This window comes from Lacinutrix mariniflava, assembly GCF_001418015.1.
GTDB lineage: Bacteria > Bacteroidota > Bacteroidia > Flavobacteriales > Flavobacteriaceae > Lacinutrix > Lacinutrix mariniflava.
The window spans coordinates 1095758-1211100 of sequence record NZ_LIQG01000026.1 but is presented as its reverse complement, the minus strand read 5'-3'; the positions used below and the strand labels follow the sequence as shown (position 1 = coordinate 1211100).

The window sequence follows — 115343 nt, the reverse complement described above, 5'->3', positions numbered from 1 at the left end:
ATAGAAAAAATCGAAATCACTCGAAGTGACAGTGCTTTTATATTGTTCTATTAGTATCGAATTGTTCGAAATAATCTGCTACTCTTTTTACGAAGCTTCCTCCTAAGAAACCGTCTACTACACGATGATCGAAAGAGAGTGATAAATACATCATGCTACGAATAGCTATTTCGTCTCCTTTCTCGGTAGTGATTACTTCTGGTCGTTTTTTTATTATTCCTAATGCTAAAATGGCAACTTCTGGTTGATTGATTATTGGTGTTCCCATAACACTACCAAAAGTTCCTACGTTAGAAATTGTGAAGGTGCTGCCTTTAATATCGTCGCCTGACAATTTATTTTCTCTAGCTTTCCCTGCTAGTTCGTTTACGTTACTAGCAATCTCTTTTAAGTTTTTAGTATCTGCATTTTTTACTACTGGAACTATTAAATTCCCGCTTGGTAAAGCTGTTGCCATACCAATATTGATATCTTCTTTTACAATAATATTATTTCCATCTACTGATGCATTAATGTTTGGAAAATCTTTAACCGCTTTTGCTACCGCTTCTACAAATAATGGTGTGAAGGTTAAACGTTCTCCATGCTTTTCTTGAAAAGCGACTTTGTTGGCGTTTCTCCAATTTACCATATTGGTCATATCTGCTTCAACATAAGCAGTAACATGAGGCGATGTATGTTTTGAGTACACCATATGATCTGCAATCATTTGGCGCATTCTGTCCATTTCGATTACTTTTCCTTTGCCTTTATCGAAGTTTAATTGTGGAATTCTATATGCTGTTGGATCTTTTTCAGCTACTGGTTGCGCGAATTTGTATGGTCGTCCTTCGTCTATATATTGAAATACATCGCTTTTACGAAGCCTCCCTTCGTTTCCTGTTGCAGGAATACGAGCTAACTCTTCGAAACTAATGTGTTGTTCTTTTGCTATTTTTATAATTAATGGCGAAAAAAAGGTATTACTGTTTGATGTTGAAAATGAAGTTGAAGCCGAAGCTGCTTGAACAGGTTTTGGTCTTTTTACTTCTTTTTTCTTTTTCTGTGGCTCTTCGTTATCACTTTTGGTAACATTCTTCTTGTTTGAAGATTTTACTTCTTCTGAAACTTCAAGAATTGCCATAACTTCTCCAACAGGCACAACATCTTTTGCTTGAAACATTGTTTTTACTAAAGTTCCTGCTGCTGGTGCTGGCACTTCGTTATCAACCTTATCTGTTGCTACTTCCAATATAATATCTCCTTCTTCGAAAGCGTCTCCTTCTGATATTAACCAATTGATAATTGTTCCTTCGGTTATACTTTCGCCCATTTTAGGCATTTTTAATTCGAAATTCTTCAAGTTCTATCTGTTTTTATTTCAAGAATTAAAGATAAGTTATAATAGAATTTACAATTGTTAAAAACTTAAAAATTAACTCTAATAAGAATTATATTCTTTTATTTTGAATAAATTTAGATTATTTTGCTTTTATAACTACATTTGAAGCTCTTAAAAACATTATATGCTTTATGCCACATGCTCTTGATAAAATTGACACGCAAATTCTAAACATTCTACAAATAGATAGCAATAGAACTACAAAAAGTATTGCAGAAGAACTAAGCATGACCACTTCTCCTATTTTTGAGCGTATTAAAAAATTGGAAAAAGAAGGTTATATAAAAAAATATGTTGCTGTTTTAGATAATAAGAAAATAGGTTTAAAACTTACCGTATTTATAGGTATTACCTTGCAAGGTCACACTAGAAGCTATTTAGAGAAGTTTGTAAAGGAAATAAACAACTTTCCTGAAGTTGTGGAATGCCACCGTGTAAGTGGGAATTTTGATTACTTATTAAAATTAGTAGTTGAAGATATTGAGGCTTATGAAACTTTTATAATAACGAAACTGACACTACTTCCATATTTAGGAAATGTACAGAGTTTAATTACATTGTCTACAGGAAAAGAAACAAATGTGATAGATTTAGGCCTTTAATTAATTTAAATCTGCTAACAATAACTTTACATCTTTAATTAAACGTTTTGTGTGCGTATGATCTTTTCCATCGTACATGCCTCTAATTAAACCATTCTCGTCTACTAACAATAATGCTCCACTGTGCATAATATTATCTTTTAATCGTTCTAAATCTTCATACACAACGGTTCCGTAACTAAAGTTTGCTAACTCGTGTATCGTTTCTTTTTCTCCTGTTAACAATAGCCAATTAGATGGCTTATCTATTTCTAAGGTATTTGTATAATACTCATTTAAGCGCTTAACATCATCATTTTCTGGATCTATGGAATGTGATAAAATCATGAAATTCTCTTCATCTTTAAATGTATTAAAAACCTCTTTTAGCTCTACAGAAACTATTGGACAAATAGAAGGACAGCTGGTGAAAAAGAATTCTGCTATATATACTTTTCCTTTTACCGTTTGCTGAGTAACAGTTTGATTGTATTGATTTTTAAAATTAAAATCTGCTATAATTTGATACTCTCCATTTTGTTTTGCAGATAAAATTGGTAATTCTGGATGCCCAAAATCCTGCTGTTGTTGATGAGTTGAAGTATTATTACAACTCATCAAACACAACAAAAGGTTGATTGCTATTATCACTGTTTTATTATTCATTTTACTTACCGATAACTATAGCTGGATTACGATCGAAACTTTTAGCAGGTCTTAAGGTCATACTATGCCAAACCGTTGGTAAAACTGGCCAATCTTCTGGCAGTGATATATGATGGAATCCCATAGTATACCAACACACAATGTCTTGATTATTTATACTCCTGTCTTGTGCCACCCATTTTAATATACCATCCTCTCCTTTACTTTGATTAGGATATTTACCTGATGGATACAACTCTGTTCTGTCATAAGGCGTTACCCAAAGTTGCTCTTTAGACCAAGCTGCTCTTTTTTGCGGAAAATCTTCATCGTCTAAAACAGACAAATAAGAATGTCCTAATATTTGATAACTTTTATACTGCCCTAAACTATTTTTAGAGTTTTTATTCACAACTTTCCAATAGCCATCATGAGCTTCGCTACTCTCTACAATTGCACCTTCTTTTAATTCCGGATGCTCTACAACTTCCCAACCACTCTTTCTTGAATTATTAGGATACTTTACAGGCACAACCTCATCTGTTGCAAAGGAATTATTAATACCATCCACATCTAAATCTAACCTAAAAGAAAGAAAATGATCATGAAAAACACCTATTAAATTCGGAGCTATTAAATTCCCAACTTTAGTTTCGTGCATTGCTTTAGGATCGTCCATTGTTTTAGATTCCACGGCTTTTGCTGCATCCATTCCTGTAGCTCCTACTTCTATTTTTAATAATCCTTTTGTGCTAAAAACATAATCTATTACATAATCGTAATTTCCTACTACAGGAATAGTTCTTACCACCAATTCTACTTCTGCTCTACTTTCATGAGTTTCATTTAAAAACTCCGAGTGTCTCCAAAGTGGTCTTCCTGTATTACGTTCGAAAACACCTATTACATTTTCTTGCAACAATGGTGTACCATCATCCATTGGTATTACAGCATTTAACAATGTTGCGTTACCAGGAACATCTGTCCCTAATTCTAATGGAGACGATAATAAACCAAAACCATATTCCCCAATATCCATATACGAACGGTATTTCCAATCTTCGGCAGAATCCATATATGGTACAAACATTTCGTTTGCTGATAATTGGTAAGCTACAGATTGCCCATCAAATTCGGCAAGAGAAATTATTGCTCCAAAACGCTTATCCATTCTAAAATGGAAATTCCATCTGTCCCACTCAATTTTTCCGTTTTTAAATGAGAAATTATCTCCTTCTGGTGAAGTTATAATTACCGGTTTTAATTTATGTGCATTAACAGACGCTTCATCGTAGTCGTAAACCATATCGTTTCTCGCTGTGGTTTCTTCAATTAAAACATCTACAACTTTTCCTTTATTTACATCTACTACTGGCGTAATACCATTAATAGGTTTTGCAAAAAGATTTGTTTTAACACCTTTAATATCCAACAACCAAACCTTTAAAAGTCTTTGATCTGTGCTTTCTGTACCAAAATAGCCTGTAGTTAAAGGCGCTCCAGCAACTTCGTCTAAATTAGTATAACCTCTTTTTCTTAACGCTTCTATAACACGCTCGTCTTTTTTCCATAATTCACCAGCTTGCATCCACTCTTCCATAAGCAGTGCTGGCTGCACATTACTTATCTCTTTCCAGTCTAAAACCTTTTTATTAGTAATATCTACAACTGCTTCAAATGTTTTTTTGTCTTGCCTAATAACAATATTAGCCTCCCTTTCTATAACACTACCTGTTTCCCATGCATACATCGCCTCCTTTGCAGGTTCTTTTAATGTAATCTCAGGAAAACGTGATGCTTCCGTTACTTTTTCAGCATCTAAAAGAATTGCTTTTACTGTTGTTAATTCTAATTGACTTAACGCATCTAAAGGATGCACAATTTCATTAGAAACCAACACTTTAGTTTCTGCTAACGCTTTATCATCTACTTTCTGTTCCAACTGATTGCATGAATTAAAACTTAACAAAATAGCCAGAAGCACAAAAGATATTTTTTCTACACGCATTACTTTTTTATTTTTTCTCATAATTATTATTCTTTTCTGATTGCCAAAGTCACTAATATACATTCTCAATAAATTAATGACTTGAGCCATATCAACACTTAAAACCTAGCCCTAAGCGATGCTCCAATAGTTGTTGGTCTACTATTAGCATACCTTACTCTACCTGGAACCTCTGCTGCTAATGAGATTACATCTCCAAAATTAGCCGCTTCATTTGTTAGGTTGTTTACAAAAATCGAAAAATCATATTTCTTTAATTGAAGACCTAATCTTGTATTCATTATTGTATATGCTCCTAAAGTACGCTCTGGCGCTCTATCAAAACTACTATAACGCTCTCCAGAATGTTGAACATCTGCTCGTAAAAACATACTTCCTCCAAAGGCATCCCAAGAATATTCGGCATTACCAGCTGCCGTTACAGAAGGTACTAATAAAATCTCATCTCCTTCTTTTGCATCTGTAAAAATATTATCACCTACATCTGTAATTTTAGAATCTATATAACCAAAACTAGCTCCTAAAGTAACTCCTTTTGCAGGATACACAGTTGCATCAAGCTCGAAACCTGCACTTCTAGCACCATCAACATTAGTTAAAAAGTTATAACCAGATGCTGGCAATAAGCTTCTAAGCTGTAAATTATTCCAATTATTATAGAAAACTGCAGTGTTTAAAACAAACTTTCTATTGTTAGAAGCTAATTTTCCTCCTAACTCATAACTCCATAAATCATCAGACTCATAAGTTTGAGGAATATTAGTTGTTCCAAAAATACCATTAGCCTCATCAACACTAAAAGAAGGCAAAGTTGCATTTACACCTCCAAGTCTAAACCCTTTAGACACTGTTGCGTACACCATATTATTATCATTAATTTTATAGCTTAAACCAAATTTAGGATTAAAACCATTACCCTTAACCTCAGGCAAATTACCAACAACAGAACTATAACCAGAAACTAAAGAAGGCGTCAAAGCTCTATTTCTCTCACCTACCGAATTAAAATAACGCACACCTGCTGTCGCTTTTAATTTATCTGTTATATCAAAATACCATTCTGTAAACACAGCAAATTCGCTTATTTTCGACTCGTTAGTTGCACGGTAAACATCGTCAAAGGACGTATCATTTTCATCTGCTGCTGCATCAATAAACTGACCCAAGCCAGGAGATGCTGCTACACTCAATTCATCTAAAGTTTCATTAGCATAAAAAATACCTGCCGCAAAATTAATTTTAGATTCGGTATCCGAGATGTAACGTATTTCTTGAATAAACTTACTATAATTACCCGTTCTTGTAATATCCTGAGGATACGACACACCTGGATCAAACTCAAAAGCAACGTTAAGAAACTCCGTCATATCTTCCGTTTCACTAAAAAATCTATCAAAATAAGATGTCGCAGAAACAAATTCCCCTTTACCTGTATTGTGTTTTACAGTAAGCGATGTAGACGTAAAAGAATCTTCGAAATCCTCATCTATATCGGCAGACCTAACAGTATTAAAATTACCTGGTTTAATATCTGCAAGATTATAACCATCTGCTTCTGTTTTCTGATATATTAATTTAGGTAACACTGTCCATTTATCATTTGGAGTCAATTTTAAACTTGCATGAAAACCATAACTTCTTTCATCATCAACATCTTCTTTCACCTCTGTTAAAGCAGCATGATTTGTATTTAAAGGCTCATATCCGCTAGGTGTTTTATCAAAAATACCACTTTTAGAATTGTAGAAACCTACCAATCTTAAAGCCGCTTTATCCTCCTTTAATGGAACATTAAAAACGACATCTGCACCATAATTAGCACCTCCTTCTTTTACAGAACTTATTTCTGTACCAGCATTAACATAAAAACTTTTTGTACTCGGCTCGTTAGTTAATACTTTTAAAGCTCCACCCATTGCACTTGAACCATACAAAGTACCTTGAGGCCCTCTTAATACCTCAACCTGCTTAATATCTACAAGCTTAGGATCGATGGTTTCTGGTAGTGGAATTTCATCTAAATAAAAAGCCGTTGTTGCATTACCTGTTATACCTCTAATGGTAATAGAGTTAGACGTTCTACCATCTGCTAAATCACCACCACCACCTTGCTTACCAAAAGAAAGGTTAGGTACTTTTGATGCATAATCGGTAAACTCGAAAGAACCACTTTTTTGAAGTTCTTTACCTCCTATTGCCGTAATACTAATTGGTATATCTCTAGCATATTCCGCTTTTTTTCTAGATGTTAATAATATTTCACCTAAAGATTCTGCAGACTCTTCCATAGCTACATTGTAATTTGATGTCTCGGACACTGTAATCGTTTTATTTAAAAAGCCTATATTTTTAAACTCTAAAATATCACCATTATTGACTTCAATACTATAATTCCCATCGAAATCTGTTGCGGCTCCTTTATCCGTTCCTTTGACAACAATGTTTACACCTATTAAAGGATCGTTAGTTTTTTGGTCTATTACTTTACCTTTAACCTGCTTTTGCGCATGGACGGCAAAATTAGTTAGAAACAATAGCATTAAAATTATTTTAATATTTTTCATCATTAATTTGGTTAGTTAGTTAATATTATCTCTTATTCTTTTTACTTAACACTTAAGAATACTTACTATTGGCTGCAGGTTAATTTTATCGTGAACCTTATTATGTCTATTTAAATTAAATTAATTAATGCTTATCCTATTAGAATCATATCCGCTGCTTTTTCGCCAATCATTATAGCAGGAGCATTTGTATTTCCTGATATAATTGTTGGCATTATAGATGCATCTGCCACACGAAGTCCTTCAATTCCATGAACTTTAAGCTCTGGATCGACTACAGACATACTATCAATTCCCATTTTACAAGTTCCTACCATATGATGATAGGTTTCGCAGGCATTTCTAATATAATCTTCTATTTCTTTTTCAGTTTTATCTTTTCCAGGATACACCTCTTTCTTTGTCCATTCTGACATCGCTTTTGTGTGCCCGAGTTGTTGACACAGTTTTACAGCTTCATACATTGCATCGTAATCTGCTTGCTCTCCTAAATAATTTGGATCTAAGTAAGGATCGTCTTCTGCATTTGCAGAATTTAGTTTTATTTCTCCTCTACTCACTGGACGAATTAATCCAGCACATAACGTAAATGCGTTTTCCGGTCCTTCTAATCCTGGACTGTAATAGGGTAAAGCCATAAATAATGGTTGTAAATCTGGTACAATCATTTCTGGCTTACTCTTCCAAAACAATTGAGCTTCCAATAAATTTGCTTGTGGAGCTGGAATTTGTTGTTTTGCTTCAAAAATGACACTTACAAGTAAATGATCGTGTAAATTTTGACCAACACCTGGCAAATTGACAACACTATCAATACCATGCTCTTTTAAATCCTTAGCATTACCAATACCAGAGAGCATAAGTAATTGAGGTGATCCTATTGCTCCTCCAGACAGCACAACCTCTTTAGATGAAAAAGCCTCATGTAACTCTCCTGCTTTTTTATAAATTACACCCTTACATTTTTTTCCTTCAAAAGAAAGTTTTTGAACTTGTGCATTAGTAATAATTGTCAAGTTTTTACGAGAAAGAACAGGCACTAAAAAAGCCTTAGCTGCCGAACAACGTTCTCCTTCTGGCGTAACTGTTACATGATTTAAACCTGCTCCCCAAATATTGGCGTTAAAATCGTCTGTTAGAGGCAAACCAACTTCTTCACATGCCGCTATAGCAACACCTGAAATTGGATTAGGTTTTTTAATTGTAGTAACGTGTAAAGGTCCATTTCCCCCATGAACTTCACTTACTCCTTTTTCGTAGTTTTCAGATTTTTTAAAATATGGCAACACACTGTTATAATCCCAACCTGTACAACCTTGATATGCCCAATTATCGTAATCTGTTTTATGACCTCTTATATAAATCATACCGTTAATACTACTGCTACCTCCAAGCGTTTTACCTCTTGGCCAATATTTAGGTTTATTACCTGCTTTTTTTTGCGGTACAGTCATATAAGCCCAATCCCTCTCCGTATTCCAAGTTGCTGGCCAACCTGCAGGAGATTGAATATTTGGATCGTTATCTGGACTTCCTGCTTCTATAAGTAAAACTTTATTGTTTGAATTTTCGGATAAGCGATTTGCTATAACACAACCTGCCGAACCTGCTCCAACTATTATATAATCATAAATCATATTTTTTGTTTTTTTTTACATTATTTTTTTCTATTATCTACTATCCTACTCAATTTACCTCCCTCGCTTCTAGGTATTGCTCCTATAGGCTGAAGGTTAATTTTCATAGACAATCCTATATTATCTTTTATTTTTTTGAAAACTTTTTTATTAAGTCTTCATTATTTATCAAAGCATTATCTACCACTTCTACTTTTACCTCTACGATATCCATAGCATTATGTTTAGAAACTATAAGCTGATAATTTGGAGATAACTCTTTAATATTTGTGATAACATCTTCTACCTGTGTATGAAAAAGATTAACACCTCTAATAATTAGCATATCGTCTGACCTTCCTTTTATTGGGCTCATTTTTACATGCGTACGCTTTATACTATGATCGTAAGACAAGCTACAAATATCATTAGTCCAATACCTTAAAACAGGAAAAGCTTCTTTAGTCAATGTTGTTAATACCAAAACACCTTCTTCCCCATAAGGCAATGGCTCTCCAGTATCTTTATCTACTATTTCTGGAAAAAAATGATCTTCCCATATATAACTTCCTGTTCCTTGCTCTTCAAAATCTTCTTGAGAAACACCGGGACCAATAATTTCACTTAAACCATAAATATTGGTTGCCTTTACATTTAGCTTTTGCTCTATCTCTTTTCTAATAGCATCTGTCCATGGCTCTGCTCCAAGAATTGCATATTTTAAGTTGAATCTAGACGTATCAATACCTCTTTTCTCACATTCGTTTGCAATGGTTTGTGCATATGAAGGTGTACAGCAAATAACTTCCGACTGAAAGTCTTCTAAAAGCTGAAGTTGCCTATCTGTCATTCCTCCAGAAACAGGAATAACAGTCATCCCTAATTTTGTTGCTCCACTATGCATACCTAATCCTCCGGTAAACAAACCATAACCATATGCATTATGCAAACGCATTTCTGGAGTTGCACCTGCACATGCTAATGATCTTGCTATAACCTCATCGAAAACATCTAAATCATTTTTTGTATAGCCGACTACAGTTGGTTTACCTGTAGTACCACTAGAACAGTGAATTCTATTTAACTTAGTAACATCACATGTAAAAAGACCAAAAGGATAATTATCTCTTAAATCTGTTTTTTTAGTAAATGGCAATAAATGCAAATCCTGAACACCTTTAATATCACCTGGATTAATACCAAGTTCGTCGAACTTGTTTTTATAAAAAGGAACCTTAGTATAAATGCGATTTAGCATAGTTGCCAAACGCTTGTTTTGTAATTCTCTAAGTTCTTTTAATGGTAAAGTTTCTATTTCCTTATTGTAAATCATATAAAAAATTAAGCTTTATTAACACTAATTACTTGTGATTGTGTAACGGACTTTAGACCATCTACTCCAAACTCTACTCCATAACCAGAACTTTTAACACCTCCAAATGGAACCATTGGATGTACTGCTCCATGTTGATTTACCCAAATTGTACCAGCTTCAATTCTTGATGCTACTTTTTTAGCCTCCTCTACATTAGCAGACCAAACTGAAGCTCCTAAACCAGCCTCCAATCTATTAGCACTTTTTATAGCATCTTCTATATTAGAATACTTTATTATGGGTAGAACAGGACCAAACTGCTCCTCATCTACTATTCTTGTGCCATCTTCTACATCTGCAATGATTGTAATAGGATAGAAAAAACCTTTACCTTCTTTAGCTTTTCCTCCACAAACTATTCTTGCATTATTTGCTTTTGCATCTTCTACTAAATCTACAACTTTGTCGTACTGCATTTTATTTTGAATAGGCCCTAAAACAACACCTTCATCCATACCATTTCCCATTGGCATTTTTTCTGCCAAATCACTAAGCACACTAATAACAGCTTCATATTTACTCTCATGTACATATAATCGCTTTGCACACGCACAAGTTTGTCCCATATTTAAAAATGCTCCCCAAAACAATCCTTCTGCAATAGCTTCTGGATTAACATCTTCCATAACAATAGCTGCATCATTACCACCTAACTCTAAAGTTAAACGCGTCATATTCCCTGCTGATCCTTTTATAATTTTTTCACCAGTACTATTAGAGCCCGTAAACATTATTTTACCTACATCCTTATTAGCAACTAGTTCGGCACCTATTTCGCCTGTTCCACTTACGGTATTTAACACTCCTGCAGGCAACACCTCATTAATCATTCTTACCATTTCTAAAGTTCCTATTGTTGTATATTCAGAAGGCTTTAAAACTACAGTGTTCCCTACTCTAAGTGCCGGAATTATTTGCCAAATAGCAATCATTAAAGGCCAGTTCCATGGTGCAATTGCCCCAACAACACCAATAGGTTTTCTATGTAATTCATCTCTTCTTGTGTCATCTTCAAAAACTACTTCTACTGGCAAGTCTAAAGACGCGGGAACCTGAGTCCAACCTACACAAGCTTGCATCTCAAACATAGAACCTGGACCTCCAAGCGGTTTACCTTGTTCTTTTGTAATCCACGTCGCTAATTCTTCAGTATTATCTGTAAGAACCTCTGCTATTTTCATAATATACCCCTTCCTTTCTTCATCTGCCATTGCAGCCCAAGCTGGTTGTGCTTTTTTTGCAGCCTCTACAGCTTCCGCAACTTCTAATTTTGTAGAAATTGGAGCATAGCCAATAAGATCCTCTGTTGCTGGATTTTTAACTTCAAATGTATTTGTTGGGATTATTTGCTTCCCTCCTATTATTGTATTGTAAGTTTTCATGATTAAGATTTAGAAATTAATATTTGACTGTTTCGTGATTTAAATGAACTTTCAACCAAATTACTATTGATATTCCTATTGTAAATGAATTATTATACGTCATCATCAAACTATAACACATTTAATAAATTTTAACTAAAAAAAATACATATATTTGAATTATATGTTGCTTTTATTAACTATAATTCAAAAACGAAGAGATGGAAAGAAAAATATTTATTGAAAGAAGCACAGAATACAAGTTTAACAATGGTCTTTTAACCATATATGAAACAAACTCTCCTTGCAAAGACATTCTTTTTACTTTCGACAAATACATGATTACCATAATGCTTTCTGGTCACAAAACAGTTATATCTGAAAATATTAAGGTTGAATTTTTTCCTGGAATGGTTTTTATTCCCGAGAAGAACATAGTACAAACAGTAGAGATTAGCAATGCTAGTTTTTCCAATCCTACTAAATGTTTAGTCCTAGATGTAGATCCTAAATTTATTGAAAACCTAGTATTAGAATTAATGGAAAATGAAGATTGGAAAACAAATTTTGAATACACTTTAAATGAAAAACATTCTCATTTTATTTCTAACGACACAAATACTATTGAAAGTTTTGAGCGTTTTTACAAATATTTAAAAGCAGGAAACTCCGGATTAAATAGTATTATTAATAATGCTATATTAAGAGAACTAATACTACGAGTACTTCAAACAGAAGCAGGTGCACTATTAATTAAAAACGTGAAGAATAATATAAAAGATAAGAATATAGAAAAAACAATTAGCTACATTAAAACCAACTTAAGAAATAAAATCACAATTGATGACTTAGTTGCTATTTCTGGATTTGGAAAAACAAAACTTTTTAATCGCTTTAAAGACACTTTCGGAATTACACCTGTAAATTATATAATGAAAGAACGTATTAAGTATTCTATAAAGATAATTAAGAGTATCGATAGCTTACAAAGTGTCGCTTACCAAAGCGGATTTAATACTTATGAACATTTTTGTAAATCATTTAAAAAAATTGAAGGATTATCTCCAATGGCTTACAAGAAGAAAGCGCTTTCCAATAACAAATCAATCATTTAAAATTATTTTTTAAATGTATCGCGAAGTGTTTTATAAACATCTTCTTGCATTATCATGCTTTCTGGAACCTCTCTTAAAGGCTCGACAGCTTTTAAACTCTCGTGGCAATCTGCTGGTAATTGTTGGTACAATTGCGTGCCTTTGGTTTTCCAAGCAATCATCTCGTCGCTTACTTGCTTAATTACTTTTGCAGGATTACCAACCACTAGACTTCGTTTTGGTATTTTAGTTTCGGCTTTCACAAAAGCCATTGCTCCAACAATGGATTCATCTCCTATTTCGGCATCGTCCATAATAACTGTGTTCATTCCAATTAGACAGTTTCTACCCAAATTCGCACCATGAATAATAGCACCATGACCGACGTGTGCACTTTCTTTAAGCGTAATCGACTTACCTGGAAACATATGTACAGTACAGTTTTCTTGTACGTTTACACCATCTTCTAAAATAATTTGTCCCCAATCTCCGCGAATAGCAGCACCCGGACCAATATAACAGTTTTTACCAATAATAACATTTCCTGTAACTGCTGCTAATGGATGTACAAAACTACTTTCATGAACGACAGGCGTATAACCTTTAAAACTGTAAACCATAATTTTATTACTAATTATTAAACTGTTAAATACTCATAAAAATGACAGAAAAACGTAAGGTTTTGTATATTTAAACCTACTACTCCCAAATAAACATATCAAATTATGAATCACACAACATCATCTTACACTATACAAAAAGAGGATATCCCTCAATTATCATTTTCTAAAACTGAAACTTTAAGTAGCGCTAAAAAGAGAAAATTAAGATCTCATTATTTAGAGCGTGCCTCGCAACTAGGCAACTTATTAAAAACTAAAGTGAAGATTTATTTTATAGATAGCACCAATAAACTGATAAGTGTAAACACAACTATTTGGGCTGTAACTTCTAATTTTGTTGTATTAAAACAAGGAATTACAATCCCAAAACATAGTATTATTTACATAGAGTAAATTCAATTTTATTTAAATCCTTTTAGTTTTTCTTTTGTAAAATCTGAAAGCACCAATCTACCACTAGTTTGAGCGCGTTCGGCTAAAAGCGCATCCCAATCGTCTGTGCCTTGCCAGAATACTTTTTTCATTTCTAGCATAGCTTCAGTATTGTAGGTACACAAATGTTCTGCTGTTTCTTTAACAGCTACATCTAGCGCTTCTGTGCTTTCAAAAACGTGGGTATATAATCCTTTTTCTTTTGCGAATTCTGGCGAATAGAATGTATTAGCATCAATCGCTATTTGCGACATCGCGCTTACACCCATTTTGCGCTCGATTGCTGGTCCAACTACAAATGGTCCAATACCAATATTTAATTCACTAAGCTTAATAGCTGCGAATTTTGATGCCATACAATAATCGGTTGCAGCTGCTAATCCAACACCTCCTCCAACTGTTTTACCTTGTACACGACCGATAATAAATTTCGGGCATTTACGCATGGCGTTAATTACGTTTGCGAATCCTGAGAAAAACACTTTTCCTGTTGCAGCATCGTTGATGTTTATTAACTCTTCGAAACTTGCTCCTGCGCAAAAAGTTCTTTCTCCTCCACTTTTAAGAACGACCACTTTTATAGTGTCATTAGTTCCAGCATCTGTTATTGTTTGCGCTAATTTCGCAAGAATATCTCCTGGCAGAGAGTTATGTGCAGGATGGAAGAATTCTATATATCCTACTTCGTTTTGTATGTCTAATTTAACGTATGGTGTACTCATGGTTTTTTATATTTCTTGTCATTGCGAGGACGAAGGACGAGGCAATCTTTTGATGAGATTCCTTCACTTTGTTCGGAATGACAGTTTCATTTATATTAATCCGAATTGCTCAAAGTGGTGGTTCAAGTGTTTACGTTCTAACAAATACGATTCATATTTATTTAGTTCGCCAAAAACCATATTTTTCAATTTAGCTTCCGGATTTTCTTTAAAGAACAACTTATAAGCTTCTCTTGCTTCTATAAACTTTACTTTTGCTGTTTCAAAATCGGAATGTACTAAATCTTCTAATTCCTTTTTTCTATATGTTGGAAAAGCGGTTCCCATTAGGAATTTATCATAACTATATAAAGAGTTATGTACTTTTTCTAATATTTTTTCTGGTGTAGCTATTTCAAAATCCTGAATCTCTCCAGAACAAATTCTATATGTAAGTTCTAAATGCTCCATCAAATGCTGAGGCGTTAAAAGTCCCCAATTTGGTTTTGAATCTTCTTTTAATTTGGAAAGACAATCCGTGATTTTATCTTCCGTCATTTCAATGAAAGCTTCCTGTTTCTTTTGCACCATGGTTAAAATAGTAGCAATAGCAACTAATTCATCTTCCGCATCAAAAACCTCCACATACCATTTTACGATACCGCTAGGATGTTCTGCCGAAGCGACATCTCTATCTACTTTTTGCTTACACGTTAATCGTACATAAACGGTATCATTGTGATATAATGGACGCAAGAATCTACAGTCTTCTAATCCGTAATTCGCAGCTACAGGTCCTTTATTTGGATATACAAATAATCCTGCCGCTGCAGAAATAATGAAATACCCATGCGCAGTTCGCTTCTCAAAAATACTACCTTCTAACGATGTAATATCTGTATGCGCGTAAAAATGATCCCAAGTAAGATTCGCAAAGTTGATAATATCTGTATCTGTGAAGGTACGCTTATGCGTTTTTAGTGACATTCCTGGTTGAATATCTTCCCAATGGTATTTAAATGGATGCTGTGGTGCTTCCTTATATTTTGCATTTTGTTGATAAATACCAGTAATTTCCGTAATTGTAGTTGGCGAACCTTGAATAGCTGTACGTTGCAAATAATGTTTTATGCCACGCATTCCACCCATTTCTTCTCCACCACCTGCTCGTCCTGGTCCTCCATGCACCAAGTAAGGTAAAGGTGAACCATGACCTGTACTTTCTTTAGCCATATCCCGATTCACAACCATAATACGTCCATGATGAGATGCAGCATTAACAACATAATCTTTAGCAATTCTATCGTCGTTGGTAGCAATTGAAGATACTAAAGACCCTTTACCCATTTGCGCTAACAAAATAGCTTCATCTAAGTTTTTATAAGGCATTATTGTACTTACTGGACCGAAAGCTTCACGTTCGTGAATGATTGTATTTTCAAAAGGACGATCAGAGCGTAATAAAATAGGACTAATAAAAGCGCCTTTTTTAGCATCTGCTCCAATGGTATTTATTTGATCTAAACTTCCGTAAACTATTTGTGCTTCTTTAGACAAATCATTTACAGAATCTCTAACCGCTTGCACTTGTTGATGACTAACTAAAGATCCCATTCTCACTTCTTTTAATCTAGGATCTCCAATAGTCACCTTATCTAATGCTTTTGATAATGCCGTTTGCACATCTTCCACTAAATTTTGCGGAACAATTATTCTACGTATTGCAGTACATTTTTGCCCTGCTTTAACCGTCATTTCTTTTCTAACCTCTTTAATAAACAAGTCGAATTCTGGTGTTCCCGGAACTGCGTCTTCTCCTAAAATTGAAGCGTTTAAAGAATCGGCTTCCATAGTAAATGGTACAGATTCTTGTATTAATTGTGGATGCGCTTTTAATAAGCGTCCTACTTTTGCTGAACCCGTAAATGTTACAACATCTTGAGACTCCACAGTGTCAAGAATTGTTTTTACGGTTCCGTTTATGATTTGTAATGCGCCTTCTGGTAAAATACCAGATGCTATAATTTCTTTTGCTACAGCTTCGGCTAAATATGATGTTGAAGGTGCTGGCAAAACCACAGCAGGCACTCCAGCCATCCAGTTTACGGCACATTTTTCTAACATTCCCCAAACCGGGAAATTGAATGCATTAATATGTACTGCAACTCCTTTTTTAGGCACCATAATGTGATGCGCCATAAAGCGTCCGCCACGAGACAAATCGATAGCATCTCCTTCTACGTGATAGGGTTGATTTGGGAATAGTTTACGTAATGAAGCATTAGCGAATAAATTACCAAAACCACCTTCGATGTCAATCCAACTATCTACTTTGGTTGCTCCGGTTCTATAGCTTAATTCGTAAAATGCATTTTTTCTTTTGGTAAGATACATGGCTAAACTCTTAAGCATGTTTCCTCGCTCTTGAAAAGTCATTTTACGAAGTTTCTCTCCTCCTTTTGTTCTTCCGTAGTTTAGAATTTCTGGAACATCTAAACCTTCGATTGCAATACTAGCGAATGCTTCACCTGTTACCGCATCTAGAATTGGTGTTCCTTCTTCTTTACCTGTTGTCCATTGTCCTTGAACGTAGTGCTCTATCTTTTTCATTGATAAATGTATTTATCATTCCCTACAAATGGGAAACTATTTTTATGTCTTCTCGATACCATTCCGATAAAAAATCGGAATAACTCGAAGTGACTTTATAATTATATTTTTTCACCTACAAGGTTTTTGAATCCTTGATCGATTTGTAATCTTCTATTTGTTTCGCAAAACTTCCCTCATCTTTAAAAGCAATTAAATTTCCATCTGGATCTTTAAATTTTGCTACTTTTCCCCAAGTATATTCTTGGTAATCTACTTCGATATTTTGTTTTTTTAATCTATCGGAAACCTCTTTTACATCTGCTACATTTATCCGTAGACAAGTATCATTTTTCTTTTCTGAATTGTCTTCTAGATAATCTAATCTATCTTCTTTTTCTACCATTAAATAGGTTCCGAAGAAATCAAAACACGTTAAATCGTCATTCCGAAATAATATCGAAAGGCTTAAAACTTTGGTATAAAAAGGAACACACTCCTTATATGCTTTTACATATAAAATTAAACCTGCTCTTTTTACACTCATATTCCTAATTTTGTTTTAATACCTACAGGGTTTTTAAAACCTCGCGGGATAACTTTTTTCTAAACCTCAAAAGTAAAAAAAACCTATGCGATCTTTTTCATTCGAGTGAGTTTGCGTTAGCGATTGAACGGTTTGTTTGAGCTCCTTTTTGATTTTCTCAAAAAGAGCGAGTAGTGAAAGCGCGACCCTTGTGGTAACGCCCAAACTACGCCAAAGCTTCGTTGGACAAACCCAAATACTTTAACCTTGTTATCTTAATTAAAACCTACAAGGTTTTGGAAACCTTACAGGTTACAAATTCACATTTTCAATAATCGCTGCATATCCTTGTCCGACACCAATACACATAGTAATCAACGCGTATTTTTTGTTCTGTTGCTTTAATTCTAAAGCTGCAGAAAACGCAACTCGCGCACCTGTTACACCAAGCGGATGACCAATAGCAATTGCACCTCCATTGGGGTTAATTCTGGAATCGTTATCGGCTAATCCCCAAGCACGAATGCAGGCCAAAGCTTGTGCTGCAAAGGCTTCGTTAAGCTCGATAACATCGATATCGTCCATTGTTAAACCTGCTTTTTCTAAAGCTTTATTAGAAGCTTGCACTGGACCAATTCCCATAATTCTTGGTTCGACACCAACAACTGCTGAACTCACGATTCTTGCTAATGGTTTTAGGTTGTATTTTTTTACTGCATCTTCTGAAGCTATAATTGCTGCTGCTGCTCCATCGTTTAATCCTGAAGAATTTCCTGCCGTTACGCTCCCGCCTTCTTTTTTAAATGCTGGACGTAATTTTCCTAAAATTTCTAAAGAAGATGTAGGCTTTATAAACTCGTCTTTTGAAAATTGTATTGGATCTTTTTTACGTTGTGGAATCTCGACAGTAACTATTTCTTTTGCTAATCGACCGCTTTCTTGTGCTTTGGTTGCTTTTTGCTGACTCCAAAGTGCGAATTTATCTTGGTCTTCGCGAGAGATATTATATTTCTCGACTAGGTTTTCGGCAGTATTTCCCATGCCGTCTGTGCCGTACATTTGTTGCATTTTAGGGTTTACAAAACGCCATCCGAAAGTAGAATCGTACATTTTAGAATCGCCTCCAAATGCGGTTGATGGTTTTGCCATTACGTATGGTCCACGCGTCATGTTCTCTACTCCTCCAGAAATAAAGACGTCTCCATCTCCTGCTTTTATCGCACGATTTGCGTGTATAATTGCTGACAAACCTGAACTACATAAACGATTTACTGTTTCTCCTGGAACTGTAAATGGTAATCCTGCTAAAAGTGATGACATTCTTGCAACGTTACGATTGTCTTCTCCTGCCTGGTTTGCACAACCCATAATAACATCGTCGTATGCTTCTTTTGGGATACTTGGATTACGTTTTACAATTTCTGAAATCACTAATGCTCCTAAATCATCTGTGCGAACTGCTGATAATGTGCCTTTATAATTCCCTATTGGTGTTCTAATGCCGTCTATTATGTATGCTTCCATTTTTTGAAATTGAAATTGAAGTAGAAGATTAAAACCTCATACTTCACATTAATATTATTTTATTTGCGCTATCTAAAGGTCGGGTTTTACGTTACATCTTTTTGCTTGTTCTCAATACAAAATTGATAAAAAGCGATTTTACTCGAACTAACATAAAAAAAGGATGTCACCGCAATCTCTAAAACACTTACCATGTTTTTCTATTAAATAAGCTCTGTTTACTTTTTTGTAATAAACCTCTCTACATCAAAATTTAATTTATAAGCGCCGAAAATGTGTCTCCGTTTCTTATATCTCCAGTATTATAACCTTTCATAAACCACTCCATACGTTGTTTTGAAGTTCCATGTGTAAAACTATCTGAATTTACACTACCACTACTTCTTTTTTGAATAGTATCATCTCCCACTGCATTGGCAGCACTCATAGCTTCCTCTATATCTCCAGATTGTAAATATTTTTTATTGTGGTGTGCCCAAACTCCTGCATAGAAATCGGCTTGCAACTCTTGTGCCACTGAAAGTTTATTTGCTTCAGTTTTGCTTGTTTGGCTTTGTAATTGTCTTACTTTATTAGAAGTCCCAAGAATTGTTTGAATATGATGTCCAACTTCGTGTGCTGTTACATAAGCTATTGCAAAATCACCGCCTTTTGCTCCAAAACGCGTCTGTAATTCATCGAAGAAAGCCAAATCCATGTATAACTTCTGATCTCCAGGACAGTAAAAAGGTCCTGAAGCTGATGTAGCACTTCCACATGCTGTAGAAACAGCATCTGTAAATAATACCATTTTTGGCTCCTTATAATTACCTAAATTATATTCACTAAATATTTTATTCCACACATCTTCGGTATCTGCTAAAACGGTAGACATAAAGTTACCCATGACTTTTTCCTCATTTGTCAACTCTCTTGTTTGAACTTGTTGTGTCGTTTGGCTATTTCCTATTTGCTCTACTAATGGCGCTATTTGCTGACCTGTTTCTCCACCAAAAAGCTGCAAAAGAATTACTACGACAGCAACTAACCCGCCACCTGCAACTAATTTACCTTTACTTCCACTTCCTTTTGCGCGTTGATCTTCAACATTCCCACTTTTTCTTCTACCTTGCCATTTCATATTTTAACGCTACGCTTTATTTGTTATGCTTCTTTTATTCCCAATCTTTTTGAGTACGATAAGCGACACCTTTAAAAAGTGCAACCATTTCATCTCCTTTTTTTACTTCAATAATATTGAAGCCTAATCTATTTTTTACAGTTTCTATTATTGATTCTGCAACTATATAATCGCCTTCGTTTAATGCTTCAATATGATTAATACTGGTTTCTATAGAAACCGCATATTTACCATGCGTGTTTGCTGCAAATCCAAAAGCTGTATCTGCTAATGAGTAGCTAATTCCACCATGTGCTTTGTTCATGCTGTTTAGCATTTCTTTTCTTATGGTCATTCCGACTTTACATCGTCCGATTTCGCATTCTAAAATTTCTATTCCTAACCAAGTGCTGTAAGCATCTTGAGATAGCATTTTATGTGGAATTTGTTCTGGTTTCATAATTATTCTTCTGTCACTTCGAGTGATTTGTGAGGTACGAGCAAATTGTATCGAGAAGACTTTCTTATTCTCGATACAAAATTACTAAAAAAGCAATTTCACTCGAACTGACATTATATTAAAAAAATGTTTTATTTTCTTTATTCATTTTGCGTAATAATGGACTACAACGGTATCTATCTTCGTGATATTCGTTATACAATACATCTAATTTTGACACACACCAATCGATTCCTTTTTCGTCTGCCCAAGCTAATAATCCTTTAGGATAATTTACACCTTTAGTCATTGCAATATCTATATCTTCTGCTGATGCTATGTTTAAAAATAATGCATCTGCTGCTTCATTGATTAGCATTACTAAAACTCTATCGAAAATAGTTTGTGACAAAGCTGCATCTTCTGTTGGCTCTGGTTTTACAGCTCCTTTTGAATAATCATAAAATCCTTTTCCAGATTTACGTCCTAAATAACCTGCCTCCGAAAAACGTTTTTGAGTAAATGATGGCTTGTATCTTGGATCGAAATAAAATGCTGTAAAAACTGTTTCGGTTACTGTGTAATTGACATCGTTGCCTATGAAATCCATAAGCTCGAATGCTCCCATTCTAAAATGACCTAAAGACTTTAAACTATGATCTATGGTTGCAAAATCTGCTAGTCCTTCTTCATAAATTCTTAAAGCTTCACCATAAAATGGTCTTGCTACTCTATTTACAATAAATCCTGGTGTGTCTTTAGCGACTGCTACTACTTTTTTCCAATCGTTAATAGTTTGTATTGCTTTTTCAAGCACTTCTTTTGATGTTTGAATGGCTGGAATAACCTCAACCAACTTCATTAAAGGTGCTGGATTAAAAAAGTGAATTCCTACACAACGCTCTGGTTTATTAAGTGATGCTGCAATGGATGCTATTGATAAACTAGATGTGTTTGATGCAATTATACAATCGCCTGCAACATAGCTTTCTAATTCTGAAAACACTTTTTTCTTAATGTCAAGGTTTTCAATAATAGCTTCAATAGTCAGGTTTGAATCTGCTAAATCTTTTAAATTATTAACATAAGAAATGTTAGATTGGATTCTATTTTTTTCTTCAGAATCTATTCTTCCTTTTTCAATTAAACGATTTAGAATTTTTTCTAAAGCTGCTTTAGCCTTATCTAATGCTGCTTGATTGGTGTCGTATAATTTTACTTTACAACCAGAAGTTGCAGCAACTTGCGCAATACCACTCCCCATTGTTCCTCCTCCTATGATTCCTACGTTCATACTATTATTTTCCTTTGAATTCTGGTTTTCTCTTTTCTATAAATGCAGCAACTCCTTCTGCATAATCTTCACTTTGTGCTGCTTCAATTTGTAATTTTGATTCTAATGCTAATTGCGCTTCTAAATCATTTGTCATAGATTGATTAAATAATTCTTTAATCATACCTAATGCTTTGGTTGGCATATTTGCTAGTTTTAAAGCTAGTTTATTTACGTCTTCTTCAAAACTTTCTAGTGGAATCATTTTGTAGATCATTCCCATTTTATCAGCTTCTTCTGCAGAAATCTTATCTCCTAACATCGCTAATGCCAATGCTTTTTGAAAACCTATTAGTCTTGGTAAAAAGAAAGTTCCTGCACTATCTGGAACTAAACCAATTAAACTAAAGGCTTGAATAAAACTTACTTTTTCATGCGCTACAACAATATCACAAGCTAAAGCTATATTTGCACCTGCTCCTGCTGCTACTCCATTTACAGCTGCGATTACTGGTTTTTTAATATTTCTTATTCTTGTTATAATTGGATTATAATGCTCTTCTAATATTTTTTTAAATCCTGGATTTAAATCTGGATCTGTAACTTCTTTTAAATCTTGACCTGCACAAAAAGCTTTTCCATTTCCTGTAAGAACGATTGCTCTCACTTCTTCATTTTTTTCACAAGCATCTAATGTGTCGTGTAATAAAAATGCCATTTCACGATTGAAACTATTAAATACTTCTGGTCTGTTAAGCGTGATGTATGCTACTTTATTTTCTATTTTTAATAGAATTGAATTATTACTCATACCTTATTTTTTGTTATTTGTTCTCGATACAAAATTGCAAAAAAGCAATTTCACTCGAACTGACATCAATTTTCTATTTTAAACATTTAAAATAATCAAATGGTTCTTGGCAATCGTCGCACTGAAATTGTGCTTTACATGCTGTCGAGCCAAATTGGCTTACTAATCTTGTGTTTTTAGACCCACAATTGGTACACTTTACCAAACGTTTACCTTCTAACAAAACACTTATATCTGCTTCTGCGCTTAAAGGTGCAGCAATACCATAATCTTCTAGAGCTTTTCTTCCTCTTGGCGTAATCCAATCGGTTGTCCAAGCTGGTGCAAGAATTAATTCTATTTCTGAATTATATCCTGCTACTTTTAATGCTGCTTTGATATCGTCTCCGATAACATCCATCGCTGGACAACCACTATAGGTTGGTGTTATTTGAACTTTTACACTATTATTTTCTATAACAGCTGTACGAACAACTCCCATATCCATGATTGATAATACCGGTATTTCAGGATCTGAAACTTGTTCCAGAATTGGAATTAAGATTTGGTCTATGTTTTGTTCCGTTGTTGTCATGTTTACTTTCCGTGAAAACGGAAATCTTATTTTATTGCTTCTCGATACAATTCCGATAAAAAATCGGAATCACTCGAAGTGACATTTTTTTTTCAATTTATCAGATTCGTGGCTTCGTAGGAGTTTGTTACCACTCCATATTTGGATACGCTCTTTGCATATATTGTAAATCGCTTAATAAATATCCTAAATGTTCTGTATGAATGCCTTTTTTTCCTCCTTTTTGGAACCATTTAGATTCTGGGATTTGTAAAGTAGATTCTTCTAAAACAGCATTTACTTTATTGTAATATGCCTCTTTTAACTTAGTAACATCTACACCTATTCCATCTGAAACCATAGCTATATCCGCTTCTGTTTGATGAAACAACTCGTCTGTGTACGTCCATAAACCATCAATAGCTTCTTGCATTTTTTGGTGACTTACTTCTGTACCATCTCCTAAACGTTTTATCCAATCTGTAGAAAAACGCAAATGATAGCTTACTTCTTTTATGGATTTGTTGGCAATTGCAGACAATGTTAAGTCTTTACTTTTCTGTAATTCGGTTAAAAATAAAAAGTGGTAAACATCGAACAAAAACTGACGTGCCATTGTATATGCAAAGTCTGTATTTGGTTGCTCTACCAATAATACATTTACATATTCGCGCTCTTTACGAAGCATTGCAATATCATCTTCTGTTCTATTATCTCCTGCAATTTTCGCTGCATATTGATAATAGCTACGTACTTGCCCGAATAAATCTAGTGAAATATTTGTACACGCTATATCTGTTTCTAGGCTTGGTCCATGACCTGTTAACTCTCCTAATCTTTGTCCGAGAATTAGACTATTATCAGCGATTCCTAGAATGTATTTGTATAAGTTTTCGTTTTTCATCTTAAGCGCCCACGAAAGTGGGTATCTATTTAATTACTTCTCGATACAATTCCGATAAAAAATCGGAATCACTCGAAGTGACGATTATTTTCAATTTATGAGATTCTTGCCTTCGAAGGAATTTTACATGTGCTTTACTTCGTCTGGCAAATCGTAAAATGTTGGATGACGATATACTTTATCGTGAGCAGGCTCAAACATTTCGCCATTATTCTCAGGATTTGAGGCTGTAATGTTTTTAGATTCTACAACCCAAATACTTACACCTTCACTTCTTCTTGTGTACACGTCTCGTGCATTTTCTAAAGCCATGTCTTCGTCTGCTGCGTGTAAACTACCGCAGTGACGATGTTCTAATCCGTTTTTACTTCTTACGAAGATTTCCCAAAGTGGCCAGTTTTTTTTATCAGACATAATTTATATGTGTTTTTTCATCTTGTTCTCGATACAAAATTGCAAAAGCGCAATTTCACTCGAACTGACAATGAAATTTAAATTGCTTGTTTTTGTTTTCTTTCTTGTTGTTCTCGATACAAAATTGCTAAAAGGCAATTTCACTCGAACTGACAGCACTATTAAATAGCCTGTTTTTGTTTTTGGCCTCTTTTCTTATCTGCGTAAGCCATGGCTGCATCACGAACCCATTCTCCTTCTTCCCAAGCACCAACTCGTGCTTTCATTCTTTCCTTATTCATTGGTCCATGACCTTTTACTACTTGCCAGAATTCGTCCCAATTGATTTCTCCGAAGTCGTACATTCCTTTTTCTTCGTTCCATTTTAAATCCGGATCTGGAATTGTTAATCCAATTAATTCGGCTTGAGGTACGGTTTGATCTATAAATTGCTGACGTAAATCGTCGTTAGACTTACGTTTTAATTTCCATTTCATGGATTGCTCTGTGTGAATAGACTCAGCATCTGTAGGACCTAACATCATTAAACTTGGCCACCACCAACGGTTTAGCGCATCTTGAGCTAATTCTTTTTGCTCAGGTGTTCCGTTAGCTAATTTTATCATGATTTCGTAACCTTGACGCTGATGAAAACTTTCTTCTTTACATACACGTACCATTGCTCTTGCATATGGCCCATAAGAGGTATTACACAATGGCACTTGATTTATAATTGCTGCGCCATCTACTAACCAACCTACGGCTCCCATATCTGCCCAAGTTACTGTTGGATAGTTAAAAATGGAAGAGTATTTTGCTTTACCAGAATGCAGTTGCTCGTATAATTCTTCGCGAGAAACACCTAGAGTTTCGCAAGCGGAATATAAATATAATCCGTGTCCTGCTTCGTCTTGTACTTTTGCTAAAAGTGCTACTTTACGTCGTAAAGATGGTGCACGAGTGATCCAGTTTCCTTCTGGAAGCATACCTACAATTTCGGAATGTGCGTGTTGCGACATTTGCCTAATATGCGTTTTACGATATTTTTCTGGCATCCAATCTTTTGGTTCGATTTTCTCGTCTCTTGCGATACGTGCTTCGAATTGCGTTTCTAGATTCTTTATTTGTTCTTCACTCATAATATATAGTTGTTCGTGAATATTTATTTTTTATTAATGGATTCCTATTTTAACTGGAATGATGAAATCTGTTTTATAAATTTACCTAAACTTAAGAATATTCACGATTCTTAATTGGTATGTGCGTTAAGGATTGCAGCGTTATCCTTTTTTGTTTTTCTCAAAAAAGATTTAAGCGGAAAGCCTGACCCTTTTTAGGGTAACGCCATTATTATATTTTAAACATCGAAATCGACTATTACTCTATCTGTTGTTGGTACTGCTTGACAGCTTAATACCAGGTTTTGAGAGACTTCTTTATCGCTTAATGCGTAATTTACTTTCATTTCGACTGCGCCTTCTTTGACTTCGCATTTGCAGGTGCTACAAACGCCTCCTTTACATGCGAATGGCAAGTCTGCTCCTGCTCCCAAGGCTGCGTCTAAAATATTATCGTAGTCTTTGGTCATGGTGAAAGAGAATTCTTTTCCGCCATCTACAATGGTTACTTCTACGCCTTCTACATTTTGTTTTGCTAGGCGTTCTGCTCTTTTAATATCTTCGTCTGAAAGTCCTGTTACAAAAAGCTCGAAATGCACTAATTCTTTTGGCAAGCCTGCATTTATTAGATACTCGCTTACGTAGTTCACCATTTTTTCTGGTCCACAAAGAAAGACTTCGTTAGTATCTGGAATGTCGATAAACGTTTTTGTTAATACTTGCATTTTATCGTCGTCGAACCTACCGTTGAACAACTCGATATCTCTGCGCTCTTTGGTTAAGAAATAATATATTTCTAGTCTGCCGAAAAATGCATTACGCAGTTGCTCTAACTCTTCTTTAAAGATAATAGATTTTGCAGTTTTATTTACATAAAACAGTTTGCAAGTTGCATTTGGCTCTGCTGTTAAGTGTGCTTTTATCATCGAAAGCACTGGTGTTACACCACTTCCTGCTGCAAAGAATAAGTAATTTTTAGTTTGCTCTGGTTGCACCGGAACTCCGAAGTTTCCACTTGGAGCCATTACTTCTAGTTCGTCTCCTGTTTTTAAACTTTCGTTTATATAGGTAGAAAATTTACCTCCTGGAATTAGCTTTACAGCGACTTTCCATTTTTTATCTGTGGGACTTGAACAAAGGGAATAAGAACGACGAACATCTTCTCCATTAATGTCTGCTTTTAGCGTTAAATGCTGACCTTGACGGAAAATGAATTCGTTTTCAAGTTCTGTAGGAACCTGAAAATCTATAACAGAAGTATCTTCTGTTTCTTTATATATATCCTTGATTTTAAGCTTATAAAATTGAGCCATAGTTATACTTAATATAAAAACTAACACTTGTTAGTCTGCTCAACAAAGCTACAAAATTATTTTATAACTTTTTGTTAATTCCTTGAATTAGGATTTCGCTTAGGTTATTTGCTAGATCATTTACGTTAATATCTTCTTTTTTAGGAATCCAAAGAAATAGCGATCGTAAAGTGGAAAGCATTGTAAACATTATAATTTCTGGATTGACTGGTTTTATTTCGGAAGATGAAATGCCTTCGTTAATTATTTTTATAAAAGTTGCTTCGTAGTTGTTTCTTAATGTTAAATAATAATCTGATTGCCCTTCTAAATGCATCCAATCGTTATTTAGTGATGCCATTTCGTTGGTGCTATTTGTTGTAATTTTTACGTGAAGTGCAATAACCTGACTCAACTTATCGAGACTACTATTATTTGAATTATAAATAACATCTATGCCTTTGGTAAATTCTTCGGCAATAGATATAATAATAATTTTTAATATTTCTTGCTTTGAATTTATGTGATTATACAAGCTTGCAGCCTTCATTCCCATTGCAGTTGCCAAATCTCGCATTGTTACTGCACTGTAGCCTTTCTCTTTAAAAAGTTTGGCTGCTGTTTTTATAATTTCTTCTTTTCTGGTTTGTTGCATCATATTGCGGATGAAGATAAAAAAAATATGTTGTAACTTTTGTTACTTACCTTTTGAAAAAAATAAATGTAATTTGTAGAAAAAATAAAACTATGGGATTTTTAAGCTTCTTATTTGGGAATAAAAATGAAAAAATTAAAGAATTACAGTCTAAAGGCGCAATAATTTTAGACGTTAGAACTAAAGCTGAATATAGTAAAGGCGCTATTGCTGGATCTAAAAACATACCTCTTCAAGAGCTTTCAAACAAAATAAACGAAATTAAAAAACTTAACAAACCAGTAATTACATGTTGCGAAAGCGGTGTACGTTCTGCCAACGCTGCTAGTATATTAAAAGCACAAGGTATTGAGGTTGTTAATGGAGGCGGTTGGAGCAGACTAAATAGTAAATTATAATTTAATAGTATTTAGATCTAAAACATTTAGTACTGGGTTTTCATTATACTGTAATGTCCAACCCAAAGAGTTTGTTAGAATATAAAACTTAGACAACTCGCTTATTAACCTATTTTTGGCGTTAGATTTTAATTCTGAAGCTTCAATTTTTTTTAATAACTGTTTAGTTACCGTTTCTTTTATTGTGTTGTAGTCTTTGGCTTCGAATGGGTTGAGATAATCTGCTTGAATATCATAATACTCGAAATCTGGACTGATTTTTATTTCTTCTTTTGGGATACTTAAAATAGTGAGTATTTTGTTTTCTTCGTCTATATTGTACTCTATCTTACTTAAATTGTAAGCTATAGTTACGTCTGCATTAACAACAACCAGTGCCTTTTTCTCTGCTATAATTAGATTTGCAAAAAGATCTTTAGACTTGTTATAATTAAAAACCTGACTAAAATGACCCTCAGTCACTACTAACTTCCCTACATTTTTAAGCGATTCTTGAATTAGTGCAGAGTTTTCTTTTAGCACAATTTTTTCCTTATGCTGATCTCCACAATATTTAAATGTAAAAAGAATTATTAATGTAATAACAACTCCAAAAATTATGTTCCTCATAAATCGAAGGTAAGTAAAAATTGGGCATAAAAAAACATCAATTACATTAAGAGATTGACTTCATAAAGTAATTGATGTTTTAACAAATTGATGATTAATAGCAATTAAATTTAACATTTAATTATTAAAAGCAACTATTTTATCGATTAAACATATATAAAACTGTTAAAACTACCAAGTAGAGTATAAATTCTTACAAAAGCATTAATCGAATTTTATATGCTGATAATGAGAACTTAACACGTTTTTCTTTTTCTTTAATTGTTGAAGAAACCTCTGATGCGCATCAGATTTCTCATTAAAAGGTTTATGTTGAAGTCCTTTTTGTACTGCATCGATATCACTCATTATGCTAAGTGCCTCTGAAGCCATCCAAACCTGTTGAAACTTTTGCCATATATATTCTACTGCAGTTTCATTTGGGTGTAACATGTCGCTTTTATAAAAACGATAATCGCGAAGTTCGTCTAGCATAATTTCATAAGAAGGAAAATAGGAGACTTGATTTTTAACGACTTGATGTATTGCCGAAATTAAATGCGATTTACTAAGTGTGTTTTCAACAAAACCATCTTTTATATGCCTTACAGGTGATACTGTAAAAACAATAGATGTTGTTTTGTTTACTGATTTAACAGCTTCAATAATAGATTGCAAACTCTGCTTTATTTCTTCAGTAGAAAGTAAGATTTTACGAAACTCTTTTTGACGTACTTTATGGCAATTAGCAACTATTTTATTGCTTTCAACTAATTTATAAACCCAAGATGTACCAAGTGTTATTATAATATGGGTTGCTTCTGCTATTTGCCTATTTGTTAATTCAAGATTATTATTTAACTCTTGAACTAAGGCTTCTTTTGATGCATTACTTAATTGCGAATGCCCATCGAAACAATGCCATTGTTCGTTATTAAAAAACACATCTTCTTCTGTATATTTTTTTTGTTGAATAGCCCGAACAACCAAGTTTTCAATCGCTTTAGGATGAAATAATATACCAAAAGGATTAGAAACACTTTGAAATTTAAAATATTCGAATTTATCGCCAATATTTTCTGAAAAACAGGAACCCAAAAGCAAGAGTTTAGAATTATAATCTATGAGATTATGCTCTTCTTTTTTTAGCTTTATTTGGGTTTGCAGTTTCATTTAATGCGCAGTATGCAATTTATGATAGATTTGATATGGATAAATTTCATAATAAGAATTGGCCTCCATTATAGACGACTCCTTATTATTTTGCATTTCTATAATTAATGCTTTCGCGGCTTCTTTTTCTCCTATATTCATAAGACATATAGCTTCATACCACATAGCATCGGCAAAACTAGTTTGCACCTTTAAAGACATATCGAAACTAGTTATCGCTTCTTTGTAATTACCCAATTCATAATCTGCAATTCCCAAGTAAAACCAATCTAAAAAATGAAAGGCTTCTTCTGGTAGGTCTTTAGGAAAATCACTAACCTGCTGAGCTTTACTTTTAAGTAAAAAAACCTTTGCTTCCTTAAATTTATTTAACTGAAGATAGTTTAAAGCAATATAAAAATTATAAGTATGGTCCATAACATAAGAATCTCCAAAACGCTCTTTACATTCAAGAAATTCTCTGATAGACTCTTCGTATTCTTTCGAGAAAATACACTTCATAAAAGCACTATAATCTAAATATTTTTCTGGATTATACAATACAGCTTTTGCTAGAAATGGTTTACCTAAACTGTATTTGCGAGCTTTATACAATGGCATCGCTTTTTGCTGCCAATAATAAGCATTTTCGGGATCTATTTGTAATACAGAATCTAAGTACTGCTGCCTTTCCTTTGAAAATAAAGGCACTCGACCAGATTTCTCTAAATACTCTTTCAACTTAACTGAATCTAAACTTGTAATCTGATGCTGTTTTTTAACCGTATTGTTTTTTCCATCTTTAGTATTACAGCTCAAAATTGAAACAGCAACAAAAAGACAATACATTATTTTATAAAAACTATTTTTCTGAAACATATTACCTTCAAATTAAGTATTAAATAAACTTTACCAGCTTACGAAGCCTAACTTATTCAATATAATTTTTCCCTTCACCTAAAGCTTTTTCTATTCCTTCAGGATTCCTGCCTCCAGCAGTTGCGAAGAAAGGTTGTCCTCCTCCACCTCCATGAATATGCTTACCAAGTTCTCTAACTACTTTACCTGCATCTAAACCTTTATCTGCAACTAATTCTTTAGAAACGTAGCAAGACAATAGTGCTTTTCCGTTTTGTTCTGTTGCAAAAAGCAAGAATACATTAGTTTGATTTTCGCCTAGTTTAAAACAAACATCTTTAATTCCGCTAGCATCTAAATCAAGTTTTTTAGCTAAAAACTGAATTCCGTTTATTTCGGTTAATTCATTTTTTAAATCACCAATTATATTTTTGGCCTTATCTTTTAGTAAGCCTTCAATTTGCTTTTTTAAATCGGTGTTTTCATTTTGAAGTTTCACCAAAGCGTCTTTAGGATCCTTTGCATTGTTAAGAAGTGATTTCATTTCAGAATACACTTTACTGTTTTCTGTGTAATAATCCTTAACAGCATCACTAGTAATCGCTTCAATTCTTCTTATCCCAGAAGCAACCGCACCTTCCGATTTTATTTTAAAATGCCAGATATCACCTGTATTTCTAACATGTGTTCCTCCACACAATTCTATAGATTGTCCATAACGAATGGTACGCACTGTATCTCCATATTTCTCACCAAACAACGCCATTGCTCCATCTGCAATAGCCTTATCCATTGGGACATTTCTATTTTCTTCTAATGGTAATTTACCTTCAATTCTACGGTTTACAAAGTTTTCTACCTCTTGTAATTGCTCTGCAGTTACTTTAGAGAAATGAGAAAAATCGAAACGTAAATATTTTGAATGCACAGCACTACCTTTTTGTTCAACGTGTGTACCTAACACCTCACGTAATCCTTGATGTAATAAATGCGTTGCTGTATGATTACATTCTGTTCTAGAACGTTGTTTAGTATCTACAACAGCTTTAAAAGTTTCGTTAATATGCTTAGGTAAGTTTTTTGCAAAATGAATAATTACGTTGTTTTCTCTTTTAGTATCCAAAATGTAAACAACATCTCCATGCTCATCTTCTAAATAACCTTTATCTCCTACTTGACCTCCTCCTTCAGCATAAAATGGTGTTAAGCTAAAGACTAATTGATACATTTCACCATCTTTTTTAGAGGTTACTTTTCTGTATCTTGTAATTTTAACATTAGCCTCTAAAGCATCGTAACCAATAAATTCTTGTTCTGCATCGTCTATTAAATTAGTCCAATCATCAGATTGTAACGAAGACGATTCTCTACCTCTACTTTTCTGTTTCTCTAACTCTTTATTAAATTCAGCTACATTATAAGTGTATCCTTTTTCACGAAGTATTAAATCGGTTAAATCTTCAGGAAAACCATAAGTATCTTTTAATTCGAAAACTTTAGCACCTAAAACTTCTTTCCCTTTTGTTGTTTCAATAATACGATCAAGCAATAATAATCCTTGATCTAAAGTTCTTAAAAAAGACGTTTCCTCTTCCTTAATAACATTTTCTATAAGTTGCTTTTGTAATTTTAATTCTGGAAAAGCGTCTCCCATTTTATTACTCAACACATCTACCAACCTGTAAATAAATGGCTCTTTTTTATCTAAAAAGGTAAAACCATAACGTACAGCGCGACGTAAAATCCTGCGTATTACATACCCTGCTCCTGTATTACTAGGTAATTGTCCATCTGCAATTGAGAAAGCCACGGCACGAACATGATCGCTAATAACACGAATAGCAATATCTATTTTCTCGTCTTTATTATATTCTTTATCTGTAATAGTTTCTATCTCGCGAATAATTGGCGTGAAAACATCGGTATCGTAATTAGACTTTACATCTTGCATTACCATACACAAACGTTCGAATCCCATACCTGTATCGATATGTTTGTTTGGTAAGTTTTCAAGAGATCCATTAGCTTTTCGGTTATACTCCATAAATACCAAGTTCCATATTTCTACAACTTGCGGATGGTCCATATTTACTAAATCCTTACCATCTACTTTTGCTTTTTCTTCTGGAGTACGAATATCTACATGGATTTCACTACAAGGTCCACAAGGCCCTTGCTCTCCCATTTCCCAGAAGTTATCTTTTTTATTTCCTTTTAGAATTCGATCTTCAGAAATAAATTGCTTCCAGATATCGTAAGCTTCGGTATCCATACTAAGGTTATCGTTATCATCGCTACCTTCAAAAACAGTAACATATAAAATATCTTTATCTATTTTATAAACATCAACCAACAGCTCCCAAGCCCAAGCAATTGCTTCTTTTTTAAAGTAATCTCCAAAAGACCAATTCCCTAACATTTCGAATAAAGTATGATGGTACGTATCGTAACCCACTTCTTCCAAATCATTATGTTTACCAGAAACACGCAAACATTTTTGACTATCTGTTAATCGTGTATTCTTAGGTTCTCCATTTCCTAGAAAGTACTCTTTAAAAGGCACCATTCCTGCATTTACGAACATTAACGTTGGATCATCCTTTAAAACCATTGGTGCAGACTGCACAATGCTATGTTTCTTTTTTTCGAAAAAACTTAAAAATGTAGAGCGAATATCTTGAGATTTCATCTGTTTATTTATTATTTTATTGTTTGCTAAAATGCATAAACTTCAAACTTTAGCTAACACTAAACTTTTGATAGAATGCCTTTTATATACTATTGTTAATAATCTTACTTTAACTAATCACTAACGTTAGAAAACAATTTATATATTTGTTTTACGTTTTTTTATAATGTAGCTTAATATTGAGCTTCATTTAACTGCAAAAATAGTATAATTTACATAATGAGTAAGGTAAAATATTATTATGATTCTGATACCTTGTCGTATCGCAAAATAGCACGTAAAAAACGACGTACCTTTAAGTACGCTTTAGCCTTTTTATTTTCATCAGCTTTGCTAGCTTTTTTCTTTATCTTTTTAGGAAGTCAGTTTTTTGAATCTCCTAACGAAAAAGCCTTAAAGCGTGAATTGAGCAACATGCAACTACAGTTCGATTTATTGAATAAAAAAATGACAGAAGCGGAGACTGTGCTTGCTAATATAGAGGATAGAGACAACAATATCTATCGCTTATATTTTGAATCCAATCCTATTCCAGAAGAACAAAGAAAAGCCGGATTTGGAGGTGTAAATAGATACAAAGCTTTTGAAGGTTTTGATAATTCTAAACTAATAAAAGAGAGTAACAAACGTATAGACATTCTTCAAAAAAGGATAGTTGTACAATCTAAATCTTTAGATGAAATTGCTGTTTTAGCTGAAGAAAAAGAAAAATTTTTAGCTACAATTCCAGCAATTCAACCAGTTAACAACGAAGATTTAACGCGAATGGCTTCTGGTTATGGTATGCGTACAGATCCATTTAATAAAACTAGAAAAATGCATTGGGGAATGGACTTTACTGCACCTCGTGGAACACCCGTTTATGCTGCTGGAGATGGTGTTGTTGAACGTGCGGATAGTAATAGTTCTGGTTACGGAAACCATATTAGAATAGACCATGGCTACGGTTATGTTTCTCTATATGCACATTTATACCAATATAAAATTGGAAAAAACCAGAAAGTAAAACGTGGAGACCTAATTGGTTTAGTTGGAAGCACAGGTCGATCTGAAGCTCCTCATTTACACTATGAAGTTTTTAAAGATGGTCAACGTATAAACCCTATAGACTTCTATTATGGTAGTTTAACTGCTGAAGAATATAGCAAACTGCTTGACCGTTCTTCTATAGAAAATCAATCTTTAGATTAATGCAAATCAATCTTCCAGAAAAACGTTATTACGCCATAGGCGAAGTAGCAAAAGCTTTTGGTGTTAACACCTCATTAATTAGATTTTGGGAAAAAGAATTTGATGCGCTCAAGCCTAAAAAGAATGCTAAAGGCAATCGTAAATTTACACCAGAAGACATTAAAAATCTTCAATTTATATATCATTTAGTAAAAGAACGAGGATTTACTCTAGAAGGTGCAAAAATCCATATTAAAGAAGAAAGACAGAAAAGCCTTACTAATTTCGAAATTATTAGTAAATTAGAAGGCGTAAAAGCTCAACTTATAAAACTTAAAAATGAACTATAAACAACTACCTGGAGACACAACTAAAAAATCAAGTACTATGAAGAAATGGATAATTCCAGTTATTGTAATTGCAGCACTTGCTTTATTATCAATAAAAACATATAACTCTACTATAGGTTTAGATGAAAACGCAAATGAAGCTTGGGCCAAAGTAGAAAGCTCTTACCAAAGAAGAAATGACCTTATTGGTAATTTAGTAAAAACTGTGCAAGGTGCAGCAGATTTCGAAAAAGGAACTTTAGAAGCTGTAATTAATGCAAGATCAAAAGCAACATCTATAAACATAGACCCATCTAACATTACACCAGAACAATTAGCAGCATTTAATAAGGCTCAAAGTGGATTAACAAGTTCACTATCTAGACTTTTAGTAACCGTAGAGCGCTATCCTGATTTAAAAGCAAATCAGAATTTCTTAGAGTTACAATCTCAATTAGAAGGTACAGAAAACAGAATAAATGTAGCAAGAGACCGTTTTAATGAGGCTGTAAAACCTTACAACAGTCACATTAGAACCTTCCCAAACAACTTGCTTGTGGGCTTTTTTGGGTTTAACCAAAAAGCATATTTTGAAGCTGAAGAAGGTAGTGAAAAAGCACCAGATGTGGAGTTTGACTTTAAATAGACCTATGCAAGATTCTGTAGAAGCATTTTTAACCACCATTGAAGAACAAGAGATTGTAGCAGCCATTCGTGAGGCAGAACAACAAACTTCTGGTGAAATAAGAGTACATATTGAAAACACTTTTAAAGGCGATATAGAAACGCGGGCTTTAGAAGTGTTTTCTATTTTAAAAATGCAAAACACAGAGCTGCATAATGGAGTACTTATATATCTCGCAGTAAAGGATAAAGCTTTTGCTATCTATGGAGATAGAGGTATTAATGCTGTTGTTTCCGATTCCTTTTGGGACGATACAAAAAACACAATACAAAGTCATCTTAAACAAGGAAATAACAAACAAGCTTTGGTAGATGGTATTCTACTTGCTGGACAGCAATTAAAAGACTATTTCCCAGTCTCTAAGAATGACAAAAATGAGTTAAGCAATACCATTTCTAAAGGATGAATTTGAGTAAACAATCTCCTAGCAATAGCAGTCAAAGTACCTCAGCTGTTCTCAGTCGTAATTTGTTATATCTGTTAATTGGATTCTTATTTCTTGGTACTCAAATTTCTATTGCTCAATTTAAAATCCCAAATAAGCCCGCTAAAGCTAATGGTGGGCAAACTAGTGTTTATGATTACGCTGGATTACTTCAATCTAATCAAAAATCAGCCCTAGAAAATAAACTTATTAAATACTCTGACACTACCTCTACACAAATAGTAGTGGCTATCATACCTTCAACCAACGGTGAATATATTAACTATTTAGGAGCGCAATGGGCTGACAAATGGGGCGTTGGAGACAAAGACAAAGACAATGGCATATTTATACTTTTGGCCCGAGACGATAGAAAAATTGGTATAAGTACTGGTTACGGAACCGAGCACTTAATGACCGACGCTATGTCTCGCCGTATTATTGAGCGTGACATCATTCCTTTTTTTAAACAAAATGATTACTACGGAGGACTTAATCGTGGAGCAGATGCCATATTTGAAGTCTTGCAAGGTGAATACGAAGGCTCTAGACAAAACGATGGTGGCGAGTTTCCACTTGGTGTTGCTTTATTTCTATTTCTAGTTTTCATAATTATACTAATGTCTTTCTCCAAAAACCGTCGAAGTGGAGGAAATAATGGAAATGGAATGAGTGGTAGAAATACAACAAGGGATATACTGGAAGCTATAATTCTAAGCAATTCTGGCCGTGGAGGTTACCGAAGTGGCACTGGAGGTTTTGGTGGTGGATTTGGCGGAAGCGGTTCTTCTGGTGGAGGTGGCTTTGGAGGCGGCTTCGGCGGAGGTGGTTTTGGAGGTGGTGGTGCTTCAGGTGGTTGGTAGGTTACAACCTTTATTCTGTTAACAGTTTTACTAAAAAAACACCCATTTAAACAACTTTAATCCATTTACATTCTCTCATAAAACGAGTCCATAGATTCGTTTTAAACCATTTTTAAATTTCATTTAACAGCTTTCAAATTTGCCTTTTAACATTTTTTCTAACCAGAAAGAGAGATTAAAAACATCAATTTCAAGTACTAAAATTTAAAAAATTAGTATCTTTTACTAATACTAAAGAACAAATTTTAGTAAAACATCACGGTCTACATAAACCTATACTAAAACGCCTTATTCCTTTCCTGAAAAATGAATTTTATATCTAACTAATAAATTAGCTAACACGATTTCATTATTAATAGAGGCTAATGGATTAACAATAATATTTATAAATAAGGACATAATACAAAAATTGCAACCAATTTTAATAATGACAAAACCATTATTAAACCAGTTGCAAGAGTAATTTTTGTTCTAAAATTTATAAATAATACTTATTGAAGAGTTGAGAATACCGACAACAACTTTAACATTAAGAAATAGAATTAATCAAAGTAATATCCACCATTGTCTTTAGACTCACCTTTAGATCCTAAGCTATTAAACTTCCAACTGAAACTTAACATAAAGTATTGCTCTAGCACTGTACTTTGGGAATCTTGAATATAATCTTGTGTTGCCACACGTCTAGCATTTGTATTTTGATTCAATAAATCGTACACCTTTAAAGTTACTGCTCCTTGATCTTTTAATACAGAATACGCTAAAGTAGCATTCCAAAACCAAGCCGTTTTTTGAAAACCGTCTGCGATATTTGGATTGTAATTAAAACTAATATCGTTTCTCCACTCTAATTTTTCAGGTAAAAAAGTCGCTGTTCTTATTCCTGCATCATGGCTTGTAAAGTTTCTATCCTCGAAAGCCTCGATATCATAGTTATTTCTAGTAAAAGTAACTCGGTAGTATGGTTTAAATTCTAAAACTTTATCCCAAATAAAATCAACACCTATATTTGGTGTAAGCGAAGTTACCTTACTCGCATATTGCACATCATTATTAAAGTTTATGTTTTTTGATAAATTAGTCCAAGCACCCGCTTTAACCTTTATTTTTCTAATTGAATCTAACTTAAAATCCTTACTATAACGCCCGTATAAACCTACATTATAATTACCATCAACATTTTCATACGTAGTAACCCTTTTTAGTGTTTCTGGATCTACTGTTGTTTTAGATATTACTTGATTATTTGTAATTTCCGCATTTCCATTTAAATACAGACCCGTCTTCTTTTGCCAATCGAAACCATTATACCCAATGTATATTCTATGACTATTTGCTGGCTCTAAATTAGAATTACCTATAATTGTGTTTAATGGATTAGAAACATCCGTAAATGCTTGTAACTGTCTTAATGCAGGAGGATTATTACTTAATCTATAATTAGCATAAATAGAAGATTTTGGGCTAAAACGGTAATTTACATAAGAACTAATTTGCATATTATTAAAATCACGTTCTACATTAAACTGAGACCTTAGCAAATCTTGATTCTCAAGCGTACGCATATTATAACTAACCTTAAAACGACTTGAAAACTTCTCACCTCTATAACTTAAAGCTACTCCAGGAATGCTTCTAGAATCGGTATACTCGAAATCCGTACTTAAATCGGTATTGAAATCTGCAAACTCTTGAGATGTTTCATTAAAATCGAATGTACTCTCTCTGTTTTTGTCTTTATCTCGTGCATATTCATATTCGAAATTTAAGAATAACTTCTTATCAACTAATGGTAATCTGTAAGTTAATTCGGCACTTATACCATTACTATTTTTCTCACCATCGGTAAATTGATTTCTATTAATAGTCTCTGGACTAGAACCAAATATTTCGGTATTAGAATTAAGAAAATCGTCACTCTCATTCTTATTAATACTATTTTCTAATTCAAAACGTAAAAACGCTCCTTTACTTCCAAAACGCTTAGTCATACTTAATTGGTTTGAAAATTCTCTTCCAACACTTTCTACATTAGAGTTTACTGCAGATTGATTAGTAAGCACTCTATCTTCATCTAATGTCTCATCGTTACTATTGTATAACGTTCGACTTTTAGAATAGTTAAATGATGGCGCTATATTAATTTGAAATGTTGAATCTGTTTCAATTTCAAAATCTAAGTTTGCGGTATGACTATCTGTATCGTTATCTGAATTTGAAGACGAATTTGTAAAGAATCTAGAATCAGATAATATCGTTTCACGTTGTGAAGAAGATTCGTTTGTTGAATTACTAGAAGCATAGAAATAATCTCCAGAAACATCTGTTTTCTCACCTATTTTATCTGCATAATTTAAACCTACATTTTGCGAAGTAGTAATACCTGCTCCACCACCAAAAGAACGTCCTCCAATTGAAAAAGAACCATTACCATTAAATGATGTATTTCCACTACGTCCAAACATTTTAGAAATTTCTCCAAAACTAAAACCAGGTGAATTGGTATTATTTCCTCCAGCCAATACACTTATACGCTGGTCGTTGTCAAATAAATTAACCATACCAGCAAACTCATAACGCTCGTCTGTTCCTCCTCCTGCAGATACTCTACCAAATACACCTTTGTTATTTTCTTCTTTAATAGTAAGATTTATAGTTTTATTCTCTTTATCTCCAGCCTCACCTGAAAAGGCTTCAGCTTTAGTTTTTGTATCAACAATCTGAATTTTTTCAATAATATCTTTAGTTAAATTTTTAGTAGTTATTGAAGGATCATTCCCAAAAAAAGGCTTTCCATTTACTAAAATTTTATTTACTTCCTTACCGTTTATTTTTATCTTACCTTCCTCATCTATCTCAACACCAGGCAATTCTTTTAGCAAGTCTTCAACATTCGCATCTTTTTTCGTTTTAAAAGACTTAACATTAAACTCTAACGTATCCTTTTTTATAGTTACGGGAGCTGTAGATTTTAAAACAATCTCGTCTAAAGCATTGGATCCTTCTAACTCAATTGTGCCAATATCTTGTGTTTTTTTATCCATTTTAACTTTCTTGAAATAGGTTTTAAATCCTACATAAGAAACAAACAAATTTAAATATTCATCTGAAGTTGTATTTTCTAATGAAAACCTCCCATCTTTGTCTGAAATAGTATAAGTTACTAAAGAACTGTCTTTTACACGTTGCAAAAAAACTGTAGCAGCTTCCATTGGGTATTGATCTTCTATATCTACCAATTTACCGGTAACAATAAAATCTTTGGTTTGAGAAAATGAGAGTGATACACAGAAGAGTGTTGCAAAAAAAAGTAGTTTGCGCATGGTTTGATTGGTTTAGTGATTGATGGTTATTTTAGCGTAAAATAAAAAAACGAAAGTACTACAGTTATAGTATGGAAATCTTAAAGAAATTATAAAGTTTTAGTTTGAAATGTTATTTTTAAGGATACAAAACAGTTGAATTTATTGCTTTATTTCATTTCGAGAAGTATCGTTTTTATAAGTTAAAACCTTTACTTCTTCTATATCATCATGAAACCCTATTAACTCCGTATATGCTGCTATAATTGGAAAATATTAAATTTAGACTTGAACCAAACGGTCAAATTTCTTTTATTGACCTTTAAGAATCTATTCCGTTTTTTATATAATTCTTCATTTGAAGAACCAGTAACTTGGTTTGTTATTTCTACTCTATATTTTTTTTATTGAAGTACAAAAGCATTACCCTCAAATCTATTATTCTTCAAAAATAATTGACGTGTTTTATCCTTTAAAGCAAAATGAATTCTATCCTTCGTTAAATTAACTTCGGATAGTATACGCTCTTTTGTATCTTCTAAAAAATCGAGTAAATAAACAGAAGCTCTTTAATCGTTTTTGCTTGATTTTGAATTGTTTTGGAATCTTGAAACGCGCAGCTTCAAATGCGATAAGTTAATTAAAGAGGCAGTTATATTCTCTTAAAACTTTTTATTGATTATCCCAAAAAAAGCAATCACTTCTTTATAGAAATATCTACTTAAAGCCCATATAATAACAGCGATAATTATACTTTTAAAATAATTATCGCTGTTAACACACCTTTTTTAATGCTTATTTTTTACGTAAATAAACACTAATTGGCACTCCCTTAAAATCGAATATATCACGTAATTTATTTTCTAAAAAACGTTTATAAGGCTCACGAACATATTGTGGTAAATTACAGAAAAATGCAAATTGCGGTTGCGCTGTTGGCAACTGCATAATGTATTTAATTCTAACAAATTTACCTTTATAAGCTGGCGGTGGATAATTTTCTATTATTGGTAAGAAGGTGTCATTTAAAACACTTGTTTTAATTTTCTTAGTTCTATTTTTATAAACATCAACAGCAGTTTCTATTGCTTTATAGATACGTTGCTTTGTTAATGCCGAAATAAATACAATTGGAACATCTGTAAATGGTTCGCATTGTTGGCGAATATGCTTTTCGAATGCAATAGTAGTTTTATGGTCTTTCTCTACTAAATCCCATTTATTAACTAATATCACAATCCCTTTTCTGTTTCTTTGGGCTAACCAAAAAATGTTCTGCACTTGCCCGTCAAAACCTCTATTAGCATCTACAACAATTAAACATACATCTGCATGTTCTATAGCACGAACGCTTCGCATTACAGAATAGAATTCTAAATCTTCTTTTACTTTAGATTTTTTTCTAATCCCAGCAGTATCAACTAAATTAAAATCGAAACCAAAACGATTGTATTTGGTATCTATAGAATCTCTAGTTGTACCTGCAATGTCTGTAACTATATATCTTTCTTTACCAATTAAAGCATTTATAAAAGAAGATTTCCCTGCATTTGGTCTTCCAACTACTGCAAATCTAGGTAATTCGTCTACTTCTTCTTCTTGTTCTTTTTCTGGAAGTGCTTCAACTAAAGCATCTAATAAATCTCCAGTTCCACTACCATTAATACTTGCAACTGTAAAATAATTTCCTAAACCTAAACTGTAGAATTCTACAGCATCTTCGGCACGTTTTCCATTATCTACTTTATTTACAACTAAAAAAACAGGTTTTGTAACTTTACGTAATAGTTTAGCAACATCCTCATCCATTCCAGTAATTCCATCTTCAACATCTACCATAAATATAATGGCATCTGCTTCGTCGATAGCCAATTCTACTTGCTTATCGATTTCTGCTTCGAAAATATCATCACTTCCTTTCACATAACCTCCTGTGTCTATTAAAGAAAATTCCTTTCCATTCCAGTCACTTTTACCGTAATGACGATCTCTTGTAACACCACTAACGGCATCTACAATGGCCTCACGACGTTGAATTAAACGATTAAAAAATGTTGATTTTCCAACGTTTGGTCTTCCTACAATTGCTACTATATTACTCATATTTTTCGTTTTAGTCTGCATTACATATCCTGTAAGCGCCTGCAAAGGTAGTGTTTAGTAATAGAAAAAAATGTAAATTGAATTTTTAAAAACATTAAAAATGTCATTATCTAACGAAATAATTTTAAGACCGCGTTTTAAACATGAGGTTAATGAGGATAACGAGGCGCTTTTAAATCTTTTTGAGTACTCTAAAACAACACAAAAAGATTTTATAGTTTCTAGGGTCGATGATCATGTATTTATTAGAATTCCTAAAGAACAACAACACTTTTGGTCACCTCAACTACATTTGGAGATAAATAAAAATGAAGATAAAAAGACCAGTACTATTCATGGTTTATTTGGCCCGAACCCAACAATATGGACGCTTTTTATGTTTCTTCACTTTATCGTTATCTGTTTATTTATTGGCTTCGGTACTTGGGCATATGCAAACTGGTCTCTACAAAATAGCTATTCTATTCAACTAACTTTAGCTTTTTTTATGGTTATTATTTGGTTTGCACTTTATTTTAGTGGTCGGTTAGGAAAATCTAAAGGCAATGCCGAAATGCATTTATTAAATAATTTTATGAATGGCGTATTAAAAAAGCCTTAGTAAAAACTAAGGCCTTTGTAAAATCTATATATTAAATATTACTACTGCTGATTTTCGTAGAATGTAACTGTACCACTATCTTCATTAGACACAATTAATAAATCTTTTCCATTAGGACTCTCCTCTGCAGGAACAACTAGCAAGCCTTCTGGCGCTTCGTCTCCACTATGCGACAAAATTGTTAAAAAAGTTGGAGCAGTTGGGTTTGTTATATCATAAACCATAACTTGATCTGTACGTTCTAAACCTACAAAAAGTATATAACGTTGGTTACCTATATTTAAAACATCTACACTTTCTGGCTCTGCTCCTTTATCATCGCTTCTACCATCTTCATCATTAAATTTATTTGGAGTTAATACTAATGTTTCTGTTGCAATGCTATTACCACTATCGTAAGCCAATGTTCCGTTGGTATTCCAAATACTAAAAGAACGCGCTCCATAACTGTAAATTTCGTCTAAATCGCCATCGTTATCTGTATCGCCTAAAGCAGTAGTTGTTTTTAATCTCCCTAAGTTTTCATCATTTAAATACTCTAAAGCCGTAGGGAAAATTGTTTCATCTAAAGTTAAATCTTTAAGCCTTTCTTCTTCACTAAAACCATCATAATCTCTAGAATCTCCTTCGTTTGCAGAAATCACATACTCTATTCCTCCTATATTTACATAAACAATAGCATCTGGCTGGTACATTCCTTTTACAGGCCAGTTTTTAAGCTCGGTTACAAAATCTTTATCACTTGCGTCTAAAGCGTTTTGCGCTAAACTATAATCTTTAAAGCCTAATGGATAAATAGCCTCTATCGTTTTAGTTGTTAAATTAACTTTTGCAATCCCATTGTTTTCTTGTAAAGACACCCAAGCGTTTTGAGAATCGTCTGAAATAGCAATATACTCTGGCTCAACATCTGTTGCTAAATTAGCATTTGGGCCAAAAACTCTAAAGCCTTGAGCCTCTAAAGAAGCTTCTTCTGTATTAAATGCAGAAAAATCTAATGTTGTTACAGAATCGTCATTTAGGTCGATAATACTAATTGTTCCCATAGGATCAACCGTATAATCATCGTTAGGTTCTCCCTCATTTGCTGAAACAATACTATTTCCATTGTTTGAAAACGTAACCATATCTGGAAGCGCACCAACAGTATATTGATTAATTAAAGATGCATCTGAAGTATTATAAACTAAAATTTTACCTGGATTTTGTTTAACATCAGCTTCTACAGCAATGGCAAGCTTTCCATTAGAAACCGCAACACTATTAGGAGCTCCATAAGCACTTAAATTTATTGAAGTTTCTTGTATAGGCGCGTCTAAATCTGAAATATTATAAATAGAAATCTCATTAGACTCACTATTGGTAACAAATAACTTTTTTGTTAAAGCATCGAATGCAGATATCTCTGCCGAAGCTTCACCTCCAACGTTGATTGTTGTTTTGTACTGAAAATTAACTTCAGTATTTAAGTTATTGTTTTGGCTTACAACATTGCCATCATCGTCTTGACAAGCAAATGCAAATAGCGCTAGACACGCAATAGTAGTTTGTTTTAAAAGTTTCATTATTTGGTTTGTTAATTAGCAACAAAAATGAAACTCCAACGTAAACTAAACGTCAAGCCAAAATAAAGAAATGATTAGTATTTTATAAAAACCTAGGCTTAAAATTAAGCAAAGGTTATTTAAACTTTAATTACTGGTTATACCCAAAACGCTTTAATTGCCTTTGGTTACTTCTCCAGTTCTTATTTACTTTAACATAAAGCTCTAAGTGAATTTGTTTTCCAAAAAACTTCTCCAAATCTTTTCTAGCTTCTACTCCAACTCTTTTTAAAGCAGAACCTTTATGCCCAATAATAATACCTTTTTGAGTTTCGCGTTCAACCATAATTACAGAACGAATTTTAATGATTTTTTCTTCTTCAAAAAATTCTTCGGTATCTATTTCTACTGCGTAAGGGATTTCTTTTTTATAGTGTATTAAAATCTTCTCACGAATGGTTTCGTTTATAAAAAAACGTTCTGGCTTATCTGTTAATTGATCTTTAGGATAATAAGGTGGAGATTCTGGAAGTAACTCAATAATTCTATCGAATACTTCTTTCACATTAAATCCTTCTAAAGCCGAAATAGCAATAATTTCAGCATTTGGCACTTTTTCTGCCCATAACTGTACTTGCTCTTCTAATTGTGCCTGATCAGATTGATCAATCTTATTTAATAATAATAGAACAGGTATTTTAGCATTAGTAATTTTTTTAAAAAACGCTTCGTCTTTTAATTCTTTCTCACCAATTTCTACCATATAGATAAGCAAATCTGCATCATCGAAAGCCGACTTCACAAAATCCATCATAGAAGCCTGTAACTCGTATGCTGGCTTTATAATCCCAGGAGTATCACTTAATACAACTTGAAAATCTTCACCATTTACAATACCTAAAATACGATGTCTTGTAGTTTGTGCTTTAGATGTGATAATCGATAATTTTTCACCTACAAAGGCATTCATTAATGTCGATTTACCAACATTAGGGTTACCAATAATATTTACAAAACCTGCTTTATGACTCATTATATTCTATTTAATAGACTGCAAAGTTACGACCTTGGTTTATTTATTCCTCTATCGTAAAGCACAATACTTCCGGCAACCGATACATTTAAGCTTAATTCGCTTTTAAATTTTACTAAAAAATGACTCTTCTCTATGGCTTGTTTAGACAACCCGTGATCTTCTGCTCCTAACAAGTACACACAACGTCTTGGATGATGAAAAGTTTCTAAATCTACCGCAGTATCATCTAACTCAACTCCAACCAATCTTGCGCCTTTAGGGATATTGTTATAAAACTCTTCGAAAGTATTATAATGAAAGTACGGCATAGATTTTACTGCATTATGCGTGTCGCAAGCTTGTTTAGCATAACGATTTCCAATAGTAAAAATATAACTCGCTCCTAAATTTTGAGCCGTTCGCCAGAGGACACCTAAGTTTTCTGGTGTTTTACCATTTTGAATTCCTATTCCAAAATATTCGTTTTCAAAGTTATCTACCATATTGCAAAAATATAAAAGTTAAATAAATTAGTCTTAAAAGACTTTATTATTTAATTTTAATAAAATTGAAGATGAAAAACGAAGACCTGGAAACAAAAAACTACTGGACGCAACGTTACAAAGAAGACAGAATCGGTTGGGATATTGGCTATCCTTCTACACCTTTAAAAATTTATTTCGATCAATTAGAAAATAAGGAATTATCAATTTTAATTCCTGGAGCTGGCAATGCTTATGAAGCTGAATATCTTTTTAATAATGGCTTTAAAAATGTATTTATTTTAGATATTTCTGAAATTCCTCTCGTTGCTTTTAAAAAAAGAAATCCAGATTTTCCTGATTCGCATTTAATACAAGGTGATTTTTTTTCTCATAATAAAACTTACGATTTAATTATCGAGCAAACCTTTTTCTGTTCCTTCCCTTCTTTAGAAGCAACCCGAAAAGCCTACGCTAAACAGATATCTAAATTATTAAACACAAATGGAAAACTTGTTGGTTTATGGTTTGACATTCCGCTTACAGACGATCTAGTAAAGCGTCCTTTTGGAGGAGACAAAGCACTATACTTATCTTACTTAGAACCTTATTTTAAGATAAAAACCTTTGAAACATGTTATAATTCTATTTCTAATAGAAAGGAGTTTTTTGGCATTTTTGTAAAGCAGTAAATAACTTATAATAAAAAGGCTTCCAAGTCGGACCTTTTTATTAATTTTTTATATTTTCTGGAAGCTCAATCTTAGTTTCTGGCGGAATTCGTTTTGCTAAAAACAATATCTGACCTAAATGACTAGATTGATGTTCCATAACATGAAACCAGCAGTACTCGTTTGTCCAACCAAAACTTGGCTGTTGTTCTTCAAACCATTTATCATCTCGCTTTTTTAATTCTTCAATGGTTTTTGCTCTAACTTCATTATAAATATCTAAATAATATTTTGCATCGTGACCTTTAAATTGGTCTCTACCAGCCTGATCTAAAGACATTGCTGCTCCCCATTTTTCATTTTCTTCATCATTAAAGTTTCTTCCTTCGAAAGTTGCAACTTGGTAATACGCTTCGGCAGCAGCCAAATGCATAATTAATGCACCAATTCTATTCGCATTCTCGTCGTGTAAATGATCTAGTTCATAAATAGACATATTTTTCACCCTACTTTCAACACGGTTTTTTAAATCTTCTAACATAGAAATCATATTTCCAATTTGAGGAGAAGCACCTTCGATATTTCCTATAGAGACTATTTCTGGCACAATACCGCTTCCTTCTATTAGTAAAGCGGAATTACCTTCGGCTGTGTCTATAGTTGAAGTAACGTTATACTCTTCCACTTTAACTATTTTTCCTTTTGAAACTCCTTGACTCCATTTTGGAATGACATTATTATCTACAACAGTTTCAAAACTTGCATTATCGACAGATACTTCTTCTAAAATACCTTTATCATTTTCTATAAATAGTTTATAATCATCGAAATAAAACTTTCCATTCATTAAACATAATCCTCCAAAATTTAATCTTTTTGAGCTTTTATCTATTGTACCTTCAACTGTATACGACTGCCATTCATTTGATGTAATTGGACGATCTCCCATATTATCGAAAAAACCCATCCCGCCTTCGCTATTATCTACTCTTGCCCAAACGCCAGCCCAAGCTTGTTCGTCTTCTGTTTCTACTTTTACAGAGGCTGTAACTTTGAATTTCTTTTTTGTTTTTGATTGAATATCTAGGAATTGACTAAAAGAAGTCCATTCTCTTGATACTGTTACTGACGATTGAGCAGTTACCATAATACTAAATAGTAATGTTGCAAAAAGGATTGTTACTTTTTTCATTGGTTGGTTAAATTATGTTACTATTTAAACTATACGTCTATATCTGTAATATATTGTTACGGTTTCTTTTTTTTTTTAACTTATGCTATCGATTAAAAGGATACTCGTTTATCCAATTAAAACCTCTATTCATTAATAAGAAATCTTCTTTTTGCTTAGTGTTACCAAAAGCTTTTATTGTATCTCCTTTAAAAACAGCATCAACTCTAAAGGTTGGGCCTGTATTTATTAGTTTTAAATTAAAAGTATCTGATGCATCATTGTAACTTTTTAATTTTAGACTATTGGTTAAAGAATCTATTTCTGTTTTGTAATATAATTTAGAATGATCCATAGTTTGAATCTGTATTAAACCTTCCCATTCAATAATTATATACTTCCAACGCTTTGTATTATTTTCATCTGCAGTAATTGCCTTATTATTTTTTTCAAAATAAGTAATTTCATACAAACCATAATTTTTAGGTTTTGCAGCCATGTCGCCATTGCTGTACAGTGATTTTACACCCCCAATAACTCCGTAAATTAAGACAAAACCTATAATGAGCAATTTAAAGGTTAATGCTAAAGGTTTAAACCAATTATTACTATAAACTGGTTGATTAACAGTTGTTAATCGAACAGCATTATCTGTAAAAAAGAATTGAAATAGTTTTTTAATATCATGAGATAAAAGCAACAAAGTAAAAAGCACTAAATGTGTTGACATAATTTTAACAGGCACATCGAAGAAGTAATTTACAGCCATAACATTAGAAGCCGTCATAAGCGTAATAATAACTCCTACTGTCATTGTGCGTCTAAACAAAAGCAATATTGCTAGCAACTCTGCAATTCCCATAAAAAGGTTGTAACCTTTAGAAAAACCTAGAAAAGTCCATGCTAATCCCATTGGAGAAGAATCTCCATAAGGTTCTAATAATCGATAGAAATATGGAGAAGGAAATTGTAACTTTATAACTTTTGCAAGCCCATAATTAATAAGCATAAATGCAATATAAAATCTTATTGCTAATGTTATCCAGTAATACAATGTCTTATAGTTTGGTTTATTTCTATCTGCAATTGACCAAATAACCGTAGCTATTAAAGCAAGAATAAAAAATACTAAAACACAAACATAATCGTAAGTAGTATCTCCACTTCCATTGGTAAATACCGTAATTGGTTTTGGGAGATTTAAAAATATTTTTGCAAACCAAGGGATGAACTGTTGCATCCACTCTGTTGGCTTAACCATAATGAATTCCCAAAAGGGATAAGCTCCGTTATTTTGTAAAATGATAAAAAGAGAACAATAAACAAAACTGAATCTAAAGCCTATTTTCTCTAATACAGACCATTTAACAATCGTAGTTGGGTTTTGCATATTTGGTTGGTTTTTGCTTTTAACAAGATTTAAAAATAAAAACCAATACCTAAAAACAATAGCAATTAACAGTAAGTTAACTACTTATTATTTTTCAGGAGGATAACCTTCCAACATTTTTTCTACAATGGCTTTAAAACGTGCTTCTCGTTTTTCTGGTTTTTGATTTTGTTTAAAACCAGACTCACTAGTGGCTTGCCAAAACAATCCTGTTTTAGATTCGTCTACAAACTCAACAGTAATTTGTTTATTAATATTAGGTTTACCAAAAGGAATACCTACTGAAACACCACTATAACCACCACCAACGCCTAAACCGACGCTATTGCTCGAACTCGACTCAAACTCTTCGCTTTTAATATCTATAAAAAAACTAGCGTTTTCAGTTTTCTCTAAACCCATTGCATTTAGCTTTGTTTCTAATGCTGAGATTAAACGTTTCTCGTCTAATCCATTTAAACCAGACTCTATATTACTAAAGAAATTATAGGTTTTGTACTCTGAAAAATTAGTCGCTTTTTCGTAATCGTAGTTTACGTAAATTGGTGCACAAGAAGTAACACAAATAATTAGAATTAAATATTTTAAAGATTTCATAATTGCTTTTTTTATAAAAGTAACAAAAATTAAACCGTTTATTATATCGACACAATTGTTCGTTACAATTTTAACTTTTTAATAGTATCTTACACTCTCTATTAAGAATTTAGAAGTTAAACCATATCGTTTATGACACTTTATAAACAGACACAATACGGGACATTTATCACCACTATTATTAGTGTAATTGCAATTTCTACAGGAACCCTTTTTGTTTTACAAACTGGAAACAACCCAATTTCTTGGGTTCTTTTAACATCTATCTTATTACTTTTTTTTCTTATAATTTTAACCTTTTACAAATTAACAATTACTATTGATAATGATAAAATTGAAGCAAAGTTTGGAGTCGGTTTACTTAAGCGTTCGTTAAAAATTAAAGACATTAATTACGACTCTATCGAAAATATAAAAGTACCAATGCTTTATGGTATTGGTATTAGACTAACGCCATATGGCTGGTTATACAATGTAAAGACTGGTAATGCTATTAAAATAAAGTCTAACAATAGCACCTTTTTTGTAGGCACAGAAGACTTTAAAACAATTCATAGCATCTTATTAAAGATGAAAAAATAATTATTTTACTATACATAAAAAAAGCCCTTAATTAAATTAAGAGCTTTTATATATTATTCTATTTTAAAAAATTCTAAGGATTCAACGCTCCCCAAAGCACATCTTTAAGTTCCTGTAAGCCTTGTTGCGCTACACTTGAGATAAACACATAAGGAATCGGTAATTCGTTATCCAATTCTTCTTTTAACTCAGCCTGAAGTTCATCGTCTAACATATCGCATTTTGAAATAGCAATAAAACGATCTTTATCTAGCATTTCTGGATTGTAACGACGTAATTCGTCTAATAAAATATCGTACTGTTTTTTAATATCTGGTGCATCTGCTGGAATTAAAAACAATAAAATAGAGTTACGTTCTATATGGCGCAAAAAGTAATAACCAAGTCCTTTACCTTCGGCTGCACCTTCTATAATACCAGGAATATCTGCCATTACAAAACTCTGAAATTCACGATGTTTTACAATACCTAAGTTAGGTTTTAAGGTTGTAAACTCGTAATCTGCAATTTTTGGTTTTGCAGAAGTTATTACAGATAAAAGCGTAGACTTCCCTGCATTAGGAAAACCAACTAAACCAACATCTGCTAATAATTTAAGTTCTAAAGTAATATCCTTTTCTTCCATAGGAATTCCAGGCTGTGCATAACGAGGTGTTTGGTTTGTAGGCGTTTTAAAATGCCAGTTTCCACGACCACCTTTTCCTCCTAAAGCCACAATACGTTCTTCTCCTTCTTCGGTAATTTCAAAAAGCGTCTCATCAGTTTCAGTATCTTTAACTACTGTTCCTAAAGGTACATCTACGTACATATCTTCTCCATCTGAACCTGTACTTCTTCCACTACTTCCACTTCCTCCATGACCAGCACGAACGTGTCTTTTAAACTTTAAGTGTATTAATGTCCAAAGATTAGTACTTCCTCTTAAGATTACGTGACCTCCTCGTCCACCATCTCCACCATCTGGACCACCTTTAGCAAGATATTTCTCTCTATGTAAGTGTGTAGACCCTTGTCCTCCTTTACCAGAGGTTACGTGCATTTTTACGTAATCAACAAAATTTCCTTCTGTCATAATTATTATCCTTTACTCTATTTTTGCTAATAAGCTACTACGCTTTTTTTATTCTCGTTTTTCTTCCAATAATAAAATATAAAATTGGTCCAAAAAAAGGCACAAGTAATATTACTAATACCCATATTAATTTATCGTTATTCTTAAAATTATTTGAAATAACACTAATAATTGCTAAAACAAATAAAACAATAGATAACAACATTATTAACAGTAACAAGAGTTGAAACACTCCAATGTGACTGTGTAATAAAACTAAATTCATTTTATAATTTATCTATACTAGCGCATAAACGCTCTGTAATATCCTCAACACCACCAAAACCATCTACACCATAATATTTATTTTGTGCAGAATAAAAATCTTTTAATATTGCTGTTTTTGTGTAATATTCTTTAATACGGTTTCTTATAATACCTTCGTTTGCATCATCTTTTCTTCCACTAGATTTTCCGCGCTCAAGAAGTCTTTCAACTAAAACTTCATCCTCAACCTCTAAAGCAATCATTGCATTAATTTGCGAATCTTTACTTTCCATTAGTTTATCTAAAGCTTCTGCCTGTGCATTAGTTCTTGGAAAACCATCAAAAATAAAACCGTTTGCTCCAGCATTCTTTTCAACCTCAGCACTTAACATATCAATAGTAACTTGATCAGGCACTAATTCGCCTTTATCCATAAAAGATTTAGCTAAAGTCCCTAAAGCAGTTTTATTTTTAATATTGAATCTAAACACATCTCCTGTAGAAATGTGAACTAAATTATACTTCTCCTTTAAAAAATTTGCCTGAGTGCCTTTACCTGCTCCTGGAGGACCAAATAATACTAAATTTGTCATGTGTTGTGTTGTTTTTAATTGATATACTTCTGGTAAATCTCTTCCTAACCCATCGTAATCTAAGCCATAACCTACAATAAACTTGTTAGGAATCTCTATACCAACGTAATGTAATTTAAAATCTTTTTTATATGCTTCGGGCTTATAAAACAAAGTAGCGATTAGCAATTGTTTTACACCTTCGTTTTTAAAAATACGATGTATTTCGTGAAGCGTTTTACCTGTATCTATAATATCTTCAATAATAACAACTGTTCTACCTGTTAAATCTTGAGTTAAACCTATTAAACGCTGAATATCGTCTGTAGATTTCACACCTTCATAAGATGCTAGTTTGATAAAGGTAACTTCGCATGGTTTTGGATATTTTTTTACAAAATCGCTAACCACCATAAACGAACCATTAAGAACACCAATAAAAACAGGGATTTCATCTCCTAAATCGTTAGCCAAATCTGCAGCCATTTTAGACACAGCAGCATCAATTTCTTTTGCAGAAATAAAAGGCTTAAAATATTTGTCGTGTAGCTTAATCATTATATTCGTTTTATGAAAGTGGCAAAGATACGTATTTGTTAATCGATATACGATTTTTGACTTATCATTTTAGGTCGTTTTTGTGTTTTATATTGTACTTTTGTTTGATATTTTTAACTTAAAGATTACCACTTTCGTGGCAACGTAATGAACTATTTCTCTTCAAATTTTAAATTAGGTATTCTTGGTGGTGGACAACTAGGCAAAATGATGCTTTACAACACTAGAAAATTCGATATCCAAACTTACGTTTTAGACCCTAGTGATGAAGCGCCTTCTAAAATGGCATGCAATGCATTTACACAAGGTGATTTAATGGATTTTGATACCGTTTACAACTTTGGAAAACAAGTAGACGTATTAACTTTCGAGATTGAAAACGTTAATGTTGATGCACTTGAAAAATTAGAAAAGGAAGGTGTAAAAGTATATCCTAGTTCTAAAAATTTAAGAATCATTCAGAATAAAGCAAAGCAGAAATTATTTTATTTAGATAAGAATTTACCGACTTCGGAATTTTCAAGATTTGCTTATGCTTCCGAAATTGAAGATGCTGTTTTAAATGGCGGATTAAAATTTCCGTTTGTTTGGAAAAGCGCACAGTTTGGCTATGATGGTACAGGTGTGAAAATGATACGCACGATGTACGACTTAAAAGATTTACCTAAAGGTGAATGTATTACTGAAGAACTTATCGATTTTAAAAACGAACTTGCTGTTATTGTTGCCCGTAACCCAGATGGAGACGTAAAAACGTATCCTGTTGTGGAAATGGAGTTTCACCCAGAAGCCAACCAAGTAGAGTATGTAATTTGTCCTGCTAGAATTCCTGAGGACGTTGCTAAAAAAGCACAAGATATTGCTTTAAAAGTATCCGCAGCTTTTAATCATGTTGGTCTTTTGGCTGTAGAAATGTTTCAAACTCAAAACGACGATATTTTAATAAACGAAGTTGCACCAAGACCACATAATTCTGGACACCAAACTATAGAAGCGAGTTATACTTCTCAATTTGAACAACATATTCGTGCCATTTTAAATTTACCGTTAGGCAAAACCGAAAGTAAAGTTGGTGGCATTATGGTTAACCTAGTTGGCGCAGAAGGTTATACTGGTGATGTTATTTACGAAAACATTGCAGAAATCATGAAAATGGATGGTGTAACGCCGCATATTTATGGTAAAAAGCAAACACGACCGTTTCGTAAAATGGGACATGTTACTATTGTAAATGAAGATTTAAATACAGCACGTAAAATTGCTGAAGAAGTTAAGAATACTATAAAAGTGATTGCAAAGTAATTTAGAATTTAAAACCTCTAGATAATGGGATTGCCTCACCGTTTTCCATAAAAACTTCTGTGCTTGAAAATTGTTTTATAAAATTTTGATTGACAATATAAGACCTATGGCATTTTACAAAGTTTGGTGGTAGTTGTTTTTCAATTTCCGAAACTTTACCTCTCACAAATTCCTTTTTGGCGGTTGTAAATAAATTCAAATAGTGACCATCGGATTTTACATAAATCAACTCACTTAAATAGACCTTAGACTTATTTTTTAGTAGAATATAATCGTTAGTTACTAAGGACTTTACCGTTTCTAATTCTGTTTTCGTTTTTTCATTTTCTATCCCTAAATTTCTATTTTCTGCATCTAAAAGCTTCTTATTTCTATCTGACTTCTTCCATCTTACAAATGAATATAAAGCTAATAAGAAAACCAGAAACAGCAAAACACCAAATACTATTCTATTCTTTTTTGAAGCCTCTTGAAGCAAATCTAATTCTTTAATTTTTTTGTCTTTTTCTTTAGTTTGAAAGGCAACATCTATCTCATAGAAATTACTGTTTTTCCTGAAGTCATCTACTAAACTATCGTATTTTTGAACATACAATGTTTGAATTTTTACATTCTCAACATCATTAATACTATCATAAACTCGCTTTTTAAGCCTGTGTACAATTCTGTTTATTTTAACTAAATACTTTTTATTTGGAATCGTTTCAACTTCATTTAAATTATTGATAGCAGCTAAATAATTTTGTTGATACAATTGATTAACTGCCATGTTAATTTTAGCATACGATTGATGTAGATGATCTTCATTTTGTGTTGCAATTAGATAACACTCATTTAACAAACTTGAAGCTGTCTCATAATTTTTTAATGTAATACTAAAATTACCTAACGTAGATAATGTTGCTGCTTTAAACTCCTTATTATTTTTGTAATAATTAGAATGTTGTACTGCCAACAATTTTGAGTAACCAACTTTGTAATTAGAAGAATCTACAAAATAATCAATTGCTAATTCTTGATCTGTTTTAGCTCTCCACTTATCGTTACTATCGTTTTTAGAAAGTAATATTAATTCGTTTAAAAAACGACGTGTTTCTTTATCGTAATTATGCTTACTTGTTTCTACTTTATGTAATTGGAATAGCAGTTCTTTATACTCTTCAGTTTTAAATGTTCTAGCAACTTTTTCGTGCTCGTATATTTTGTAATAAGTTGCGTAAGCAGAATCTTCGCAGTTAATACGTTGGTAGGTTTCGGCTATTTCAAACTGCTTTTTGGCATTAAATGGTTTGCTTTTAAACTGTTGTTTTAATTTTACAATTTGTTGCAACTCTTTCTCGTAGAAATACTCGTATGAGATTGAATCTATTGGCATTTGTTGGGCGAAAACAAATTGTGTAAGTAGTATAAATATTAGTTTTTTCAAAAACTTAACAAGATGTTACTCCAACTACTCCACCGTTTCCTGATTGTTTTGGCCTAATATCTTTAGAACTACTATCATCATTTATAAAGAAAGCAAAATAACCTTCTTCTACGGTACACTTTTCAAAATCGCGAAAAATTTCACATTCTTCATTACCTTCTTCTATTGCAATTCCTACCGTGTCTGATATATGAATTACTATAGATTTTAATTCTAAATTGACATTAAAATTTTTAATCTCAAAATTTTCAAAATCCATCAATTTAGAAGAAACATTTAAAAAAGTAATTTTTAATGTTTTTATTTCAGCTTCATCATTACAAATTTCTACTTTAGCATTAAATGGTTTCATCCTTTTGGTTTTAATTAGTTAGTTTATAAATATAATATTTTATTATTTAGTGAAAATATTAAATGGAATTCCAACTCTTAATCTAGCTGTAAAATTATCGTTAATTTTAGTTTTATAAAAAGCATCTTCAAATCCAAAATCAATACCTAAAATAGCTCCTTTACCATCTGAACCTATTGCTTTAAAAATTGGCCCAACGAGTGCTGTAAAATTATTTTTATAAAACACATCTTCTGGCTTGTTTACCAAATAACTATGTCGTAAATTAATATTTACTCCAAACTTTTGATTCTTTCCAAAAAATAATGCTGTATAAAAATCAAAATTTCCATATTCTAAATTTCTTTTTATCGATTCAAAACTTCCTTTAGCCTCCTCATTCTCATCATTTGACTCATCGAATATAGTTAGGTTTTTATCAATCTCGGGTGTTCCATCTATAATATTACTGCCCAAAAACGAGCCACTATTAAAACCTATTCCTGTTTTTAAATAAAAAATATAATTTTGAGATTTAAGTGTATAATTATAACTTCCAGACAAACCTACTCTTAACTTATTGAGCTCTTTATCGACAGCTAAATTTTTAAAAGCTACAGTGTCAATTTCTTTACTAATATTATCTTCATTAAATTTAAATGTTTGATTACTTAAAGATAAATCAACATCAAACCAACTCATTCTATAACCATAAGTTATATCGTTTTTTTTGTCAAATTCATAGAATTGATTTTTCACAAAATCATCAGCAGCAAGTTTCTCATCACTTAAGTCATTTTCATATTTCTCTAAAATACTTTCTAATTCTTCACTAAGATTTACTTTATTAAAGAAATCTTTTTTATCTGAATTCAATTCTGTTAGCTTTTTGGTTAATTTTATTATATCATTTCTTATATTATCGTTTACAACTTCAGAATTAACATTTTTAAATTTCTTAAGAAAAGCGATAGTACTTTCACCTTTATTAGTTTTCTCAAATTCTTTTAAAACTTTATGGTATAATTTTATTTTAGAATAGATATGTTCAATTCTTTTTAAACCACTACTTCTTGCATCTTCAGAGCTATAATAAACTGTGCTATTATTAATTTTATACAAATAACCTATATTACCTCCAACACCTTTATTCCACGAGTCATTTTCGAATAAACCAAAAGTAGAACTACCACTTCCGTTTATACCTAGTTTTAAAAAATGGTTGTAATTTTGTGTAAGATTAAAATTTGCATTAACAGAAATAGTACCTTTATCTTTATTTTGTTGATATCCTACTGATGTACCATTAGTAGCCCTGTCTTTATTAGCCAAAACTACAGTGTTAAATATATCTTTTATTTTTTCATTCATTAATTTAGGCTGCACAGCAAAATAACCTGAATCATTTCCAAAATTATATTCCTGAAGCTCACTTAAAACTAAAAGTTCGTAATTAAATAATGCTTTTTTATATTCGATAATAGTTTCACTAGAATCTTGCCCAAATCCCTTAAAAACAAATAAACAAAGCACAAATAAAATTTTTAAATTTTTCATAGGTATTGCTGTATTAAATTAATTAATAGTATAAAATTTGCAATAAAATTTAGTTGTTAAATTAGGTTACTCCTTCACAACCTTCTTCACACTCACACCGGCCTCAGTTTCTATTTTCATAAAATACAAACCAGAATTATAAGTACTCATATCTAATTGCGTTAAAGCTTGGTTGGTTTTATAAATAGTTTTACCATTTATATCGTTTAACTGTAAACTAATTATAGTTTTGTCTGTTTCAATTTTTAAGGTGTTTGTTACGGGATTTGGGTAGAGATTTATTGAAGCTTCTAAAACATTATTATCTCTTGTTGAGAGTGTATTCAAATCTAATTTTTTTATAACGTTTGAATTCCCAATATACAAGTCGTTCCCGTTTGCTCTTAAAGCTCCTATTTCGTTTGACATTGTTGCTATTTGCTCTAAAGTAGGATTAGAACTTAATAAATCTACTCTGTAGATAATACTTGGATAACTAACTGCTACATATAGATAATTATTTAAAACTTCTATGGCTTGTGTAGGCTGGCCAATATTTGTTATTACATTAGTTAAAGTTGGATTATCACTACTAATATCTATTTTAGAAACAGTCTCACTATCTCCTTCTGCAATATATAATGTACTACCAACCAAACATAAATCGTTTGGCCTAGTAACATTTAGATAATCTACTACTTGAGATGTATTAGTTAAATCTTTTTTAACAATTTTCATCTGATCTTTAAGTGCAATAAACATATCGTTATTATTAATTACTATTGAACTTACATTACTAGTGACACTAAAACCACCATTACTCGCTCCTCCCAAAGTGAAATTTTCTACTCCAGGTCCATTTCCGGCAGCATATAATATGTTTGAATTTTCTAATACTGTTAAAATATTCATGTGGTTCGCTACAACAGTTGGTGTAGGATTACTAACAGATATATTCGCTTTTAATATTCCTCCCGGATAATTAGCGATATAGAGTTCGTTACCAACAAAATACAAATCTTGAACATTGTTTAATCCTGTGGTTATAACATCTGTTGTTTGTCCATTCAAAATTGCAGAAATTGCAAGACATAATAAAGTAATTTTTAGTTTCATATATATAGTTATTAGTTACATTTTTAATTAAAACCCTCGACTTAAATTCAAGCAAAGGGCTTTAAAATAATTGATTAATAGCAAATCAAAACTGCAACAAAATCAAGGCTTATGGAAATAAATGTCACGAAATGCAGGTTATATATCACGAAATGCATTGGTTAAATAATTGCAAAAAACATTATTGATGCAGAGGTTTAAATTCCACAACAAATTTTAGAAAAAATTGAACAAAAAAAATACCCTTTAGAGGGTATTTAACTACAAAAACACTTTCAAAAATAGAACCTACAACTTCAATACTTTCAAAGCCAAATTAAAATTTATTAACTCTACTATATTTTTACACCCTGTTTTAAAGTAAATATTTTTTCTATGAGTAGACACTGTTCGTTCGGAAATAAATAATTGTTCTGAGATTACTTTTGTTGATTGTCCTTGTCCTAATAAATCTAATATTTCTTTTTCTCTTTTGGTTAAACTCTGAAAACATTGCCAATCAATATTTGATTTTTGCAACACTATAAATATAGAATTAAAAACACTCCCCAAAGCACCTAAATCGTCCATAAAGTTTGAGATATTAAAAAAATATTCTGAATTTAAATGAAGCTTATTAGAATAAAAAAAAGTCATTTTATCGCTTACCTGAAGATGTTGAGGATAAGATACTACTTCATTAAAATCTTGATTAATTTTAAATTGTTTTGCTTTTTTCTTAGCTAAGTTTAATAGTTTAGGACACGATATTTTATCCAGGTAAGTCGCTCCAACTTCTTTAAGCGTTACCATTTCTGGACCTTTACTCAACAACTTATCATTACAATAAACTAAGTCTAATGTTTCTTTATTATTAACATGAATACTATAAGGCAAATACTCTTCTAGCTCATTAAATAAATCGCGATTAGTTAAAAACAAATCGCGTAGTTTAAATGCGAATTGTTGATTAGTTATTAAAAATTCTTTTTCATTTAAAACACTCATATTGCGAATACATTATCGCACACTTTACTAAGTGTAGTATTTAATATTTTAGGCTGTTCCAAACTAGGATAATGTCCACATTTATCGATAGTAATTAATTCGCAATGTATACTACAGGCGTTAACAACTTTTTTTAAGTATTCTATGTTAACCGAAGGATCCTGCAACCCATGAATTATATATTTATTACACTTTAAACTCACGAACAATTCTCTTTGATCACTCCAATTACCACTCATAATATCATTAGCAGTATGAGACCTAACTAATGGATCTGTATCATTAAAATAACCCTTTACTATTTCTAAATGGTTTTGATTAGACAAAGTAACTTTACAAGCTTCAAGTACAGCGGCTTCATCTGGATTTGGAGTTAAGAACGTTTGTAGTGCTTCAACCGGTAAAAAAGCTTCTTCAAAATTAATAGGCTTCTCTACTGGAGGAGCACCAAAAATCATTAAACCTTTCAAAGCATTAATCTCATGAGCGATTTCTATAGCTAAATGACCACCTAGGGAATTTCCTATTAAAAATACAGGAACATTTAATGCGTTAATAAATGAAATAAGTTGTTCTTTATATTTAGTTAGTGAGTAATCTGCATTTTCTTTAACACAATACTTATCAACTTCATGCCCTGGTAATGTTATACTATATTTAGTGTATTCCGATACAATTGTATCAAATATATTAGAGGAAGAGGAATTACCATGTATACAAATTAATGCACCTCTCTTATTGCCAATAGCGACTTTAAAGTTCATTTTTAATAGATTAGGTTATATCGAACCTAATAAATTCATTACTAAAATCAAAATTTTATATTTTAAAAAGCCAAAAAATAACATTTCAAAACTGTATTTTTGTGTATATATAAAATATAATTTTTTATCAATAATTATGAGCAAAGTAGGCGTAATAATGGGAAGCGATAGCGACCTTCCAGTAATGCAAGAAGCAATAGACATTTTAAAAAGCTTTGATATAGAAGTTGAAGTAGATATCGTTTCGGCACACAGAACACCAGAAAAATTATTCGATTACAGTAAAAACGCACATACACGTGGTATAAAAGTAATTATTGCTGGCGCAGGAGGTGCAGCACATTTACCAGGAATGGTAGCATCTTTATCTCCTTTACCTATTATTGGAGTTCCTGTAAAAAGCAGAAACTCTATAGATGGTTGGGATTCAATATTATCTATTTTACAAATGCCAGGAGGTGTACCTGTAGCAACAGTAGCATTAAATGGTGCAAAAAACGCAGGCATTTTAGCAGCACAAATAATTGGATCTAGTGATACAATTATATTAGAAAAAATAGTAGCTTATAAAGAAGAATTAAAACTTAAGGTAGAAGCAGCTTCTAAGAACATAAAATAGTGTAAAATATAAAAGCCCAGTCTCCTGGGCTTTTAATCGCTATTAATCTTTCTATATATGAGTAGATCTCACATCAAAAAAACTTAAGACAAATTTCCAACTTTTGTCTCCTATTTTAATATTCTAAGAGAAAAACATCATTATAATCGACTAAAAGCACAAATAAACGCTAATCGGTTGTTTAAAGAAGAAGAATATCATTTTATATAATTAAAGGCATAAAAAAAAGCCTCAAATAAATTTGAGGCTTTTCATCGCTATTAATCAATAATTTTTAAGAGAGTAACCAACTCTCAAGAAAAAATCTGATGCAAATTTATAACTTATTTCGATTTTTTACATGTTTATAATCGAAATATACTAACAATAAAAAATAACTCATTGAAAATGAACATATTAATACCTATTTTTTCGACGAAATACAATTCAGCGCCATTCGTTCGAATTGAAAATCAAGACTATAAGCCAGCAATTTTGACTCTTATTGAAGAAACTAAGAAAGAAATTGATGCAATAATCTCAAATACAGAAACGCCATCATTTCAAAATACTATTGAAGCTTTAGAGTTTTCTGGACAACAATTAGATCGTGTTACAAGTATTTTCTTTAACTTAAATTCTGCTGAAACTTCAGAAGACATTCAAAAGATAGCTCAAGAAATATCACCAATACTATCAGAATTTGGGAATGATATTACATTAAACGAAGATTTATTTAAACGTGTAAAAGCCGTTTACGATATAAAAGACGACTTAGAACTAACTACAGAGCAGCAAACATTATTAGACAAAAAATACAAAAGCTTTTCTAGAAATGGCGCTAATTTAAACGAAGAAGACAAAACCAAACTTCGTGAAATAGATAAAAAACTATCCAAATTAAAATTAAAGTTCGGTGAAAATATTTTAGCCGAAACCAATAAATACGAATTACACCTTACCAATGAGGATGATTTATCGGGCTTACCTGATGGCGCAAAAGAAGCTGCAAAGCAATTAGCCGAAAGCAAAAAGAAAGAAGGCTGGTTAATTACTTTAGATTACCCAAGTTATATTCCTTTTATGACTTATGCAGACAGCAGAACACTTAGAGAACAACTCTCTAAAGAAGCAGGAAGCAAAGCTTTTAAAGGAGATAAATTAGACAACCAAGACATCGTTTTACAACTTGTTACACTTCGTTTTGAACGTGCTAACTTATTAGGCTATAAAACACATTCTCATTTTGTTTTAGAAGAACGCATGGCTGAAACTCCTGAAACTGTTTTAGATTTTTCAAATGATTTATTAGCCAAGGCAAAACCTGCAGCACAAAAAGAATTTAAAAATCTTGAAGATTTTGCAAAAGATTTAGATGGAATAGACAGATTAGAAAAATGGGATTCTGCTTATTATTCTGAAAAACTGAAACAAAAACTATTCAGTTTAGACGACGAACAATTAAAACCATACTTTAAATTAGAAAACGTTATCGATGGTGCTTTTATAGTTGCTAAAAAACTTTTCGGATTAGAATTTGAAGACATAAGCGACATCGACAAATACCACGAAGAAGTACTAACTTACAAAGTAACTAACGAAAATGGTGATTTAGTTTCAATTTTCTATGCAGATTTCTTCCCTAGAAAAGGAAAAAGAAATGGTGCTTGGATGACGAGTTATAAACCACAATTTGTAAAAGACGGCAAAGAAGAAAGACCACACGTATCTATAGTTTGCAACTTTACAAAACCAACAAAAAGCAAGCCTTCTTTATTAACATTTAATGAGGTTACTACGCTATTTCATGAGTTTGGACATGCTTTACATGGTATGCTTGCTAACACAACCTATCCAAGTTTGTCTGGAACTAGTGTATTTTGGGATTTTGTAGAATTACCAAGTCAGGTTATGGAAAACTGGTGTTACGAAAAAGAAGCTTTAGAGTTATTTGCTACACATTACGAAACTGGAGAGGTAATACCAATGGATCTAGTTAACAAAATTAAAGAGTCTGCTACTTTTCAACAAGGCATGCAAACATTAAGACAACTTAGCTTTGGTTTATTAGATATGTCTTGGCATGCTAATGAAGCTCCTAAGTCTATAAAAAGTGTAAAGGAATTTGAAACCGAAGCTTTTAAAGATACCAATTTATATCCAGATGTTAAAGAGAATTGCATGAGTACCGCTTTTGCACACATCTTTCAAGGTGGTTACAGTTCTGGTTACTACAGTTACAAATGGGCTGAAGTATTAGATGCAGATGCTTTCGATTACTTTAAACAAAACGGTATTTTTAATAAAGAGATTGCAACTAAGTTTAAAGACAATGTCTTGTCTCAAGGTGGAACTGAAAACCCAATGGTTTTATACAAACGCTTTAGAGGTCAAGAACCAAAACCTGAAGCTTTATTGAAGCGTGCAGGATTGATAAAGTAGAGTTTTGTCATTAAGAGTATAGCAAAGAATCTAAACATTATAACAAAACACATTAAAAGACGTTGAATTAAAAACCAACGTCTTTTCTATTTAATGAAACTAGTTAAAATATTACTTCACATTATATGGATTATCTTTCTAACTATTTTTACACAAGTTGGAGGCTTAATTTGGATTGTCACATTATTATTTTGTAAAGCAAAACAATGGAAAAAGAGATACGTTTTTTCAACATTGTATTTAATTTCCAACCTACTAATCGTTCCGCCTTTAGCAAAACAATTAGGTCGTGAACAATTACCTATTTTAAATGATAATTTAAAACCTAGAAACTTATTTTACCCATTACTATTTAGGAATTATGTTACACCAGATTTAAATGCGCTACTAAAAAAATCTTCTATAGAATTAAAAAAAGACAATATTAACATCACTTATTTAGATGCCAACTTTCCTTTCTACAACGGTTTTCCCTTGTTACCACACAGAAGTCATAATGACGGCAAAAAAGTAGACATCTCCTTTATTTATAAAACGAAAGAAGGAAGTACTACCGATAAAAAACCAGGCCTTTCAGGATACGGCATTTTTGTAAACGAAGAAAATTACTCAAACAAAAGTTGTTTAAAAAAAGGCTATTGGCAATATGATTTTACTAAATACTTAGCTTTTGGAGAGATTAACACTGTAGATTTTGATGCAATTGACACAAAAAAGGTAATACTCTCGTTCTTATCTCAAAATGAAACTCAGAAAATATTTATTGAACCTTATTTAAAACAAAACTTAGGTTTAGGTAATTACAACAAAATACGTTTTCAAGGTTGTAAAGCCGTTAGGCATGATGACCATATTCATTTGCAAGTGAAATAATTAATCACTTTTTCTCTAAATGAATTTGAAAACCTAGTACAGCTTTTATATTATTAGCTACACCATTATCTGGTAAATTTCCTCGTTCGTATTCTACAGCGAACTCTAGTCCAACTACGCTATTAAAAAATATTACTTGACCAACTCTAACGCCATAGTAATTTGAAGTTCGACTTCGCTTTCCACCTTCAACATCTGAGACCACATCAACAAAATCAAAATGAGCCTGCGCAAATAAATTAAAAGTTCTATCCTGTTCCAAAAAATAATATCTTGAAAACAAACCAATTCCATAAGTATAAAATATTTGTTGATGTTCAAATCTCAATGAAGCACCTATTGCTAACTTATCCTTTATAAAATAACCCATATTGGGTTTTATTTCAATTCTATTAATTTTAGTTTCAACTTCATTGTCAAACTTAGAGTTTCGACTAGAATAGTTTCCACTACCACCAACAAGCCAATTACCTTCCGTTAATTGAGCACTAGCATTTGTATAAATAAAAACGATTAATAAAAATAGTTTTAATTTTCTCATATTTATATCCTTTGAAGATTTCTAATATAGATCAAATTAATCATCTGTAAAAGATTTCAACCTTTCTTTCGCTAAAAACAACATTTATATACATTTCCAAAGAACCCATTCTACAAGGAAATTAGTGCTACTAACAATTTTTATTTCGAAACTATGTTTCTTATAAAAATAGAGTATAACAATAATTAAACTTTCAATAATTACTGAAAGTTTAAAAATTATCATATATTTGCTGTATGGAATACCAAGAAGCAAAAGATAAATTTATAAGTACTTGGGGAAGTTTAGGTTCTCTTTGGGGAATTAACAAGGCAATGGCTCAAATTCAAGCATTGCTTTTTATCTCTACAAAACCCTTATCTATGGAAGATATTATGGAGGAACTAAAAATTTCTCGTGGTAATACTTCAATGAATTTACGTCAGTTAATGGATTGGGGCATTGTAACAAAAACACTGGTTGCTGGCGAACGTAAAGAGTTTTTTACAACTGAAAAAGACGTACAAGAATTAGCACGAATAGTTGCTAAAGAAAGAAGCAGACGTGAAATAAAACCAGTTATTAAAGTTTTAGAAGAAGTATCCTCTATTAAAAACGACGGTACAGAAAAAAGTAAAGAACTTATTAAACAAACAAAAGCACTGTACGAATTAACAGAAACCATGGATGTAATGATTAACAAATTAGTAGACCAAAAACAAAACTGGATTACTAAGTCTGTTTTAAAATTATTCAAATAAAAAAATTTAAACTAAACTTTCAATTTTTTCTGAAAGTTTAAAATAATTAGAAATTATTAAAAAAATAATTATGACACTTATAAACGCCGATTGGAAAAATTTAGTTTTAATAAATTACTCTATAGATCCAAAATTATTAGAATCATACATTCCAAAAGGAACCGAATTAGATTTACACAATAATAAATGCTTTGTAAGTTTGGTTGGTTTCATGTTTAAAAACACAAAACTACTTGGAATAAAAGTTCCTAATCTTATCAACTTTGAAGAAGTAAATCTTAGATTTTATGTTAAGAGAAAAGTAAAAAACGAATGGAGACGTGGCGTTGTTTTTATAAAAGAAATTGTTCCAAAACATTTAATAACTTTCACAGCAAATACTTTATACCATGAGCATTATGAAACTAGAAAAATGTCTCATAAGTGGTTAAATAATGATAATTCTAAAACTATTGAATACTCATGGGAATTAAAAAATAGAACACAAACCATGTCTATCGAAACCCAAAAGACAGCGAGTTCTATACCTACCGAAAGCGAAGAAGCATTTATTACTGAGCATTATTTTGGTTACACCAAAAAAGGCAGCACAACATACGAGTACGAAGTTACACACCCAAAATGGAATCAATACAACGTTTTAAAATATAAAATAGATGTCGATTTTGAATCCAACTATGGAATTCCTTTCAAAATATTAAATAGTAAATCTCCAGATTCTGTAATCGTGGCAGTTGGTTCTCAGATTACAGTAAAAAATAAGCTAAAATTATAAAGAGTATAAAAATTAAAGGATTAACTCATATTCCAATATTAAATAGTTTGTATTATGAAATCAATAACACTAAATCACCAAGAAAAAGTAGAAAAAACGAAAATAGAAATGATAGATTTCTATAACGAAGCTACAGAAGATTACGAATTTTGGAGTAAAGATTTAAACATGCATTTTGGATATTATAGTCCGTTTAAAAACAGTCCGTTTGCTCGAAACACGATGCTTAACGAGATGAACAACCAAGTATTAAAACGTTTAAATATCCCTAAAGACAAATCTAACTTAATAGATTTAGGTTGTGGTGTTGGTGGCACTATGCGTTACGCACTTAAAAACAACAAAAACCTCACTACTTTTGGAGTAACACTATCTAGCTTTCAAGTAGAAAAAGGCAATAGCTTACTTAAAGATAAAAATGGGACTATTTTAAACGAGAATTATAATAACACCTCTTTTAAAACAAATACATTTAATTCTGCTTTAGCAATAGAGAGTTTATGTCATTCTGGACACAAAAAAGAATCTTTACAAGAAGCTTATCGTGTTTTAAATCCTGGAGGACGTTTTGTTATTGCAGATGCGTTTCTTAAAAAAGAGGAAAGCGAATTATGTTATGGCGCACATTACTCTCACCGCAGACTTTGCGACCATTGGAGTTTAACAAATTTAGGCGCTATAAATAACGTAAAGAAGGACTTAGAAAATATAGGTTTTAAAAATATTAAAATAGAAGATATTTCTTTTAGAGTTGCACCTTCTGTGCTTCATGTTCCTTTTACAATAGTTTCTTTTATTCTAAAAAAAATATTTTCATTTAAAACTCTTAAACGAGAAAGTCTGCATAATCTAAAAGGTTCTTTTTATGCATTACTTTCTGGATTACACATGAAAAGCTTTGGGTATTATATTATAAGTTGCACAAAATAATTAAACAATGAAAAACCCAATATTACACAAAACCATTACTATACTAATTGCATTAGTCTGGCTTATTAATGGTTTGTATTGTAAAATATTAAATCAAGTACCAAGGCACGAAGCGATTGTTGCACACATTCTAAACACAGAACACTCTAGAACACTAACTATAATTATTGGGTTTTCAGAGGTATGCATGGCTATTTGGATACTATCACAATACAAACAAAAATGTAATGCAGTAATTCAAATTATCATCGTTTTAATCATGAATATTATTGAGTTTACTCTTGTTCCAGACTTATTACTGTGGCAAAAATTCAATATCGTTTTTGCCTTATTATTTGTTACAATAGTATACCTAAATAATTTTCATTTTAATAAAAAAGAAAACAATGTTAGCAAAGCTTAAAAACCATCCTTTTGCTGTAGACGCTTTTTTTGAAAGCTCAACAGTCCTCACTTTTGCAGTGCCTAAAGAACAGTTAGAGAATTTAATTCCAGAATGCTTAACGCTGGACACTTTTAAAGATAAGTGGGCTTTTGTTGCAGTTGCAATGGTACAAACCAAGGATTTAAAACCAAAAGGGTTTCCTAAATTTATGGGCAGCGACTTTTTTTTAATTGGTTATCGCATTTTTGTACGCTATACTAATACCCAAGGAAAGCGCTTACGTGGCTTATACATTATAAAATCTGAAACAAATAAAAAGAAAATGGCACTAATGGGTAATATTTTCACACACTATAATTACACAACTACAGATGTTAAACAAAGCATTACAGGTAATAAAAATATAATATCCTCAAACCATTCAAACTTTAAAATAACAATAGACACAAATGAAAAAGAAGCACCTTTACCAAAAAACTCACCTTTCGAGAATTGGAAAGAAGCAAGACGTTTTGCAGGACCTCTACCATTTACTTTCACCTATAACGAAAACACAAAAGAAGTATTAGTAATACAAGGCGTGAGACAAAACTGGAAACCAAAACCAATAAAAATAGAATCTTACAACATTAATTTCCTAAACACTTTAAAACTTAAAAATCACGTATTGGCAAATGCATTTGTAATAGAAAACGTTCCCTATCATTGGAAAAAAGGAAGTATAGAATTATGGAAATAGAAAGAAAAAAATTACAAGGCGTACTTAATATTTTAAGTTTCAACAGACATTTCTATGTTATTGGATTAACAGTTTTAGCACTATTAATAGTCGTTCATTCTTATTTTCAATGGCCTAGTGCTATAATTTGGGTAATTATAATTGCCTTTATGTATGGACTTATAATGCCATTAATTGTTTCTGCTTATGTTTATGACTATTCCGGGTATTACAATTTAAATTGGCTAAGGTCTTGTGACATTGAATATACAAACTCACTAAATATTGTAAATATTAATGCAGGATTCGATGAAACTAGTTTTATCATTAAAAATAAATTTCCAGAATCTAATCTTCAGGTTTTCGATTTTTACAACCCGAAAAAACACACAGAACCAGCAATTGTAAGAGCTCGAAAAGTAAGCCTAGTGTATCCTAACACAAAACAGATAACAACTAATTATATTCCATTGCAAGATAATAGCACAGATATTGTTTTTCTATTATCTACAGCTCATGAAATAAGATCGAATCTAGAAAAAATAGAATTTTTAAAAGAATGTCACCGCATTTGTAAACCATCGGGAAAAATAATCATGGTAGAGCATTTAAGAAACTTTCCTAATTTCTTAGCATTCTCAATAGGCTTTACTCATTTCTTCTCGAAAACCACATGGAAATCTGTTTATAAAAGTGCAGGCTTTTCATCTTTTAAAGACATTAATTTCACTCCATTTATGTCCATTATTATTAACAAACCTTAATCTCAACAACCTTAGATATGGAACTTCATTTAAAAATAATAGGTATTCTTTTAATACTATTAGCACTACTACATATTCCTTTTCCAAAGTATTTTAAGTGGTCCTTAGAGTTAAAAACTCTAAGTTTAATTAATAGACAAATGATGATTACTCATACATTCTTTATCGCGCTCACTATTTTTCTTATGGGTTTACTATGCCTAACCTGTTCTAAAGCATTAATCACAACCATTTTAGGACAAAAAATAGCGTTAGGTTTTGGTATCTTTTGGAGCGTTAGATTGTTTTTTCAATTCTTTGTATATTCTACTAAACTGTGGAAAGGCAAGTTATTCGAAACAATAATGCATATTCTATTTTCTATTTTATGGACTTATTTTGCTATTATCTTTTTGTTGATATTTTTTAAATAGTTAAAAAGCAATTCTTTTTCTTTACTTTTGATGAAAATTCCCAACTATGCCAGATCACAAAATAGATCCTAATCAATGGATTGCTTTGTACTCCGATTATCTTTTTAATTACACAGTTTCTCGTGTAAGCGATAGAGACATGGCTCAAGACTTAGTTTCCGAAACTTTTTTAGCAGCCTTAAAGTCTATGAAAAACTTTAAAGGAGAAGCCAGTGAACGTACATGGCTTATTTCAATATTAAAAAGAAAAATTATAGATCATTATCGTAAAATAAATTCGAACAAAGGCAAAGCCGAAGTAAGAATGAGTTACAATAGCGATACTGAAACCGAAGGCGATTGGCTAGAAGAACGCGTTGCAGATCCATTCGATAAAACAGCAGAAGATACTATCGAGAATACAGAATTAGGCACTGCAATAAATAATTGCTTAGACAAGTTACCTGCAAAACAAGCTCAAGTTTTCGAAATGAAAACAATTTTAAATTATGAAACTGAAGCTATTTGTAATGAATTAAACATTACTGCGTCTAATCTATGGGTAATCATTCACAGAGCACGTACTGCAATGGCTGGGTGCTTAGAAAAAAATTGGTTTTAACAATGAGTAATAAGATATTTTTAAGTTGTGATGAAGCGAATCACACTTGTGACAAAACACAGTATAACGACGCTACTATTTTAGAAAAAATTAAATTAACTTTTCATTTAGCTTTTTGTGCAGCTTGCAGAAAATACACTAAGAATAATGCGAAGTTAACTAAGGTTTTTACTACAAAACCTGTTAAGTTAGATACTACAGAGAAATCTAAAATGCAATCTGCTTTCGAGCAAGAATTAGCAAAACAAAGTAATGAGTAACCAGAATATTGGAATACTTTCACCCCAAAAGGAACTGTAATAACGGTTCCTTTTTTTATTTGAAAAAACTAGAAAACAGAATGTTATCAACGCAACAATTAATGTTTTAATTATACTTCCATGGGTTAATTCATTCTTAAAAAATTCAGCAAAAAAGAAAAATATTAATAATACTAATCCAATACCTTTAGTATACTTCACTCCTATTTTTTGTGGTATTGTAGCCAACTTTAAATTATCGAATTTTAGATCTCTAATTTCAAAAGGCAACATTAAAACAACTACAAAAATAAACCTTTGAAAAGCGGTTATATAAACATCTACATTTATATTGAAGTCGTCATTAATTAAAGGCAAAAAGACAGTAACACCAGCCCAAACCAAAGCAATAACATACACTTTAAGACCGCTCACATCGCGCAGATTTTGTTGGTGATCCAAATAAAAACTTTTTGGAATAAAAGGAATGGCGTACAAAAAAGTAATAACACCAAAAACAGCTATAGAAATCAACGTTTTTAGCTGTAATTGTGTTGCATAATAGCACAATAACAAAAAGCAAACAAATGAAAAAACTTGAATAATTTTTAAAGCATCGGTTAAACTTCTATGGTGAAATTTAGCTATTCCAAAATACTTAACAAAATTGTAACCCGTTATTGTTGCATAGAAAATAAAATAAAGAATATCCTCGTCGTAAGAAATGTTGAACTGAAATAACGTTATCCAACTTAATGCGTAGACAGCTAAAGCTACGTGAATACTACTGTTCAAGTAAAAATCGATAAACTGTTTTATTATTCGCATTAAACAAAGTTAAACAAACTGTTGATAAAGCTGTTAAATGGTTAAAAACTTTAGATTTTTTTAAGAAACAAGATTTTAAATTTTCATTATTTTTGATGCTCAAAATACACACAACTACAATGAACACAAATACTTTTGCACTTCGCCATATTGGTCCAAGAGAAAATGATCAAAAACTAATGCTAGACGCCATTGGTGTCGATAGTATGGATCAGCTTATTTACGAAACTGTTCCAGATGATATTCGTTTAAAAGCCGACTTAAATTTGGATGCTGCCATGAGCGAATTCGAATATTCGTCGCACATTAACGAACTATCTAAGTTAAATAATATTTACAAAACATATATTGGTTTAGGGTACCACCCAACAATTTTACCAGCCGTTATCCAACGTAATATTTTGGAAAATCCGGGTTGGTATACTGCCTATACACCTTACCAAGCAGAAATTGCACAAGGTCGACTAGAAGCCTTATTAAATTTCCAAACTATGGTTACAGACCTTACTGGAATGGAATTGGCAAATGCATCTCTTTTAGACGAAAGCACAGCTGCTGCAGAAGCAATGAGCTTATTATTTGCTGTTCGCGAGCGTGCTCAAAAGAAAGCTGGTGTCAATAAGTTTTTTGTTTCTGAAACTATTTTACCACAAACCTTATCATTATTACAAACACGTTCTACTCCAATTGGTGTAGAATTAGTAATAGGAAATGAAAATGATTTCGATTTTTCTTCTGAATTTTTCGGAGCCATTTTACAGTATCCAGGAAAAAACGGACAAGTTAGCGACATTAAAACATTTATAGCAAAAGCAAAATCAGCAGACATTAAAGTTGCTGTTGCTGCAGATATTTTAAGTTTAGTAAAACTTGAAGCACCTGGTAAATTTGGTGCAGACGTTGTAGTTGGCACAACACAACGTTTTGGAATTCCATTAGGATATGGTGGCCCACATGCTGCATATTTTGCAACTAAAGAAACTTATAAGCGTGATATTCCTGGTCGTATTATTGGTGTATCTAAAGACAAAAATGGAAATCGTGCTTTACGTATGGCTTTGCAAACACGCGAGCAACATATAAAAAGAGACAGAGCAACATCAAACATTTGTACAGCACAAGTATTACTAGCAGTAATGGCTGGAATGTACGCAGTTTATCATGGTCCAAAAGGTTTAACTTTTATTGCAAACCAAGTACATAACACAACCTCTACTTTAGCAAATGCTTTAGTAAAGTTAGGTTTAGAACAAATAAACACTTCGTTTTTTGATACTATTCAACTAAAAGCGAATGCTTCACAAATTAAAGCTATAGCTGAAAAACGTCAGGTTAATTTTTATTATCCAGATGAAGAAACCGTTACTATTTCTATAAACGAAACAACTAGAGTTGCAGACGTTAATGAAATGATCTCAATTTTTGCTGAAGCTTTAGGTAAAGAAACATTTACAATTGATAGTATTTCTGAAGGCAATAACATTTCTGAAACACTTCAACGTAAAACAGACTTTTTAACCTTAGACGTTTTCAACACACATCATTCTGAAACAGAATTGATGCGTTATATAAAAAACTTAGAACGTAAAGATTTATCATTAAATCACTCTATGATTTCTCTAGGTTCTTGTACAATGAAATTAAATGCAGCTGCAGAAATGCTGCCATTAAGTAATCCTAATTGGGGAAGTATTCATCCTTTTGTTCCTGTAGAACAAGCTAAAGGTTACTTAACTGTTTTAAAAGAATTAGAAGACCAATTAACTGAAATTACTGGTTTCTCTGGTACATCTTTACAACCAAATTCTGGTGCTCAAGGTGAGTATGCAGGATTAATGGTAATAAAAGCATATCATGAATCTCGTGGAGACAACCATAGAAATATTTGCTTAATTCCATCATCTGCACATGGTACAAATCCTGCAAGTGCTGTAATGGCTGGAATGAAAGTGGTGGTTACAAAGTCTACTGAAGAAGGTAATATTGATGTAGACGATTTACGTGAAAAAGCAGAATTACATAAAGATAATTTAGCTGCTTTAATGGTAACATATCCTTCTACACATGGTGTTTACGAATCTGCAATTAAGGAGATTACTAAATGTATTCACGATAATGGTGGACAAGTATACATGGATGGTGCGAATATGAATGCCCAAGTAGGTTTAACAAATCCTGGAAATATTGGTGCAGACGTTTGCCACTTAAATTTACACAAAACCTTTGCTATTCCTCATGGTGGTGGTGGACCAGGTGTTGGACCAATTTGCGTTGCAAAACAACTCGTTCCATTTTTACCTGGAAATCCTGTTATAAAAACTGGAGGAGACCAAGCTATTACAGCAATTTCTTCTGCTCCATACGGTTCTGCATTAGCATGTTTAATCTCTTATGGTTATATTAAAATGTTAGGTGTTAAAGGTCTTAAAAAATCTACCGAAGTTGCCATTTTAAATGCAAACTATATTAAACAACGTTTACAAGGCGCTTTCGAAACATTGTACTCTGGAGAACGTGGTCGTGCAGCCCACGAAATGATTATTGACTGTCGTCCATTTAAAGCAAATGGTATTGAAGTAGTTGATATTGCTAAGCGTTTAATGGACTATGGCTTTCATGCGCCAACAGTTTCTTTTCCTGTAGCTGGAACAATGATGATTGAACCTACAGAAAGTGAAAGTAAAGCAGAAATGGATCGTTTTTGCGACGCTATGATTTCTATTAGAAAAGAAATTTCTGAAGCTAATAAAGATGACGATAATAATCCTTTAAAAAATGCTCCGCATACTATGGCAATGGTAACAAGCGATGAATGGTTATTACCATACTCTCGTCAAAAAGCAGCTTTCCCACTAGATTACGTACATGACACTAAATTTTGGCCAAGTGTAAGACGTGTTGATGATGCTTATGGAGACAGAAATTTAATCTGTACTTGTGCTCCAATTGAAGCCTATATGGAAGCATAATACGGGTTTGAACGTCGTAAAATGAATTAACAAATAAATTGCCTTTAATTTATACTCCTTATCTTTGTAGGATAATTGATTAAAGGCAATTACTTTTTTATATGAATATTAAAATTACTGGAACAGGAAGTTATATTCCAAGCACTGTTGAAAAAAATGAAGATTTTTATAATCACGAATTTTTGAATGCAGATGGCTCAAAAATAAATAGTCCAAATGAAATTATCGTTGATAAATTTAAAGCGATAACAGGAATTGAAGAAAGACGCTATATAAAGCCTGAATTATTAAATTCTGATATTGCTTTTTACGCTGCTGAAAAGGCTATTGCCAATGCTAAAATTGACAAAGAATCTTTAGATTATATTATTGTAGCACACAATTATGGTGATGTAAAACCTGACGCAGAGCAAAGTGACACTGTACCAAGTTTAGCTTCTCGCGTAAAGCATTTACTTCAAATTAAAAACCCAAAATGTGTTGGTTACGATTTACTTTTTGGTTGTCCAGGTTGGATTGAAGGTGTTATTCAAGCAAACGCATTTATTAAAGCTGGAATAGCAAAACGCTGTTTAGTTATTGGTACCGAAACATTATCTCGAGTTATAGACAAGCATGATAGAGACTCCATGATTTATAGTGATGGTGCAGGTGCAGTAATTATAGAAGAAACCAGTGACGAAGGCGGAATTATAGCTCATGAATCTGCAACTTATGCACTAGATGAAGCTCATTTTATATATTTTGGAGAAACTAATGATCCAAAAAATACAAGTCAACGTCGTTACATTAAAATGTATGGTAGAAAAATTTACGAATTTGCTTTAACCAATGTACCATTGGCACTAAAATCGTGTTTAGAAAAGAGTGGATATGGTATAAATGATGTCAAAAAAATATTGATTCATCAAGCCAATGAAAAAATGGACGAAGCTATTGTAAAACGTTTTTATAAGCTTCATAATATGAAAATGCCAGCAGGCATTATGCCAATGTCTATTGCTAAACTTGGAAACTCGAGTGTAGCAACAGTACCAACATTGTATGATATGATTCTAAAAGAAAAACTTGAGAATCAAGAAATTAATAAAGGTGATGTTATTATTTTTGCTAGCGTTGGTGCTGGTATGAATATTAACTGTATTGTTTATAAACATTAAAACAGCATTTCTTGTACGAAGGTAAATTTCCTCATAAAAGATATAAATTAACATATCAATTTTTAGAAAAACATATTTCTAAAAATGAAACTATTCTTGACTTAGGCGTTGAAAATCCGTTTACAGAAGTCATGAAAAAAGGTGGCTATATTTTAAATAATACTTCTGGTGAAGATATAGATGAGGATACTTCAGCTATTGAAAATTCAGATGCCACAGTGGTAACGGCTTTCGAAATTTTCGAACACTTACTTTCACCGTATACTGTTTTAAAATCTATAAAAGCAGATAAATTGGTTGCTAGTATTCCTATGCGTTTATGGTTTTCTTCGGCATATAGAAGTAAAACAGATAAATGGGATAGACATTACCATGAGTTTGAAGATTGGCAATTCGATTGGCTTTTAGAAAAGGCAGGTTGGAAAATAATTGATCGTCAACAATGGACTAACCCAACTAAAAAAATTGGTATTCGTCCAGTTTTAAGATGGTTTACTAATCGTTATTATATTGTTTATGCTGAAAGAATAAAATAATTAGGGTCATTACGAGGACGAAGGACGTGGTAATCTCATTATTATTTGGCAAATTTGAAATTAAAAATATTGAAAATCTACATTGTCATTCCTGCTCACAACGAAGAAGATTGCATTGCTCTAATGCTTGAATCTTTAACCAATCAAACACTATTACCAAAGAAAGTAGTTGTAGTAAATGATAATTCTACAGACACTACTCAAAATATTATTAATTCATTTTCAACTAAAAACAATTGGATAGAAAGTATCACTATTCAATCTTCAATAGAACACATTCCTGGTAGTAAAGTTATTAATGCCTTTTATAAAGGCTTAGAAACATTGGATAGCGACTATGATATTATTTGCAAATTTGACGCGGATATTATCCTTCCTAAAAATTACTTAGAATCTATAGTATCCATTTTTCAATCTGATAAAAAAATTGGTATTGCTGGAGGATTAGCTTACATAGAAAAAAATGGAGAGTGGATTTATGAAACTGTATCTTCTAAAAATCATGTTCGTGGCCCTTTTAAAGCCTACCGAAAAGAATGCTTTAAAGCCATTGGAGGCTTAAAACAAAGTATTGGCTGGGACACTGTGGACATTTTATTAGCACAATATTATGGATGGTCTGTAAAAACAAACCAAACATTACACGTTAAACACTTAAAACCTACCGGAAAATCTTATTCAAAAAAAAGCGCTTTGCTTCAAGGTGAAGCTTTTTATAAAATGAGATATGGCTTTCTAATTAGCGTAATCGCTGCATTAAAGAAGAGCATTAACAATCAAGATTTTTCAATATTAGCCAATGATTTAAAAGGGTATTCTAAAGCGCGACGCAAGAAAAAGGCATTTATAGTTTCGGAAGCTGAAGGACAATTCATTAGAAAAATACGTTGGAAAGGTATAAAAGAAGCTATTTTTGGTTAATTTCAATTTTTAAACGTATTCTTTGGATTTTTACATCGTCATACCTGCTCACAACGAAGCTAATTTTATTGCTAAGACTCTATCTTCGCTAGTTGCACAGACTTTACAACCAAAATCTGTTGTGGTAGTTAATGATAATTCTACTGATGCTACCCAAACTATTGTAGAACAATTTATACAACAACACCATTGGATATCTCTAGTAAATGTTAAATCTTCAAATAAACATTTACCTGGCTCCAAAATTATTAATGCTTTTTATAAAGGTTTCGAAACTTTAGATAACAACTATGATGTTATTTGCAAATTTGATGCAGATTTAATTTTTCAGGAAAACTATCTTGAAACTTTAGCCGTTCATTTTAAATCTAACAAAAACATTGGCATGGCTTCTGGTTATTGTTATGTCAAGAAAAACAACAAATGGCTAAGAGAGCAAGTTACGGGTAAAGACCATATTCGAGGTGCATTAAAAGCTTATACTAAAGACTGTTTTAAAGACATTGGTATGCTAAAAAAAGATATGGGTTGGGATACTATCGACGAGCTTTTAGCTAAATTTAATAATTGGCATATTTTACTTGATGCCAATTTAAAAGTAAAACACTTAAAACCAACTGGAGCAAACTACAATAAACAAGCCCGATTATTACAAGGTGAAGCCATGTACAAAATGCGCTATGGTTTTATACTTACTTTTATTTTAGGCACTTACAATGGTCTTAAAAGAAGTGATTTTGAAACTTTCAAAAATTTTGTTTCAGGCTATTTAAAAGCAAAAAAAAGTAATGTTCAACCATTTATTACAAAAGAAGAAGGTGTATTTGTAAGAAAGGAGCGTTGGCAAGGTTTTATCAAGAGATTAAGATGGAAATAATTTTACTTTTCGATTTCTCGGAAACAATAAATTACAAACTACTTAATTAAAACTCCAATTTTTATAACTATTCGAAGCCTCTAACCTGTTTTCTTTCTCATCTTCTAATTCTGAAAAGAAGTCTATTCCTGTTAGTTTTTCTACTTCATCTACAGATACTACAAATTTATACAAAGGCTCTTTAGACGCTTCGTGATCCATTAAAAAAGCAAGCATTTTAGTCTTTCCAGAGTTATTATCTATAATTACTTTATAAAACTGATTTGGGACAGAGACTTTTTCGCTTCCTATGGTTTTCATACTCCCTTTTAAAACACCACCAGAAACCACAAAAACACCATCGTACTTACTTGCCCAATAGCGCGTTTTTTGTTCTAAACGGTTCCAAACACCTGCATTAAACTCGTGTGTTTGTGGAGAAATATTACTAGTCAAAAAAGTTTCATCATGCGCTTCTTGGCTATATTTCCTGTCTCCTGCAGGACATAAATGTCCTCGATCGTAACCCGATTTTTTATAATTACGCCAATGTGCTGCTGTTGTTTTTACAGCATTATCTATTTCAAAATATGGACGTTTAAAATTAGTACTACTTAAATGAGATTTCTTAAGCTCGTATGCCACCCATTCTGCTTGTTCGTGTCGTTCACTATAACTTAAACTGTACCCATCGTGGTGTACAATTTGTCCTGTGGTACTTGTAGGTAAAAAGTATTCGTTTGTGTCTTGTTTTGTAATTGTTCCACTAGTTACTACGACTTCCTTTTCGTTCGCATTTAAATATTCTTTAGTTAGCAATGTTGCAATTATTACTATTGCCGTAAGGATTGAGTATTTTGTTTTATTAGACATTAGTTTAATTCTTTTAAAAGCTTTTCTGCTTTTACAAAATTAAAGTTTTTAGAATCCTTTACAATACTATTCAATGTATTTATAGTGTTCTTCTCGTCATCCATTTTTAAATACACTAAAGCTTTGTACCAATAACCTTTAGATTGATCTAGAGTATTAGAGTCTATTATCTTTTGAAAACTTTTTAATGCACTATTATAATTTTCTAGTTCCAATTGTGAAACTCCTAGATATAAAAGTGCATTAATATTAACTTCTTTTTTATTAGAAACGTAAGCATTAAAATGTTCTTCGGCTAATTTATAGTCTTTGTTTATAAAAGCAGACTCACCATTAGAAAGTAAACTAGAATTAGTTTCGCTTCTCGATACTAAAGATGGCAACTCTTCCCAAGAATTATGCTGCGCGTATATTTCCTGATTAGTTAAATCATTATTAAAAAAAGTAAAATATCCAATCAATAAAACTATTGATGCAGCTATTGCTAAAAAAGGAAGTGATTTGTTTCTTCTTATTTCATTTTCAGGTTTTACTTTATTAAAATAAAGATCTCCTGCATTTTGAATAGCTTTTTTTTTATCCTGAAGTTCGTTAGACTTCAATAACACTTCTAGCTCGTTTATTTTTTTTCTATTTTTATAGTCTTTAACAAAATCCCATTCTTCGTCACTGTATTGTAAACGCATTTTTTTATTAATTCCTAAAGCTTTTGCTAAATCAGCATTCTCTTTAATCTGCGTTTCAAAAGCGAACGTTTGAGCCTTGGTCATTGTGCCATTTAAATAGTCTTCAATTTGTTGCAATATGTCTTCAGAAAAATTCATAATTCTTTTAATTCTTTAAATCTAATATCTTCTTTAATCATTTGCGACAATTTACTTTTACATTTAAAAACGCGTTGTCTTACAACGTTTTCATCATTATAACCAAGTTCTTTAGCGATATCTTTATACGCTATCTTTTTAAAAAAACGTTTTAAAATTTCTTTACAGTTATCTGAGATTAATTCTAACTTTTCTTGAAAAAACTCCCATCGTTCTTGTTCTAAAACAGACATTGCTATGTCTCGCTCTTCACTCTTTAGTTCTATAACACCATCTATTGTTACCTCGTTTTTAGATTTATTTAATTTTCTACGCCATAAATTCTTACAAACAGTAAATAAATAGGCTTCAAAACTAGATTTAATTTCGAATTTTTCCTTTTTATAACGCACTGTTAATTGCATTAATGCTTTTTGAAAAACATCTTCTGCATCTGCTTGATTGCCTTTATTCTGAAAAACAAATCGTTTAACGTTAGGAAAAGAAGCTTCATATATTTTTAAAATTTGATTAGTATCTCCCTTTACTAAAGCCTTAAGGTAGACAGATTGATTTTTCATTAATTAAGTATGTATAAGTAATCCAAATAAAGTTTTATATTTGAATGGGTAACAAATATAATTATTTAGGAACAAGGACATATAAACTAATAACCAAAAAAAATATGAAATTTATTAAATTAACGTTACTCTTAACTTTTTGTCTTACTGTATTTAATTCTTGCACTAGTGATAATTCGTTTATAGAAAATGAACAATTACTTGACAAAAAATTGCAGGAAAACAATGCATACAAAAGTACTGAAGGAGATGGCCCCATAGATTCAGGTGTAAACATTAATACCTTAGCAGTAAACTATTTAGTAACTTATGAACCTGAAACCTCAAAACGACAAAAAGATATAGTAAGAAATAATTGGTCTTATTGTCTTGGTCTTTTATACTATACTTCTATTTCCGAATCTACAGAAATCTGGCACTTAGATCCCAATATTTATTATGATCTTTCTATAACCTGTACAACACCACAACCTGGCATACCACCTACAGGTAAAGACACTGCTGTTAATGGAGATCCAGATATTTCAATCACCAACCCTGAATATCAACCTCCACATAACTACACAAACGATAACTAAGAGGTTTGAAAAACTTAATCGCATGTTTCTTTATTTTATTATTCTACCAATCTTTTAGTCAAGAGTTGGGTATAGAAATAGACAGCCTTAATCATGTTTTACATAAAGAACTTAAGAATAATAAGTTAAAAGAATATGCTGATTTATCACATAATACCTCATTAGATTATTATTATAAAGAAAACTATACTAAAGCTATAGAATATGCATTAAAAGAAGTTAAATATCACAAATATATTAGCAGAGAAAAATATAAAAACGGCCTATTTAATTTAGGCCTGTTTTTTTTTAAAAACAAAGAATACTCAAAATCCATAATTACCTATAACAAAGTAATAGATAGTTTCAATCTAGATGAATTTACTTATCGCGCATACTGCGAAAATGCTTTAAATTTTCAAAAATTAGGAGACTACTATAGAGCTAAGATATACTTTAACAAAGGCTTAACACACTCAGATGAAATTAGCACTAAACGTCTACCTCTAATTTATCTAAAAAAAATAAGTCTTAATCAAGATATTGAGACGAATAGTTCCTTACAAGAGAATACAATATTGCTAAAAAAGGTAGATTCTCTTAGCTCAATAATTCCTTTAAACACTTCTGAACTTTACTCCTTAAATAATGAATATGGAAGACATTACGGTAAAGAAAACTCATACTATGACTATAAAAAAAGCAAGAATTATCACCTCAAAGCATTAAAAATAGCTTTAGGTATAAATGATTCTTTAAGAATTAGCGCCACTTCAAATAACATTGCGACTTTATTTAATATAGAAAAAAACGACAGTGCTCTTTATTATGCAAATAAATCAATAAAATTCTATACTTTAAATAACTCATTTATCCCAAAAGCGTATTTGAATAAGGCAGATTACTATTTTAATCAAAATAATTCACAAAATGGGTTAACAAATTTAAACAAAGCTTTACAATTAACACTTTCTACTAAAATAGACTCTTCTTTATATTATGTACCTAACTATAATATCGTTAAAAGATCAAATGATAAAACGTTAACGTTCTTAATTTTAAAAGAAAAATCAAGACATATTCTTGAATCTGATGTAAAAAATAAAGATTTATTAACATATGCATATAAAAATATTAGATTAACAGATAAATTATTAGATTTTATAAGAACTGAAAGTTTCGAAAAAAAATCTAAACTCTTTTGGCAAAAAGAAGCTTCACAACTGTATACGCTCGCAGTTGATGCCTGTTCTAAATTAAAAAAGACAGATGAAAGTTTTTATTTTATTGAAAAAAATAAAGCATTATTATTATTAGAAAACATTGTTAAAAACACAGACAACGCTTCAATACCTATACATCTACTACAAAAAGAATTAGATTTAAAAAACAAAATTTCTGCTTTAGAAAACAAAATGGAAAATAAAACTAATTACCATATTTTAGATCAATACTATAGCTTAAAAATAAAATACACTAGCTTTATTGAGGCAATGTCTAAAAAATATCCAAATCACTATAAATTAAATAAACCATTAAATCTTGTTAATCTGGAAACAGTAAAAAGTAATTTAGATGGAGACACTGCAATTCTAGAATACATATTAGGTAAAAAAGAAAGCTACGTATTGCTAATAACTAAGGATGAAATAATTTTAACCAAGCTAAACAATCACGAAATTACAAATACAAACATTAATATCTATTTAAAACTAATCGCTAATCCATTTGTTAATAAATCAGATATTAAAGAGTGCTTTACCTTAGCAAACAAATTATACAACAACTTGTTTCCAAAAAACATCCAATCTATTATCAATACAAAACAAAAGTTACTTATTGTTCCTGACAAAGCATTACAGCACCTCGCATTTGAAAATTTAAGAAAGAAAAACAAATATTTAATTGAAGACCATGAATTATCTTATGTTTATTCTCTATCTTTTTTAAATTTTAATACTAAAATAGCAAGAAATGCTAAACTACCTTTTATAGGCTTTGCTCCCAATTCTTTTGATTACGACAATCTACAAAAGCTACCTCAAAGTATTAAAGAAACGAATACTATAAGTAAACAATTAAATGGTACTTCATTAATTAATAAAGAAGCAAACAAAAGAAATTTTATTAATAAAATTAAAAAATATAAAATACTACACTTATCAACTCACTCTAACGCTAGCGATTCTATTTCACCATGGATTGCCTTTAAAAATGAAAAATTATACCTAAACGAGTTGTATACAATAAAAAATCAAGCAGAATTAGTAGTATTAAACGCATGTAATAGTTCTTTAGGAAAAATAAATAATGGAGAAGGTGTTTTTAGCTTAGCACGTGCTTTCTTCTATTCTGGAGCAAATAGTGTAGTTTCTTCACTTTGGAATGTAAACGACAAATCGAATACAGAGATAACTATTAGCTTTTATAGTTACCTAAAAGAAGGAAAAACAAAAAGTGCAGCACTTAGACAAGCAAAACTAGACTACATAGAGTCGCATTCTTTAAGTGAAGCCTCCCCATATTATTGGTCTTCCTTAATTTTAATTGGTGATAATTCGGCAATAGAACTCAATGATAATTTACTAATAAATAGCATTTTAGGTGTTTTGTTTTTATTATTCTTAATATTTAGCATAAAAAAATTAAAAATTGTGGGTAACAAATCTTAGACTTCAGGAACAGTTAAGAAAACAAACAATTCTTAATTATTTTGAAAGACACTTTATCCTTTTTAGTACAATCGCTTCTTCAAAAAAACAAAATCAAAATTGATGCTGAAGAATTAGGTTTCCAAATACAAAGTCACCCATCTTATCCGAGTTTACATGCAATAACTGGAGTGCTAAATCACTTTGATATAGACAATATAGCTACTCGTGTAGCTATAGATAAAGATACTTTAGAACAATTACCTCCTAGTTTTATAGCTCAGTTAAACACCGAGAACGATACAGATTTTGCCCTAGTTATCAAAAAAGATAAAAACTACAAAACTATATTTAGCAACAAAAAAAGTAAAACTATTTCTGAAACTATTTTTTTAGAACAATTTACAGGAATTCTTGTCGCTGTAGAAAAAGACGACACAAAACAGATTATACAAACCAATACTACTAATTTACAAAAACCTTTATTTATTATAGCACTACTATTATTTAGCGTGCTTTTTTTTAAGTCTAGCCCAAATTTCACTGAAACCTTTTACTTTTTAACCACATCGATAGGAATAACCATAACCTATTTAATCATTCAACATGATTTGGGATTAGATTCTAAAATTGTAGATAGTATTTGCTCACAAGAAAGCAAAACTACTAACTGTAATGCGGTTTTAAATTCTAAAGGTGCAACATTATATAAAAACATTAAACTAAGTGATGTTAGTTTCATTTACTTTATATCTATATGTATAGCGTCTCTTTTATTGCTTTTAACAAATATGTCATTAAACATACTGTACCTAATAAGTTTAGTTGGCTTACCTATAGTTGCATATTCTATTTATTATCAAGTAAAAGTATCTAAAAATTGGTGTGTTTTATGTTTAGGTATTGCATCTGTTTTAGTCCTGCAAGCTGCGACTTTCTTTTTTACAACTTTTAGTTTTTCAGTATTAAGTTTGACTTCAATCTTATTAATTGGATTCTCATTTATTACTATCGCTTACATTTGGATGTTTATCAGTTCTAAATTAAAGCAAGAACAAGGCTTTAAAAAATTAAAAATTGAGTCTAGTAAATTTAAAAGAAACTTCGACTTATTTAATACGCTTTTACAACAGTCTGAAGCTGTTGATACAACACTTACAAATACAACAGAAATAGTTTTAGGAAATAAAAATGCTCCTTTAAACATTACAGTAATTACCAACCCATTTTGCGGACATTGTAAAAGCGCACACAATATGGTTGAATCTCTTTTAAAAACACACCATAAAGAAATAAACATTACTATTCGTTTTAACATAAACACCAGCAATCCAGAAAGTGACGGTGTATTGGTCTCAAGTCGATTATTAGAATTATTCCATACTAAAGGTGAACTAAAATGCCTAGAGGCCATGCATGAAATATATAATAATGCAGATGCTAAATCCTGGTTAAAGACTTGGAAAAAATCTAACAATGCTGAGATATACAAAGAGATTCTTGAAGCTGAATACAATTGGTGTTTAGACAACAACATCAATTTCACACCGGAAATATTAGTAAATGGACAATCGTACCCAAAAGCATACGAAAGAAGCGACTTAACTTATTTTATTGAAGAATTAAACGAGTCTTGCCACGTAAATACACTAACAAAGCAATTACAAAACACTATATAAAACAGCAAAGCCCTAAAAAAAGGCTTTGCGTTTTGAACAAAATTTCTCTCGCGAAGAATAGACACAAACTGTGAGTGTCTTTAATGTTCATAGCAAATATAATTTATAAATATTTTAATTATGAAAAATTTAAAAAACTTAGGAAAAGCTTTATCTAGAGCAGAACAAAAAACAATTAATGGTGGGTATCCAATCATGAATATTTGTCCAGATGGTCAAAAACCGTGTCAGGTTAACTTACCTGGCTCTGAATACGGCTGGTATCGTTGCCAAGAAAGATGTAATTAATAATTAACAACAATGTATAATAAAGTATAATCAATATTTTAATGATACTACTTTTTTAAAGAGAGCGAATTAGCCTAGGCTAAACTCACTCTCTTTATTTACAATACCTCTCATTTTAGAAATATTCAACTCTAAAAAACTACACGTTTTTTGAAAAAATTCCCAACACACAAACAAGCAGAATCTAAAGACTGTGGACCAACATGCTTAAAAATTATTGCTAAGTATTATGGTAAAAACTTGTCTATTACTCAAATTAGAGAAATAAGCGAAACCACAAGAGAAGGTAGTAGTTTACTTAATTTAAGTGATGCTGCTGAGACTGTGGGCTTTCGAAGTTTGGGAGTTAAATTAACTTTAGAAGAGTTAAAAAAAGCGCCACTACCTTGTATTTTACATTGGAACAAGGATCATTATGTGGTACTTTATAAAATAAAAAAAGACATTTATTATATTTCAGATCCTGGATATGGTTTAATAAATTATACTGAAGAAGAATTTTTAAAATTCTGGATTGGTAATAATGTAACAGAAAACACACAAGATGGGATTGCATTACTATTAGATCCTACTCCAAAGTTTTACAATAATGCATTTGATGAAGACGAAGAGCAAAAATTCAACTTCACTTATTTATCAAAATATCTATATAAATACAAAAGTTTTATAATTCAACTCTGTATTGGCTTACTAGCTGCTAGCTTACTTCAGTTAGTTGTACCATTTTTAACACAAAGTGTTGTAGATGTTGGTATTAAAAACAGAGACCTCAACTTTATATACCTAATTCTATTTGCGCAAATTGCTTTATTTATTGGTAGAACAGGAATAGAGATTATTAGAAGTTGGATTTTACTACATGTTAGTACCAGAATAAACATCTCATTAATTTCCGATTTCTTTATCAAATTAATGCTACTTCCTATCTCCTATTTCGATGTTAAAATGACAGGAGATTTAATGCAACGTATTAACGACCACAAACGTATTGAACAAATACTAACTACATCGTCCTTAAACGTATTATTTTCTATAGTAAACTTTATAGTATTCAGTTTTGTACTGTGCTACTATAGCCTTCAAATATTTACCATTTTTGTAATTGGTAGTTTCTTATACTTTTTATGGATTAAAATCTTTTTAAAGAAACGTGCAACCTTAGATTACAAACGTTTTTCAGCCTTAAGCCAAGAACAAAGCACAGTTATAGAACTTATTAATGGCATGCAAGATATTAAGTTGCATAATGCAGAAAAACAAAAACGTTGGGCTTGGGAGCACACACAGGCGAAACTATTTAAAGTTTCGATAAAAAGCTTAGCATTAGAGCAAACGCAAAGTGTTGGTTCATCCTTTATAAACGAACTTAAAAATATATTTATTACTATTTTATCTGCAAAACTAGTTATAGATGGAGATATTACTTTAGGTATGATGCTAGCTATTTCATACATCGTTGGACAGTTAAACTCTCCTGTTATGCAACTTATTGGTTTTGTAAGAGAATTGCAAGATGCCAAAATATCGTTAGATCGTTTAAGCGAAATCCATAATATGGAAAACGAAGAAATCGATCCACAACAAAAAATTAAAGACATTCCTAAAAATGCAAACATATCAATTAGAGATATCTCTTTTAAATATACAGGATCAGATATTGAAGTTTTAAAAAACTTAAACCTTAATATTCCTGCAAACAAAACTACAGCAATTGTTGGTACAAGCGGAAGTGGTAAAACCACATTAATGAAATTACTTTTAGGTTATTATAAACCTAATGAAGGTGATATTTTATTAAATAATACATCGTTGCAAAACATCTCTCAAAAATCGTGGAGAGACCATTATGGAGTTGTTATGCAAGAAGGGTACCTTTTTAATGATACCATAGCCAACAATATTGCTATTGGAGAAGATAGCATTGATAAAAAAAGGTTAGCACACGCCATTGATGTCGCTAACATTAGAGAATACATAGAATCTTTACCATTATCATACAACACAAAAATAGGAACGGAAGGTTCTGGATTAAGTACAGGACAAAAACAACGTTTATTTATTGCCAGAGCAGTATATAAAAATCCAGATTATTTATTTTTTGATGAAGCCACATCTGCTTTAGACGCTAATAATGAAAAAGTAATTATGGAAAACTTAGATGTTTTTTTTAAAGACAAAACAGTAGTTGTTATAGCGCACAGATTAAGCACAGTTAAAAATGCGCATCAGATTGTAGTTTTAGATAATGGAAAAATAATAGAAATAGGAAGCCATAAAGAGCTAGTTGCAAAAAAAGCAAATTATTATAATTTGGTGAAAAACCAGTTAGAATTAGGGAATTAATGTTTGGCTAAGTATTGTCGAAGCCTCTGAAAACATAAAATAAATTCCTGCTTTTATAGGAATGATAAAAGGAATTCTCTCGCGAGGAATAGACAGAAATGGTGACTGTCTTTAAACGATCACTTTAATTTTAATTTATAAATATTTTAATTATGAAAAATTTAAAAAACTTAGGACAAGCTTTAACAAAAGCTGAACAGAAAACTATTAATGGAGGAAGAAAACATTGTAACTCACATAACCAATGTGCTTCAAATGAATGTTGTAAAGGATTGGAAAGAGATCCTAGAAACGGTTATTGTGGAGTTCCTAATAATGGTGATCCTAATAATTGTCAAGTAAGTCTTGAACCAATTAGAAATACTTTGAATTAATAGTCCATTAAAACAAAGAGCTATTAAATAAATAGAGGGATTAATTTCCCTCTATTTTAAAAAAAATTAAATGTCAAAAAAACTAGAAGAAATAGAATTAAGAAGTGAGCAGGTACAAGACATATTATCTTATGTACCTCATTGGATGATACGTTATGGCAACCTCTTATTTTTGAGCTTAATTATTTTATTTTTTGGTTTAAGTTGGCTTATAAAATACCCAGATGTTATTAATACAGAAGCATTACTAACTACACATATTCCTTCCGAAAAACTAATTGCACAATCTACTGGAAAACTAGAAACTATTTTAATAAAAGATAATGACTTAGTGATTAAAAATAGTCCTCTTGCTATTATAGAAAACACCTCGAATTTTGAGGATGTTTATAAATTAAAAGATATAATTGATACTATAAAAGTAAATACAAAATCCTTTACTTTTCCAATAGACGAATTACCTGTTTTGTTTTTAGGAGATATTGATACGCAATATGCATTATTCGAAAACAATTATATACAATATACTTTAAATAAAGATTTACAACCATTTTCTAACGAAGCATTAGCAAATAAAAATTCGATATCAGAATTACATAGACGACTAAAAAGCTCTAAAGACCAATTAGCTTTAAACCAATCTCAATTAGCATTAAAGAAAAAAGACTTAAATAGATATAAAAGTCTATTTAAAAACGGAACAATTGCACGATTAGAATATGAAAACAAGCAAGTAGAATTTCTTCAAGCTGAACAGAATTTAAAAAGTTTTGAATCTTCTATCTCTCAAATAAGAGAATCTATAAGTAATGCTAACAAATCTTCAAAAGGCACAGAAATAAATAGAACAAAAGAAGAAATGATGCTTTTAAAAAGCGTTATTCAATCTTTTAACCAACTAAAAAAAGCCATTAAAGATTGGGAAACACAATATGTTTTAAAATCTAATATAAATGGCAAAATAGCATTTTCAAACTATTGGAGAACAAACGAAACCGTAAATCAAGGCGATTTGATTTTTACCATTATACCAACGGAAAACTCAACATATATTGCAAAATTGAAAACACCTGCTACAAATTCCGGCAAATTAAAAATAGGACAAACCGTTAATATTAAATTAGAAAACTATCCTGAAGCAGAATTTGGGACCTTACAAGCGAAAGTAAATAACATAACATTAGTTCCTAATGAAGAAGGTTTTTATTTAATACTAGCTCAATTACCTAAGAATTTAATTACATCCTATAAAAAACAAATTGACTTTAAACAAGAAATGAGAGGAAGTGCAGAAATCATCACTGAGGATTTACGTCTTGTAGAACGTTTCTTCTCTCAAATAAAAGATATTTTTAAATAGCAATTAATCAATAACCAAAAAAGCCTTTGCATAATTTATGGAAAGGCTTTTTAAATTTAAGATATTCTCATTCTAAATAAATTATTATATAAACCCATTTAAGTTTAAAACTTCAAACTCTTTAGCTTCATTTTCAAAAATAATATAGGCTTTCAATTCTGGATGATTAAATAAAAATATTTTAGCATCTATTACTCCCATCGCTTGCAAAGCAGTTGCATAACCATCTGCTAACATACAAGAATCAGCCATTACCGATACACTTAATATATTTGTTTTACTTGGATAGCCTGTTTTAGTGTTGATAATATGAGCATAGCGGTTTCCATTCTCGTCTAGTTTAAACTTTCTATACGTTCCAGATGTTGCCATAGCTTGATCTTTAAGATTTAAAACAATATTAGTACTTTGGGTATCATCGAAATTAGGATTTTCCACACCTACAGTCCAACCTTTTTGTTTGTCTATATTGATGCCTTTTGTTCTTAACTCACCACCAATATTTACCATGTAATTTTTGATAGCCTTAGATTCTAAAAATTCTCCAATGACATCTACCGCATAACCTTTTGCTATAGCATTAAAGTCTAAAAAAGCGCCATTTACTTTTTTTACAACATTATCTACTAATCCTATTCTATTAAAACCAACATAGCGTTTTAAGCTATCTATTTTTGCGCTATCGAGTTTTGCAATAGGTTTTTCTGATCCGAAATCCCAAGCATTAACCAACTTACCAATTGTAGGATCAAAAACACCTTCTGTTTCTCTGTAAAGTTTTTTTGAAGCTTTAAATACTTTAGTAAAATGAGCATCTACAGTTACAGTTTCATTTCTGTTTAATTTGGAAATATCAGAATCTGCCTGATAATTAGACATCGATTTATTGATGATAAAAAACAAGCTATCCAATTGTTTTTGGTAGTTCTCATTACTTGTTGAAGCGAAAGTAACTTCGTAAAATGTTCCGAATATTGGACCTGAAACTTTAGTGTTTTTCAGTTCTTGTTTGCAGGAAACAAGTAGTGTTATTATTAATAATAATAATAAAGTTATTGGTTTCTTCATATAAAATACATTTTACTTTCTTCAAGAGATTACGACGTCCTTCGTCCTCGTAATGACCTATTAATTTAAATTAGTCTCTAAAACTTGAATACCATTGTACTCTATTAAATATTCTTCATCTAGAAAAATTGGTAAAGACTCTCCTTTTGGGTTTCCTAAACCAACGCCAGCATATAGTACTTTAGCATCATGTTCGCGAGCATGTTCTTTAAAAGACTCCATCCAAACCACATCGTAATTATTAGCATTATCTGGCAATAAAACGGCCTTAACAATGACGAAGAAGTGTTTTTTATTAGCATCCATACAAACAAATTGCGGATGTTTTTTAAGCTTACTATTTATAGCAATAAACTCGAAACCTCTTTTTTCGAGATCCTTACCAACGTGATTCATGGCAAGGTTGTGAAGTTCTTGTGGTGTTAAAGGTTTACTCATATTTATTTCCGTCTTTCGACTACGCTCAAGATATACTCCAGCGGGTATCTCATTAATTAAAAAACAAAAATACAATAAAGCATCATCAATAGAAAGTGGATTTCTCAACAAATGCTTAATGACAGAACCTATTTAAATCTAGCAAACTTAGAATCGTAAAACGTGAAGTTTGAAACAGGTATTACTGCATCCATTTTTAAATTATACCAAGGTGAAATCTCAGAATCTTCAAGATTCTTAACTAAATGTACACTTTGTGCTGGAGTATTACCTTGAAATAATAAAAATAACTTCTCACCTTTTTCATTAATTGCTTCATCTCCTAGCATTACAATATGTCCTGGACTTCCTCCAAGAATAAGCATATCGCCTAACTTTAAATCATTAATTGTAGTAACTGCTTTTAACTCTTGAGATAGTGATAAAGTACCAGAATACATATAGATTAAATTCAGGTATTTATAAAAATTTTCTTTCGAGGTATTTACTGATGCTGTTTTACTAAACGTAACTTTATTACCTTTAATTTTTGGTCTAAAACCTTGAGCGTATTTAAGCCATGAGCAATAATGTCCTGAAGTAAAATTAAAGCCTATCTCGTCCTTTCTATTAGCATCCCAAAGGTATTCGCTTCTTATTCTAATTAAAGCGTCCGCACATTGTTGTAAACCGTTTTTAGGCACAGGAATATCAAGAATTCCTATATGACCTTGTTGCCAATAATATTCGCTATCGTCGTAATTAATTATTTTACTTCCAAAAGGTTTCAACTTATAGTTACGTAAATACTCTTGAAATGATCCTTTAGCATATTTCAGACGTACATATCCTTCTGGCGTTTGCACTCTTGATTTTATAGTTAGACTATCCTTATGAATTAAATTCGGTTTTGACACCACAGCTTTAGAAACATATTCTACCGTCTCTTTTACTGGTTTAAATTGAAATGCTAATGCAACTACTGCTATAAGTAGAACAAGAATAAATAGTGTTTTCTTCATATTAATTTAAACGAAAAAACCCAACACTTTCGTATTGGGCTTTTAATTTTATTATAGTTTCTCGATAATGAGATTTAGATTTTAAATTAAATTTTAACCTCCAAAATCATCAAAACGGATATTCTCGTCATCAAGACCAAAATCTTCACCCATTTTCTGAACCGCTTGGTTCATTAATGGTGGTCCACAGAAGTATAATTCTAAATCTTCTGGAGCTTCATGTTTAGATAAATATTGATCGATTACTACTTGATGTATAAATCCTGTAAATCCATCGCCATTAGGATCTTCAACACTCTCTTTAAGTTTCCAATTATCAGCTTCCGTTGGATCTGATAATGCTATAAAGAATTTAAAGTTTGGAAAATCTTTTTCTAGTGCTCTAAAGTAATGGATGTAAAACAATTCTGCTTTAGATCGTCCACCATACCAATATGTAACTTTTCTACCTGTTTTTAATGTTCTAAACAATTCATATAAATGAGAACGCATTGGTGCCATACCTGCTCCACCACCTACATATAACATTTCAGCTTCAGACTCATTAATAAAGAATTCACCGTAAGGTCCAGAGATTGTTACTTTATCTCCTACTTTTTGGTTAAATATATATGAAGAAGCCACACCTGGATTTACATCCATCCATCCGCCTTTAACGCGATCGAAAGGAGGTGTTGCTACACGCACATTAAGCATAATTTTTCTTCCTTCAGCAGGATAAGAAGCCATAGAATAGGCTCTTTCAACAAGCTCGTCATTTTTCATGACTAACGGTCTTAAGCCAAACTTGTCCCAATCTGCTTCAAATTTATTTGGTTCACCTGGATGATCATCTGGGTGAGCAGTAACATCCATTTCTGAATATTTAACTTCACAATTAGGAATTTCAATTTGAATATATCCACCAGCTTTGTAACCCATATCTTCAGGAATCTCTACTACAAATTCCTTAATAAATGTTGCTACGTTATAGTTAGATACTACAGTTGCTTCCCATTTTTTAATTCCGAAAACTTCTTCAGGAATTGTAATTTCCATGTCTTGTTTCACTTTTACCTGACAAGATAAACGTGCACCATGCGCTAATTCTTTTCTAGAAAAGTGAGGTGTTTCTGTAGGTAACGCTTCTCCACCACCTTCTAATACGTGACACTCACATTGAATACAAGTTCCACCACCACCACAAGCCGATGGTAAGAAAATTTTGTTACTTCCTAATGTAGATAATAAAGTACCTCCTGAAGCCACTTCTATCTCTCTCTCACCATTAATTAAGATCTTTACTGGACCTGACGGTGATAATTTTTGCTTAACAAATAATAATAAACTTATTAGTACTAACGCTATTATTAAAAACGCTACTACTGTTGTTATTACTGTTGCTCCTGTTCCTGCTGCTAAAATCATATTACTCTGCTATTTTAGTGTTTTCGGCTAATACCTTAGCGTCTTCAGTTTTTACTTTTTCTACTTGAGCTGTTGGCTCAGCTGGAGCTTCTTCTTCTCCACCTGTTAACATACCACCAAAACTTAAAAATCCAATTCCCATTAAACCTGTAATGATAAATGTAATTCCTAATCCTCTTAAAGGTGCTGGCACGTTAGAATATCTAATTTTCTCACGAATAGCTGCAATGGCAAGAATTGCTAAAAACCATCCTATTCCAGAAGATACTCCGTAATTTACTGCTAAACCAAACGTTTCAATTTCACGAGATTGCATAAATAATGAACCACCTAAAATGGCACAGTTTACTGCAATTAATGGTAAGAAAATACCAAGTGAATTATATAATGAAGGTGAGAATTTCTCAACTACTATTTCTACTAATTGTACCATTGTTGCAATAGTAGCAATAAACATAATGAAAGAAAGGAAACCTAAATCCATACCAGAGAAACCTTCTCCGTTTGCACTTCCATCTGCCCAAGCCAATGCTCCAGGTTGTAATAAATATTGATCTAATAACCAGTTTAACGGCACAGTGATCGCTAATACAAATATTACGGCTGCTCCAAGTCCAACTGCTGTTGCAACCTTTTTAGAAACGGCTAAGTATGAACACATACCTAAGAAAACCGCAAACACCATATTGTCAACAAAAATTGACTTGAAAAATAATTCTAAATGTTCTATCATTTTTTTATTTTTTATGTTTTATTCTTCAGTTTTTGGTTTGAGTTAGACTGCAAACTGCGAACTGAATACTGCAAACTTTTTTAGTCTTCTATTAAATCTTTATTTCTACTACGTTGTACCCAGATTATTAATCCAACAATTATTAAAGCCATTGGAGGCATTAACATAAAACCATTGTTTTCGTAACCTAAAGCATAAACGCCTGTCATTTCAATTGGATCTCCTAATACAGGAATTCCAAATAAAGTTCCTGATCCTAAAAGCTCTCTAAAGAAACCAACAATTATTAAAATAACTGCGTAACCTAATGCATTACCAATACCATCTAAAAACGATTGCCACGGTTTGTTTGCTAAAGCAAAAGCTTCAAAACGTCCCATAATAATACAGTTGGTAATAATTAACCCAATAAATACTGAAAGTGTTTTACTTAATTCGAAAGCAAAAGCTTTTAGTACTTGATCTACAATAATTACTAAAGCAGCAACTACTATTAATTGAACAATAATTCTAATTTTTGAAGGAATGATGTTTCTCATTAAAGAGATTACTACATTACCTACACTAAGTACAAACAATACAGCAATTCCCATTACTAACGAAGCCTTAAGCTCTGCCGTAATTGCTAATGCAGAACAAATACCTAATACTTGAATAGTAATTGGGTTATTATCTGCTAATGGATCTGTGATTAACTTTGCGTCTTTTTTTGAAAGTAGTCCCATATTATTTTAAGTTTTTAAAGTAAGGTAAATACAATTTTAAATCTTTCTTTATCATTGCAGATACACCATCTCCTGTAATTGTTGCTCCGGCAAGGGCATCAACCTCATTATCATCTTTTATCTTGTTGATTGGATCGTTATTTCCTTTGGCTACTTTAATGCCTTTAAAAACGCCTTTATCATTTAATAGTTTTTCACCATTAAAATCGTCCATAAAGTAACGCTGCTTAATGTTAGCTCCTAAACCAGGTGTTTCACCAGCGTGATCGAAAAATGCACCCTGAACAACCATGTTTTTATCTAAAGCAACAAAACCCCAAATAGCATCCCAAAGTCCTTTGCCTCTTATTGGTACGATATAAGATGTTTTACCATCTTTCTCACCAATAAATAAAGGTAGACGTCTTGTTCCTCCATTTTTAGCTTTTGCTTGTTCTTTTTTAACATCAATTAAGTAAGCTTGATCATCTGCTTTCGCAACACCATTTTCGATTACTAATTGTTCTTTAATGTAAGTTGCAAATTCACCTGCAACTTTATCTGTAGACACAAAAGTAATATCTCCTGTGCCTTCATTTCCATTAACTCCCATTGCATACAGAATATTCTGCTGCTTTTCCATTCTTTTATTCTCTTCTATATTAGGCTTTAAAGACGATGCTGTAAAGGCTAATAAAGAACCTACTACTACTACCATTGCAATAGCAAATAGTATAGTATATGAGTTTTTATCTGTATTAACTGCCATAATTATGCTGTTTTAACTTTTAAACGTTTCATTCTACGTTTTACATTTCCTTGTACTACGTAATGATCGATAGTTGGTGCAAAGACATTCATTAATAAAATGGCTAGCATTACACCTTCTGGATATGCTGGATTGAATACACGAATCATAATAGAAAGTATACCAATTAAAAATCCATAAACAATCTTTCCTTTATTAGTTTGCGACGCAGTTACAGGATCTGTTGCCATGTATACTGTACCAAAGGCAAAACCTCCAATTAGTAAATGCATCCAGAAATCTGTACTCATTAAACCGTAAAACTTACTTGTTTCTGAAATAAAACCAGAATCTGCAATACCATTAAATATTAATCCCATAACAATGGCACCTAATACAGATGATAACATTATTCTCCAGCTTCCTACTTTAGAAAACACTAAGAATAATCCGCCTAATATTATTAATAAGGTAGAAGTCTCACCAACTGAACCAGGAATAAATCCGAAGAATGCATTCCATACATCACCAGCCGAGTCTAGCATACCAGTATTATTTTGGGCTAAGCTTCCTAAAATAGTTTCTCCAGACAATGCATCTGGTGTTGCTCCAGCCGCAAGATCTTGAACTCTAGGATCTGCACCATGTACCCAAACTTTGTCTCCAGACATCCAAGTTGGATAAGCGAAGAATAAAAAGGCACGTATTGTTAATGCTGGATTAAGAATATTCATTCCTGTTCCACCAAATACTTCTTTACCTATTACTACACCAAAAATAACGGCAACAGATAACATCCATAATGGAATATCGATTGGTACTATTAACGGTACTAACATTCCTGTTACTAAATAACCTTCTTCTACTTCGTGTCCTTTTATTACTGCGAAAATAAATTCGACTAATAAACCAACTCCATAAGAAACAATTACTAATGGTAACACTTTCCATGCACCAATAACAAAATTATCCCAAGTTAAAAAGTTTCCAAATAAAGACACTTCTCTTGCAACACCTGCTAATGCATCTATTGCTGAGTAGTGTTGGTAACCTGCGTTAAACATTCCGAAGATTAAACATGGTATCATAGCCATAATAACTATGTTCATGGTACGCTTTAAATCATCGGCTGCCTTAATATGAGTTCCGTTATGTGTCGTCTCATTTGGCAAGTATAAAAAGGTATGGATTGCATTAAATGCAGGCGCCATTTTAGTTCCCTTATACTTTTCTTTTAAATTGTGTAAATTACTTTTTAAACCCATTATCCTATTTCTTTAAGCATTAAGTCTAAACCTTTTCTAATAATATCTTGATGTGGTTGCTTAGACACACAAACAAATTCTGTTAAGGCGAAATCTTCTGGTGCAACTTCGTACATTCCTAAAGCTTCCATTTCATCTAAATCTTGATACATACAAGATTTTAAAATTTGCATAGGAAAAATATCTAAAGGAAATACTTCCTCATAAGTTCCAGTAGTAACAAAATTTCTATGTTCTCCGTTTGTATTTGTATTTAAAGCAAATTTCTTTTTAGGTGTTAACCATGAAAAAGTTAAAGCTCTAGAGGTTGATACTTTATTGAAAACAGGTTTGTTCCAACCAAAAAACTCGTAATCATCACCTTCTGGTATTACAGATACCACATTACTGTAGTAATCTAAAGCACCATCTGGTTTTACTTGTTTTCCAGATAAAACGTTTCCAGAAATAATTCTATCATTTCCGTCTTTATCTACACCATTATCGTAAACCATAGTTGCAATTTCGCTTCCTATTTTGGTTTTAAAATAACGTGGTTTTTTAACCGATGATCCTGCTAAAGCAACTGTGCGCTCAGCATTAAATTTACCAGTTAATAATAGCTCACCAATAATAACTAGATCTTGAGCAGCAACAGTCCAAACTGATTCTCCTTTATTTACTGGATCTATTTTATTAATTAATGTTCCAACATTTCCTGATGGATGCGGTCCAGATACATTGTGTACAGTAACATTAGATAATCCTGCCAATGGCGAATTACCGTTTTTACCAACACCAACATGTACTTTTCCTGCTGTTAATTTAGCTAAAGCTGAAACTGCTGCTTGCAACTCTGCTTCTTTACCAGCTAAGGTATAGTCTAAATCTGCAGCTAAAGGCGCACTAGCGTATGCCGAAACAAAAATTGCTTTTGGAGCAACTTCTGGATTTGCAATCACATCGTAAGGACGTTGCTTTACAAATGCCCAACAACCTGAAGCTAATAATCTTGCTTTAATATCTTCAGCTTTTGCCGAATCTATGTTTAAAGCTCCAAAATCTTCGAAAGATTGCTCTTTATCTGCTTGAACTGTTATTGAAAGAATTTTACGTTTTTCACCGCGAGCAATTTCAGTAACTTCTCCAGAAACTGGTGAAGCAAATTTTACGTTTATGTTGGTTTTATCGAAAAACAAAGCTTGTCCAGCTTTTACTTTTTCACCAACCTTAACCGATAATTTTGGAATTACACTGTGAAAGTCTTCTGGTCTAACCGTACAAGTGTTGCTTTTTATGGCATTTTCTGTTACCTTTTCTGCAGCTCCTTCAAGTTTTATATCTAGACCTTTTTTAATCTTAATGTCGTTTGACATGTGTACAAATCTATTTGTTAATAGTTTAGCTAAGTGATTTTTCAAGCGTGAAAAATCGCTGCAAAAATACGAATTAATAATAAAAACTCTTTCCTATAAAGCACACAGATAATTTATTTATAATTATTCTAAATAACAGTTTCGAATTAGGCATAGATTTTGCTTATATTTACACGAAGAAAACCCTCATTTATGGCGTCTAGCGTTAAGCATATATTATTATTTTTACTAGCATCTACTTCTGTTTTTAGTCAAGTTGAAGAGATAAACCCTACCGAAGAAATAAAAACCATCACTTTTAAAGGAGACACACCGGAAAGTCAGTTACCTATTTTAAAGCTTGGCGAATATCTTGTTTTAGAATTCGATGTTTTAAACGGAAATGAGGATGATTACTATTACGAAATAAAGCACTATAATTACGATTGGACACCTTCGGTTTTAGTACAATCTGAGTACTTAGACGGTTTTAATGAGCAACGTATTAGAATATGGAACAATTCTTTTAATACATATCAGGTGTATTCACATTTCACCCTAACCGTTCCAAACGAGCAAACACGTGGCATAACAAAATCTGGAAACTACCTAATTACTATTTATAACGAAGATGATGATATCGAATTTACCAGAAAATTTATGGTTTACGAAGACATTGCATCGGTTGGAGTAGCGATTAAACGCTCGCGAGATGTTAGTGAAATAAAAGCTAAACACACTGTTGATATTGCAATCAGTTCTTCATCTTTAATATTTAACAACCCATTACAAACTGTAAAAACAGTAATCATCCAGAATAACAATTTAAGAACCGCTATTAAAAACGTAAAACCTCAATACATACTGGGTAACGAATTACAATATAGATATGTAAAAGGCACTAGTTTTTATGCTGGAAACGAATACCTTTATTTTGAAAACAAAGATTTAAGAGGTGCAAATACAGGTGTTCAGTTTATAGAATTAAAGGATCTTTACAATAGCTATTTATACAAAAACGTCTCGCGAGCAAATAGCGCTTATACTTATAATCCAGATATTAATGGAAATTTTCTTATCACAGCTTTAGACACAGACACTCCTAATATTAGTGCAGATTACGCTCAAGTTCATTTTGCATTAGAAATAAATAAACTACAAAAAGGGCAAACACTGCACGTTTATGGTAATTTTAACAACTATGCTGTAGACGAAAGTACACAACTTACGTATATTGAGGAAGGGAGTACTTATGAAGGGAAACTGCTTTTAAAGCAAGGTTTTTATAGTTATAAATATGTTATTAAAAATGAAGATGGTAGCATAGATGAAAACGCAATTAGTGGTAATTTTCATCAAACAGAAAACAGTTATAAGGTATTAGCATACTATAGAGATTTAGGCGCTAGATATGATAGAATAATTGGTTTAGGCGAAGGTAACTCTGTCAATATTACAAACTAAATTATTGAAGAATAGTTAAAATATGTTTGAATTGACTGCTATTATTGTAATAATTGCAGTAATATTAGTACTTTAGCATAGAATACTTAAAAACAAAAATGGTTCAACAAGTAACAAGAGGCATAAAGATTTCGGTAGAAACTAATTTTGAAGGCACTTTTTATAAAAATTATAAAATACATTATGCCTTTGGATACCAAGTTACTATTGAGAACCAGAGCAAAGACTCTGTGCAGCTCAATGCAAGACATTGGGTTATTCTTGACGCGTTAAACAATGTTGAAACCGTTTCTGGAGAAGGTGTTATTGGAAAAAAACCAGTACTTAAACCTGGTGAATCTCACTCCTATTCTTCAGGATGTTTATTAACCTCTCCTTTTGGAGCTATGCGAGGACATTATAGTATGGTAAACTTTACCACCACTAAAAAGTTTGATGTAGCTATTCCTACTTTTAAACTAAGCGCTCCGTTTGCTATAAACTAAGCTTCTTTCCTATTAAATCTAAATACTTTTTCTTTTTGTTCTAAATGAAAGAAATGACAGTTAGAATAATGAATAATTTTATATTCTTCTTCGTAATTAAAATCTGAATCTGTAGCAATATAAATAGCATCACAATCCACATTTCCATGAGGAGAAATACGCTTGTATCGATATTCGTTTAAAATTTCAGTTTTATAAATCTCATACCAAGCTCCAGCTGCAATTCCAGACAACCATTGTGCACTTTCATGAAGACCTTCAACTTCTTTTGGAATAGTTGTTCCTATTTTACTTGGTTTATAATCTTTTAATCTATCTAAAAAACATTTTAGATTTTCGCTTTGCTGAGAACCTTTATATTCTTTAATTTCTCCTTTATCTGAGACTTCAAAAGGATGATCACTAGTATTAGCTAATAAAACATTTCCAACTGTACTTGGCGTAAACCATTTAGAATTTTCTAAAGCTTTTTTAGTTTTTAAATGTGTTACCGAAGCAATTAAACTGTCTGTTACAAAACGCGCACAATTACAAGCTTCTTTTTTAAAAGCAGCGTAATAAATAAAGCCACGTTCTTGCATTTCAGTAATATAAGTTCTTGCCTTGTTGTAATTTATAGTATTACAAACCGAAGCTACCATCCTTCCATCACCATGCGTGAGTTTTGGATTGGTTGCTAAAAATTTTAAAATCGCATCTAGATTTTTAATCTCACCATCTTTTATTTCCGCTTTAAGCGGAAACGACAATTCGTTATCCGTATGCTCTCCTCGAACGCGTCCATTTGGCTCTGAAGTTATATAACGCCCAAAATCGTGATATTCTAAAACACCAGCCTTATTATCTATTAAAACTAAAGCTGCATGTCCTGCGCGAACACTTGTTTTACTTCCCACTCCAACATATCTTAAATAAGGAGAGTACCACTCTTCAGCATGAGATACGATAGTATCTGGATAAGCAAGTGTTATTATTATACCTGTGTTTTCTTGTGGATTACTCATTAATAATTTCGGCAAGATTAAAAGTTTTACTTGTTTTTTCTGAAGTGTTCAAATTATTAAATCGCATTTCTAAAAAAGCATCCGTTTTTTCAATTTGAGTAATACTTGTGGTTTTCACAACACCACGATCCATAACAACACCAAAATCTTTATTACCTTTTCCTGCTGTTTTATGAAACGCTAACAAAGTACTTGAAGACAACTCGCTTTTAGATTTAAAATCTTGAAACCAATCGCGTCTTGCTTGTTTTTTATCTTCAGTATATAATGTAGAAGACGACCAAATTCTTGTTTCTAATGGTAATTGTTGAAAATGTTTTTGTTTAGCATCCCAGACCAATTCATAGAACTTTAAATCAGCATTCCAGTCGGCAATTACAATAGTAAAAGGCTCTATATCCTCCAAATTGTAAGATTCTATAGTCGCTTCAATATCTGTAGCTGTTAACAAATCTGTAACTACAACACCACGACTTTGTCTGTATGCTGTTTGTCTTTTATGAAGCGTAAAACCACCATTCAACAAACAAACAATTCTATTTTTAGCACTTGCACCAATCCAACTACCGCCAGATTGCTCATCTTTAGGCATTAATAACTCAGTAGAATTAATAGTATAAAAATCTGGGGATAAGGCTTTTCTATTTGGTGCTTCGTCTCTATTCGAGGTTAACACAAAATCATTATTTCCTTTATAAAAAATACTTACTGTACACATAACAATGATAGTCCTAAATTGTGTTGGCAACTTACAAAAAAATAAGATTTCTTTGGCATTTCCTTCAGAAAGAAATACTTAAAAATTTTGTAACTTTGTATTTCAATTTTAGACAATTAATATTAATAGAAGACTTCCATTTTTATGGAAGTTGCAAATAAATTTACAATGGGAAAAGGATTTTTTAACGTACCAATCGCAGTAAACGAACCTGTAAGAGCTTATGCTCCTGGGTGCGAATATCGTGAAGCTATTTCTAAAGCTTACAAAGAAATGTATAACAGCACTTTAGATGTGCCAATGTATATTAATGGAAAGGATGTAAAGACTGGAAACACTAAGCCAATGTCTCCTCCACACGATCACAAACATGTTGTTGGACACTACCATTTAGCTGAAAAATCTCATGTTGACGAAGCTATTTCTACAGCTTTAGAAGCAAGAACAAACTGGGCAGAAATGCCTTGGGAACACAGAGCTGGAATATTTTTAAAAGCTGCCGAATTAATTGCTGGACCATATAGAGCTAGAATTAATGCTGCAACAATGATGGCACAGTCTAAAACAATACACCAAGCAGAAATTGATGCTTCTTGTGAGTTTATAGATTTCTTACGTTTTAACGTACAGTTCATGACAGATATGTACCATGAACAACCAGAAAGTACAAGTGGTGCTTGGAATCGTGTAGAATATAGACCTCTTGAAGGTTTTGTATATGCTGTAACGCCTTTTAACTTTACTGCTATTGCTGGAAACTTACCTGCTTGTATGGCAATGATGGGTAATGTTGTGGTTTGGAAACCTAGTGATTCTCAAATCTATTCTGCAAAAGTAATTATGGATGTTTTTGATGAAGCTGGTGTACCTCCAGGTGTAATAAATGTTGTTTTTGGAGATCCAGTAATGATTACTGAAACTGTATTAGCAAGTCCTGACTTTTCTGGATTACACTTTACAGGTTCTACATATATATTTAAAGAACTTTGGAAACAAATTGGTAACAATATCCACAACTACAAAACGTACCCAAAAATTGTTGGAGAAACTGGTGGTAAAGATTTTATTGTTGCACACGCAAGTGCTAATCCTGCGCAAGTAGCAACAGCTATTGCACGTGGTTCTTTCGAATTTCAAGGACAAAAATGTAGTGCGGCTTCTCGTGCTTACGTTTCTAAAAGCATCTGGAAAGATGTTAAAGAACAATTAGTAGAAGATGTAAACTCTTTTAAAATGGGTTCTCCTGCAGACATGGAAAACTTTATTACTGCAGTTATTCATGAAGGTTCTTTTGATAAATTAGCAAAATATATTGATCAAGCGAAAGCTGATGACAATGCTGAAATTATAGTTGGTGGTGGTCATGATAAAAGTAAAGGTTACTTTATTGAACCTACCGTTATTGTAACAAACGATCCAAAATACACAACAATGTGTGATGAGTTATTTGGACCTGTAATGACTATTTATGTTTTTGAAGATGAAGATTACTCTAAAACATTAAAATTAGTAGACGAAACTAGTGACTATGCATTAACTGGAGCTATTTTAGCGAAAGACAGATATGCAGTTATTGAAGCGACTAAAGCATTACAAAACTGTGCTGGAAACTTCTATATTAACGATAAACCAACTGGTGCTGTTGTAGGACAACAACCATTTGGAGGTGCTAGAGGATCTGGAACTAACGATAAAGCTGGAAGTATATTAAACTTACAACGTTGGGTGTCACCAAGAATGATTAAAGAAACATTTGTAACACCAACAGATTACAGATATCCTTTCTTAGGAGAATAGTAATTTCTGTATTATAGATATTAAAAAACCCAAAGCAAATGCTTTGGGTTTTTAGTTTTTAGTAATATCTAACACTAAATATAAGGCATAAAAAAAGCTTCCAAATGGATCTTTTTTATTATAAATCGAAACCTAAGGTTATTTGCAACACTCTATTTCGTGGTTTTCCTTCGTCGTAAATATCACCTAATCCAAAATGATATCTTGCAGCCAATCTAACACCTGAATTTGTTTTAAAACCAGCACCAACATTTGCGCCATAATCAAACTTATTAGGATCGAATTCTTGAGAAACATCAAATAAATTAAAACTACTATCAAATTCTTCTTTATGAGAAATAGCTAAACCAACTTGTGCTCCAACTTCTAAAAAGAAATTTGGCGTTGGATAAATATTTAATGATAATGGCATGTTTATATAATTTACTTTTTGAGTAAATGTTGAGTTGTTATTTTCAATCTCATAACCTTGTTGAGAATATTGAAACTCGATTTGTATGGCTAATGCTTCACTTACAAAAGACTCTCCATAGAATCCAACATTAAATCCATGACGTTGACCTGTTTCAGAATCGCTATCAAATTTTACAGAAGCTAAATTATAACCTCCTTTAAGACCAAAACTAGACTCATTATCTGTTGTGTTTTCTTGAGCACTTACTCCAACTATTGCTATAAGTAATACTGCTAATGCTATTATTTGTTTTTTCATTTTAATATTTATTTTAATTTTATAATTATTTACCTCCATTTGCTTGAAGATCTGCAATACATTGCGCATCTAACTGTGGCGATTGACTTTGCCCAACTAAATTAGATATTCCTGAACCTGTTTCTGAAGCCCAATACATTAAACAACTCTCAACATCACAATGCTTTTCATGTTCGGCATCTTCATGAGCCGATTGTAATGGAGCTCCTAAATTAGTTAAACCAAGGATATGACCAAATTCATGAGTTATTACTGTAGTTTCTAAAACTGACCTGTTTGGCTCGAAGGCACTATTACTTAAATCCTGAATTGTTTCTTGATAGATAACAAAAGAAGTGTTTCTATAAGCTGTACCTAATACCACACCACTTCCAGAGTCATTAGCCGATGAACCATCTGCAAAAAAGGCCCAAACTGCTATTTCATTTCCCGTATTAAACTTTGTTCTATTAGCATCTTCTATACTTCTAATTTCTGTATTTGTATAAGGTGCATTGCCTGGAGATACTATTACTCTTTTTTCTACAGTAATTCCGTTTGGTTTAAATGTTCTTGCTTCTAAAAAAGATACAAAATTATCCACACTAGTTTGCGAAGGCTCAAAACCTTCTACATAAACCAATTCTACAACCATACTATTAAAGGTTGTGCTTGATAGCAAATCGTTAGATGAAGATCCTGTAGACTGTAAATGAGATGTTGGATTTTCTGTATCGTTATTTCCGGTAGTACTATTATTATCGCTATCATTATCAGTAGAACAAGACATCGCTACAATTTGCACTAATATCAATGATAAAAGAAGAGAACGTTTCATAGTTTTACTGTGTTTTATAAAACTGCCACCTGAAACAGATGACAGTCTATATTTATAGTAATTAATTTAAGAGTAGAAATATGTTTTAAATCTGAGTTAATACAAGAGTTACAGCTGCATTAGTAGTACTCTGTAAAGATATTGTTGTACTACTAAAACTAGTAACTTCCCAATTTTGATTTAATAAAGTAAAGCTAGCGTTATTAGAAAAGTTAAGGCTTAAAAACACTTCTGTTTCTGATGTTACCTCGTAAGTACCTTCAACATCTTGAATCGTTGCATTTACTGTGTTTTCTGCCACAATACTTAAATCGTTAGCAAAATCGATAGTAAACTCTACATATTGGTTTGCTGTATCAAGACCCGAATCTATAAAAGAATCTACTTGAAACAATCCATCAACTAGAATTTGTTCTAGGGTATCAACATCTGCTTCAGCATCTTCTATAACATCCTCTTCATCAACACAATCTTGAACACTTGTTTGCAATTCAATATCACTAGAAATTACTGCTGTAGCATCACTTGCTCCAGTAATTGTAATTGGATAATTAACAGAAAACAACTCGTCTTCACCTAAATTATTAGTATAGTTAAATAACTGTTCTTCACTTTCTATAACTACACTTCCTGTTTGTTCAACACTTAGGTTGTAGGTAAGAATAGTTATTGGAAAATCTATTTCTATACAAGAAATGGCGTCTTGAGCTGTAGCTTCTGCCGCTTCGCAAGCTTCTACAATAGCATCAAACTGTGCTTGATTTGTAACCACAACTTGAGTGTAGTTACTTAAAGCAACAGACACAGGAAATTGAAACACAATTGTATCATCGTCTGTATTAAACTGTCCTAAAATATTTATTACTTGTTGGTAATCTGTTTCACTTACAATAGTAACTTGTGTATTATTTATGGTAGCTGTTAACGGCAATAATAATGATGAGCATGATGTTCCGTCTAAAAAATCATCAAAAGACCCATCATACATCGATGAACGCTTTAGATTTGATGTTGTTTGCGAATCTGCCGAGTTTGTGTTCGTGTTTGGGTTTTCTCCTGTTTCATTATCAATTTCATCTTGACAAGAAGTAAAGCTTAATAAAGCTGTTAGGAATACTGTGGCAATTAATTTTAAGTTTTTCATAATTTTAAGTTTTTCAATTTAGTTTATTTTCTTTTTGTTAGCGAATTTTCATCGATATATTAATAAGACAATTAGTTTTTAATCTACCCTACCTATTATTTTATAAAATTTGATTTACTAGAATTAAAGCATATCCCAAAAGAAAAATTAACACTAGTGCTAATACAATTTCTAGCATTTCTAAAATTTTTGTTGGTATCATAATATTTAATTTTATGTTAATATGCACTTAAGACAACACGAAATAAGAATACCCTACTTTTATTCTTATTTTTTTTAAACTACCTTGCTTTCTTATTATTTTTGCCCAATGAACAATGACAAAAAGCTTTGCAATGAAGCTTCTTTTAATAATTTCTACTTAGAGCATATACAATATGCCAGTAATTTCGCCTTTTATAAATGCGGAGACAAAGACAATGCTTTGGATTTAGTTCAAGATGCATTTTCTAAAATTTGGGAAAATTGTTCTAAAATAGATTTTAGCAAAGCCAAAACGTATTTGTTTACTACGGTTAATAATTTATTTCTAAATAAGATTAAGCATCAAAAGGTCGTCATGGAATATGCAAAGGCAGCACCTTATGTTGATATCAATAACGAAAGTCCCCAATACCTTTTAGAAGAAGAAGAGTTTAAAAAGAAGCTTCAAAACGCTATTTCTTTATTAACAGATAAACAAAGAGAGGTTTTTTTATTAAATAGAATTGAAGGCAAAAAATATAGAGAAATTGCAGAAATGCTAGATATATCTCAAAAAGCTGTAGAAAAAAGAATGTCTATTGCATTAAGTATATTAAGGGAGCATATAGAAAATATATAAAAAGTAGGGTAAAGACTTTATTAATTGTCTTAAGGTTGAAGCACTAATAAAATGAAAAACGAAAAAAACATATTAAAATGGTTAGATAATGAGCTTTCTAATGATGAAATTAAGGATTTAAAACGTTCTGAAGATTTTACAATCATTGAAAAGATAGCACATTACAGTTCCCAAATGGAAGCTCCAAAAGTTAATGCGGAAGATGCATTGGCTGCTTTTCGTTCTAAACACGCAAGCAAAACTAAAGTTATACCTTTTAACTTTAAATCATTATATAAATATGCAGCGCTATTAGTCATTATGTTATGCGTTACTTATTTTTCATTTTTTAATAATGAAACGTCCTTTAACACCACTATTGCCCAAACAGAAACCATTACACTTCCTGATAATTCTCAAGTAATATTAAATGCAGTTTCCTCCTTAGATTACAACAAAAAAGAATGGGAAACAGATAGAAATCTAAATTTAGACGGAGAAGCCTTTTTTAAAGTTAGCAAAGGAGAAAAATTTACAGTAAACACAGATGCAGGAATAGTACAGGTTTTAGGTACACAGTTTAATATAAAAGAGCGTGAAAATTATTTTGAAGTACAATGTTATGAAGGCCTAGTTGCTGTAACCTTTAATAACGAAACTATTAAATTACCAAAAGGAAAATCTTTTAGAGTTATTAACGGAGAAGTACAATTGGTAGAAGATATTGATGGCTTAAATCCTACTTGGCTTCAACACGAAGCTTCTTTCGCAAAAGCACCATTAACTCATGTTATTGAAGAATTAGAAAATCATTATAATATTAAAATAACAACCCAAGGTATTGATACCAAAGTATTATTCACCGGAACATTTACTTACAACAATAAAGACATTGCACTACAAACGGTTACAACGCCATTAAAAATAAGTTACAAAGCCAAAGGAAACACAATAACGTTCTACAAATATGAAAAGTAAAGATTATTTATTTTGCTTATTTGCTCTCATTTTCAACCTCTGTTTTAGTCAAATTACAACAGAGAAAACTCCGCTTAATACATTTTTAAAATCTACTGAAACTAAGTTCGATGTTAAGTTTTCTTATGCTACAGAAGACGTTTTAGGCATAGAAATAAAAACACCTTCTACAACTTTTAATTTACAGCAAACCTTAACCTATTTAAATAACAACACACTTTTAAACTTTAAAGCTCTAGATAAACGATACATTACTGTTTCTGTTCTAGAAAAACGCATAACAATTTGTGGTCTTGTGTATGGAGTAAATAACACTCCTTTGCTTGGAGCTTCAATTGTTGTAAATAATACCCAACGCGGAACAACTACAAATACTATTGGAGCATTTAAATTAAACGCAATCCCTTTAAACTCTAAAATTACAATCTCGTTTTTAGGTTACGAAAGCCAAGAGCTTATAGCGAACCAACTGTTTTCAAAAGAAAACAATTGTACTAAAATTGAGCTATTAGAAAGTAATTTTCAACTCAATCAAGTTTATATCACTAAGTTTTTAACTACAGGTTTACAAAAACGCTTAGACGGAAGCACAGTATTAAATACAGAGCAATTTGGTATTCTTCCTGGTTTAATAGAACCCGATATTTTACAATCTATACAAGCATTACCAGGTATAGAAAGTGCAAACGAAAGTATTGCTAATATAAATGTACGTGGTGGTTCTAACGATGAAAACCTAATGCTTTGGGATGATATAAAAATGTATCATTCAGGACATTTTTTTGGTTTAATTTCGGCTTACAATCCTAATCTTACTAATAAAGTTACTGTAAGTAAAAATGGAACGAGTAGCCAATATAGTGATGGTGTTTCTAGCACAATTAACATGTCTACAAAAAACGAGCTAAGCAATTCTTTTTCTGGCGGAGCAGGAATTAACCTTATTAGCGGAGATGCTTTTTTAGAAATTCCGATTACTAAAAAATTAGAGCTTCATGTTTCTGGAAGACGTTCTTTTACAGATGTATTATCTACGCCTACTTACGACAACTACTTTACAAGAAGTTTTCAGGATAGCGACTTGAACAATAACCAATCTATTGAGAATGGTAGCGCATCATCAGACTTCTCTTTTTATGATTATTCTGCTAAGTTATTGTTCGATTTAAACGATAAACATACCTTTAGAACCAATGTTATATACATAAATAACAATTTAGATTATTCTGAAACCAATATAGATTCTAATAATAGTACAACAACGAAATCAAGTAATTTAACTCAAGAAAACTTAGGTTTTGGAGGACATTGGCAGGCCAATTGGAGCTCTAAATTTAACACTAAACTATTAGCTTATTATTCTAGGTACACTGTAGATGCTTCCGATTTAAGAGTCGAGACCAATCAATTATTACAACAAGGCAATCAAGTTTTAGAAACAGGAATTAAATTAAACAGTTTTTACCATTTAAATTCTAACTTCACACTTTTAGCAGGCTATCAGTTTAACGAAACAGGAATATCAAACAGCACGAACGTTTCTTTACCTGCTTTTGATAGAGAAAAGAAAGATGTATTGTTAAACCATGCGCTCTATACCGAAGGCGAATATAGAAAAGGAAAAACCTATATAAGAGCTGGAGTTAGAGCCTCGTATTTTCAAAAGTTTAATAAATTATTAATTGACCCAAGAATTAACTTAAGACAAAAGTTATCTAGGCAATTAGCTTTAAAAATTGAAGGTGAATTTAAAAACCAATCTGCCACCCAAAAAATAGATTTTCAAGACGATTTTTTAGGTGTAGAAAACAGACGTTGGATTTTAGCAAATGAAGAAAACATACCAATTACAACTAGTAAACAAGCTTCTTTAGGGCTAGAATTTAAACAAAACAATTTAAATATTGAAACGACTGGTTTTTATAAGTTAGTTTCAGATATTACCGCTGGAAACCAAGGTTTTTATAACAATTTTCAATACTTAGATGCTACAGGAAACTATACTGCAAAAGGTATTGAGTTTTTAATAAATAAAACAACTAACAGGTACAGTACTTGGTTAAGTTACACGTATAGTATTAATGATTACGAATTTGAGAGTTTTACACCTTCAGCATTTCCTAATAATATAGACATAAGACACTCTGCTACTTTAGCTTTTAATTATAATATTTTAGAAGATTTAAAAATATCGGTGGGTGCCTTATGGCGTTCCGGACAACCATATACTAAACCTCTTGAAGGCAACGAAACCGTGCAAGATGGTAATACACTATTTGTAAACTACGATTTACCAAACAACGAAAATCTAGACGATTTTTTACGCTTAGACACCTCTATTAGCTATTCGTTTAAGATGTCTAATGCCATAAAAGGCACATTAAATTTGGGAATTATAAATCTAACAAACCAAAATAATGTAATTAATCGCTATTACGAAGTAGACCCAAACGACTCTGAAAAGACCATTGAAATAGACAACAAATCACTAAAACTAACTCCAAACGCTAGTTTTAGAATTAGATTTTAGTAGCATACTTATTTTATGAGTTCTTAAAAATAGAATCCAAAACTTCCCGTAACACCAAACTTTCTAGCTTCCGGATTAAGCACTGGATCTAGATAGTTACCTCTAAAATTAAAGTCGATTCTAAAGACTTTAAAAATATTACCTACACCAACACTATACTCGTAATACGCTTCCTTATTTGGAGCTACATAAGTAAGTCCCGAAGCGTTTATATCTCTGTTATTTTGAGAAACATTACCCATTACACCTCTAAAGCCAACGATAGCTCTAAGGTTATACTTTTTAAGAAGTGGTATTCTTGAAAAGAAGCGTCCGTTAAAGTTATGCTCTATATGAAGTGTAGCATACTCGTCTGTTACAAACTCGTAAAAATCTAAATTTGAAAATGTATTATAGATAGAGAAATAACTTTGATTTCCTGGCACTACACTCATTAAACCTAAAGGAATATCTCCATACGTTTTACCAACCTCTATACTAGTTGTTAAGCGACCAAATCCTCCTAGAGACCATGGCTGGTAATATGAGAACTGTAATTTCTTATAATCGAAATCACTATTAAATAAAGTTGGATCTCCAACAGTAATTTGCGCAAAAATTCTGGCAAAATCATCGTTCTTATTTCTACGCTCTACTCCAAATCCTGTCATTTCGCGTTTTGGAAAATAAGATAAAGACAGTGCTGTTTCGTATTGTTTAATTTCAGATTTTGTTTCTGTCTGTGTAGCATCAGTAAAATAATCTAAGCTAAACGTTTCCGAAGCTGATTCTAGCGTTTTATAAGTTCCGCTTAAGCGTGTAATAAAATTTCTAAACGGCTCTGCTTCTATGGCAACAGTAGTTAAATTAACGTTGGTTAATTTATCGTTGGTTCCTGTACCAACTACAGATGAAGATGCTAAACTACGCCCTAAAACATCTGTAGAACTCGTTAAACTTGCTCCTATCTGCTCTACATCTCTTCTATTTCCTCCCGAAAGAATCAATCTACTTTTCTTATCGACCAACCATTTTCCAGAAATACCGTATTTAAATTTATCATCTCTAAACCCATAAGCTAAAAACCCTTCTAAACGCCATAAATCGTTCTGTCCAAAATACGTTCTTCCTCCTCCTCTTAATCTAACACCTTCAACTTCATTATATCCAAAGGTTGAAAAAATAGGTCCATAATCTAAATTCAATTCATCGAACTCTACATAGCCAGAAGCTAGTATACTTCCTAAATTATAAAGTCGTTTAAATTTTTTAGTATTCTTTAAAGAATCTAGCATTACATAAACACCCTTCTCATCTTTACTTAAAGTTTCCATTCTGTTTTTATCCCAAAAAGCTTCATCTTGATTATATAAATCTTCATCAAAACTATAAATTTTTTCTTTATAGAATTTAGGATCTTTCTTCTCGTCAAATTTATAATTATCATATAAAGTTGTACGCTTACCGTATATACCTTGTGATTTTTCTTTTTTATTAAAAGCAAAATCAGACATAAAATAATCACGTTTAATCAAGAAAGTAGAATCGTTTAAAACATCAAACTCTTGCTCTATATAAATTTCTTTTACCCAATTAATATTCGCGCTTTTAGAAGCTTGCATATTAATATTTTTAATAGCAAACGTAGTATCTGCAACCCAAAAATCTCCTTTAAAGGTCAATTCGTTTTTACGTCTTGGATAGTAAATAATATTGTAGCACCATTTGTTATCTATAAAAGAACTATCGGCCAAAACATAGTTATACGTTTGTATTCCTGTTCTAGAAATAGGACTTGTAAAACTCTTATCGAAGAACTTTAAGTAATTATCATAAACATCGTACTCGCTATATAAATCGTCAACAAAATCAATAATAATTTGATTATTACTAAATCCAGAATTTTTATTTCCTTTTAAAATCTCGCGTTTTTCCTTTATAATATTATCACCATAAACCTCTGCCGAAGACTCATTAATAAACATTGGCAAATAGGTTTTACCGGTTACTTTAGAAGTATCAACTTGCTCGAAAACAAATTCCATTCCACGGAACAATTTACTATTAATAGTAGTACTATCTATAGTGTTTAAATCGAACTCAACCTTTTCATATTTATCATACTTATATTGCTTGTACTGCTTTAATCCATTACTTCTTTTATTCGCCCAAATTTTACGTAAAATATCTATTGCAGGATTATTTTTCTTAGGTTGCTTTCCCGATACAAGCACTACTTCTTGTAGTGTTGCAGCGTCTTCTTGTAACGTAATATCAAACTTATAATTAACTTTTTGCGGCAATTTTACCGTTTCTGTTTTAAAACCAATAAAAGAGTACACAATACTACTTTGTGTTTCGTCAGACTCTATATAATAAGTACCATTTTCATCTGTAATTGTACCAATACTTGTTCCTTCAAAATAAATATTAACATATGGAGCAGGCATATTAGTATCATCATAAACATGACCACTAACTTTAGTTTGCGCTAAAGCGGAAAGACTTCCGAAGCATAATAACAAGAATAAATATTTCATTTTCATATGTCAATTTTTATTGTTTTTTTATAAGTCCTATTATAAACACATATCTAAGAACGACTTATAGATATAAATGTTTGATGAGAATAGAATAAAAACAAACAAACTTCATCAACAATTGTGCTAATGAAGTTTGATATAAAATTATTTTTTATTTTTCTATTTGTACATCACCTTTTTAACAGCCTTAATTACCTCTGTATAATCTGGTAACCATTCTGCTAATAGTACTGGTGAATATGGCGCAGGCGTATCTGCCGTGTTTATTTTTACAACTGGAGCATCTAAATAATCGAAAGCTTCAGCTTGTACCATATAAGTTATATCTGTAGAAACATTACCAAAAGGCCAAGCTTCTTCTAAAACTACTAAACGGTTTGTTTTCTTTACAGATTTTAAAATAGCTTCTTTATCTAAAGGTCTTACTGTACGTAAATCTATAATTTCGCAAGAAATACCATCTTTAGCTAATTCGTCTGCGGCTTTGTATGCTTCCTTAATAATTTTACCAAAAGAAACAATAGTAACATCTGTACCTTCTCTTTTAATTTCGGCAACACCTAATGGAATTGTGTATTCACCTTCTGGCACTTCACCTTTATCACCATACATTTGCTCGCTCTCCATAAAAATTACTGGATCGTCATCACGAATAGCAGCCTTTAAAAGTCCTTTCGCATCATAAGGATTAGATGGTACTACTACTTTTAAACCTGGAGTGTTAGCAAACCAACTCTCGAAAGCTTGCGAATGTGTTGCTCCTAATTGTCCTGCTGATCCTGTTGGACCTCTAAAAACAATTGGACATTTAAGCTGTCCACCAGACATTTGTCTAATTTTTGCAGCATTATTTATAATTTGATCAATACCAACTAAAGAGAAGTTAAAGGTCATGTATTCTACAATTGGTCTATTTCCTGTCATGGTAGAACCAATCGCTATACCAGCAAAACCAAGCTCTGCAATAGGTGTATCAATAACACGTTTTGCTCCAAACTCTTCTAACATACCTTTAGATGCTTTATATGCACCATTATATTCTGCTACTTCCTCACCCATTAAGTAAATGCTTTCGTCGCGACGCATTTCTTCACTCATGGCTTCACATATAGCTTCTCTAAATTGAATTGTCTTCATATTAATTTATATATTGAAAAACAAAAATAAGAATAACTCTAAACTAATAAAGCAGTTTTTATTTAAAATTTATTATGCATGCATAGTATTTTTTTAGAATAAAATATTTATCTTCGTAATCTTGAAAGTTGAAGCATTTAACGATAACGATTGAGTAGAGGGCTTCACAAACAAAATAGTCTTAATTTAATTATAATAAATATGAAAATATTAGTGTGTATAAGTCACGTTCCAGACACTACATCAAAAATTAATTTTACAGATGGAGATGCAAAATTCGACACCAACGGTGTTCAATTTGTAATAAACCCTAACGATGAGTTTGGTTTAACACGTGCCATGTGGTTTAAAGAAAAGCAAGGTGCAAGTGTAGATGTTGTAAATGTTGGTGGTGCAGAAACAGAACCGACTTTACGTAAAGCTCTAGCTATTGGTGCAGACTCTGCTATTAGAGTAAATACTGAAGCAAAAGATGGTTTTCAAGTTGCTAAAGAATTAGCAAAAGTAGTAAAAGATGGTGGATACGATTTAGTTATTGCTGGTCGCGAATCTATTGATTATAATGGAGGAATGGTTCCAGGCATGTTATCTGAATTAATAGGAGCAAATTTTGTTTCAAATTGTATTAGTTTAGAAATTGAAGGTACAAACGCAACAGCTAGTAGAGAAATTGATGGTGGAAAAGAAACGGTTGCTACAAGTTTACCTTTAGTAATTGCCGGACAAAAAGGATTAGTTGAGGAAAGCGATTTACGTATCCCTAACATGAGAGGTATTATGATGGCTCGTAAAAAACCTTTAAATGTTGTTGAAGCTGCTAATGCAGAAACTGAAACATCTTCAATTAAATTTGAAAAACCAGAACCTAAAGGAGTAGTTACTTTAGTTGATGCTGGTAATTTAGATGAGCTAGTAAACTTACTTCATAACGAAGCTAAGGTGATTTAATTATAGGTTAAATCATTCCGAACTTGCTTCGGAATCTTTTGAAATTAAATGAAAGATTAATGAGATCCTGAAACTAGTTCAGGATAAAAAAAAGAAAAACATGTCAGTTTTAGTATATACAGAATCAGAAAATGGAAAATTTAAGAAAACAGCCTTAGAGGTTGCTTCTTATGCCAAAGCAGTAGCAAACCAATTAGGTACTACTGTTACCGCTGTTACAGTTAATGCAGCAGATACAAGCGAATTAGCAAATTACGGAGTAGATAAAGTATTGAATGTCTCAAATTCTGCTTTAGACGCTTTTAACGCAAAATCTTATGCTTCAGTTATAAAACAAGCAGCAGAAAAAGAAGATGCAAAAGTAGTTATCGTTAGCCAAAGTGCAGATAGCAAATATTTAGCGCCTATTTTAGCAGTAGGTTTAAATGCAGGATATGCTTCTAATGTTATGGAAGCACCTTCAAGCACTTCGCCTTTTACAGTAAAACGTACAGCTTTTACAAACAAAGCTTTTAACATTACTACAATAAATACAGATGTAAAAGTTGTAGGTGTATCTAATAACTCTTTTGGGTTAGTAGAAAATAGTGCAAGTGCTTCTTCAGAAGACTTCGCTCCTACGCTTCCAGAATCTGGAGTTACAGTACAATCTGTAGATAAAGCAACAGATAAAGTGACTATTGCCGATGCAGAAATAGTAGTTTCAGC

109 protein-coding genes and 1 pseudogene (1 of these 110 cut by a window edge) are annotated in these 115343 nt (G+C 31.9%); 45 read left to right on the top strand and 65 right to left on the bottom strand.

The genetic code is table 11. The features are described from left to right. Nucleotides 1-37: 37 nt before the first annotated feature. Nucleotides 38-1312: a dihydrolipoamide acetyltransferase family protein gene (locus ASC44_RS12330; protein ID WP_241491432.1), complete on the bottom strand. Its 1275-nt coding sequence runs from the start codon at nucleotides 1310-1312 to the stop codon at nucleotides 38-40. A gap of 200 nt (nucleotides 1313-1512) precedes the next feature. Between ASC44_RS12330 and ASC44_RS12325 the strand changes: the two genes are divergently transcribed. Then, nucleotides 1513-1983 (top strand): Lrp/AsnC family transcriptional regulator, encoded by a 471-nt coding sequence (locus ASC44_RS12325; RefSeq protein WP_055447885.1) that lies wholly within the window; start codon nucleotides 1513-1515, stop codon nucleotides 1981-1983. On the opposite strand, the gene ASC44_RS12320 is transcribed toward ASC44_RS12325, so the two are convergent. The 7 genes from ASC44_RS12320 to ASC44_RS12295 all read right to left on the bottom strand — a co-directional run bounded on the left by ASC44_RS12320 (nucleotide 1984) and on the right by ASC44_RS12295 (nucleotide 11552). After that, nucleotides 1984-2580 (bottom strand): SCO family protein, encoded by a 597-nt coding sequence (locus ASC44_RS12320; protein ID WP_055447884.1) that lies wholly within the window; start codon nucleotides 2578-2580, stop codon nucleotides 1984-1986. It abuts the gene before it with no gap. 49 nt (nucleotides 2581-2629) lie between these two features. Continuing rightward, on the bottom strand, nucleotides 2630-4636 hold the full coding sequence (locus ASC44_RS12315; RefSeq protein WP_055447883.1) for a copper amine oxidase: 2007 nt from the start codon (nucleotides 4634-4636) through the stop codon (nucleotides 2630-2632). A gap of 77 nt (nucleotides 4637-4713) precedes the next feature. Then, a complete protein-coding gene (locus ASC44_RS12310; RefSeq protein ID WP_055447882.1) occupies nucleotides 4714-7179 on the bottom strand; it encodes a TonB-dependent receptor in 2466 nt (821 codons plus the stop codon). A gap of 131 nt (nucleotides 7180-7310) precedes the next feature. Beyond that, nucleotides 7311-8816, bottom strand: a complete 1506-nt coding sequence (locus tag ASC44_RS12305) for a GMC family oxidoreductase (RefSeq protein WP_055447881.1) — start codon at nucleotides 8814-8816, stop codon at nucleotides 7311-7313. Between the two features lie 20 nt (nucleotides 8817-8836). Then, complete coding sequence (locus ASC44_RS18450; RefSeq protein ID WP_275044214.1) at nucleotides 8837-8923, bottom strand: acyl-CoA synthetase family protein; 87 nt, start codon at nucleotides 8921-8923, stop codon at nucleotides 8837-8839. A gap of 20 nt (nucleotides 8924-8943) precedes the next feature. Beyond that, nucleotides 8944-10128: a phenylacetate--CoA ligase family protein gene (locus ASC44_RS12300; protein ID WP_275044212.1), complete on the bottom strand. Its 1185-nt coding sequence runs from the start codon at nucleotides 10126-10128 to the stop codon at nucleotides 8944-8946. 8 nt (nucleotides 10129-10136) lie between these two features. Continuing rightward, nucleotides 10137-11552, bottom strand: a complete 1416-nt coding sequence (locus tag ASC44_RS12295) for an aldehyde dehydrogenase family protein (RefSeq protein ID WP_055447880.1) — start codon at nucleotides 11550-11552, stop codon at nucleotides 10137-10139. A 200-nt stretch (nucleotides 11553-11752) separates the two neighbouring features. Between ASC44_RS12295 and ASC44_RS12290 the strand changes: the two genes are divergently transcribed. After that, nucleotides 11753-12646: an AraC family transcriptional regulator gene (locus ASC44_RS12290; protein ID WP_055447879.1), complete on the top strand. Its 894-nt coding sequence runs from the start codon at nucleotides 11753-11755 to the stop codon at nucleotides 12644-12646. 2 nt (nucleotides 12647-12648) lie between these two features. Here the strand turns inward: ASC44_RS12290 and ASC44_RS12285 are convergent, their stop codons facing one another. Next, nucleotides 12649-13245, bottom strand: coding sequence for an acyltransferase (locus tag ASC44_RS12285; RefSeq protein ID WP_055447878.1), 597 nt, complete (start codon nucleotides 13243-13245; stop codon nucleotides 12649-12651). 105 nt (nucleotides 13246-13350) lie between these two features. Here ASC44_RS12285 and ASC44_RS12280 point away from each other — a divergent pair, with 105 nt between their 5' ends. Further along, nucleotides 13351-13641, top strand: a complete 291-nt coding sequence (locus ASC44_RS12280; protein ID WP_055447877.1) for a hypothetical protein — start codon at nucleotides 13351-13353, stop codon at nucleotides 13639-13641. A gap of 8 nt (nucleotides 13642-13649) precedes the next feature. Here the strand turns inward: ASC44_RS12280 and ASC44_RS12275 are convergent, their stop codons facing one another. From ASC44_RS12275 to ASC44_RS12210, 14 genes and pseudogenes are all read right to left on the bottom strand, one after another. After that, nucleotides 13650-14402: an enoyl-CoA hydratase/isomerase family protein gene (locus ASC44_RS12275; RefSeq protein WP_055447876.1), complete on the bottom strand. Its 753-nt coding sequence runs from the start codon at nucleotides 14400-14402 to the stop codon at nucleotides 13650-13652. Nucleotides 14403-14492: 90 nt separating this feature from the next. Then, the gene (paaZ, locus tag ASC44_RS12270) at nucleotides 14493-16991 is read right to left on the bottom strand and encodes a phenylacetic acid degradation bifunctional protein PaaZ (RefSeq protein ID WP_055447875.1); all 2499 of its coding nucleotides are present in this window, start codon (nucleotides 16989-16991) and stop codon (nucleotides 14493-14495) included. 115 nt (nucleotides 16992-17106) lie between these two features. Then, a complete protein-coding gene (locus tag ASC44_RS12265) occupies nucleotides 17107-17517 on the bottom strand; it encodes a VOC family protein (RefSeq protein ID WP_055447874.1) in 411 nt (136 codons plus the stop codon). A gap of 291 nt (nucleotides 17518-17808) precedes the next feature. Then, a complete protein-coding gene (gene pcaF, locus ASC44_RS12260) occupies nucleotides 17809-19020 on the bottom strand; it encodes a 3-oxoadipyl-CoA thiolase (RefSeq protein ID WP_055447873.1) in 1212 nt (403 codons plus the stop codon). Between the two features lie 253 nt (nucleotides 19021-19273). Then, complete coding sequence (gene ypfJ / locus ASC44_RS12255) at nucleotides 19274-20140, bottom strand: KPN_02809 family neutral zinc metallopeptidase (protein ID WP_055447872.1); 867 nt, start codon at nucleotides 20138-20140, stop codon at nucleotides 19274-19276. 34 nt (nucleotides 20141-20174) lie between these two features. Next, nucleotides 20175-20579, bottom strand: coding sequence for a hotdog fold thioesterase (locus ASC44_RS12250; RefSeq protein WP_055447871.1), 405 nt, complete (start codon nucleotides 20577-20579; stop codon nucleotides 20175-20177). Nucleotides 20580-20697: 118 nt separating this feature from the next. Beyond that, nucleotides 20698-21852, bottom strand: coding sequence for a 3-hydroxyacyl-CoA dehydrogenase NAD-binding domain-containing protein (locus tag ASC44_RS12245; protein WP_055447870.1), 1155 nt, complete (start codon nucleotides 21850-21852; stop codon nucleotides 20698-20700). A gap of 4 nt (nucleotides 21853-21856) precedes the next feature. Then, the gene (locus tag ASC44_RS12240) at nucleotides 21857-22642 is read right to left on the bottom strand and encodes an enoyl-CoA hydratase-related protein (protein ID WP_055447869.1); all 786 of its coding nucleotides are present in this window, start codon (nucleotides 22640-22642) and stop codon (nucleotides 21857-21859) included. A 73-nt stretch (nucleotides 22643-22715) separates the two neighbouring features. Continuing rightward, nucleotides 22716-23216 (bottom strand): 1,2-phenylacetyl-CoA epoxidase subunit PaaD, encoded by a 501-nt coding sequence (paaD, locus tag ASC44_RS12235; RefSeq protein WP_055447868.1) that lies wholly within the window; start codon nucleotides 23214-23216, stop codon nucleotides 22716-22718. A gap of 127 nt (nucleotides 23217-23343) precedes the next feature. After that, nucleotides 23344-24105, bottom strand: a pseudogene (gene paaC / locus ASC44_RS12230) (1,2-phenylacetyl-CoA epoxidase subunit PaaC); the annotation flags it as partial. A gap of 117 nt (nucleotides 24106-24222) precedes the next feature. Beyond that, nucleotides 24223-24513: a 1,2-phenylacetyl-CoA epoxidase subunit PaaB gene (gene paaB / locus ASC44_RS12225; RefSeq protein ID WP_055447866.1), complete on the bottom strand. Its 291-nt coding sequence runs from the start codon at nucleotides 24511-24513 to the stop codon at nucleotides 24223-24225. 161 nt (nucleotides 24514-24674) lie between these two features. Then, entirely contained in the window at nucleotides 24675-25631 is a 957-nt protein-coding gene (paaA, locus tag ASC44_RS12220) for a 1,2-phenylacetyl-CoA epoxidase subunit PaaA (RefSeq protein ID WP_055447865.1), read from the bottom strand. Nucleotides 25632-25849: 218 nt separating this feature from the next. Beyond that, nucleotides 25850-26923 (bottom strand): 2Fe-2S iron-sulfur cluster-binding protein, encoded by a 1074-nt coding sequence (locus tag ASC44_RS12215; RefSeq protein ID WP_055447864.1) that lies wholly within the window; start codon nucleotides 26921-26923, stop codon nucleotides 25850-25852. Between the two features lie 61 nt (nucleotides 26924-26984). Further along, nucleotides 26985-27560 carry a TetR/AcrR family transcriptional regulator gene (locus ASC44_RS12210; protein ID WP_055447863.1) on the bottom strand — a complete coding sequence of 192 codons (576 nt, stop codon included), beginning with the start codon at nucleotides 27558-27560 and terminating at the stop codon, nucleotides 26985-26987. An 89-nt stretch (nucleotides 27561-27649) separates the two neighbouring features. On the opposite strand from ASC44_RS12210, the gene ASC44_RS12205 reads away from it, so the two are divergent. Further along, nucleotides 27650-27955 (top strand): rhodanese-like domain-containing protein, encoded by a 306-nt coding sequence (locus tag ASC44_RS12205; RefSeq protein WP_055447862.1) that lies wholly within the window; start codon nucleotides 27650-27652, stop codon nucleotides 27953-27955. On the opposite strand, the gene ASC44_RS12200 is transcribed toward ASC44_RS12205, so the two are convergent. The 4 genes from ASC44_RS12200 to alaS form a co-directional block, all read right to left on the bottom strand. Next, complete coding sequence (locus tag ASC44_RS12200; protein ID WP_055447861.1) at nucleotides 27950-28564, bottom strand: DUF4230 domain-containing protein; 615 nt, start codon at nucleotides 28562-28564, stop codon at nucleotides 27950-27952. The genes ASC44_RS12205 and ASC44_RS12200 overlap by 6 nt on opposite strands. A 204-nt stretch (nucleotides 28565-28768) precedes the next feature. After that, complete coding sequence (locus ASC44_RS12195) at nucleotides 28769-29716, bottom strand: GSCFA domain-containing protein (protein WP_055447860.1); 948 nt, start codon at nucleotides 29714-29716, stop codon at nucleotides 28769-28771. Continuing rightward, nucleotides 29717-30544 carry a tetratricopeptide repeat protein gene (locus tag ASC44_RS12190; RefSeq protein WP_152973321.1) on the bottom strand — a complete coding sequence of 276 codons (828 nt, stop codon included), beginning with the start codon at nucleotides 30542-30544 and terminating at the stop codon, nucleotides 29717-29719. A gap of 82 nt (nucleotides 30545-30626) precedes the next feature. Continuing rightward, nucleotides 30627-33242 (bottom strand): alanine--tRNA ligase, encoded by a 2616-nt coding sequence (alaS, locus tag ASC44_RS12185; RefSeq protein ID WP_055447858.1) that lies wholly within the window; start codon nucleotides 33240-33242, stop codon nucleotides 30627-30629. Between the two features lie 219 nt (nucleotides 33243-33461). Here alaS and ASC44_RS12180 point away from each other — a divergent pair, with 219 nt between their 5' ends. From ASC44_RS12180 to ASC44_RS12160, 5 genes are read left to right on the top strand one after another with little or no spacing between them, the layout of a single operon-like run. Next, nucleotides 33462-34433: a M23 family metallopeptidase gene (locus tag ASC44_RS12180; protein WP_055447857.1), complete on the top strand. Its 972-nt coding sequence runs from the start codon at nucleotides 33462-33464 to the stop codon at nucleotides 34431-34433. Beyond that, nucleotides 34433-34762, top strand: coding sequence for a MerR family transcriptional regulator (locus ASC44_RS12175; RefSeq protein ID WP_055447856.1), 330 nt, complete (start codon nucleotides 34433-34435; stop codon nucleotides 34760-34762). The genes ASC44_RS12180 and ASC44_RS12175 overlap by 1 nt, the downstream gene beginning before the upstream one ends. Before the next feature lie 37 nt (nucleotides 34763-34799). Then, entirely contained in the window at nucleotides 34800-35387 is a 588-nt protein-coding gene (locus ASC44_RS12170) for a LemA family protein (protein WP_055447968.1), read from the top strand. A gap of 4 nt (nucleotides 35388-35391) precedes the next feature. After that, nucleotides 35392-35832 (top strand): TPM domain-containing protein, encoded by a 441-nt coding sequence (locus tag ASC44_RS12165; protein ID WP_055447967.1) that lies wholly within the window; start codon nucleotides 35392-35394, stop codon nucleotides 35830-35832. Next, a complete protein-coding gene (locus ASC44_RS12160; RefSeq protein WP_083476287.1) occupies nucleotides 35829-36713 on the top strand; it encodes a TPM domain-containing protein in 885 nt (294 codons plus the stop codon). Before ASC44_RS12165 ends, ASC44_RS12160 begins: the two co-directional genes overlap by 4 nt. 542 nt (nucleotides 36714-37255) lie before the next feature. Here the strand turns inward: ASC44_RS12160 and ASC44_RS12155 are convergent. Together ASC44_RS12155 and der are read right to left on the bottom strand one after the other, a co-directional pair. Next, a complete protein-coding gene (locus tag ASC44_RS12155) occupies nucleotides 37256-40036 on the bottom strand; it encodes an outer membrane beta-barrel protein (RefSeq protein WP_055447855.1) in 2781 nt (926 codons plus the stop codon). A 774-nt stretch (nucleotides 40037-40810) separates the two neighbouring features. After that, a complete protein-coding gene (gene der / locus ASC44_RS12150) occupies nucleotides 40811-42118 on the bottom strand; it encodes a ribosome biogenesis GTPase Der (protein ID WP_055447965.1) in 1308 nt (435 codons plus the stop codon). A 100-nt stretch (nucleotides 42119-42218) separates the two neighbouring features. On the opposite strand from der, the gene ASC44_RS12145 reads away from it, so the two are divergent. Beyond that, a complete protein-coding gene (locus ASC44_RS12145; RefSeq protein WP_055447854.1) occupies nucleotides 42219-42719 on the top strand; it encodes a hypothetical protein in 501 nt (166 codons plus the stop codon). Nucleotides 42720-42760: 41 nt separating this feature from the next. Here the strand turns inward: ASC44_RS12145 and ASC44_RS12140 are convergent, their stop codons facing one another. The 3 genes from ASC44_RS12140 to ASC44_RS12130 form a co-directional block, all read right to left on the bottom strand. Then, nucleotides 42761-44284 carry a choice-of-anchor I family protein gene (locus ASC44_RS12140; protein ID WP_055447853.1) on the bottom strand — a complete coding sequence of 508 codons (1524 nt, stop codon included), beginning with the start codon at nucleotides 44282-44284 and terminating at the stop codon, nucleotides 42761-42763. 130 nt (nucleotides 44285-44414) lie between these two features. After that, nucleotides 44415-45296, bottom strand: a complete 882-nt coding sequence (era, locus tag ASC44_RS12135) for a GTPase Era (protein WP_055447852.1) — start codon at nucleotides 45294-45296, stop codon at nucleotides 44415-44417. 26 nt (nucleotides 45297-45322) lie between these two features. After that, nucleotides 45323-45781, bottom strand: coding sequence for an RNA methyltransferase (locus tag ASC44_RS12130; protein ID WP_055447851.1), 459 nt, complete (start codon nucleotides 45779-45781; stop codon nucleotides 45323-45325). 71 nt (nucleotides 45782-45852) lie between these two features. Here ASC44_RS12130 and ASC44_RS12125 point away from each other — a divergent pair, with 71 nt between their 5' ends. Next, nucleotides 45853-46452, top strand: coding sequence for a methyltransferase domain-containing protein (locus tag ASC44_RS12125; protein ID WP_055447850.1), 600 nt, complete (start codon nucleotides 45853-45855; stop codon nucleotides 46450-46452). Nucleotides 46453-46492: 40 nt separating this feature from the next. Here ASC44_RS12125 and ASC44_RS12120 read toward each other — a convergent pair whose 3' ends face one another. The 3 genes from ASC44_RS12120 to ASC44_RS12110 all read right to left on the bottom strand — a co-directional run bounded on the left by ASC44_RS12120 (nucleotide 46493) and on the right by ASC44_RS12110 (nucleotide 49589). Then, the gene (locus tag ASC44_RS12120) at nucleotides 46493-47623 is read right to left on the bottom strand and encodes a DinB family protein (RefSeq protein ID WP_055447849.1); all 1131 of its coding nucleotides are present in this window, start codon (nucleotides 47621-47623) and stop codon (nucleotides 46493-46495) included. An 85-nt stretch (nucleotides 47624-47708) separates the two neighbouring features. Further along, complete coding sequence (locus tag ASC44_RS12115; protein WP_055447848.1) at nucleotides 47709-48992, bottom strand: hypothetical protein; 1284 nt, start codon at nucleotides 48990-48992, stop codon at nucleotides 47709-47711. 87 nt (nucleotides 48993-49079) lie between these two features. After that, nucleotides 49080-49589 carry a DUF4136 domain-containing protein gene (locus ASC44_RS12110; protein ID WP_055447847.1) on the bottom strand — a complete coding sequence of 170 codons (510 nt, stop codon included), beginning with the start codon at nucleotides 49587-49589 and terminating at the stop codon, nucleotides 49080-49082. A gap of 132 nt (nucleotides 49590-49721) precedes the next feature. Here ASC44_RS12110 and ASC44_RS12105 point away from each other — a divergent pair, with 132 nt between their 5' ends. Then, the gene (locus ASC44_RS12105) at nucleotides 49722-50171 is read left to right on the top strand and encodes a hypothetical protein (RefSeq protein ID WP_055447846.1); all 450 of its coding nucleotides are present in this window, start codon (nucleotides 49722-49724) and stop codon (nucleotides 50169-50171) included. 73 nt (nucleotides 50172-50244) lie between these two features. Here ASC44_RS12105 and obgE read toward each other — a convergent pair whose 3' ends face one another. From obgE to ASC44_RS17725, 3 genes are all read right to left on the bottom strand, one after another. Beyond that, on the bottom strand, nucleotides 50245-51243 hold the full coding sequence (gene obgE / locus ASC44_RS12100; RefSeq protein ID WP_055447845.1) for a GTPase ObgE: 999 nt from the start codon (nucleotides 51241-51243) through the stop codon (nucleotides 50245-50247). A gap of 37 nt (nucleotides 51244-51280) precedes the next feature. Then, nucleotides 51281-51448 carry a PLD nuclease N-terminal domain-containing protein gene (locus ASC44_RS18500; protein WP_420835944.1) on the bottom strand — a complete coding sequence of 56 codons (168 nt, stop codon included), beginning with the start codon at nucleotides 51446-51448 and terminating at the stop codon, nucleotides 51281-51283. A 61-nt stretch (nucleotides 51449-51509) separates the two neighbouring features. Further along, on the bottom strand, nucleotides 51510-52619 hold the full coding sequence (locus ASC44_RS17725) for an adenylate kinase (protein WP_083476286.1): 1110 nt from the start codon (nucleotides 52617-52619) through the stop codon (nucleotides 51510-51512). Between the two features lie 147 nt (nucleotides 52620-52766). On the opposite strand from ASC44_RS17725, the gene ASC44_RS12085 reads away from it, so the two are divergent. Then, the gene (locus ASC44_RS12085; protein WP_055447843.1) at nucleotides 52767-53921 is read left to right on the top strand and encodes a 5-(carboxyamino)imidazole ribonucleotide synthase; all 1155 of its coding nucleotides are present in this window, start codon (nucleotides 52767-52769) and stop codon (nucleotides 53919-53921) included. 1 nt (nucleotide 53922) lies between these two features. Here ASC44_RS12085 and ASC44_RS12080 read toward each other — a convergent pair whose 3' ends face one another. From ASC44_RS12080 to ASC44_RS12055, 6 genes are all read right to left on the bottom strand, one after another. After that, the gene (locus tag ASC44_RS12080) at nucleotides 53923-55347 is read right to left on the bottom strand and encodes a LytTR family transcriptional regulator (RefSeq protein ID WP_161805021.1); all 1425 of its coding nucleotides are present in this window, start codon (nucleotides 55345-55347) and stop codon (nucleotides 53923-53925) included. A gap of 4 nt (nucleotides 55348-55351) precedes the next feature. Further along, nucleotides 55352-55699, bottom strand: a complete 348-nt coding sequence (locus ASC44_RS12075) for a hypothetical protein (protein ID WP_055447841.1) — start codon at nucleotides 55697-55699, stop codon at nucleotides 55352-55354. Between the two features lie 42 nt (nucleotides 55700-55741). Continuing rightward, a complete protein-coding gene (locus ASC44_RS12070; protein ID WP_055447840.1) occupies nucleotides 55742-57235 on the bottom strand; it encodes a hypothetical protein in 1494 nt (497 codons plus the stop codon). Between the two features lie 66 nt (nucleotides 57236-57301). Further along, nucleotides 57302-58330 (bottom strand): T9SS type A sorting domain-containing protein, encoded by a 1029-nt coding sequence (locus ASC44_RS12065; RefSeq protein ID WP_055447839.1) that lies wholly within the window; start codon nucleotides 58328-58330, stop codon nucleotides 57302-57304. Between the two features lie 288 nt (nucleotides 58331-58618). Further along, entirely contained in the window at nucleotides 58619-59317 is a 699-nt protein-coding gene (locus tag ASC44_RS12060) for a helix-turn-helix domain-containing protein (RefSeq protein WP_055447838.1), read from the bottom strand. Next, the gene (locus tag ASC44_RS12055; RefSeq protein WP_055447837.1) at nucleotides 59314-60081 is read right to left on the bottom strand and encodes an alpha/beta fold hydrolase; all 768 of its coding nucleotides are present in this window, start codon (nucleotides 60079-60081) and stop codon (nucleotides 59314-59316) included. Before ASC44_RS12055 ends, ASC44_RS12060 begins: the two co-directional genes overlap by 4 nt. Nucleotides 60082-60217: 136 nt before the next feature. Here ASC44_RS12055 and purE point away from each other — a divergent pair, with 136 nt between their 5' ends. From purE to ASC44_RS12040, 3 genes are all read left to right on the top strand, one after another. Further along, nucleotides 60218-60700 (top strand): 5-(carboxyamino)imidazole ribonucleotide mutase, encoded by a 483-nt coding sequence (gene purE / locus ASC44_RS12050; protein ID WP_055447836.1) that lies wholly within the window; start codon nucleotides 60218-60220, stop codon nucleotides 60698-60700. A 387-nt stretch (nucleotides 60701-61087) separates the two neighbouring features. Further along, nucleotides 61088-63121, top strand: coding sequence for a M3 family metallopeptidase (locus ASC44_RS12045; protein WP_055447835.1), 2034 nt, complete (start codon nucleotides 61088-61090; stop codon nucleotides 63119-63121). A gap of 93 nt (nucleotides 63122-63214) precedes the next feature. Then, nucleotides 63215-63994, top strand: a complete 780-nt coding sequence (locus ASC44_RS12040) for a hypothetical protein (RefSeq protein WP_055447834.1) — start codon at nucleotides 63215-63217, stop codon at nucleotides 63992-63994. A 4-nt stretch (nucleotides 63995-63998) separates the two neighbouring features. Here the strand turns inward: ASC44_RS12040 and ASC44_RS12035 are convergent, their stop codons facing one another. After that, nucleotides 63999-64535 (bottom strand): hypothetical protein, encoded by a 537-nt coding sequence (locus ASC44_RS12035; protein ID WP_055447833.1) that lies wholly within the window; start codon nucleotides 64533-64535, stop codon nucleotides 63999-64001. Nucleotides 64536-64771: 236 nt separating this feature from the next. Here ASC44_RS12035 and ASC44_RS12030 point away from each other — a divergent pair, with 236 nt between their 5' ends. The 9 genes from ASC44_RS12030 to ASC44_RS11990 all read left to right on the top strand — a co-directional run bounded on the left by ASC44_RS12030 (nucleotide 64772) and on the right by ASC44_RS11990 (nucleotide 70121). After that, nucleotides 64772-65275 (top strand): GbsR/MarR family transcriptional regulator, encoded by a 504-nt coding sequence (locus ASC44_RS12030; protein WP_055447832.1) that lies wholly within the window; start codon nucleotides 64772-64774, stop codon nucleotides 65273-65275. Between the two features lie 70 nt (nucleotides 65276-65345). Further along, a complete protein-coding gene (locus ASC44_RS12025) occupies nucleotides 65346-66050 on the top strand; it encodes a YqjF family protein (protein WP_055447831.1) in 705 nt (234 codons plus the stop codon). A 54-nt stretch (nucleotides 66051-66104) separates the two neighbouring features. Beyond that, a complete protein-coding gene (locus ASC44_RS12020; RefSeq protein ID WP_055447830.1) occupies nucleotides 66105-66980 on the top strand; it encodes a methyltransferase domain-containing protein in 876 nt (291 codons plus the stop codon). A 7-nt stretch (nucleotides 66981-66987) separates the two neighbouring features. Then, nucleotides 66988-67383 (top strand): DoxX-like family protein, encoded by a 396-nt coding sequence (locus tag ASC44_RS12015; protein ID WP_055447829.1) that lies wholly within the window; start codon nucleotides 66988-66990, stop codon nucleotides 67381-67383. Next, nucleotides 67367-68104, top strand: coding sequence for a DUF2071 domain-containing protein (locus ASC44_RS12010; protein WP_055447828.1), 738 nt, complete (start codon nucleotides 67367-67369; stop codon nucleotides 68102-68104). Before ASC44_RS12015 ends, ASC44_RS12010 begins: the two co-directional genes overlap by 17 nt. Further along, entirely contained in the window at nucleotides 68095-68847 is a 753-nt protein-coding gene (locus ASC44_RS12005; protein WP_055447963.1) for a class I SAM-dependent methyltransferase, read from the top strand. Before ASC44_RS12010 ends, ASC44_RS12005 begins: the two co-directional genes overlap by 10 nt. A 17-nt stretch (nucleotides 68848-68864) precedes the next feature. After that, on the top strand, nucleotides 68865-69260 hold the full coding sequence (locus ASC44_RS18195; RefSeq protein WP_055447827.1) for a hypothetical protein: 396 nt from the start codon (nucleotides 68865-68867) through the stop codon (nucleotides 69258-69260). 46 nt (nucleotides 69261-69306) lie between these two features. Continuing rightward, nucleotides 69307-69861, top strand: coding sequence for a sigma-70 family RNA polymerase sigma factor (locus ASC44_RS11995; RefSeq protein WP_055447826.1), 555 nt, complete (start codon nucleotides 69307-69309; stop codon nucleotides 69859-69861). A 2-nt stretch (nucleotides 69862-69863) separates the two neighbouring features. Continuing rightward, on the top strand, nucleotides 69864-70121 hold the full coding sequence (locus ASC44_RS11990) for a hypothetical protein (protein WP_055447825.1): 258 nt from the start codon (nucleotides 69864-69866) through the stop codon (nucleotides 70119-70121). Here the strand turns inward: ASC44_RS11990 and ASC44_RS11985 are convergent. Then, nucleotides 70098-70928, bottom strand: coding sequence for a UbiA prenyltransferase family protein (locus ASC44_RS11985; RefSeq protein WP_055447824.1), 831 nt, complete (start codon nucleotides 70926-70928; stop codon nucleotides 70098-70100). The genes ASC44_RS11990 and ASC44_RS11985 overlap by 24 nt on opposite strands. Nucleotides 70929-71047: 119 nt before the next feature. Between ASC44_RS11985 and gcvP the strand changes: the two genes are divergently transcribed. From gcvP to ASC44_RS11960, 5 genes are all read left to right on the top strand, one after another. Further along, nucleotides 71048-73897 carry an aminomethyl-transferring glycine dehydrogenase gene (gcvP, locus tag ASC44_RS11980; RefSeq protein ID WP_055447823.1) on the top strand — a complete coding sequence of 950 codons (2850 nt, stop codon included), beginning with the start codon at nucleotides 71048-71050 and terminating at the stop codon, nucleotides 73895-73897. Between the two features lie 101 nt (nucleotides 73898-73998). Further along, on the top strand, nucleotides 73999-75057 hold the full coding sequence (locus ASC44_RS11975) for a 3-oxoacyl-ACP synthase III family protein (protein WP_055447822.1): 1059 nt from the start codon (nucleotides 73999-74001) through the stop codon (nucleotides 75055-75057). An 11-nt stretch (nucleotides 75058-75068) separates the two neighbouring features. After that, nucleotides 75069-75593 carry a methyltransferase gene (locus ASC44_RS11970; RefSeq protein WP_055447821.1) on the top strand — a complete coding sequence of 175 codons (525 nt, stop codon included), beginning with the start codon at nucleotides 75069-75071 and terminating at the stop codon, nucleotides 75591-75593. A gap of 69 nt (nucleotides 75594-75662) precedes the next feature. Next, on the top strand, nucleotides 75663-76514 hold the full coding sequence (locus ASC44_RS11965; protein WP_055447820.1) for a glycosyltransferase family 2 protein: 852 nt from the start codon (nucleotides 75663-75665) through the stop codon (nucleotides 76512-76514). Between the two features lie 22 nt (nucleotides 76515-76536). Continuing rightward, entirely contained in the window at nucleotides 76537-77391 is an 855-nt protein-coding gene (locus ASC44_RS11960; RefSeq protein ID WP_055447819.1) for a glycosyltransferase family 2 protein, read from the top strand. Nucleotides 77392-77433: 42 nt separating this feature from the next. Here the strand turns inward: ASC44_RS11960 and ASC44_RS11955 are convergent, their stop codons facing one another. From ASC44_RS11955 to ASC44_RS11945, 3 genes are read right to left on the bottom strand one after another with little or no spacing between them, the layout of a single operon-like run. Beyond that, a complete protein-coding gene (locus ASC44_RS11955) occupies nucleotides 77434-78243 on the bottom strand; it encodes a DNA/RNA non-specific endonuclease (RefSeq protein WP_055447818.1) in 810 nt (269 codons plus the stop codon). Then, nucleotides 78243-79067: a tetratricopeptide repeat protein gene (locus ASC44_RS11950; protein WP_055447817.1), complete on the bottom strand. Its 825-nt coding sequence runs from the start codon at nucleotides 79065-79067 to the stop codon at nucleotides 78243-78245. Before ASC44_RS11950 ends, ASC44_RS11955 begins: the two co-directional genes overlap by 1 nt. Further along, nucleotides 79064-79627, bottom strand: a complete 564-nt coding sequence (locus ASC44_RS11945; RefSeq protein WP_055447816.1) for an RNA polymerase sigma factor — start codon at nucleotides 79625-79627, stop codon at nucleotides 79064-79066. Before ASC44_RS11945 ends, ASC44_RS11950 begins: the two co-directional genes overlap by 4 nt. Nucleotides 79628-79731: 104 nt before the next feature. Here ASC44_RS11945 and ASC44_RS11940 point away from each other — a divergent pair, with 104 nt between their 5' ends. The 7 genes from ASC44_RS11940 to ASC44_RS11915 all read left to right on the top strand — a co-directional run bounded on the left by ASC44_RS11940 (nucleotide 79732) and on the right by ASC44_RS11915 (nucleotide 88879). Further along, nucleotides 79732-80205 (top strand): hypothetical protein, encoded by a 474-nt coding sequence (locus ASC44_RS11940; protein WP_152973320.1) that lies wholly within the window; start codon nucleotides 79732-79734, stop codon nucleotides 80203-80205. Nucleotides 80206-80210: 5 nt separating this feature from the next. Beyond that, on the top strand, nucleotides 80211-82856 hold the full coding sequence (locus ASC44_RS11935) for a CHAT domain-containing protein (protein WP_152973319.1): 2646 nt from the start codon (nucleotides 80211-80213) through the stop codon (nucleotides 82854-82856). 41 nt (nucleotides 82857-82897) lie between these two features. Continuing rightward, nucleotides 82898-84514 (top strand): vitamin K epoxide reductase family protein, encoded by a 1617-nt coding sequence (locus ASC44_RS11930; protein ID WP_055447813.1) that lies wholly within the window; start codon nucleotides 82898-82900, stop codon nucleotides 84512-84514. A 120-nt stretch (nucleotides 84515-84634) separates the two neighbouring features. Next, nucleotides 84635-84802, top strand: coding sequence for a hypothetical protein (locus ASC44_RS18060; RefSeq protein WP_161805020.1), 168 nt, complete (start codon nucleotides 84635-84637; stop codon nucleotides 84800-84802). A 150-nt stretch (nucleotides 84803-84952) separates the two neighbouring features. Then, complete coding sequence (locus ASC44_RS11925; protein WP_055447812.1) at nucleotides 84953-87145, top strand: peptidase domain-containing ABC transporter; 2193 nt, start codon at nucleotides 84953-84955, stop codon at nucleotides 87143-87145. A gap of 152 nt (nucleotides 87146-87297) precedes the next feature. After that, nucleotides 87298-87519, top strand: coding sequence for a hypothetical protein (locus tag ASC44_RS11920; RefSeq protein WP_055447811.1), 222 nt, complete (start codon nucleotides 87298-87300; stop codon nucleotides 87517-87519). 70 nt (nucleotides 87520-87589) lie between these two features. Continuing rightward, complete coding sequence (locus ASC44_RS11915; protein WP_055447810.1) at nucleotides 87590-88879, top strand: HlyD family secretion protein; 1290 nt, start codon at nucleotides 87590-87592, stop codon at nucleotides 88877-88879. Nucleotides 88880-88963: 84 nt separating this feature from the next. Here the strand turns inward: ASC44_RS11915 and ASC44_RS11910 are convergent, their stop codons facing one another. From ASC44_RS11910 to ASC44_RS11870, 9 genes are all read right to left on the bottom strand, one after another. Further along, a complete protein-coding gene (locus ASC44_RS11910; RefSeq protein ID WP_055447809.1) occupies nucleotides 88964-89947 on the bottom strand; it encodes an FAD:protein FMN transferase in 984 nt (327 codons plus the stop codon). Between the two features lie 60 nt (nucleotides 89948-90007). Further along, entirely contained in the window at nucleotides 90008-90385 is a 378-nt protein-coding gene (locus ASC44_RS11905) for a hypothetical protein (protein WP_055447962.1), read from the bottom strand. A 128-nt stretch (nucleotides 90386-90513) separates the two neighbouring features. Then, nucleotides 90514-91386, bottom strand: coding sequence for a DUF4846 domain-containing protein (locus tag ASC44_RS11900; RefSeq protein WP_055447808.1), 873 nt, complete (start codon nucleotides 91384-91386; stop codon nucleotides 90514-90516). A gap of 93 nt (nucleotides 91387-91479) precedes the next feature. Then, the gene (gene nqrF, locus ASC44_RS11895; RefSeq protein WP_055447807.1) at nucleotides 91480-92793 is read right to left on the bottom strand and encodes an NADH:ubiquinone reductase (Na(+)-transporting) subunit F; all 1314 of its coding nucleotides are present in this window, start codon (nucleotides 92791-92793) and stop codon (nucleotides 91480-91482) included. Nucleotide 92794: 1 nt separating this feature from the next. Then, nucleotides 92795-93526 (bottom strand): NADH:ubiquinone reductase (Na(+)-transporting) subunit E, encoded by a 732-nt coding sequence (nqrE, locus tag ASC44_RS11890; RefSeq protein ID WP_083476285.1) that lies wholly within the window; start codon nucleotides 93524-93526, stop codon nucleotides 92795-92797. 80 nt (nucleotides 93527-93606) lie between these two features. Beyond that, nucleotides 93607-94251: an NADH:ubiquinone reductase (Na(+)-transporting) subunit D gene (locus tag ASC44_RS11885; protein WP_055447805.1), complete on the bottom strand. Its 645-nt coding sequence runs from the start codon at nucleotides 94249-94251 to the stop codon at nucleotides 93607-93609. 1 nt (nucleotide 94252) lies between these two features. After that, entirely contained in the window at nucleotides 94253-94999 is a 747-nt protein-coding gene (locus tag ASC44_RS11880) for a Na(+)-translocating NADH-quinone reductase subunit C (RefSeq protein WP_055447804.1), read from the bottom strand. A gap of 2 nt (nucleotides 95000-95001) precedes the next feature. Beyond that, nucleotides 95002-96243 carry an NADH:ubiquinone reductase (Na(+)-transporting) subunit B gene (locus ASC44_RS11875; protein WP_055447803.1) on the bottom strand — a complete coding sequence of 414 codons (1242 nt, stop codon included), beginning with the start codon at nucleotides 96241-96243 and terminating at the stop codon, nucleotides 95002-95004. Next, entirely contained in the window at nucleotides 96243-97598 is a 1356-nt protein-coding gene (locus ASC44_RS11870; protein ID WP_055447802.1) for a Na(+)-translocating NADH-quinone reductase subunit A, read from the bottom strand. Before ASC44_RS11870 ends, ASC44_RS11875 begins: the two co-directional genes overlap by 1 nt. A gap of 192 nt (nucleotides 97599-97790) precedes the next feature. Here ASC44_RS11870 and ASC44_RS11865 point away from each other — a divergent pair, with 192 nt between their 5' ends. Together ASC44_RS11865 and apaG are read left to right on the top strand one after the other, a co-directional pair. Beyond that, the gene (locus tag ASC44_RS11865) at nucleotides 97791-99041 is read left to right on the top strand and encodes a type IX secretion system plug protein (protein WP_055447801.1); all 1251 of its coding nucleotides are present in this window, start codon (nucleotides 97791-97793) and stop codon (nucleotides 99039-99041) included. Nucleotides 99042-99139: 98 nt separating this feature from the next. Continuing rightward, the gene (apaG, locus tag ASC44_RS11860) at nucleotides 99140-99526 is read left to right on the top strand and encodes a Co2+/Mg2+ efflux protein ApaG (protein WP_055447800.1); all 387 of its coding nucleotides are present in this window, start codon (nucleotides 99140-99142) and stop codon (nucleotides 99524-99526) included. Here apaG and ASC44_RS11855 read toward each other — a convergent pair. Then, entirely contained in the window at nucleotides 99523-100530 is a 1008-nt protein-coding gene (locus ASC44_RS11855) for a DUF6695 family protein (protein WP_055447799.1), read from the bottom strand. The two genes, apaG and ASC44_RS11855, sit on opposite strands and share 4 nt — an antisense overlap. After that, the gene (locus ASC44_RS11850) at nucleotides 100523-101248 is read right to left on the bottom strand and encodes an NRDE family protein (protein WP_055447798.1); all 726 of its coding nucleotides are present in this window, start codon (nucleotides 101246-101248) and stop codon (nucleotides 100523-100525) included. The genes ASC44_RS11855 and ASC44_RS11850 overlap by 8 nt, the downstream gene beginning before the upstream one ends. Nucleotides 101249-101416: 168 nt before the next feature. Between ASC44_RS11850 and pruA the strand changes: the two genes are divergently transcribed. Continuing rightward, nucleotides 101417-103045 carry an L-glutamate gamma-semialdehyde dehydrogenase gene (pruA, locus tag ASC44_RS11845; protein WP_055447961.1) on the top strand — a complete coding sequence of 543 codons (1629 nt, stop codon included), beginning with the start codon at nucleotides 101417-101419 and terminating at the stop codon, nucleotides 103043-103045. A gap of 118 nt (nucleotides 103046-103163) precedes the next feature. On the opposite strand, the gene ASC44_RS11840 is transcribed toward pruA, so the two are convergent. From ASC44_RS11840 to ASC44_RS11830, 3 genes are all read right to left on the bottom strand, one after another. Beyond that, the gene (locus tag ASC44_RS11840) at nucleotides 103164-103757 is read right to left on the bottom strand and encodes a porin family protein (RefSeq protein ID WP_055447960.1); all 594 of its coding nucleotides are present in this window, start codon (nucleotides 103755-103757) and stop codon (nucleotides 103164-103166) included. 25 nt (nucleotides 103758-103782) lie between these two features. After that, the gene (locus ASC44_RS11835) at nucleotides 103783-104574 is read right to left on the bottom strand and encodes a zinc metalloprotease (RefSeq protein WP_055447797.1); all 792 of its coding nucleotides are present in this window, start codon (nucleotides 104572-104574) and stop codon (nucleotides 103783-103785) included. A gap of 85 nt (nucleotides 104575-104659) precedes the next feature. Next, entirely contained in the window at nucleotides 104660-105718 is a 1059-nt protein-coding gene (locus ASC44_RS11830; RefSeq protein WP_055447796.1) for a hypothetical protein, read from the bottom strand. 310 nt (nucleotides 105719-106028) lie between these two features. Between ASC44_RS11830 and ASC44_RS11825 the strand changes: the two genes are divergently transcribed. The 3 genes from ASC44_RS11825 to ASC44_RS11815 are packed head-to-tail and all read left to right on the top strand — an operon-like array spanning nucleotide 106029 to nucleotide 110028. Then, a complete protein-coding gene (locus ASC44_RS11825) occupies nucleotides 106029-106541 on the top strand; it encodes an RNA polymerase sigma factor (RefSeq protein WP_055447795.1) in 513 nt (170 codons plus the stop codon). Between the two features lie 51 nt (nucleotides 106542-106592). Further along, the gene (locus tag ASC44_RS11820; RefSeq protein ID WP_055447794.1) at nucleotides 106593-107498 is read left to right on the top strand and encodes a FecR family protein; all 906 of its coding nucleotides are present in this window, start codon (nucleotides 106593-106595) and stop codon (nucleotides 107496-107498) included. Beyond that, nucleotides 107488-110028, top strand: a complete 2541-nt coding sequence (locus tag ASC44_RS11815) for a TonB-dependent receptor (protein ID WP_055447793.1) — start codon at nucleotides 107488-107490, stop codon at nucleotides 110026-110028. Before ASC44_RS11820 ends, ASC44_RS11815 begins: the two co-directional genes overlap by 11 nt. Before the next feature lie 23 nt (nucleotides 110029-110051). Here ASC44_RS11815 and ASC44_RS11810 read toward each other — a convergent pair whose 3' ends face one another. Together ASC44_RS11810 and ASC44_RS11805 are read right to left on the bottom strand one after the other, a co-directional pair. Next, nucleotides 110052-112547, bottom strand: a complete 2496-nt coding sequence (locus tag ASC44_RS11810; protein ID WP_420835942.1) for a DUF5686 and carboxypeptidase-like regulatory domain-containing protein — start codon at nucleotides 112545-112547, stop codon at nucleotides 110052-110054. A gap of 162 nt (nucleotides 112548-112709) precedes the next feature. Beyond that, on the bottom strand, nucleotides 112710-113687 hold the full coding sequence (locus ASC44_RS11805; protein ID WP_055447791.1) for a pyruvate dehydrogenase complex E1 component subunit beta: 978 nt from the start codon (nucleotides 113685-113687) through the stop codon (nucleotides 112710-112712). A gap of 201 nt (nucleotides 113688-113888) precedes the next feature. On the opposite strand from ASC44_RS11805, the gene ASC44_RS11800 reads away from it, so the two are divergent. Beyond that, entirely contained in the window at nucleotides 113889-114635 is a 747-nt protein-coding gene (locus tag ASC44_RS11800; protein ID WP_055447790.1) for an electron transfer flavoprotein subunit beta/FixA family protein, read from the top strand. 100 nt (nucleotides 114636-114735) lie between these two features. Then, a protein-coding gene (locus ASC44_RS11795) for an electron transfer flavoprotein subunit alpha/FixB family protein (RefSeq protein ID WP_055447789.1) crosses the window boundary here: on the top strand, nucleotides 114736-115343 show its 5' portion. 355 nt of this gene lie beyond the right edge of the window; only the first 608 of its 963 coding nucleotides appear in the window; the start codon lies at nucleotides 114736-114738; its stop codon lies beyond the right edge, outside the window.

What these genes read in the sequence shown, in the direction of transcription:
- ASC44_RS12005 (WP_055447963.1), top strand. Translation starts at nt 68,095, where the DNA reads ATGGAAATAGAAAGAAAAAAATTACAAGGCGTACTTAATATTTTAAGT.
- ASC44_RS12085 (WP_055447843.1), top strand. Translation starts at nt 52,767, where the DNA reads ATGAACTATTTCTCTTCAAATTTTAAATTAGGTATTCTTGGTGGTGGA.
- ASC44_RS12020 (WP_055447830.1), top strand. Translation starts at nt 66,105, where the DNA reads ATGAAATCAATAACACTAAATCACCAAGAAAAAGTAGAAAAAACGAAA.
- ASC44_RS12030 (WP_055447832.1), top strand. Translation starts at nt 64,772, where the DNA reads ATGGAATACCAAGAAGCAAAAGATAAATTTATAAGTACTTGGGGAAGT.
- ASC44_RS12280 (WP_055447877.1), top strand. Translation starts at nt 13,351, where the DNA reads ATGAATCACACAACATCATCTTACACTATACAAAAAGAGGATATCCCT.
- ASC44_RS12065 (WP_055447839.1), bottom strand. Translation starts at nt 58,330, where the DNA reads ATGAAACTAAAAATTACTTTATTATGTCTTGCAATTTCTGCAATTTTG.
- alaS (WP_055447858.1), bottom strand. Translation starts at nt 33,242, where the DNA reads ATGAAATCTCAAGATATTCGCTCTACATTTTTAAGTTTTTTCGAAAAA.
- ASC44_RS11815 (WP_055447793.1), top strand. Translation starts at nt 107,488, where the DNA reads ATGAAAAGTAAAGATTATTTATTTTGCTTATTTGCTCTCATTTTCAAC.
- ASC44_RS11820 (WP_055447794.1), top strand. Translation starts at nt 106,593, where the DNA reads ATGAAAAACGAAAAAAACATATTAAAATGGTTAGATAATGAGCTTTCT.
- ASC44_RS12300 (WP_275044212.1), bottom strand. Translation starts at nt 10,128, where the DNA reads ATGATTTACAATAAGGAAATAGAAACTTTACCATTAAAAGAACTTAGA.
- ASC44_RS11840 (WP_055447960.1), bottom strand. Translation starts at nt 103,757, where the DNA reads ATGAAAAAACAAATAATAGCATTAGCAGTATTACTTATAGCAATAGTT.
- ASC44_RS12245 (WP_055447870.1), bottom strand. Translation starts at nt 21,852, where the DNA reads ATGAACGTAGGAATCATAGGAGGAGGAACAATGGGGAGTGGTATTGCG.
- ASC44_RS12175 (WP_055447856.1), top strand. Translation starts at nt 34,433, where the DNA reads ATGCAAATCAATCTTCCAGAAAAACGTTATTACGCCATAGGCGAAGTA.
- paaB (WP_055447866.1), bottom strand. Translation starts at nt 24,513, where the DNA reads ATGTCTGATAAAAAAAACTGGCCACTTTGGGAAATCTTCGTAAGAAGT.
- ASC44_RS11825 (WP_055447795.1), top strand. Translation starts at nt 106,029, where the DNA reads ATGAACAATGACAAAAAGCTTTGCAATGAAGCTTCTTTTAATAATTTC.
- ASC44_RS12310 (WP_055447882.1), bottom strand. Translation starts at nt 7,179, where the DNA reads ATGAAAAATATTAAAATAATTTTAATGCTATTGTTTCTAACTAATTTT.
- paaA (WP_055447865.1), bottom strand. Translation starts at nt 25,631, where the DNA reads ATGAGTGAAGAACAAATAAAGAATCTAGAAACGCAATTCGAAGCACGT.
- obgE (WP_055447845.1), bottom strand. Translation starts at nt 51,243, where the DNA reads ATGACAGAAGGAAATTTTGTTGATTACGTAAAAATGCACGTAACCTCT.
- ASC44_RS11950 (WP_055447817.1), bottom strand. Translation starts at nt 79,067, where the DNA reads ATGAATTTTTCTGAAGACATATTGCAACAAATTGAAGACTATTTAAAT.
- gcvP (WP_055447823.1), top strand. Translation starts at nt 71,048, where the DNA reads ATGAACACAAATACTTTTGCACTTCGCCATATTGGTCCAAGAGAAAAT.
- ASC44_RS11920 (WP_055447811.1), top strand. Translation starts at nt 87,298, where the DNA reads ATGAAAAATTTAAAAAACTTAGGACAAGCTTTAACAAAAGCTGAACAG.
- ASC44_RS18195 (WP_055447827.1), top strand. Translation starts at nt 68,865, where the DNA reads ATGGAACTTCATTTAAAAATAATAGGTATTCTTTTAATACTATTAGCA.
- ASC44_RS12180 (WP_055447857.1), top strand. Translation starts at nt 33,462, where the DNA reads ATGAGTAAGGTAAAATATTATTATGATTCTGATACCTTGTCGTATCGC.
- apaG (WP_055447800.1), top strand. Translation starts at nt 99,140, where the DNA reads ATGGTTCAACAAGTAACAAGAGGCATAAAGATTTCGGTAGAAACTAAT.
- paaZ (WP_055447875.1), bottom strand. Translation starts at nt 16,991, where the DNA reads ATGAAAAAGATAGAGCACTACGTTCAAGGACAATGGACAACAGGTAAA.
- ASC44_RS12330 (WP_241491432.1), bottom strand. Translation starts at nt 1,312, where the DNA reads ATGGGCGAAAGTATAACCGAAGGAACAATTATCAATTGGTTAATATCA.
- pcaF (WP_055447873.1), bottom strand. Translation starts at nt 19,020, where the DNA reads ATGGAAGCATACATAATAGACGGCATTAGAACACCAATAGGGAATTAT.
- ASC44_RS12055 (WP_055447837.1), bottom strand. Translation starts at nt 60,081, where the DNA reads ATGAACTTTAAAGTCGCTATTGGCAATAAGAGAGGTGCATTAATTTGT.
- ASC44_RS12265 (WP_055447874.1), bottom strand. Translation starts at nt 17,517, where the DNA reads ATGAGTGTAAAAAGAGCAGGTTTAATTTTATATGTAAAAGCATATAAG.
- purE (WP_055447836.1), top strand. Translation starts at nt 60,218, where the DNA reads ATGAGCAAAGTAGGCGTAATAATGGGAAGCGATAGCGACCTTCCAGTA.
- ASC44_RS12045 (WP_055447835.1), top strand. Translation starts at nt 61,088, where the DNA reads ATGAACATATTAATACCTATTTTTTCGACGAAATACAATTCAGCGCCA.
- ASC44_RS12120 (WP_055447849.1), bottom strand. Translation starts at nt 47,623, where the DNA reads ATGAAAAAAGTAACAATCCTTTTTGCAACATTACTATTTAGTATTATG.
- nqrF (WP_055447807.1), bottom strand. Translation starts at nt 92,793, where the DNA reads ATGATTTTAGCAGCAGGAACAGGAGCAACAGTAATAACAACAGTAGTA.
- ASC44_RS12215 (WP_055447864.1), bottom strand. Translation starts at nt 26,923, where the DNA reads ATGGCTCAATTTTATAAGCTTAAAATCAAGGATATATATAAAGAAACA.
- ASC44_RS11810 (WP_420835942.1), bottom strand. Translation starts at nt 112,547, where the DNA reads ATGAAATATTTATTCTTGTTATTATGCTTCGGAAGTCTTTCCGCTTTA.
- ASC44_RS12240 (WP_055447869.1), bottom strand. Translation starts at nt 22,642, where the DNA reads ATGAGTAATAATTCAATTCTATTAAAAATAGAAAATAAAGTAGCATAC.
- ASC44_RS17725 (WP_083476286.1), bottom strand. Translation starts at nt 52,619, where the DNA reads ATGATTAAGCTACACGACAAATATTTTAAGCCTTTTATTTCTGCAAAA.
- ASC44_RS18500 (WP_420835944.1), bottom strand. Translation starts at nt 51,448, where the DNA reads ATGTTGTTATCTATTGTTTTATTTGTTTTAGCAATTATTAGTGTTATT.
- ASC44_RS12110 (WP_055447847.1), bottom strand. Translation starts at nt 49,589, where the DNA reads ATGAAATCTTTAAAATATTTAATTCTAATTATTTGTGTTACTTCTTGT.
- ASC44_RS11870 (WP_055447802.1), bottom strand. Translation starts at nt 97,598, where the DNA reads ATGTCAAACGACATTAAGATTAAAAAAGGTCTAGATATAAAACTTGAA.
- ASC44_RS11975 (WP_055447822.1), top strand. Translation starts at nt 73,999, where the DNA reads ATGAATATTAAAATTACTGGAACAGGAAGTTATATTCCAAGCACTGTT.
- ASC44_RS11800 (WP_055447790.1), top strand. Translation starts at nt 113,889, where the DNA reads ATGAAAATATTAGTGTGTATAAGTCACGTTCCAGACACTACATCAAAA.
- ASC44_RS11805 (WP_055447791.1), bottom strand. Translation starts at nt 113,687, where the DNA reads ATGAAGACAATTCAATTTAGAGAAGCTATATGTGAAGCCATGAGTGAA.
- ASC44_RS11900 (WP_055447808.1), bottom strand. Translation starts at nt 91,386, where the DNA reads ATGAAGAAAACACTATTTATTCTTGTTCTACTTATAGCAGTAGTTGCA.
- ASC44_RS11875 (WP_055447803.1), bottom strand. Translation starts at nt 96,243, where the DNA reads ATGGGTTTAAAAAGTAATTTACACAATTTAAAAGAAAAGTATAAGGGA.
- ASC44_RS12060 (WP_055447838.1), bottom strand. Translation starts at nt 59,317, where the DNA reads ATGAGTGTTTTAAATGAAAAAGAATTTTTAATAACTAATCAACAATTC.
- ASC44_RS11850 (WP_055447798.1), bottom strand. Translation starts at nt 101,248, where the DNA reads ATGTGTACAGTAAGTATTTTTTATAAAGGAAATAATGATTTTGTGTTA.
- ASC44_RS12140 (WP_055447853.1), bottom strand. Translation starts at nt 44,284, where the DNA reads ATGAAACTTTTAAAACAAACTACTATTGCGTGTCTAGCGCTATTTGCA.
- ASC44_RS12155 (WP_055447855.1), bottom strand. Translation starts at nt 40,036, where the DNA reads ATGCGCAAACTACTTTTTTTTGCAACACTCTTCTGTGTATCACTCTCA.
- ASC44_RS12145 (WP_055447854.1), top strand. Translation starts at nt 42,219, where the DNA reads ATGTCATTATCTAACGAAATAATTTTAAGACCGCGTTTTAAACATGAG.
- ASC44_RS11910 (WP_055447809.1), bottom strand. Translation starts at nt 89,947, where the DNA reads ATGAAGAAACCAATAACTTTATTATTATTATTAATAATAACACTACTT.
- ASC44_RS11855 (WP_055447799.1), bottom strand. Translation starts at nt 100,530, where the DNA reads ATGAGTAATCCACAAGAAAACACAGGTATAATAATAACACTTGCTTAT.
- paaD (WP_055447868.1), bottom strand. Translation starts at nt 23,216, where the DNA reads ATGACAACAACGGAACAAAACATAGACCAAATCTTAATTCCAATTCTG.
- ASC44_RS12295 (WP_055447880.1), bottom strand. Translation starts at nt 11,552, where the DNA reads ATGAAAACTTACAATACAATAATAGGAGGGAAGCAAATAATCCCAACA.
- ASC44_RS12035 (WP_055447833.1), bottom strand. Translation starts at nt 64,535, where the DNA reads ATGAGAAAATTAAAACTATTTTTATTAATCGTTTTTATTTATACAAAT.
- era (WP_055447852.1), bottom strand. Translation starts at nt 45,296, where the DNA reads ATGAGTCATAAAGCAGGTTTTGTAAATATTATTGGTAACCCTAATGTT.
- ASC44_RS11940 (WP_152973320.1), top strand. Translation starts at nt 79,732, where the DNA reads ATGAAATTTATTAAATTAACGTTACTCTTAACTTTTTGTCTTACTGTA.
- ASC44_RS12315 (WP_055447883.1), bottom strand. Translation starts at nt 4,636, where the DNA reads ATGAGAAAAAATAAAAAAGTAATGCGTGTAGAAAAAATATCTTTTGTG.
- ASC44_RS12290 (WP_055447879.1), top strand. Translation starts at nt 11,753, where the DNA reads ATGGAAAGAAAAATATTTATTGAAAGAAGCACAGAATACAAGTTTAAC.
- ASC44_RS12285 (WP_055447878.1), bottom strand. Translation starts at nt 13,245, where the DNA reads ATGGTTTACAGTTTTAAAGGTTATACGCCTGTCGTTCATGAAAGTAGT.
- ASC44_RS12200 (WP_055447861.1), bottom strand. Translation starts at nt 28,564, where the DNA reads ATGAGGAACATAATTTTTGGAGTTGTTATTACATTAATAATTCTTTTT.
- ASC44_RS12010 (WP_055447828.1), top strand. Translation starts at nt 67,367, where the DNA reads ATGTTAGCAAAGCTTAAAAACCATCCTTTTGCTGTAGACGCTTTTTTT.
- ASC44_RS12105 (WP_055447846.1), top strand. Translation starts at nt 49,722, where the DNA reads ATGACACTTTATAAACAGACACAATACGGGACATTTATCACCACTATT.
- ASC44_RS11885 (WP_055447805.1), bottom strand. Translation starts at nt 94,251, where the DNA reads ATGGGACTACTTTCAAAAAAAGACGCAAAGTTAATCACAGATCCATTA.
- ASC44_RS12040 (WP_055447834.1), top strand. Translation starts at nt 63,215, where the DNA reads ATGAAACTAGTTAAAATATTACTTCACATTATATGGATTATCTTTCTA.
- ASC44_RS11945 (WP_055447816.1), bottom strand. Translation starts at nt 79,627, where the DNA reads ATGAAAAATCAATCTGTCTACCTTAAGGCTTTAGTAAAGGGAGATACT.
- ypfJ (WP_055447872.1), bottom strand. Translation starts at nt 20,140, where the DNA reads ATGAAATGGCAAGGTAGAAGAAAAAGTGGGAATGTTGAAGATCAACGC.
- ASC44_RS11835 (WP_055447797.1), bottom strand. Translation starts at nt 104,574, where the DNA reads ATGAAACGTTCTCTTCTTTTATCATTGATATTAGTGCAAATTGTAGCG.
- ASC44_RS12195 (WP_055447860.1), bottom strand. Translation starts at nt 29,716, where the DNA reads ATGAAACTGCAAACCCAAATAAAGCTAAAAAAAGAAGAGCATAATCTC.
- ASC44_RS12070 (WP_055447840.1), bottom strand. Translation starts at nt 57,235, where the DNA reads ATGAAAAATTTAAAAATTTTATTTGTGCTTTGTTTATTTGTTTTTAAG.
- ASC44_RS12165 (WP_055447967.1), top strand. Translation starts at nt 35,392, where the DNA reads ATGCAAGATTCTGTAGAAGCATTTTTAACCACCATTGAAGAACAAGAG.
- ASC44_RS12025 (WP_055447831.1), top strand. Translation starts at nt 65,346, where the DNA reads ATGACACTTATAAACGCCGATTGGAAAAATTTAGTTTTAATAAATTAC.
- ASC44_RS12130 (WP_055447851.1), bottom strand. Translation starts at nt 45,781, where the DNA reads ATGGTAGATAACTTTGAAAACGAATATTTTGGAATAGGAATTCAAAAT.
- ASC44_RS18450 (WP_275044214.1), bottom strand. Translation starts at nt 8,923, where the DNA reads ATGAAAATTAACCTTCAGCCTATAGGAGCAATACCTAGAAGCGAGGGA.
- ASC44_RS11990 (WP_055447825.1), top strand. Translation starts at nt 69,864, where the DNA reads ATGAGTAATAAGATATTTTTAAGTTGTGATGAAGCGAATCACACTTGT.
- ASC44_RS12320 (WP_055447884.1), bottom strand. Translation starts at nt 2,580, where the DNA reads ATGAGTTGTAATAATACTTCAACTCATCAACAACAGCAGGATTTTGGG.
- ASC44_RS12190 (WP_152973321.1), bottom strand. Translation starts at nt 30,544, where the DNA reads ATGTATTGTCTTTTTGTTGCTGTTTCAATTTTGAGCTGTAATACTAAA.
- ASC44_RS12160 (WP_083476287.1), top strand. Translation starts at nt 35,829, where the DNA reads ATGAATTTGAGTAAACAATCTCCTAGCAATAGCAGTCAAAGTACCTCA.
- nqrE (WP_083476285.1), bottom strand. Translation starts at nt 93,526, where the DNA reads ATGATAGAACATTTAGAATTATTTTTCAAGTCAATTTTTGTTGACAAT.
- ASC44_RS11830 (WP_055447796.1), bottom strand. Translation starts at nt 105,718, where the DNA reads ATGAAAAACTTAAAATTAATTGCCACAGTATTCCTAACAGCTTTATTA.
- ASC44_RS12305 (WP_055447881.1), bottom strand. Translation starts at nt 8,816, where the DNA reads ATGATTTATGATTATATAATAGTTGGAGCAGGTTCGGCAGGTTGTGTT.
- der (WP_055447965.1), bottom strand. Translation starts at nt 42,118, where the DNA reads ATGAGTAATATAGTAGCAATTGTAGGAAGACCAAACGTTGGAAAATCA.
- ASC44_RS12115 (WP_055447848.1), bottom strand. Translation starts at nt 48,992, where the DNA reads ATGCAAAACCCAACTACGATTGTTAAATGGTCTGTATTAGAGAAAATA.
- ASC44_RS18060 (WP_161805020.1), top strand. Translation starts at nt 84,635, where the DNA reads ATGAAAAATTTAAAAAACTTAGGAAAAGCTTTATCTAGAGCAGAACAA.
- ASC44_RS12210 (WP_055447863.1), bottom strand. Translation starts at nt 27,560, where the DNA reads ATGATGCAACAAACCAGAAAAGAAGAAATTATAAAAACAGCAGCCAAA.
- ASC44_RS11915 (WP_055447810.1), top strand. Translation starts at nt 87,590, where the DNA reads ATGTCAAAAAAACTAGAAGAAATAGAATTAAGAAGTGAGCAGGTACAA.
- ASC44_RS11865 (WP_055447801.1), top strand. Translation starts at nt 97,791, where the DNA reads ATGGCGTCTAGCGTTAAGCATATATTATTATTTTTACTAGCATCTACT.
- ASC44_RS11880 (WP_055447804.1), bottom strand. Translation starts at nt 94,999, where the DNA reads ATGGCAGTTAATACAGATAAAAACTCATATACTATACTATTTGCTATT.
- ASC44_RS11955 (WP_055447818.1), bottom strand. Translation starts at nt 78,243, where the DNA reads ATGTCTAATAAAACAAAATACTCAATCCTTACGGCAATAGTAATAATT.
- ASC44_RS12275 (WP_055447876.1), bottom strand. Translation starts at nt 14,402, where the DNA reads ATGAGTACACCATACGTTAAATTAGACATACAAAACGAAGTAGGATAT.
- ASC44_RS12250 (WP_055447871.1), bottom strand. Translation starts at nt 20,579, where the DNA reads ATGAAACCAGAACAAATTCCACATAAAATGCTATCTCAAGATGCTTAC.
- ASC44_RS12325 (WP_055447885.1), top strand. Translation starts at nt 1,513, where the DNA reads ATGCCACATGCTCTTGATAAAATTGACACGCAAATTCTAAACATTCTA.
- pruA (WP_055447961.1), top strand. Translation starts at nt 101,417, where the DNA reads ATGGGAAAAGGATTTTTTAACGTACCAATCGCAGTAAACGAACCTGTA.
- ASC44_RS12205 (WP_055447862.1), top strand. Translation starts at nt 27,650, where the DNA reads ATGGGATTTTTAAGCTTCTTATTTGGGAATAAAAATGAAAAAATTAAA.
- ASC44_RS12075 (WP_055447841.1), bottom strand. Translation starts at nt 55,699, where the DNA reads ATGAAACCATTTAATGCTAAAGTAGAAATTTGTAATGATGAAGCTGAA.
- ASC44_RS11985 (WP_055447824.1), bottom strand. Translation starts at nt 70,928, where the DNA reads ATGCGAATAATAAAACAGTTTATCGATTTTTACTTGAACAGTAGTATT.
- ASC44_RS12015 (WP_055447829.1), top strand. Translation starts at nt 66,988, where the DNA reads ATGAAAAACCCAATATTACACAAAACCATTACTATACTAATTGCATTA.
- ASC44_RS11995 (WP_055447826.1), top strand. Translation starts at nt 69,307, where the DNA reads ATGCCAGATCACAAAATAGATCCTAATCAATGGATTGCTTTGTACTCC.
- ASC44_RS12125 (WP_055447850.1), top strand. Translation starts at nt 45,853, where the DNA reads ATGAAAAACGAAGACCTGGAAACAAAAAACTACTGGACGCAACGTTAC.
- ASC44_RS11905 (WP_055447962.1), bottom strand. Translation starts at nt 90,385, where the DNA reads ATGAGTAAACCTTTAACACCACAAGAACTTCACAACCTTGCCATGAAT.
- ASC44_RS12170 (WP_055447968.1), top strand. Translation starts at nt 34,800, where the DNA reads ATGAAGAAATGGATAATTCCAGTTATTGTAATTGCAGCACTTGCTTTA.